This is a genomic window from Massilia sp. BKSP1R2A-1 (genome assembly GCF_050586525.1).
GTDB lineage: Bacteria > Pseudomonadota > Gammaproteobacteria > Burkholderiales > Burkholderiaceae_D > Telluria.
The window spans coordinates 1-112668 of record NZ_JBOBRE010000015.1 but is presented as its reverse complement, the minus strand read 5'-3'; the positions used below and the strand labels follow the sequence as shown (position 1 = coordinate 112668).

General features: G+C 66.0%; 101 protein-coding genes (1 of these 101 only partly in view). 38 read left to right on the top strand and 63 right to left on the bottom strand.

The features are described 5' to 3' along the window. The 4 genes from leuS to ACQ7JA_RS20730 all read right to left on the bottom strand — a co-directional run. A protein-coding gene (leuS, locus tag ACQ7JA_RS20745) for a leucine--tRNA ligase (RefSeq protein ID WP_430901233.1) crosses the window boundary here: on the bottom strand, nt 1-894 show its beginning. 1749 nt of this gene lie to the left of the window's left edge; only the first 894 of its 2643 coding nucleotides appear in the window; its start codon is at nt 892-894; the stop codon falls past the left edge of the window. Nucleotides 895-1005: 111 nt separating this feature from the next. Further along, on the bottom strand, nt 1006-1332 hold the full coding sequence (locus ACQ7JA_RS20740) for a barstar family protein (RefSeq protein ID WP_430901301.1): 327 nt from the start codon (nt 1330-1332) through the stop codon (nt 1006-1008). A 2-nt stretch (nt 1333-1334) separates the two neighbouring features. Beyond that, nucleotides 1335-2144, bottom strand: coding sequence for a 4-hydroxy-tetrahydrodipicolinate reductase (dapB, locus tag ACQ7JA_RS20735; protein WP_430901231.1), 810 nt, complete (start codon nt 2142-2144; stop codon nt 1335-1337). Nucleotides 2145-2148: 4 nt separating this feature from the next. Next, a complete protein-coding gene (locus tag ACQ7JA_RS20730; RefSeq protein ID WP_430901229.1) occupies nt 2149-2787 on the bottom strand; it encodes an outer membrane protein assembly factor BamE in 639 nt (212 codons plus the stop codon). Between the two features lie 92 nt (nt 2788-2879). Here ACQ7JA_RS20730 and fur point away from each other — a divergent pair, with 92 nt between their 5' ends. Then, nucleotides 2880-3308 (top strand): ferric iron uptake transcriptional regulator, encoded by a 429-nt coding sequence (gene fur / locus ACQ7JA_RS20725; protein WP_258827092.1) that lies wholly within the window; start codon nt 2880-2882, stop codon nt 3306-3308. Nucleotides 3309-3366: 58 nt separating this feature from the next. Here fur and hrcA read toward each other — a convergent pair whose 3' ends face one another. Further along, nucleotides 3367-4383 carry a heat-inducible transcriptional repressor HrcA gene (gene hrcA, locus ACQ7JA_RS20720; RefSeq protein WP_430901227.1) on the bottom strand — a complete coding sequence of 339 codons (1017 nt, stop codon included), beginning with the start codon at nt 4381-4383 and terminating at the stop codon, nt 3367-3369. A gap of 85 nt (nt 4384-4468) precedes the next feature. Continuing rightward, nucleotides 4469-5182, bottom strand: a complete 714-nt coding sequence (locus ACQ7JA_RS20715; RefSeq protein ID WP_430901225.1) for an HAD family hydrolase — start codon at nt 5180-5182, stop codon at nt 4469-4471. Between the two features lie 224 nt (nt 5183-5406). On the opposite strand from ACQ7JA_RS20715, the gene ACQ7JA_RS20710 reads away from it, so the two are divergent. Next, complete coding sequence (locus ACQ7JA_RS20710) at nt 5407-6003, top strand: hypothetical protein (protein WP_430901223.1); 597 nt, start codon at nt 5407-5409, stop codon at nt 6001-6003. Nucleotides 6004-6018: 15 nt separating this feature from the next. Beyond that, nucleotides 6019-6663, top strand: coding sequence for a hypothetical protein (locus ACQ7JA_RS20705; RefSeq protein WP_430901221.1), 645 nt, complete (start codon nt 6019-6021; stop codon nt 6661-6663). A gap of 180 nt (nt 6664-6843) precedes the next feature. Here the strand turns inward: ACQ7JA_RS20705 and ACQ7JA_RS20700 are convergent, their stop codons facing one another. The 5 genes from ACQ7JA_RS20700 to ACQ7JA_RS20680 all read right to left on the bottom strand — a co-directional run bounded on the left by ACQ7JA_RS20700 (nt 6844) and on the right by ACQ7JA_RS20680 (nt 12852). Continuing rightward, nucleotides 6844-7017, bottom strand: a complete 174-nt coding sequence (locus tag ACQ7JA_RS20700) for a hypothetical protein (protein WP_430901219.1) — start codon at nt 7015-7017, stop codon at nt 6844-6846. Nucleotides 7018-7211: 194 nt separating this feature from the next. Beyond that, nucleotides 7212-7979, bottom strand: coding sequence for a 16S rRNA (adenine(1518)-N(6)/adenine(1519)-N(6))-dimethyltransferase RsmA (gene rsmA / locus ACQ7JA_RS20695; protein ID WP_430901217.1), 768 nt, complete (start codon nt 7977-7979; stop codon nt 7212-7214). Nucleotides 7980-8003: 24 nt separating this feature from the next. Further along, a complete protein-coding gene (gene pdxA, locus ACQ7JA_RS20690; protein ID WP_430901215.1) occupies nt 8004-9047 on the bottom strand; it encodes a 4-hydroxythreonine-4-phosphate dehydrogenase PdxA in 1044 nt (347 codons plus the stop codon). 4 nt (nt 9048-9051) lie between these two features. Next, complete coding sequence (locus ACQ7JA_RS20685) at nt 9052-10425, bottom strand: peptidylprolyl isomerase (RefSeq protein ID WP_430901213.1); 1374 nt, start codon at nt 10423-10425, stop codon at nt 9052-9054. A gap of 147 nt (nt 10426-10572) precedes the next feature. Next, nucleotides 10573-12852 (bottom strand): LPS-assembly protein LptD, encoded by a 2280-nt coding sequence (locus tag ACQ7JA_RS20680; RefSeq protein ID WP_430901211.1) that lies wholly within the window; start codon nt 12850-12852, stop codon nt 10573-10575. Nucleotides 12853-12949: 97 nt separating this feature from the next. On the opposite strand from ACQ7JA_RS20680, the gene ACQ7JA_RS20675 reads away from it, so the two are divergent. The 4 genes from ACQ7JA_RS20675 to ACQ7JA_RS20660 are packed head-to-tail and all read left to right on the top strand — an operon-like array spanning nt 12950 to nt 17241. Further along, nucleotides 12950-14008, top strand: coding sequence for an aminoglycoside phosphotransferase family protein (locus ACQ7JA_RS20675; RefSeq protein ID WP_430901209.1), 1059 nt, complete (start codon nt 12950-12952; stop codon nt 14006-14008). Between the two features lie 16 nt (nt 14009-14024). Beyond that, on the top strand, nt 14025-14747 hold the full coding sequence (gene murU, locus ACQ7JA_RS20670) for an N-acetylmuramate alpha-1-phosphate uridylyltransferase MurU (protein WP_430901207.1): 723 nt from the start codon (nt 14025-14027) through the stop codon (nt 14745-14747). Then, the gene (locus ACQ7JA_RS20665; protein WP_430901205.1) at nt 14744-16093 is read left to right on the top strand and encodes an aminopeptidase P N-terminal domain-containing protein; all 1350 of its coding nucleotides are present in this window, start codon (nt 14744-14746) and stop codon (nt 16091-16093) included. Before murU ends, ACQ7JA_RS20665 begins: the two co-directional genes overlap by 4 nt. Next, nucleotides 16093-17241, top strand: a complete 1149-nt coding sequence (locus ACQ7JA_RS20660; protein WP_430901204.1) for a UbiH/UbiF/VisC/COQ6 family ubiquinone biosynthesis hydroxylase — start codon at nt 16093-16095, stop codon at nt 17239-17241. Before ACQ7JA_RS20665 ends, ACQ7JA_RS20660 begins: the two co-directional genes overlap by 1 nt. Before the next feature lie 286 nt (nt 17242-17527). Here the strand turns inward: ACQ7JA_RS20660 and ACQ7JA_RS20655 are convergent, their stop codons facing one another. From ACQ7JA_RS20655 to ACQ7JA_RS20640, 4 genes are read right to left on the bottom strand one after another with little or no spacing between them, the layout of a single operon-like run. Beyond that, nucleotides 17528-17746, bottom strand: coding sequence for a DUF7661 family protein (locus ACQ7JA_RS20655; protein WP_430901202.1), 219 nt, complete (start codon nt 17744-17746; stop codon nt 17528-17530). Nucleotides 17747-17748: 2 nt separating this feature from the next. Continuing rightward, the gene (locus ACQ7JA_RS20650) at nt 17749-19218 is read right to left on the bottom strand and encodes an NAD(P)(+) transhydrogenase (Re/Si-specific) subunit beta (RefSeq protein WP_430901200.1); all 1470 of its coding nucleotides are present in this window, start codon (nt 19216-19218) and stop codon (nt 17749-17751) included. Then, on the bottom strand, nt 19215-19565 hold the full coding sequence (locus tag ACQ7JA_RS20645; RefSeq protein WP_430901198.1) for an NAD(P) transhydrogenase subunit alpha: 351 nt from the start codon (nt 19563-19565) through the stop codon (nt 19215-19217). The genes ACQ7JA_RS20650 and ACQ7JA_RS20645 overlap by 4 nt, the downstream gene beginning before the upstream one ends. 16 nt (nt 19566-19581) lie before the next feature. Next, complete coding sequence (locus ACQ7JA_RS20640; RefSeq protein WP_430901196.1) at nt 19582-20694, bottom strand: Re/Si-specific NAD(P)(+) transhydrogenase subunit alpha; 1113 nt, start codon at nt 20692-20694, stop codon at nt 19582-19584. A 247-nt stretch (nt 20695-20941) separates the two neighbouring features. On the opposite strand from ACQ7JA_RS20640, the gene ACQ7JA_RS20635 reads away from it, so the two are divergent. Beyond that, nucleotides 20942-21424, top strand: a complete 483-nt coding sequence (locus tag ACQ7JA_RS20635; protein WP_430901194.1) for an NUDIX hydrolase — start codon at nt 20942-20944, stop codon at nt 21422-21424. Between the two features lie 16 nt (nt 21425-21440). Then, nucleotides 21441-22544 (top strand): tRNA 2-thiouridine(34) synthase MnmA, encoded by a 1104-nt coding sequence (gene mnmA, locus ACQ7JA_RS20630; protein ID WP_430901192.1) that lies wholly within the window; start codon nt 21441-21443, stop codon nt 22542-22544. A gap of 39 nt (nt 22545-22583) precedes the next feature. Here the strand turns inward: mnmA and ACQ7JA_RS20625 are convergent, their stop codons facing one another. After that, a complete protein-coding gene (locus ACQ7JA_RS20625) occupies nt 22584-24344 on the bottom strand; it encodes a sensor domain-containing phosphodiesterase (RefSeq protein ID WP_430901190.1) in 1761 nt (586 codons plus the stop codon). Between the two features lie 184 nt (nt 24345-24528). On the opposite strand from ACQ7JA_RS20625, the gene ACQ7JA_RS20620 reads away from it, so the two are divergent. Next, a complete protein-coding gene (locus ACQ7JA_RS20620; protein WP_430901188.1) occupies nt 24529-25239 on the top strand; it encodes a GAF domain-containing protein in 711 nt (236 codons plus the stop codon). Here ACQ7JA_RS20620 and ACQ7JA_RS20615 read toward each other — a convergent pair. From ACQ7JA_RS20615 to ACQ7JA_RS20585, 7 genes are all read right to left on the bottom strand, one after another. Continuing rightward, nucleotides 25236-25637 (bottom strand): ANTAR domain-containing response regulator, encoded by a 402-nt coding sequence (locus tag ACQ7JA_RS20615; protein ID WP_430901186.1) that lies wholly within the window; start codon nt 25635-25637, stop codon nt 25236-25238. The two genes, ACQ7JA_RS20620 and ACQ7JA_RS20615, sit on opposite strands and share 4 nt — an antisense overlap. A 22-nt stretch (nt 25638-25659) precedes the next feature. Continuing rightward, nucleotides 25660-26445 carry a 5'-3' exonuclease gene (locus tag ACQ7JA_RS20610; RefSeq protein WP_430901184.1) on the bottom strand — a complete coding sequence of 262 codons (786 nt, stop codon included), beginning with the start codon at nt 26443-26445 and terminating at the stop codon, nt 25660-25662. Nucleotides 26446-26519: 74 nt separating this feature from the next. Then, on the bottom strand, nt 26520-27482 hold the full coding sequence (locus tag ACQ7JA_RS20605) for a DUF4214 domain-containing protein (RefSeq protein ID WP_430901182.1): 963 nt from the start codon (nt 27480-27482) through the stop codon (nt 26520-26522). Further along, nucleotides 27479-30067 (bottom strand): DUF4214 domain-containing protein, encoded by a 2589-nt coding sequence (locus tag ACQ7JA_RS20600; RefSeq protein WP_430901180.1) that lies wholly within the window; start codon nt 30065-30067, stop codon nt 27479-27481. The genes ACQ7JA_RS20605 and ACQ7JA_RS20600 overlap by 4 nt, the downstream gene beginning before the upstream one ends. Nucleotides 30068-30074: 7 nt before the next feature. Beyond that, nucleotides 30075-31427 (bottom strand): DUF1501 domain-containing protein, encoded by a 1353-nt coding sequence (locus tag ACQ7JA_RS20595; RefSeq protein WP_430901178.1) that lies wholly within the window; start codon nt 31425-31427, stop codon nt 30075-30077. Then, entirely contained in the window at nt 31427-33067 is a 1641-nt protein-coding gene (locus tag ACQ7JA_RS20590; RefSeq protein ID WP_430901176.1) for a DUF1800 domain-containing protein, read from the bottom strand. Before ACQ7JA_RS20590 ends, ACQ7JA_RS20595 begins: the two co-directional genes overlap by 1 nt. A gap of 102 nt (nt 33068-33169) precedes the next feature. Beyond that, complete coding sequence (locus ACQ7JA_RS20585) at nt 33170-33841, bottom strand: glutathione S-transferase (protein ID WP_430901174.1); 672 nt, start codon at nt 33839-33841, stop codon at nt 33170-33172. A 151-nt stretch (nt 33842-33992) separates the two neighbouring features. On the opposite strand from ACQ7JA_RS20585, the gene ACQ7JA_RS20580 reads away from it, so the two are divergent. Then, complete coding sequence (locus ACQ7JA_RS20580) at nt 33993-34376, top strand: COG4315 family predicted lipoprotein (RefSeq protein ID WP_430901172.1); 384 nt, start codon at nt 33993-33995, stop codon at nt 34374-34376. A 16-nt stretch (nt 34377-34392) separates the two neighbouring features. On the opposite strand, the gene ACQ7JA_RS20575 is transcribed toward ACQ7JA_RS20580, so the two are convergent. Genes ACQ7JA_RS20575 through ACQ7JA_RS20565 form a run of 3 tightly spaced genes read right to left on the bottom strand, consistent with a single transcriptional unit; the run spans nt 34393 to nt 36803 of the window. Then, entirely contained in the window at nt 34393-34656 is a 264-nt protein-coding gene (locus tag ACQ7JA_RS20575) for a DUF6587 family protein (protein ID WP_430901170.1), read from the bottom strand. A gap of 4 nt (nt 34657-34660) precedes the next feature. Next, nucleotides 34661-36541 (bottom strand): ferrous iron transporter B, encoded by a 1881-nt coding sequence (gene feoB / locus ACQ7JA_RS20570; protein ID WP_430901168.1) that lies wholly within the window; start codon nt 36539-36541, stop codon nt 34661-34663. A gap of 4 nt (nt 36542-36545) precedes the next feature. Further along, on the bottom strand, nt 36546-36803 hold the full coding sequence (locus ACQ7JA_RS20565) for a FeoA family protein (protein ID WP_258827120.1): 258 nt from the start codon (nt 36801-36803) through the stop codon (nt 36546-36548). A gap of 211 nt (nt 36804-37014) precedes the next feature. Between ACQ7JA_RS20565 and ACQ7JA_RS20560 the strand changes: the two genes are divergently transcribed. Continuing rightward, a complete protein-coding gene (locus ACQ7JA_RS20560) occupies nt 37015-37224 on the top strand; it encodes a (2Fe-2S)-binding protein (RefSeq protein WP_430901165.1) in 210 nt (69 codons plus the stop codon). Nucleotides 37225-37465: 241 nt separating this feature from the next. Beyond that, nucleotides 37466-37936, top strand: coding sequence for a bacterioferritin (bfr, locus tag ACQ7JA_RS20555; RefSeq protein ID WP_258827122.1), 471 nt, complete (start codon nt 37466-37468; stop codon nt 37934-37936). Nucleotides 37937-37990: 54 nt separating this feature from the next. Here bfr and ACQ7JA_RS20550 read toward each other — a convergent pair whose 3' ends face one another. Beyond that, complete coding sequence (locus tag ACQ7JA_RS20550) at nt 37991-38932, bottom strand: PfkB family carbohydrate kinase (RefSeq protein WP_430901163.1); 942 nt, start codon at nt 38930-38932, stop codon at nt 37991-37993. After that, a complete protein-coding gene (locus tag ACQ7JA_RS20545; protein ID WP_430901161.1) occupies nt 38929-39543 on the bottom strand; it encodes a glutathione S-transferase C-terminal domain-containing protein in 615 nt (204 codons plus the stop codon). The genes ACQ7JA_RS20550 and ACQ7JA_RS20545 overlap by 4 nt, the downstream gene beginning before the upstream one ends. 156 nt (nt 39544-39699) lie before the next feature. On the opposite strand from ACQ7JA_RS20545, the gene purB reads away from it, so the two are divergent. Continuing rightward, nucleotides 39700-41079: an adenylosuccinate lyase gene (gene purB / locus ACQ7JA_RS20540; protein WP_430901159.1), complete on the top strand. Its 1380-nt coding sequence runs from the start codon at nt 39700-39702 to the stop codon at nt 41077-41079. Between the two features lie 48 nt (nt 41080-41127). Here the strand turns inward: purB and ACQ7JA_RS20535 are convergent, their stop codons facing one another. Then, a complete protein-coding gene (locus ACQ7JA_RS20535; protein ID WP_430901157.1) occupies nt 41128-43104 on the bottom strand; it encodes a TonB-dependent receptor plug domain-containing protein in 1977 nt (658 codons plus the stop codon). A 203-nt stretch (nt 43105-43307) separates the two neighbouring features. Here ACQ7JA_RS20535 and ACQ7JA_RS20530 point away from each other — a divergent pair, with 203 nt between their 5' ends. From ACQ7JA_RS20530 to ACQ7JA_RS20520, 3 genes are read left to right on the top strand one after another with little or no spacing between them, the layout of a single operon-like run. Next, entirely contained in the window at nt 43308-43844 is a 537-nt protein-coding gene (locus ACQ7JA_RS20530; protein ID WP_430901155.1) for a cytochrome b, read from the top strand. Nucleotides 43845-43853: 9 nt separating this feature from the next. After that, nucleotides 43854-44405, top strand: coding sequence for a YceI family protein (locus ACQ7JA_RS20525; RefSeq protein WP_430901153.1), 552 nt, complete (start codon nt 43854-43856; stop codon nt 44403-44405). Nucleotides 44406-44431: 26 nt separating this feature from the next. After that, the gene (locus tag ACQ7JA_RS20520; RefSeq protein ID WP_430901151.1) at nt 44432-45007 is read left to right on the top strand and encodes a YceI family protein; all 576 of its coding nucleotides are present in this window, start codon (nt 44432-44434) and stop codon (nt 45005-45007) included. A gap of 175 nt (nt 45008-45182) precedes the next feature. Here the strand turns inward: ACQ7JA_RS20520 and ACQ7JA_RS20515 are convergent, their stop codons facing one another. Continuing rightward, nucleotides 45183-46700, bottom strand: coding sequence for a hypothetical protein (locus ACQ7JA_RS20515; protein WP_430901149.1), 1518 nt, complete (start codon nt 46698-46700; stop codon nt 45183-45185). Between the two features lie 272 nt (nt 46701-46972). Between ACQ7JA_RS20515 and ACQ7JA_RS20510 the strand changes: the two genes are divergently transcribed. The 4 genes from ACQ7JA_RS20510 to ACQ7JA_RS20495 all read left to right on the top strand — a co-directional run bounded on the left by ACQ7JA_RS20510 (nt 46973) and on the right by ACQ7JA_RS20495 (nt 52145). Further along, on the top strand, nt 46973-47242 hold the full coding sequence (locus ACQ7JA_RS20510; RefSeq protein WP_020656446.1) for a GlsB/YeaQ/YmgE family stress response membrane protein: 270 nt from the start codon (nt 46973-46975) through the stop codon (nt 47240-47242). A 67-nt stretch (nt 47243-47309) separates the two neighbouring features. Next, nucleotides 47310-48599, top strand: a complete 1290-nt coding sequence (gene cls / locus ACQ7JA_RS20505; protein WP_430901147.1) for a cardiolipin synthase — start codon at nt 47310-47312, stop codon at nt 48597-48599. 134 nt (nt 48600-48733) lie between these two features. Continuing rightward, nucleotides 48734-50899 carry a S46 family peptidase gene (locus tag ACQ7JA_RS20500; protein WP_430901145.1) on the top strand — a complete coding sequence of 722 codons (2166 nt, stop codon included), beginning with the start codon at nt 48734-48736 and terminating at the stop codon, nt 50897-50899. A 166-nt stretch (nt 50900-51065) separates the two neighbouring features. Continuing rightward, entirely contained in the window at nt 51066-52145 is a 1080-nt protein-coding gene (locus ACQ7JA_RS20495; RefSeq protein WP_430901143.1) for an alpha/beta fold hydrolase, read from the top strand. Between the two features lie 3 nt (nt 52146-52148). Here ACQ7JA_RS20495 and ACQ7JA_RS20490 read toward each other — a convergent pair whose 3' ends face one another. Together ACQ7JA_RS20490 and ACQ7JA_RS20485 are read right to left on the bottom strand one after the other, a co-directional pair. Further along, complete coding sequence (locus tag ACQ7JA_RS20490) at nt 52149-52787, bottom strand: CatA-like O-acetyltransferase (protein ID WP_430901141.1); 639 nt, start codon at nt 52785-52787, stop codon at nt 52149-52151. Between the two features lie 4 nt (nt 52788-52791). Next, nucleotides 52792-54258, bottom strand: a complete 1467-nt coding sequence (locus tag ACQ7JA_RS20485; protein ID WP_430901139.1) for an APC family permease — start codon at nt 54256-54258, stop codon at nt 52792-52794. A 231-nt stretch (nt 54259-54489) separates the two neighbouring features. On the opposite strand from ACQ7JA_RS20485, the gene ACQ7JA_RS20480 reads away from it, so the two are divergent. After that, nucleotides 54490-55674, top strand: a complete 1185-nt coding sequence (locus ACQ7JA_RS20480) for a globin domain-containing protein (RefSeq protein WP_430901137.1) — start codon at nt 54490-54492, stop codon at nt 55672-55674. Nucleotides 55675-55830: 156 nt separating this feature from the next. Continuing rightward, nucleotides 55831-56223 (top strand): DUF6058 family natural product biosynthesis protein, encoded by a 393-nt coding sequence (locus tag ACQ7JA_RS20475; protein ID WP_430901299.1) that lies wholly within the window; start codon nt 55831-55833, stop codon nt 56221-56223. A gap of 1 nt (nt 56224) precedes the next feature. On the opposite strand, the gene ACQ7JA_RS20470 is transcribed toward ACQ7JA_RS20475, so the two are convergent. The 10 genes from ACQ7JA_RS20470 to ACQ7JA_RS20425 form a co-directional block, all read right to left on the bottom strand. Beyond that, a complete protein-coding gene (locus tag ACQ7JA_RS20470; protein ID WP_430901135.1) occupies nt 56225-57094 on the bottom strand; it encodes a head GIN domain-containing protein in 870 nt (289 codons plus the stop codon). Between the two features lie 122 nt (nt 57095-57216). Next, nucleotides 57217-58335 carry an NADH:flavin oxidoreductase/NADH oxidase gene (locus ACQ7JA_RS20465; protein WP_430901133.1) on the bottom strand — a complete coding sequence of 373 codons (1119 nt, stop codon included), beginning with the start codon at nt 58333-58335 and terminating at the stop codon, nt 57217-57219. 70 nt (nt 58336-58405) lie between these two features. Next, nucleotides 58406-59404, bottom strand: coding sequence for a succinylglutamate desuccinylase (locus tag ACQ7JA_RS20460; RefSeq protein WP_430901131.1), 999 nt, complete (start codon nt 59402-59404; stop codon nt 58406-58408). 4 nt (nt 59405-59408) lie between these two features. Beyond that, a complete protein-coding gene (locus ACQ7JA_RS20455) occupies nt 59409-64112 on the bottom strand; it encodes an NAD-glutamate dehydrogenase domain-containing protein (protein WP_430901129.1) in 4704 nt (1567 codons plus the stop codon). A 180-nt stretch (nt 64113-64292) separates the two neighbouring features. Then, nucleotides 64293-65636 carry an N-succinylarginine dihydrolase gene (gene astB / locus ACQ7JA_RS20450; RefSeq protein WP_430901127.1) on the bottom strand — a complete coding sequence of 448 codons (1344 nt, stop codon included), beginning with the start codon at nt 65634-65636 and terminating at the stop codon, nt 64293-64295. Nucleotides 65637-65639: 3 nt separating this feature from the next. Next, the gene (astD, locus tag ACQ7JA_RS20445; RefSeq protein WP_430901125.1) at nt 65640-67109 is read right to left on the bottom strand and encodes a succinylglutamate-semialdehyde dehydrogenase; all 1470 of its coding nucleotides are present in this window, start codon (nt 67107-67109) and stop codon (nt 65640-65642) included. Next, nucleotides 67102-68148 (bottom strand): arginine N-succinyltransferase, encoded by a 1047-nt coding sequence (gene astA / locus ACQ7JA_RS20440; RefSeq protein WP_430901123.1) that lies wholly within the window; start codon nt 68146-68148, stop codon nt 67102-67104. The genes astD and astA overlap by 8 nt, the downstream gene beginning before the upstream one ends. Before the next feature lie 11 nt (nt 68149-68159). Then, nucleotides 68160-69188 carry an arginine N-succinyltransferase gene (locus ACQ7JA_RS20435; RefSeq protein ID WP_430901121.1) on the bottom strand — a complete coding sequence of 343 codons (1029 nt, stop codon included), beginning with the start codon at nt 69186-69188 and terminating at the stop codon, nt 68160-68162. A 91-nt stretch (nt 69189-69279) separates the two neighbouring features. Continuing rightward, nucleotides 69280-70521 (bottom strand): acetylornithine/succinyldiaminopimelate transaminase, encoded by a 1242-nt coding sequence (locus tag ACQ7JA_RS20430; RefSeq protein ID WP_430901119.1) that lies wholly within the window; start codon nt 70519-70521, stop codon nt 69280-69282. Nucleotides 70522-70665: 144 nt separating this feature from the next. Then, nucleotides 70666-71607 carry a GlxA family transcriptional regulator gene (locus ACQ7JA_RS20425; protein WP_430901117.1) on the bottom strand — a complete coding sequence of 314 codons (942 nt, stop codon included), beginning with the start codon at nt 71605-71607 and terminating at the stop codon, nt 70666-70668. A gap of 138 nt (nt 71608-71745) precedes the next feature. Here ACQ7JA_RS20425 and ACQ7JA_RS20420 point away from each other — a divergent pair, with 138 nt between their 5' ends. From ACQ7JA_RS20420 to ACQ7JA_RS20405, 4 genes are all read left to right on the top strand, one after another. After that, a complete protein-coding gene (locus tag ACQ7JA_RS20420; protein ID WP_430901115.1) occupies nt 71746-72213 on the top strand; it encodes a MarR family winged helix-turn-helix transcriptional regulator in 468 nt (155 codons plus the stop codon). After that, nucleotides 72210-72491 (top strand): hypothetical protein, encoded by a 282-nt coding sequence (locus ACQ7JA_RS20415; RefSeq protein ID WP_430901113.1) that lies wholly within the window; start codon nt 72210-72212, stop codon nt 72489-72491. Before ACQ7JA_RS20420 ends, ACQ7JA_RS20415 begins: the two co-directional genes overlap by 4 nt. Before the next feature lie 87 nt (nt 72492-72578). Next, on the top strand, nt 72579-73412 hold the full coding sequence (locus tag ACQ7JA_RS20410; protein WP_430901111.1) for an HDOD domain-containing protein: 834 nt from the start codon (nt 72579-72581) through the stop codon (nt 73410-73412). A 430-nt stretch (nt 73413-73842) separates the two neighbouring features. Next, entirely contained in the window at nt 73843-75249 is a 1407-nt protein-coding gene (locus ACQ7JA_RS20405) for an FAD-binding oxidoreductase (RefSeq protein WP_430901109.1), read from the top strand. Nucleotides 75250-75455: 206 nt separating this feature from the next. Here ACQ7JA_RS20405 and secF read toward each other — a convergent pair whose 3' ends face one another. The 5 genes from secF to queA form a co-directional block, all read right to left on the bottom strand. Next, on the bottom strand, nt 75456-76478 hold the full coding sequence (gene secF, locus ACQ7JA_RS20400; RefSeq protein WP_430901107.1) for a protein translocase subunit SecF: 1023 nt from the start codon (nt 76476-76478) through the stop codon (nt 75456-75458). A 2-nt stretch (nt 76479-76480) separates the two neighbouring features. Beyond that, nucleotides 76481-78379 (bottom strand): protein translocase subunit SecD, encoded by a 1899-nt coding sequence (secD, locus tag ACQ7JA_RS20395; RefSeq protein WP_430901105.1) that lies wholly within the window; start codon nt 78377-78379, stop codon nt 76481-76483. Between the two features lie 64 nt (nt 78380-78443). After that, nucleotides 78444-78776, bottom strand: a complete 333-nt coding sequence (gene yajC / locus ACQ7JA_RS20390; RefSeq protein ID WP_430901103.1) for a preprotein translocase subunit YajC — start codon at nt 78774-78776, stop codon at nt 78444-78446. 161 nt (nt 78777-78937) lie between these two features. Beyond that, complete coding sequence (tgt, locus tag ACQ7JA_RS20385; protein WP_430901096.1) at nt 78938-80077, bottom strand: tRNA guanosine(34) transglycosylase Tgt; 1140 nt, start codon at nt 80075-80077, stop codon at nt 78938-78940. A 10-nt stretch (nt 80078-80087) separates the two neighbouring features. Further along, nucleotides 80088-81110: a tRNA preQ1(34) S-adenosylmethionine ribosyltransferase-isomerase QueA gene (gene queA / locus ACQ7JA_RS20380; protein ID WP_430901094.1), complete on the bottom strand. Its 1023-nt coding sequence runs from the start codon at nt 81108-81110 to the stop codon at nt 80088-80090. 105 nt (nt 81111-81215) lie between these two features. On the opposite strand from queA, the gene recG reads away from it, so the two are divergent. Beyond that, nucleotides 81216-83279, top strand: coding sequence for an ATP-dependent DNA helicase RecG (gene recG, locus ACQ7JA_RS20375; protein WP_430901092.1), 2064 nt, complete (start codon nt 81216-81218; stop codon nt 83277-83279). A gap of 118 nt (nt 83280-83397) precedes the next feature. Here recG and ACQ7JA_RS20370 read toward each other — a convergent pair whose 3' ends face one another. Together ACQ7JA_RS20370 and ACQ7JA_RS20365 are read right to left on the bottom strand one after the other, a co-directional pair. Further along, nucleotides 83398-84411 carry an alpha/beta hydrolase gene (locus ACQ7JA_RS20370; protein ID WP_430901090.1) on the bottom strand — a complete coding sequence of 338 codons (1014 nt, stop codon included), beginning with the start codon at nt 84409-84411 and terminating at the stop codon, nt 83398-83400. 42 nt (nt 84412-84453) lie between these two features. Then, the gene (locus ACQ7JA_RS20365) at nt 84454-85242 is read right to left on the bottom strand and encodes an alpha/beta fold hydrolase (protein ID WP_430901088.1); all 789 of its coding nucleotides are present in this window, start codon (nt 85240-85242) and stop codon (nt 84454-84456) included. Between the two features lie 304 nt (nt 85243-85546). Here ACQ7JA_RS20365 and ACQ7JA_RS20360 point away from each other — a divergent pair, with 304 nt between their 5' ends. Further along, nucleotides 85547-86290 carry a tetratricopeptide repeat protein gene (locus ACQ7JA_RS20360; RefSeq protein WP_430901086.1) on the top strand — a complete coding sequence of 248 codons (744 nt, stop codon included), beginning with the start codon at nt 85547-85549 and terminating at the stop codon, nt 86288-86290. On the opposite strand, the gene ACQ7JA_RS20355 is transcribed toward ACQ7JA_RS20360, so the two are convergent. The 4 genes from ACQ7JA_RS20355 to pyrC form a co-directional block, all read right to left on the bottom strand. Next, complete coding sequence (locus tag ACQ7JA_RS20355) at nt 86291-86653, bottom strand: glyoxalase superfamily protein (RefSeq protein WP_430901084.1); 363 nt, start codon at nt 86651-86653, stop codon at nt 86291-86293. It lies immediately after the preceding gene. A gap of 80 nt (nt 86654-86733) precedes the next feature. After that, nucleotides 86734-87723: a Gfo/Idh/MocA family protein gene (locus ACQ7JA_RS20350; protein ID WP_430901082.1), complete on the bottom strand. Its 990-nt coding sequence runs from the start codon at nt 87721-87723 to the stop codon at nt 86734-86736. A 12-nt stretch (nt 87724-87735) separates the two neighbouring features. Next, nucleotides 87736-88530, bottom strand: coding sequence for a DUF3025 domain-containing protein (locus ACQ7JA_RS20345; RefSeq protein ID WP_430901297.1), 795 nt, complete (start codon nt 88528-88530; stop codon nt 87736-87738). Nucleotides 88531-88548: 18 nt separating this feature from the next. Continuing rightward, entirely contained in the window at nt 88549-89607 is a 1059-nt protein-coding gene (gene pyrC / locus ACQ7JA_RS20340) for a dihydroorotase (protein ID WP_430901080.1), read from the bottom strand. Nucleotides 89608-89896: 289 nt separating this feature from the next. Between pyrC and ACQ7JA_RS20335 the strand changes: the two genes are divergently transcribed. After that, entirely contained in the window at nt 89897-90958 is a 1062-nt protein-coding gene (locus ACQ7JA_RS20335; RefSeq protein ID WP_430901078.1) for an NF038122 family metalloprotease, read from the top strand. A 64-nt stretch (nt 90959-91022) separates the two neighbouring features. Here ACQ7JA_RS20335 and ACQ7JA_RS20330 read toward each other — a convergent pair whose 3' ends face one another. After that, nucleotides 91023-91748, bottom strand: coding sequence for an amino acid ABC transporter ATP-binding protein (locus ACQ7JA_RS20330; RefSeq protein ID WP_430901076.1), 726 nt, complete (start codon nt 91746-91748; stop codon nt 91023-91025). A gap of 178 nt (nt 91749-91926) precedes the next feature. Here ACQ7JA_RS20330 and ACQ7JA_RS20325 point away from each other — a divergent pair, with 178 nt between their 5' ends. The 3 genes from ACQ7JA_RS20325 (at nt 91927) to ACQ7JA_RS20315 (ending at nt 95661) form a co-directional block, all read left to right on the top strand. Beyond that, a complete protein-coding gene (locus ACQ7JA_RS20325; RefSeq protein WP_430901074.1) occupies nt 91927-93189 on the top strand; it encodes a dicarboxylate/amino acid:cation symporter in 1263 nt (420 codons plus the stop codon). 81 nt (nt 93190-93270) lie between these two features. Continuing rightward, complete coding sequence (locus ACQ7JA_RS20320; protein ID WP_430901072.1) at nt 93271-94557, top strand: amidohydrolase family protein; 1287 nt, start codon at nt 93271-93273, stop codon at nt 94555-94557. A gap of 24 nt (nt 94558-94581) precedes the next feature. Further along, nucleotides 94582-95661, top strand: a complete 1080-nt coding sequence (locus ACQ7JA_RS20315) for a type II asparaginase (RefSeq protein WP_430901070.1) — start codon at nt 94582-94584, stop codon at nt 95659-95661. 53 nt (nt 95662-95714) lie between these two features. On the opposite strand, the gene ACQ7JA_RS20310 is transcribed toward ACQ7JA_RS20315, so the two are convergent. Next, nucleotides 95715-97562 carry an ABCB family ABC transporter ATP-binding protein/permease gene (locus ACQ7JA_RS20310; RefSeq protein ID WP_430901068.1) on the bottom strand — a complete coding sequence of 616 codons (1848 nt, stop codon included), beginning with the start codon at nt 97560-97562 and terminating at the stop codon, nt 95715-95717. A gap of 62 nt (nt 97563-97624) precedes the next feature. Between ACQ7JA_RS20310 and ACQ7JA_RS20305 the strand changes: the two genes are divergently transcribed. Further along, nucleotides 97625-98062 (top strand): acyl-CoA thioesterase, encoded by a 438-nt coding sequence (locus tag ACQ7JA_RS20305; protein WP_430901066.1) that lies wholly within the window; start codon nt 97625-97627, stop codon nt 98060-98062. 7 nt (nt 98063-98069) lie between these two features. After that, entirely contained in the window at nt 98070-99644 is a 1575-nt protein-coding gene (locus tag ACQ7JA_RS20300; protein WP_430901064.1) for an alkaline phosphatase D family protein, read from the top strand. A 63-nt stretch (nt 99645-99707) separates the two neighbouring features. Here the strand turns inward: ACQ7JA_RS20300 and ACQ7JA_RS20295 are convergent, their stop codons facing one another. From ACQ7JA_RS20295 to ACQ7JA_RS20280, 4 genes are all read right to left on the bottom strand, one after another. Continuing rightward, a complete protein-coding gene (locus ACQ7JA_RS20295; RefSeq protein ID WP_430901062.1) occupies nt 99708-101390 on the bottom strand; it encodes a long-chain-fatty-acid--CoA ligase in 1683 nt (560 codons plus the stop codon). Nucleotides 101391-101486: 96 nt separating this feature from the next. Beyond that, nucleotides 101487-103178: a long-chain fatty acid--CoA ligase gene (locus ACQ7JA_RS20290; protein ID WP_430901060.1), complete on the bottom strand. Its 1692-nt coding sequence runs from the start codon at nt 103176-103178 to the stop codon at nt 101487-101489. Nucleotides 103179-103344: 166 nt separating this feature from the next. Next, nucleotides 103345-104409, bottom strand: coding sequence for an aminopeptidase (locus ACQ7JA_RS20285; protein ID WP_430901058.1), 1065 nt, complete (start codon nt 104407-104409; stop codon nt 103345-103347). 64 nt (nt 104410-104473) lie between these two features. Beyond that, nucleotides 104474-106576: a molybdopterin-containing oxidoreductase family protein gene (locus ACQ7JA_RS20280; RefSeq protein ID WP_430901056.1), complete on the bottom strand. Its 2103-nt coding sequence runs from the start codon at nt 106574-106576 to the stop codon at nt 104474-104476. Between the two features lie 148 nt (nt 106577-106724). Between ACQ7JA_RS20280 and ACQ7JA_RS20275 the strand changes: the two genes are divergently transcribed. Then, complete coding sequence (locus ACQ7JA_RS20275) at nt 106725-107918, top strand: M20 aminoacylase family protein (RefSeq protein WP_430901054.1); 1194 nt, start codon at nt 106725-106727, stop codon at nt 107916-107918. A 110-nt stretch (nt 107919-108028) separates the two neighbouring features. On the opposite strand, the gene ACQ7JA_RS20270 is transcribed toward ACQ7JA_RS20275, so the two are convergent. Continuing rightward, nucleotides 108029-108922 (bottom strand): NAD(P)-dependent oxidoreductase, encoded by an 894-nt coding sequence (locus ACQ7JA_RS20270; RefSeq protein WP_430901052.1) that lies wholly within the window; start codon nt 108920-108922, stop codon nt 108029-108031. Beyond that, a complete protein-coding gene (locus ACQ7JA_RS20265; protein ID WP_430901050.1) occupies nt 108922-109620 on the bottom strand; it encodes a suppressor of fused domain protein in 699 nt (232 codons plus the stop codon). The genes ACQ7JA_RS20270 and ACQ7JA_RS20265 overlap by 1 nt, the downstream gene beginning before the upstream one ends. Before the next feature lie 143 nt (nt 109621-109763). On the opposite strand from ACQ7JA_RS20265, the gene ACQ7JA_RS20260 reads away from it, so the two are divergent. Then, nucleotides 109764-110321, top strand: coding sequence for an acyloxyacyl hydrolase (locus ACQ7JA_RS20260; RefSeq protein WP_430901048.1), 558 nt, complete (start codon nt 109764-109766; stop codon nt 110319-110321). An 89-nt stretch (nt 110322-110410) separates the two neighbouring features. After that, on the top strand, nt 110411-111850 hold the full coding sequence (locus ACQ7JA_RS20255; protein ID WP_430901046.1) for a DHA2 family efflux MFS transporter permease subunit: 1440 nt from the start codon (nt 110411-110413) through the stop codon (nt 111848-111850). Nucleotides 111851-111868: 18 nt separating this feature from the next. Here ACQ7JA_RS20255 and ACQ7JA_RS20250 read toward each other — a convergent pair whose 3' ends face one another. Continuing rightward, nucleotides 111869-112159 (bottom strand): hypothetical protein, encoded by a 291-nt coding sequence (locus ACQ7JA_RS20250; RefSeq protein WP_430901044.1) that lies wholly within the window; start codon nt 112157-112159, stop codon nt 111869-111871. Between the two features lie 89 nt (nt 112160-112248). Further along, nucleotides 112249-112584 (bottom strand): hypothetical protein, encoded by a 336-nt coding sequence (locus ACQ7JA_RS20245; protein ID WP_430901042.1) that lies wholly within the window; start codon nt 112582-112584, stop codon nt 112249-112251. Nucleotides 112585-112668: the final 84 nt, after the last annotated feature.

The window sequence follows — 112668 nt, the reverse complement described above, 5'->3', positions numbered from 1 at the left end:
CTTGCACTCGGCGATGAAGGACTGCAGTTCCGGGTTGTTCTGCGCCGCGAGCTGGGCCAGCGGGTGCTCGGCCGCCACGGCGCAGAAGGTCACGCCCATGATGGTGTCGGCGCGGGTGGTGAAGACGTAGAGTTTGCCGTCGTTGATGAGTTCACCCGAGGCATCGGCGATCTGGTGCGGGAAGGCGAAGCGCACGCCGGTCGACTTGCCGATCCAGTTGGCCTGCATGATGCGCACGCGCTCCGGCCAGCCCGGCAGCTTGTTGTCCACGTAGTCCAGCAGCTCGTCCGCGTACTCGGTGATGCGCACGTAGTACATCGGGATTTCGCGCTTCTCGATCGGCGCGCCCGAACGCCAGCCGCGGCCATCCACCACCTGTTCGTTCGCCAGCACGGTCTGGTCCACCGGGTCCCAGTTCACGGTGCCGGTCTTCTGGTAGATGATGCCTTTTTCCAGCATCTTGAGGAACATCCACTGGTTCCACTTGTAGTATTCCGGCTTGCAGGCGGTCATCTCGCGCGACCAGTCGATGGCCAGGCCCATCGATTCCATCTGCCCGCGCATGTGCGCGATGTTCGAGTAGGTCCACTCGGCCGGCGGCACGTTGTTCGCCATCGCCGCGTTCTCGGCCGGCATGCCGAAGGCGTCCCAGCCCATCGGCATCAGCACGTTGTAGCCGTTCATCCGCAGGTAGCGGTACATCACGTCATTGATCGTATAGTTGCGCACGTGACCCATGTGCAGCTTGCCCGACGGGTAAGGCAGCATCGAGCAGGCGTAATACTTGCCTTTCGGGAAACGCGGGTCGTGTTCGACGGCCTTGTAGGCGTCGATCGACTTCCAGTAGGCCTGGGCGGCCTGTTCGACTTCGGCTGGACTATATTTTTCTTGCATGATTTCTGCAGACGTAATGAGGGTGGAACCGGACATTATACTGCAATGCAAAAATGAAAAACCGCCATGCCTGCCGTGCAGGATGGCGGTCGAAAACAGCGCCGCACCACGCTAGCGCAGCGTCAGCTTCAGGGCCGGCTGTTCGCCGTAATCCTCGTAGCGCTCGTTGATGCCGCCCACGCAGAAGCTGATCTCTTCCAGCAGATCGGGCACGGCGGCCTTCACCTTCTCGGCCTCCAGCACGACGATCTCCAGCACCTCGTTCGGCTTGAGCTGGAATTTCGTCATGTTCTCCTCGTCGCGCAGGTAGCTCATGCAGTCCACCCAGGCGTCGATCGAATCGGCATAGCTCTCCGGGAAACCGAAGGCGCGCCGCGATTCGGCGTGGAAGCTGGCTTCGTCGACGATCGCGGCGCCGTTCAGTTGCACGGACGCCATCATCAAGCCTTCAGGCCCAGCACGTCGTCCATGCCGAACAGGCCGTTCGGTTTGCCGGCCAGGAAGCGCGCGGCGCGCAGGGCGCCGTGGGCGTAGGTGACGCGGCTGCTGGACTTGTGGCTGATCTCGATGCGCTCGCCCGTGCCGAGGAACATGACGGTGTGGTCGCCCACCACGTCGCCGCCGCGCACGGTGGCGAAGCCGATGGTCGAGGGGTCGCGCTCGCCGGTCACGCCTTCGCGGCCATAGACGGCGCATTCCTTCAGGTCGCGGCCGATTGCGTCGGCGATGACTTCGCCCATCTTGAGCGCGGTGCCGGACGGTGCGTCGACCTTGTGGCGGTGGTGCGCCTCGACGATCTCGATGTCGTAGCCTTCGCTGAAGCTCTTCGCCGCCATTTCGAGCAGCTTGAGGGTGACGTTCACGCCCACGCTCATGTTCGGGGCGAACACGATGCCAACCTTCTCGCCGGCCGCGCGGATGGCGGCCTTGCCGGCCTCATCGAAACCGGTGGTGCCGATCACCAGCTGCACATTGTTGGCCGCGCAGTATGCCAGGTGCTCGAGCGTGCCTTCCGGACGGGTGAAGTCGATCAGGACGTCGGCATCCTTCAGGGCGGCCGCGAAGTCGGACTGGATGATGACGCCGGTCGGCTGGCCGGCGAAGGCGCCGGCATCCTGGCCGATGGAGGGCGAGCCGGCGCGGTCGAGGGCGCCGGCCAGGATGGCGTCGGGCGCGTTCGTGATGGCTTCGACCAGCATGCGGCCCATGCGGCCGCTGGCGCCGGCGACGGCGATACGCAAAGTACTCATGCCCTCAGTTCCTGTTCCCGTTCGGGGCCGGGTTGTTGCTGCTGGCATCGATCGTCACCGGGCCGCGCTCGGGCGCCTTCGGCGGCAGGGTCGACTGCTTGCTGCCGCGGATCGGACCGGCGATGCGTTCGATGTAGTCGCGCTCGCTCGGCAGGTTACCGCCTTCGAAGCGCTCGACCTTGTCGTCCTTGAAGTAGATGGTGACGCGGCTGGTGGTCAGCTCGCCGTCGCCGCGTGCGAGGTAGAAGGGGAAGTCCCAGCGGTCGGCGTGGAAGACATCGGTCAGCAGCGGCGAACCGAGCAGGAAGCGCACCTGCTCGCGGGTCTGGCCGACCTTCAGCTGTTCCAGCATTTCCTGGGATACGAAGTTACCCTGCTGGATGTCGGGGCGGTAGGGCGAGAAGATCCAGAAGAACTTCTGCAGCTTGGTCGCCTTGACGGTCTGGGCGCCCGCATTCGCGGCGGCGGCCGCTTTCTCGGCGGCGGCGGCCTGGACGGCCGGGTCGGTGCTCGCCGGCGGCGCGGGACGGGTCTGGTTGCGCCAGGCGGCGCAGCCGGACAGGGTCAGGACGCACGCGAGACCAGCGGCGATGGCTGCCCGTTTCTGGAAACCGCGACGGAGGACGGCTTGTTTGACATGCATAGGTAACCTCAAAACGTTTGAGCGGGAGCTCCAAAACGCTATATCATAAAGCACTATGCCAAACTACGAGCAACAAAACGTGAGCGACCGCCATGAGTAACAACCCGACCGACCTGAAGGCCAGCGGCCTGAAGGCTACCCTGCCGCGCCTGAAAATCCTGGAAATCTTCCAGAACAGCGCCGTACGGCACCTGACGGCGGAAGACGTCTACAAGATTCTGCTGGCCGACAATATGGACGTGGGCCTGGCCACCGTCTACCGTGTGCTGACCCAGTTCGAGCAGGCAGGCCTGCTGAACCGCAACCACTTCGAGACCGGCAAGGCCATCTATGAGCTCAACGCCGGCTCGCACCACGACCACCTGGTCTGCCTTGACTGCGGCCACGTGGAAGAGTTCTACGACGAAGAGATCGAGTCGCGCCAGCACAAGATCGCCGTGGAGCGCGGCTACAAGATTGCCGAGCACTCGCTGGCGATCTACGGCAATTGCGTGAAGGTGGGCTGCCCGCGCAAGCAGTAAGATTTACGCGCTTTTACAATGATTGGGGGAACAATGCCTGTGGCATTGCTCCCCCAATTCAATTCTGGCTCAGGGCATTCGACAGGAGCTTGGCCGTGATGTCCACGATCGGGATCACCCGCTCATAGGCCATGCGCGTCGGCCCGATCACTCCCAGCGTGCCCACGATGCGTCCGTTCACCTCGTAGGGCGCCGTCACCACGCTCATCTCGTCCATCGGCACCAGCTTCGATTCGCCGCCGATGAAGATCTGCACCCCGCCCGCCTTGCTCGACACGTCGAGCAGCTGCATCAGGCCGGTCTTCTGCTCGAACATCTCGAACATCTGGCGCAGCGAACTCATGTTGGAAGACAGGTCGGACACCGACAGCAGGTTGCGCTCGCCGGAGATGATCATGTCGTCGCCCTCGGACATCGCCTCGCTCCCCGCCTCCACCGCCACCTGCATCAGGCGGCCCATGTCGTCGCGCAGCTGGGCCAGCTCGCCGGACAGGCGCGCGCGCACTTCGTCGAAGGTCAGGCCGGCGTAGTTCTGGTTCAGGTAGTTGGCCGACTGGATCAGCTGGGCCGGGGTGTAGTCGACTTCGGTGAGCAGCAGGCGGTTCTGCACGTCGCCGCGCGGGTCGACGATCACGAGCAGGATGCGCTTCTCGGACAGGCGCAGGAATTCGATCTGCTGGAACACCGATTCGCGGCGCGGGCTCTGCACCACGCCGGCGAACTGCGACAGCGAGGACAGCATCTGGGCCGCGTTGGCGATGAGCTTCTGCGGCTGCTGGCTGGGCAGGCGCATGTTGTGGGCGGCGGCCGCGTGCTCGTCGAGGTGCTGCACGGTGAGCAGGGTGTCGACGAACAGGCGGTAGCCGCGCGGGGTGGGGATGCGGCCGGCCGAGGTGTGCGGACTGGCGACATAGCCCATTTCCTCGAGGTCCGCCATGATGTTGCGGATCGTGGCCGGCGACAGGTCGAGGCCGGAAATCTTCGAGAGCGCGCGCGAGCCGACCGGCTGGCCGTCGGCGATGTAGCGCTCGACGAGGGCTTTGAGCAGGGTCTGGGCGCGGGGTTCGAGTTGCATTCAGGCTAACAAAGTGACGGTGCGCGACGGGATACGCGGAAGGTGTGTCTATATATTATGCACGTTCAGCCGCCGGGGGCGCCAGTCATCCGTGCTCGCGCTTGAGCCAATCGAGCAGGCCGTCCAGGTCGTGCACCTCGGCATCGGGCTTGACCTCGTCCGGCATGTAGTTCACCTGGCCGGTGCGGTTCATCCACACGGCGCGCAGGCCGGCGCGCTGGGCTCCGTGGACGTCCAGGCGCAGGTCGTCGCCGACGTAGACCGCCTCCCCCGGCGCCACGCCCAGCTGGCGGCAGCATTCCAGGAAGATGGCGGCATTCGGCTTGGCCACGCCGAAGGCGGGCGCCGACACCGAGGCATCGAAGTGGCGCGCGAGACCGATGGTCTGCAGGTCGGCATTGCCGTTGGTGACGGAGCCGATCGACACGCGGCCTTTCAGGCGCAGCAGGCCCGGGAGCACGTCGTCATAGGGAATCACGGCATTGCGGGCGGCGAAGAACTCGATCATTGCCAGTTCCACCTTGGCCGAATCCTCGCCGGCCTGCTCGAAGGCGGCGATCAGGCCGGCGCGGCGCAGGGCGCCGAGGTCGAGCTGGAATTCGGGCTGGCGCGCCAGCAGTTCGAGCCGGGCCTGGCGCAGGGTCTCGATGGTGTACTGCTGCGCCACCCGGGGCGCGTTCTCGCGCAGCCAGGCGAACAGGATCTGTTCGGCCTCCAGGATGACGGGGGCGATCGGCCACAGGGTGTCGTCGAGGTCGAACAGGACGGCCTTGGGCCAGGGACGGCGCGGGGAGCTCATGGTCTTATCGGTGGAAGTGGTCAGGCCAAGCATAGCGAGCACTGGCATGGAAAGCAATCGGCGCCCCCTCGCATCTGTCGTTGGTTACACCGTGATACAAAGGGAAACCGTCCAGCTGCTTGCCAAATGGACTAAAATGTTGGGCGATTATCAGTCAAGGCGCGCGTTCCAATCACTTTCCCGCGGCATCTTGCGCGCCCTACCCGTCAGATTTTGGAGAAATTATGAAGAGTTCTTACCTGCGTGCCGGTGCTGCACTGGCATGCGCGCTGACGCTGTCCGCCTGCGGCGGTAGTGACGGCAATATGGTGATCAGCGGTGAATTTTCCGGCGTCACCAAACCGGGCCTGATCCTGACCAACAACGGTGGTTCTGATCTGGTAGTTCCTCCGACCAACACCGGCACCGGTCAGTTCTACTTCCCCGACCTGGCGGACACCGACGACAAATACGACGTCAAGGTCAAGGGCAACAACATCCCGAGCAATGCAGCGAAATGCGAGGTGTTCAATGGCTCCGGCAGGGTCGTCTACGACGTCACCGGTATCGTCGTCATCTGCACGCTCAATCAGCACGAACTCAAGGGCACCGTCACCGGTCTCACCGGCGCGAACCTGGTCCTGGTCAACGGCTCGGACCGCGTCGCCGTCCCTGCCGGGGCGACCAGCTTCTCCATGGCCAAGATCAACGAGGACGCGCCCTACGGCATCGCCGTCCTGACCCAGCCCGACAACCAGACCTGCACCGTTGCCAACGGCACCGGCACGATGGGCGCGAACGACGTCACCAATGTGGCGGTCACCTGCGGTCCCCGCACTTAATTACTGGAGCACTGCATGAAGTCTTACCTGATTCGTCCGGCCGGCGCGCTGGTCCTGGCACTGGCCCTGGCATCCTGCGGCGGGGGCGACGACGACAAGTTCACGGTGGCGGGTTCCGTCAGGGGTCTGCAATACCCAGGTCTCGTACTACAGAACAATGGCGGACAAGACCTGACCCTAGCTCCGCCGGCCAATGCCACCGCCAGCGTGAGCTTTGCCTTCCCGAACAGGATCGAGTATGGCGACGTCTACAGTGTCTCCATCAAGACCAACCCCGCCCACCAGACCTGTGGAGCGGACCCCGAAGTGGCGGATCGCCGGAGCGACACTGCCGGTCGCCTGGCCACCATTGACGTGCGTCTGGCGTGCACCGTTAACGTTCAACCAATCGGCGGCACGATCACTGGGCTGACCAAGGACACGACCGGCCTGGTGCTGGCCAACGGCAGCAATACCGGTACCTACACCCCGACCACCGAGGCGATCACGGCCGACAAGCCGTTCGAATATTCGCTGCCGGTCCAGGTGGCCTACGGCTCGACCTATAGCGTGACGGTGATTACCCAGCCTGTCGGCCGCTTCTGCACCGTGGCCAATGCGGCCGGTGTCATGGGCGACGAGCAGATCAAGAACATCAACGTTACCTGCGTTCCGCGCTGATATATCAAAAACGTATGATAAATATGCGAAAAGAGAATTGGACTTATATGCTGTAACGCAGCATACTTACTCCTGTCTCCTCCAACTCTCCTCAGAAAAGAATTGGATTTCAAGCCCGCCTTCAACAGCGGGCTTTTTTTTCGCCCGTCCGCCGGGCACGCCCCGACCGGGGCGATCACATCAGTTGACGCGCTTGGCGCTGACCTTCACCACGGCGACCTGCGAGTCGCCGACCGAGACCTGGGCATTATAGGCATCGGCCGCGCGGGTGCTGGCGGCATTGGCGAAGCTGCTGGCGCCGGCGAGGACCAGGGCGGCGAGGAAGATGGCTTCCATGTGCTTGAGGACGTTCATGTTGTGCTCCTTCGGTGAATTTGCCGGCCAAAACGGCCTGTCGATGGAAGCACTGTAGCCAATGGGTCCTTATCGCGAAAGCAAGGTGCGACGGACTGCAGGAATGGGAGCGTGAAGGGCGAAAATCGGGGATATGCGGCGATTGTGCGCCGCAAAAACGCAGGGCGATCGGCAAGGCCGGACGCCCCGTGGAATCAGAGCAGATTGGCGAGCGCGACGTACTGCTCGAGGCCCACCGCTTCCGGACGGGCGCCCGGATCGATGCCGGCTTCCACCAGCTGCGCCTCGGTGAACATGCCCGCCACGCAGTTGCGGATCACCTTGCGCCGCTGCGAGAAGGCCTTGGCGACGACCTTTTCCAGGGTCTCGCCGTCGACTTCCAGCATCTGGCGTTTGGGGATCATGCGCACGATGGCCGAATCGACCTGGGGCGGCGGGTCGAAGGCGGTCGGCGGGACGATGAAGAGCAGGTCCATGTCGTAGCGCCACTGGAGCATCACCGACAGGCGGCTGTAGGCCTTGGTGCCCGGCTCGGCCACCATGCGCTCCACCACCTCCTTCTGCAGCATGAAGTGCTGGTCCTCGACCAGGGACGAGAAGCTCGCCAGGTGGAACAGCAGCGGGCTGGAGATGTTGTAGGGCAGGTTGCCGACGATGCGCAGCTTCCGCCCTTCCGGCACCGGGATCGATCCGAAATCGAACTTCAGGGCGTCGCCCGAGTGCACGGTGAGCTTCTCGCGCGGATAGGCCTTTTCCAGGCGCGCCACCAGGTCGCGGTCGAGTTCGACCACGTGCATGTGGTCCAGTTGCTTGAGCAGCAGCGCCGTCATGGCGGCCAGGCCCGGGCCGATCTCGACCATCGCCTCGCCGCGGCGCGGCGCGATCGCGTCGATGATGTTGTTCAGGACATGGTCGTCGGTCAGGAAGTTCTGGCCGAAGCGCTTGCGGGCGACGTGTTTCATCTGTTTCTCTTCTTGTTGATTGCTTCAGGCGCGGCGCGCCTGCGCCATCTGCATGGCGGCGCGGATCGCTTCGATCATGCTGCCGCAGTCGGCCAGGCCCAGGCCCCGGGCCGCCAGGTCCAGCGCCGTGCCGTGGTCGACCGAGGTGCGGACAATGGGCAGGCCGAGGGTGACGTTGATGCCGCGCCCGAAGGTCGCGTGCTTCAGGACCGGCAGGCCCTGGTCGTGGTACATGGCCAGCACGCAGTCGGCATCGGCCAGGTACTTGGGCTGGAACAGGGTGTCGGCCGGGTAAGGCCCGCGCGCGTCGATGCCGCGCGCCCTTGCCTGCGCCAAGACCGGCGTGATGACCTCGATTTCCTCGCGTCCCAGGTAGCCGTTCTCGCCCGCGTGCGGGTTCAGGCCGGTGACCAGGATGCGCGGCGCGGCGATGCCGAATTTCGACTTCAGGTCGGCGTCGATGATGTCGATCACCTGCGCCAGGTTCTCGCGCGTGAGCGCGGCGGGAACGTCCTTCAAGGGCAGGTGGGTGGTGGCCAGGGCCACGCGCAGATAGGGCTGGCCGCCGCCGGGCTGGCCCGCCAGCATCATCACCACCTTCGCTGCATGGGTCTTCTCGGCCAGGTATTCGGTGTGGCCGGAAAACGCCACGCCGGCGTCGTTGATCGTGCTTTTCTGGAGCGGCGCGGTGACGATGCCCTCGAACCAGCCCTTGCCGGCGCCCTCGATCGCGAGGTCGAGGGTGTTGAGCACGGCGCGGCCGTTTTCAGGGTTCAAGGTGCCGGGCAGCACGTGGGCGGCGAGCGGCACGTCGATGACGGCCAGCCTGTCCTTGCCGAAGTGCGGCAGGCCGCCGTTGCGCAAGGCCTGGATCGACAGCGCAGACAGGCGGATGGCGGGGTCGATCAGGCTGGCGGTGAGCGCCAGGAAGGCGGCGTCGCCGACCAGCACGCAATTGGCTTCCTCGCGCAGCGCCCAGGCCGCGCGGATCGCGATTTCGGGACCGATGCCGGCCGGCTCGCCGACCGTGATCGCAAGGGCCGGCCGCGCGCTACCCAGCACCGTCATCCGCTTACGCCTCTTCGCGGAACTCGACGTAGGCGCGGTCGCGCACCTGGCGGATCCAGTCTTCCATCGCTTCCTGAATCTTGCGTTCGCGCAGGACCTGGCGCGCCTGGTTGCGTTCCTTCTGCTGGCTCACGTCCTCGCTCTTGCGTTCCACCAGGCGGATCAGGTGGTAGCCGAAGGGCGATTCGATGACGTCCGAGACTTCGTTCGGCTTCAGGGTGGCGAAAGCCTGGTCGAACTCGGGGCCGGCGTCGCCCGGCGCCAGCCAGCCCAGGTCGCCGCCCTTGACAGCGGTGGTGTTGTCCTGGCTGTACTGGCGCGCCAGGTCCTCGAAGGTGCCGGCGTTGTTGGCGATCTTTTCCTTGATCTCGAGGAGCTTGCGCTTGACCGCGGCCACGTCCATGGTCGGCGTCGGCTTCATGAGGATGTGGCTGGCGCGGGTCTGCTGGATCACTTCCTTGCCGGCTTCGGCGGCCGCGGCCAGGCTGCGCTTGTCGGCCATCTTCAGGATGTGGAAGCCGACGTTGGTCTTGATGATCGGGGTGACCTGGCCCGCGTTCAGCTTGCGCAGCTCGGTGGCGAAGACCGGCGGCAGGCGGTCCGGATCGCGCCAGCCGATGTCGCCGCCCTTGAGGGCGTCCGGCGCGTCGGAGTAAGTGGCGGCCATCTTGGCGAAGTCGGCGCCGGTGCGCAGCTGGCGCACCACTTCCTCGGCGCGCGCGCGGCGTGCGGCGATCTGTTCGGGCGAGGCGTTCTCGGGCACCGCCACCAGGATCTGGGCCAGGTTCATCTCGACCTTCTCGGCGGCGGCTGCCTTGGAGGCGACCAGGTAGGTGTCGATCTCGGCTTCCGAAACCTGCACCTTGGCGTCGACCTCGTGCTCGCGCAGCTGGCTCAGCATGATCTCGTTGCGGATGTCTTCGCGGAACTGGGCAAAGGTCATGCCCTCTTTTTCCATCTGGTTGCGCATCTCCTGCACCGACATCTTCTGGTTCTCGGCGATGCGGCCGATGGTGGCGTCGAGCTGGCGGTCGCTGACGCGCACGCCCATTTCCTTGGCCAGCTGGATCTGGGCGCGCTCGACGATCATCGACTCGACCACCTGGCGCTCCAGTACCGACTGGTCCGGCATCTGCATATTGCGCGCCTTCAGGTTCTGGGTGGTCTGGGCGAGGCGGTTGCGCACCTCGTTCTTGGTGATCACTTCATCGTTGACGACCACGTGGATCGAATCGATCACCTTGGCGTTGCTCGATGCCGGCGGCAGGAAGCCGCTGCCCGGCTTGGCCGCTTCCTGGGCCAGCGCCTGGCCGGCGGTAAGCGAGCACAGCAGTGCCGCTGCGAGGGTAATGTGGTGCAAACGGGTGGAACGCATCATCTGGAAAGCACTCATTCAGGTGAAAGATTGTTCGGTACAACTGGATCAGTTTACGGACATGCCGTTAAGTTTGGCTTAAAGGAGCCGACCACCGGGACCGGCTCACATCAGTTTTACTTAACTAATTGTAGTTTGGATAAGCCAGGCTTAAGGTCGACCCACATTGGTGTTCAGCTGCGTATAACCCGGGACACTCTTGTTGAACGTCTCGAGCGGATTGCTGCCCAGGCCCAGGCGCGACAGGCCGTTGAGCTCGAGCTGGAAAAAGATCGGCGTCGACGTGGTCTGGGCGGCGGTCACGAAGCGCTGCGCGCCGAAACGGAACACCCAGCAGTCGGCCTTGTACTCGAGCCCGATGAGGCTCTCGAGCAGCTTGCCCTTGCCCGGCGTCGCATTCCCGACGGTGTACGAACGCAGCGCATAGCTCACGCGGCCGACGCCATACCAGCGCTTCGACAGCGGCCACTGGCCGGACAGGTCGACGTTGCGGAAGCTGTCGCGCTGATAACGGTACTCGGCGTTCAGGACCTTCATCCGGGCCGGCTGCCACTGCATGCTCAGGTTCGAGCTGTACAGATTGCTGCCGGTCGCGTCGTATTGTACGCCGCTATCGAAGCTCCAGGTCTCGGAAATGCGGCCCGCTGCCGCCACCAGCACGTCCGAACGGCTCTGGTGCACCGGCTCGCCCGGCAGGCGCACGCGCGGTTCGTCGAAATAGATGCGCTGGCCGAAAGCCATGCGCAGGCGCTCGGAACCGTCGGACTGGATGAAGCGCGACACCACGGCCGCGGTCAACTGGTTGGCGTCGGACACCCGGTCCGGGCCGACGTAGCGGTTTTCGGAGAACAGCTGGGCGTAGTTGAAACCGGTGCGGCCGGTGTCGAAGACCGGGAAGGCGCTCTGGTCCTTGTACGGCGTCCTGACGTAGAACAGGCGCGGCTCCAGGGTCTGGGACATGGCCCGCCCGAACAGCGTGGTCTCGCGCTCGAACACCAGGCCGGCATCGAGCGAGGCCGTGTGCAGGCTGCGCGAGAGCTTGCGCTCGCCGGTGTAGTTGTGCTGGTCGAGGTCGTACTTGCTGTAGTGGCCGATGACCTTGGGCGTGATGAACCAGCCCGGACGCACGATCGGATAGCTGAGCTGGGCCACGCCCACCGCGCGGTTGCCGCGCACGAGGTCCGGGTGCCAGAAGCGGACCATCTCGGTATCGACCGCCCAGTCGAAGCCGGCCACGTCGTAGCGGCCCGCGTGGAAATTGATCTGCGGGAGGCGGTCGTAGGGACGCGGCACGAACAGGCCGTTGGTCGGCGTCGCGGCCGGGTCTTGCAGGACCTGGTAGTTCTGGGCGCGCGCGGTCAGGTTCCAGTACTGGCCGCTGTAGTCGGTACGGATCTCGCGCAGCAGCTGTCGTTCGGCGCTGACCGCCACGGTGCGCGAGAAATCGGACGGGTATTCGTCATCCGACGCCCCGTGCAGGTTCCAGCCGAAGGACCAGCCCGGGGCCAGGCCCTGGGTGTGGATCGAGTCGACGCGCCAGCGGTCTTCGCCGGTTTCGCGGTCGTTGCGCAGGCCCTCGATATGGGTCTCGCCCTGGTAGCCGCCGCGCTCCGTCATGCCGAGGTAGCGCCCGGTGGCGCCCAGCTGCAGGCCGCGGTCGAACATATAGCGCGGGTAGACCGTCAGGTCGCGGTTGGGCGCGATGTTGAAGTAATACGGCACCATGATTTCGGCCTTGCCCTTGGAGCCGAAGCCCACGGTGGGCGCCAGCCAGCCGGAGCGGCGCGCGCCCGACAGCGAGAACGACAGGGCCGGGGTGCCGAGGATGGGCACGTCCTTGAAATAGATGACGGTCTTGCCGGCCAGGCCGACGTCGCGCCCGCTGTCCAGGCGCAGGGTGCTCGATTTCAGGTACCAGTCCGGGTCCGGGCCTTCGCAGGTGCTGTAGGTGCCGTCGCGCACCAGCGCCACGTCTTCGCCGAGGAAGTCGATGCGCGAGGCATTGCCCTGGGCGTTGTTCAGCTGCAGCCGGTACTCGGGACGCAGCACATAGCCCTTGCCGGTCTCCATGTTCAGCTGCAGCTCGTCGCCCTTGTAGCGGTCGCCGAAGCGCCACATGTTGACGTTGCCGGTGGCCGTGACCTGGTCTTCGATGCGGAAGTAGCAGGCGCTGTCGGCGGTGAGCCGGGTCTGGCCGCGTGTCAGTTCGACATTGCGTTCCAGGTTCAGCTGGCGGTCCGGGCGGCCGCTGATGTCTTCGGCCTGGATCGTGATCGGCAGGTTCTGCTCGTCCGGATGTGGCGCGGGAGCGACGGTCTGCGCGTACGCTGGGTTCGATGCGGCGGCAACGACGATGGCAACGGCGCTTGCCAGTGCAGTCGGTTTGAACACCTGTCGAGAGGGAAATTGGTGGGCTGCTATCCAGCTCATGGAGAATCTGCGTACGCCATAAAGGGCGGTATTTTTAGAATGAATCCCTTATTATATGGGAATTAGCTCAACCAACCCGTTTCACCAGGCCGTCTACATGTCTTCTTTGTATCAAAATACTTCCACTTCCGGCGGCCAGGATGCACGCCTGCAGCAATTAACCGAATGGCTTGCCACGACGGGCCTGGTGGAAGTCGCGACTGGCCGCCCGGCGTCCGCGGACGCCAGTTTCCGCCGCTATTTCCGCTACGATGTCGCCCCCGGCATGCGCGAGAAGCTCGGCGCCACCCTGGTGGCGATGGATGCCCCGCCCGAGCGCGAGAACGTGCCGGCCTACCTCCACGTGCAGGGCCTGCTGATGGAAGCCGGCGTGACCGTGCCGGCCATCGTCGCCCAGAAGGTCGACAGCGGCTTCCTGCTGCTGTCCGACCTCGGCGTGACCACCTACCTGCAGCGCCTGGATTCGGACAACGCGCCCTTCATGTATTCCGACGCGGTCGACGCGCTGCTGAAATTCCAGCTGGCCAGCCAGCCGGGCGTGCTGCCGGAATTCGACCGCGCCTTCGTGATGCGCGAGCTGAACATCTTCCCGGAGTGGTACATCGGCAAGCACCTCGGCGTGACGCTGGACGAGAAGCAGCAGGCCGCGCTCGACAAGGTGTTCGAGGCGATCTGCGCCAACGTGCTGGCCCAGAACCAGGTCTACATGCACCGCGATTTCCATTCGCGTAACCTGATGTGGCTCGAGCAGGGCAACCCGGGCGTGCTGGACTTCCAGGACGCGGTCTACGGCCCCGTCACCTACGACCTCGCCTCCCTGCTGCGCGACGCTTATGTGCAATGGGACGAAGAGATCGTGCTGGACTGGGTGGTGCGCTACTGGCAGAGCGCCAAGCAGGTCGGCCTGCCGGTCAACCCGGACATCGACGCCTTCTACCGCGACTTCGAATTCATGGCCCTGCAGCGCCACCTGAAGATCCTCGGCATCTTCTGCCGCCTGAACTACCGCGACAGCAAGCCGAACTATATGGGCGACCTGCCGACCGTGATGGACTACGTGCGCAAGACGGCCAACCGTTACACCGAACTCAAGCCCCTGCTGCGCCTGCTCGACGCGCTCGAGGACAAGGCGCCCTCGGTCGGCTATACCTTCTGAGGACGGGGCCATTCTCATGAAAGCGATGATTTTCGCCGCCGGCCGCGGCGAGCGCATGCGCCCGCTCACGGACGCCTGCCCCAAGCCCCTGCTCAAGGTGCGCGGACGCCCGATGATCACCTACCACGTGCTGAACCTCGTGCGCGCGGGGATCACCGACATCGTCATCAACCACTCCCACCTCGGCCACATGATCGAGGAAGAGCTGGGCGACGGCAGCAAGTACGGCGCGCGCATCGTGTATTCGCACGAGCCGACCCCGCTGGAAACCGCGGGCGGCATCGCCAATGCCCTGCACCTGCTGGGCGACGAGCCTTTCCTGGCCGTGTCGGGCGACATCTATGCGCCCTACTTCGATTTCTCGCAGGTGGTCGACGTCCTCAAGGACAAGGACATGCTGGGCATTCCCTACCCGCCTGAGAAACGCGACATCGCCTGGCTGTGGCTCACGCCGAACCCGTGGCACAACCCGGAAGGGGACTTCGCGCTCGACATGTACACCTTGCGCAATGAAGGCCCGGCGAAGTGGAACTTCGCCGGCATCGGCGTCTACCGTCCCGAGATGTTCGAGGGGATCAAGGCGGGCGAGTTCGTCAAGTTCGGGCCGCTCATGCGCAAGTTCATCGAGCAAGGCCGTGTCGGCGGCGAGCTGTATCACGGCCAGTGGGTCAACGTCGGCACCGTCGGGCAGCTGGAAGAACTGAACGCGCCGCTGGGGGCGGCCAGGACCGGCTCATGACAGGGCCGGACGACCTCACTCCCTACATCGAACGCCGCGCGCGCCTCGCCGCGCGCATGGAGCCGGGCGCGGTCGCGGTGCTGGCCACCGCGCCGGAACTGCTGCGCAACGGCGACAGCGACTATCCCTACCGGCACGACAGCTATTTCTATTACCTGACCGGCTTCACGGAGCCGGAGAGCGTGCTGGTGCTGGTCGCCGCACTCGGAGACGTGCCCGCGCGCGCCATCCTGTTCTGCCGCGAGAAGCATGTCGAGCGCGAGATCTGGGACGGTTTCCGCTATGGCCCCGAAGCGGCGCGCGCCGCCTTCGGCTTCGACGAAGCCTATCCGATCGGTGAACTCGACGCGCAGATGGCTGGTTTGCTCGCCAATGCGCCGGCCCTGTATTACGCGCTGGGCCACAGCGCCGCGCTCGATGCGCAGGTGAGCAGCTGGCTCAAGGCCGTGCGCGCAAAGAGCCGCACCGGCATCGCGGCCCCATCGACCACCCACCACCTGCTCGGCATCCTCGACGAGATGCGCCTCTTGAAGGATGCGGGCGAACAGGCCCTGATGGGGCGCGCGGCAAGCATCGCCGCCGGCGCCCACGCGCGCGCCATGCGCTTCACGCGGCCTGGCGTCTTCGAATACGAGATCGAGGCCGAGCTGCTACACGAATTCCGCCGTCACGGCGCCCAGTTCCCGGCCTATACGCCGATCGTGGCCTCGGGCGCGAATGCCTGCGTCCTGCACTACAACGCCAACAACCGCCAATGCCTGGACGGCGAACTGGTGCTGGTCGATGCCGGCTGCGAGTTTGACGGCTACGCGTCCGACATCACCCGCACCTGGCCGGTGAGCGGCCGCTTCAGCGCGCCGCAGCGGGCCTTGTACGAGCTGGTGCTGCGGGCGCAGGACGCCGCGTTTGCCGCCATCGTGCCGGGCCGTCCCTACAGCGACGCGCACACGGCGGCCGTGAACGTGCTGGCGGGCGGCATGCTGGAGCTGGGGCTGATCGACAGGACGAAGTACGGCACGCCCGAAGACGCCGTGCTGGAGAAAGCCCACCTGCCCTTCTACATGCACGGCACCGGCCACTGGCTCGGCATGGACGTGCACGACGTCGGGCCGTACCGCGACCTCACGCTGCCGGACCGGCCATCGCGTCCCCTGCTGCCGGGCATGGCGCTGACGGTGGAGCCGGGCATCTATGTGCGCCCTGGCGAAGGCGTGCCGGAGGAGTTCTGGAACATCGGCATCCGGATCGAGGACGACGTGATCGTCACCGACGAGGGCTGCCGCATCCTGTCCGGCGACGCACCGAAGCGTGTCGCGGACATCGAAACCTTGATGGGAGAACGCTGATGGCGGATGAACGCATCGACGCCGACATCGCCATCTGCGGCGCCGGCCCGGTCGGCCTGGCGCTGGCGGCCTTCCTCGTGCGGCGCGGTGTTCCGGGAGAACGCATCGCCCTCATCGACGGCAAGTCGCTCGGCCAGGCGATCACGGACCCGCGCTCGATCGCCCTGTCCTGGGGCAGCGTGCAGCTGCTCGAAGAAGTGCGCGCCTGGCCCCTGCCCGCCACGCCGATCCACGAGATCCACGTCTCGCGCCGCGGCCAGCTGGGCCGCAGCCTGATGGACCGCGCCGAGCACAAGCTGCCGGCGCTGGGCTATGTGGCGCGCTACGGCGACGTGGTCGACGCACTGGCGCGCGCCTGCGACGCGGCCAGGGTGCAGACCGTGCGCCCGGCCCGCGTGGAATCCTTCGACGAAGAAGACGGCAGCGTGCAACTGCGCCTCGACGACGGCCGCACCGTGGTGACGAAGGTGGCCGTGCAGGCCGAAGGCGGCGTGTTCGGCCAACAGGAAAGCAAGGCCCGGCAGCGCGACTACGAACAGACCGCGCTGATCGCGCGCGTGACCGTCAGCGAGCCGATCGCGCACCGCGCCTTCGAGCGTTTCACCGACGAGGGCCCGCTGGCCCTGCTCCCCCAGGATGGTAATGACGGCCACGCTTACGCCCTGGTCTGGTGCATGCGCCCGGAACGCGCCGTCGACATCCAGCTGCTCGACGACGCCGCCTTCCTGCGCGCACTCGGCGACGCCTTCGGCACCCGTCTGGGTGATTTCACCGCCGCGTCGCCCCGCGTCGCCTTCCCCCTCGGCCTGAACGCCGAAGCCCGCGCGACAAGCCGCACGGTCGCCATCGGCAACGCCGCGCAAACCCTGCACCCGGTCGCCGGCCAGGGCCTGAACCTCGGCCTGCGTGACGCCGCCGTCCTGGCCCGCCAGCTGGCCCGCGGCGCTACGCCGGATGCCATCGCCACCTTCATGCAGGAGCGCAGCCAGGACCGCAGCCTGACGATCGGCCTGACCGACACCATGGCCAGGGCCTTCGTCGGCAGGGGGCCACTCCAGCCCTTGCTTGGCCTGTCACTGGCCGCCCTCGACATCGTCAAGCCCGCCCGCCTCTTGCTTGCCGACCTGATGATGTTCGGCCGCCGCTGACCTCTCAATTGGGGTCAGCGTCGAATTATTCGCCAAGATCCTCGGATCAGCAGGCCCGGATCAATTGATCGTCCTTGCGCTCAATTGATCTGCAGATCGTGCTCAACAATTCGACTCTGACCCTAATTTTGTTGGTGGGAAAGCAGAGCAAATCCAATTGGGGTCAGAGTCGAATTATTTGCCAAGAGCCTTACCGCAACTGGTGGGACGCCATTTCCCATGGCATCGAGACCGGTCGCGGGATCAGTTGGTGGATAATTCGACTCTGACCCCAATTAAAGGGGGTTCAAGCGAGGCGCAGGACGTTGGGGCGCCTTGGGGTGGCGTCTTCGTGGAAGAGGTCGGCCAGGTAGTCGAGCAGGCCGTCCTCATGGAGGTCATCGGGGACGATGAAGTCGGCAGGACGGCGCTTGCCATCGCTGCCGGGGTAGAAGGCCTGCCAGGCGCCGGGCGCGCCGGTGATGGTCACCAGCGTGCCGAAGACCTTGAAACGCAACTCCCGCACCCTTACTCCACTGCCTTGACCATCGATTCGATCACCTTCTTGGCGTCGCCGAAGACCATCATCGTGTTGGGCTGGTAGAACAGTTCGTTGTCCAGGCCCGCATAGCCCGAGGCCATCGAGCGCTTGTTGACGATGATGCTCTTGGCTTTATAGGCCTCGAGGATCGGCATGCCGGCGATCGGGGATTTCGGGTCCTTGGCCGCCGGGTTCACCACGTCGTTCGCGCCCAGCACCAGCACCACGTCGGTCTGGCCGAATTCGCCGTTGATGTCTTCCATCTCGACCACCTGGTCGTAGGGCACTTCGGCCTCGGCCAGCAGCACGTTCATGTGGCCGGGCATGCGGCCCGCCACCGGGTGGATCGCGTAGCGCACCTGCACGCCGTGTTCAAGCAGCTTGTCGACCAGTTCCTTCACCGAGTGCTGGGCGCGCGCCACCGCCAGGCCGTAGCCGGGGACGATGATGACCGACTCCGCGTTCTGCAGGATGAAGGCGGCGTCGTCGGCCGAGCCGGACTTCACGGGACGCTGCTCCTTCGCCTCGCCCGCGTCGCTGACGGCCTCGCCGCCGAAGCCGCCCAGGATCACGTTGAAGAAGGAGCGGTTCATGGCCTTGCACATGATGTACGACAGGATCGCGCCGCTCGAGCCCACCAGGGAGCCCGCGATGATCAGCATCGAGTTGTTCAGCGAGAAGCCGATGCCGGCCGCCGCCCAGCCCGAGTAGGAGTTCAGCATCGACACCACCACCGGCATGTCGGCGCCGCCGATCGGGATGATGATCAGCACGCCCAGCACGAAGGACAGCGCGGCCATGACGATGAAGGGCGTCCAGCTCGGGGCCACGCCCTCCGCGAAGCAGAACAGCAGGCCCAGGGCGACGACGGCGATGGCCAGCACCAGGTTGAGGATGTGCTGGCCGGCGAAGCGCACCGGCGCGCCCTGGAACAGGCGGAACTTGTATTTGCCCGACAGCTTGCCGAAAGCGATCACCGAACCGGAGAAGGTCACCGCGCCGACAAAAGTGCCGATGAAGAGCTCGAGCCGGTTCCCGAAGGGCAGCGGGGTCTCGCGCGTGGCGATGTTGAAGGCCCAGGGTTCGGACACGGCGGCCACCGCGATGCACACGGCGGCCAGGCCGATCAGCGAGTGCATCGCCGCCACCAGCTCGGGCATCTTGGTCATCTCGACCTTCTTGGCCGCATAGGCGCCGATCGCGCCGCCCACCACCACGCCGAGGATCACCAGCGGGAAGCCCATGCCGCCGCCCGCATCCGGCCCACCTCCCAGTTCCGCCTGCAGCTTGAAGATCAGCGCGACCGTGGTCAGCACCGCGATCGCCATGCCGGCCATGCCGAACGTATTCCCCACCCGCGCCGTCGAGGGCGAGGACAGGCCCTTGAGCGCCTGGATGAAGCAGATCGAGGCCACCAGGTAGAACAGGGTCACGACGTTCATGCTGATGTAGTTCATGCGCGTTCTCCCGCAGCGGAAGACGCGCCCGCCGCATCGGGTTTCCCGGCAGGCGACTTCGGTTCCTTCTTCCTGAACATCTCCAGCATGCGCCGGGTGACCATGAAGCCGCCGAACACGTTGACGGCGGCCAGCGCCACCGCGACGGTGCCGGCCACCTGCCCGGTCAGGCCCTCGGTCAGGCCGGCGGCCAGCATGGCGCCGACGATGATGATGGCGGAGATCGCGTTGGTCACCGCCATCAGCGGCGTATGCAGGGCGGGGGTGACGTTCCAGACCACGTGGTAGCCGACGTAGATGGCCAGCACGAAGATGATCAGGTTGATGATGGTGTGGCTGATTTCCATGCGTTTCTCCTCGTCCTTAAGTCCGCAGCACCGCGCCGTCCGCACACACCAGCGTGGCGCGCACGATCTCGTCCTCGCGGTCGATCGTGAACTTGTCTTCCTTGTCGATCACCAGCTTGAGGAAGTCCAGCACATTGCGCGCATACAGGGCCGAGGCGTCGGCCGGGACCAGCGCGGCCAGGTTCGGCTCGCCGATGATGTGCACGCCGTGCTTGACCACGGTGCGGTTCAGTTCCGTCAGCGGGCAGTTGCCGCCCTGCTCGATCGCCATGTCGACGATCACCGAGCCGGGCTTCATGGCGCGTACGGTGTCCTCGCCGATCAGCACCGGCGCCTTGCGGCCCGGGATCAGGGCGGTGGTGATGATGATGTCGGCGAGTTTCGCCCGTTCGTGCACGAGCGCCGCCTGGCGCTGCATCCAGCCGGCCGGCATCGGCCGCGCATAGCCGCCTGTGCCCTGCGCGATCTCGCGTTCCTCGTCGGTTTCGTAAGGCACGTCGATGAACTTGGCGCCCAGCGACTCGACCTGTTCCTTCACCGGCGGGCGCACGTCGGAGGCCTCGATCACGGCGCCGAGGCGCTTGGCGGTGGCGATCGCCTGCAGGCCGGCCACGCCCACGCCCATGATCAGGACGCGCGCCGCCTTCACGGTGCCGGCCGCCGTCATCAGCATGGGCATGAAGCGCCCGTAGGTGTTCGCCGCCAGCATCACGGCCTTGTAGCCGGCGATGTTCGCCTGCGAAGAGAGCACGTCCATCGACTGGGCGCGCGAGATGCGCGGCGCCGCTTCCAGTGCGAACGCGGTGAGGCCGGCGCCGGCCAGCTGGGACAGGTTCTCGGTATCGAAGGGATTGAGCATGCCGACCAGGACGCTGCCCGGGCGCATGCGGGCACGTTCTTCGGCATCCGGGCTGCGTACCTTGAGCACCATGTCGGCGCCAAAGGCGGTGGCAGTGTCGACGATGGTGGCGCCGGCCGCTTCATAGGCGGCGTCGGGACAGGAAGCGCGCAGGCCGGCGCCCGCTTCCACCAGGACCTGGTGGCGCGCGGCCAGCTTCTTGACGGTTTCGGGAGTTGCAGCGACGCGGGTCTCGCCCGGCCTGGTCTCGGCCGGTATGCCAATTCTCATGAAAATCCCTCCTTCAGTGGAAAGCTTGTCCACAATCTATCATGTAATGACGTCAAATTGCTCGAGAACAAATACTAAAAATCAATATTCGATTGTGGCGAAAAGGAAGAGAGGGGGCCAGCGTCACGGTCTGCTTGTTTGCATTAGATCAAGGCCATTTAACGACAGGCAAGCGCACCGGAGTGGCATGGATGAGCAGAGGTGCCCGCTGTCAAGGTAGAATACCGGCTCATTTTCAAGGATGCGCATGACCGATATCTTCAAACCATCCGTGACCGTCGCCGCGATCATCGAACGCGATGGCCGTTTCCTGCTGATCGAGGAAGAGACGAGCGAAGGCGTGAAGCTGAACCAGCCGGCGGGTCACCTCGATCCGCACGAGTCGCTCGAGCAGGCGGTGGTACGCGAGGCGCTGGAAGAAACCGCGCACGAATTCATCCCCACCGGCCTGGTCGGCATGTACATGTCGCGCTACCACTCGAAGTCGCGCGGCACCGACGTCACCTACCTGCGCTTCACCTTCTGCGGCCACGCCGGCCGCGAACTGGACCAGCAGCTCGACGATGGCATCCTGCGCACCCTGTGGATGACGCGCGACGAAATCGCCGCCACCGCCGAACGCCACCGCAGCCCGATCGTGCTGCAGTGCGTGGACGACTACCTGGCCGGCAAGCGCACCGAACTGGATTTGCTGTACACCCACCCCTCCGTGTTCGAGGGCGGGATCTAACGATAACGGAACTGAAATGAGCAAGAAAAAAGTCGTGATCGGGATGTCGGGCGGTGTCGACTCCTCGGTCGCGGCGTGGATGCTGAAGGAACAGGGCTACGAAGTCATCGGCCTGTTCATGAAGAACTGGGAAGACGACGACGACTCGGAATACTGCTCGACGCGCCAGGACTGGATCGACGCGGCCAGCGTGGCCGACGTGGTCGGCGTGGACATCGAGGCCGTCAACTTCGCCGCCGAATACAAGGACCGCGTGTTCGCGGAATTCCTGCGCGAGTACCAGGCCGGCCGCACGCCGAACCCGGACGTGCTGTGCAATGCCGAGATCAAGTTCAAGGCCTTCCTCGACCATGCGATGAAGCTGGGCGCCGACCTGATCGCGACCGGCCACTACGCGCGCGTGCGCGAGAACGACGGCCGCTTCGAGCTCCTGAAAGCGTTTGACCACACCAAGGACCAGAGTTACTTCCTGCACCGCCTGAACCAGGCCCAGCTCTCGAAGTCCCTGTTCCCGCTGGGCGAGATCCCGAAGACGGAAGTGCGCAAGATCGCCGAGCGCCTGCAGCTGCCGAACGCGCAGAAGAAGGACTCGACCGGCATCTGCTTCATCGGCGAGCGCCCCTTCCGCGAGTTCCTGAACCGCTACCTCTCGCACAAGCCGGGCCCGATGAAGCTCGATGACGGCACCGTGGTGGGCGAGCACATCGGCCTGTCCTTCTATACCCTGGGCCAGCGCAAGGGCATCGGCATCGGCGGCCTGAAGTCGCACAAGAACGCGGACGGCACCAGCGAGCCCTGGTTCGTGGCGCGCAAGGACGTCGCCACCAACACGCTCTACATCGTGCAGGGACACGATCATCCCTGGCTGCTGTCCTCGCGCCTGGAAGCGGGCCAGGCCAGCTGGATCGCCGGCGAGGCCCCGAGCCCGCGCCTGCTCTCGGCCAAGACCCGCTATCGCCAGGCCGACGTGGCGTGCACCGTGCAGGCCGACGGCCTGGCGCGCTTCACTCTCGATTTCACGGATCCGCAATGGGCCGTGACGCCGGGACAGTCGGCCGTGCTCTACGACGGCGACGTGTGCCTGGGTGGCGGCATCATCGACGTCAACACCGCGATCTGATCTTGTAGGATTGACGGGTTTCCCGTCCATCCTACAGGTTCAACGGCATGCCAGCCATTCGGCCAGCGCGTCCGCCGCCATCGGCTTCCCATACAAATATCCCTGCGCCTCGTGGCAGCCCGCCTCGCGCAGCAGCTGCGCCGCGCTTTCCGTCTCCACGCCCTCGCCCACCACGCGGTGGCCCAGGTCGTGCGACAGCTGGATCATCGCCGTGACGAGCGACAGCGTGCGCTCGTCGTTCTCGATGCCGCGCACGAAGGACTGGTCGATCTTGACCACGTCGGCCGGCATCTCCTGCAGGTAGGACAGGCTGCTGTAGCCGGTGCCGAAGTCGTCGATCGCGATCTTCACGCCGGCCGCGGCCAGCCGTGCCATGGTGTCCTTGGCCGCCCTGGGCTTGCGCATCAGGGCGCTCTCGGTCAGTTCCAGCGCCAGGCTGGCGGGATCGAGCGCGTGGCGCTGCAGGCCGTCCAGCACGCGCTCGCAGAAGTCCGGTTCTTCCAGGTTGACCGCCGAGACATTGACCGCCACCTGCAGGGCCACGCCTTGCTCGCGCCAGGCGGCCAGCTGGCGCATCGCCGCCGCCAGCACCCATTCGGTGGTCGCGCGCGCCAGCGAGGTGCTTTCGACGATGGGGATGAATTCGCCCGGCGAGATGAAACCCTCCTTCGCATGGGTCCAGCGCAGCAGGGCTTCCACGCCATCGCAGGCGCCGTTCTGCAGGTCGACCTTGGGCTGGAACACGAGATGCAGCTCGTCGGGCTGCTGCAGGGCGCGTCCGAATTCGCCGATCAGCCAGAAGCGGCGCCGGTAGGCGGCGTCCTGCTCGGGCGAGTACACGCGCAGGCCGGACTCGGCGCCGAGCGCGTCGTGGGCGGCGCTGTGCAGGTTGCGCAGGATGTCGAGCGGCGCGTCCTGCCCCACCGCGAAGCGCGCCAGGCCGACCGTGGTGGTGGTGATGAAGCGCGCGCCGCCGGCCGGGGCGCGCTCGCCCAGCCAGGCCAGCAGGCTGCCGCTGAAGCGCACCAGCGAGCTGCCTTGCGGCGCGACGAAGGCGAAGTCCGTGGTGCCCACGTGGTAGACCTTGCCGCCGCCCGCCAGCCGGCGCAGCGCCGGCACCGCCGCGCGCACGATCTCGTCCAGGTGGGCGCTGCCCATCACACGCATGGCGTCGCTCTGTTCCTCCGGGCTGGCCAGGCTCACCAGAGCGGCCAGCCGCGATTCGCCTGCCGCCTCGACCAGGGCGAGGTCGCGCACGTCGCCGGCGAACTGGTTCCGGTTGGGCAGGCCGCTGATCGGGTCGATCCGGCCGAGCGCATGCTGCAGCTCGATCTGCGCCATCACCATCGCCGCCAGGTCCTGCAGCACCGCGCAGTCGGCCTCACTCACGGCGCGCGGCTCGAGGCCGAGCACGCACATCGCGCCCAGGCAGTAGCCCGACTTGGTCATCAGGGGCGCGCCCAGGTAGAAGCGGATGCCGCTCGCGGCCAGCAGGCTGTCGTGGAAACATTCGTCCTCCAGCAGGTCCGGCACCGCCAACACCTTGCCGCTTTCGGCCACCGCGGCGCAGGGCGCCTTCAGTCGTGGGATCTCGTTGTGCGCCACCCCGACCTTCGATTTGAACCACTGGCGGTCGGCGTCGGTCAGCGACACCGCCGCGATCGGCAGCTGGAACAGCTGCGCCGCCATGCGCGTGATGCGGTCGTAGGCTTCGCCAGGGGCCGTGTCCAGCAATTCCAGCTGGCGCAGCGCCTCCAGTCGGCCGGCTTCCGCCAGATGGGGTTCGTACGGTGAGTTCATGGCTGGCCCTTGGGGGTCGAACGCTCGATAGGCGCACGTATTTATCGGAATTGACGATTATAACCCCGAAATCATGGCGAAACGATGCGCACAGACAATATTTTCACGGGAAATACCGGCAAATTCATCAAATACTCTGCAATCTGGAGTAGAATCCTTCCACTCTTTGTGATTTATCGACCACATGTCCACTACCGACGACGATCCGATCCTGACCACGCGCGACGCCGCCCAGCTGCTGGGCGTGGCCGTCAGTACCGTGCAGCTCTGGATGGAGGGCGGCGCCCTGCCTGCCTGGAAGACGCCCGGCGGACACCGGCGGGTGCGCCTGAGCGCCGTGCTGGCGCTGCGCCAGCAGCGTGACGGGCCGGAGCCGGACGGCGTCAGCCCGGAATACCGCGCGCAGGCGGCGCATTACCCGATGGCGGAGGAGGAAGCGCAGCGCCTGGCCGCGCTGGCCCAGACCCGGCTGCTGGACTCGCCCGCCGAAGAAGTGTTCGACCGCCTGGTACGGCTGGCCGCGCAGACCACCGGCTGTCCCATCGCCCTGGTCACCCTGCTCACCGCGCAGCGCCAGTGGTTCAAGGCCCGCGTCGGCATCGACATCGCCGAGACGCCGCGCGAATGGTCCTTCTGCAGCCATGCGCTGGCCGCCGGGCAGGCCTTCGTGGTGGGGGACGCGGCGAACGACCCGCGCTTCGCCGCCAACCCGCTGGTGGTGGGCAAGCCGCACATCCGCTTCTATGCCGGGGTGCCTTTGGCAGATGGCGAGGGACGCCTGCTGGGCACGCTGTGCGTGCTCGACCGCGAGCCCCGCCGCCTGCGCGAGCGCGAGATGCGCGCCCTGCACGAGCTGGCCGCGATCGCGTCCGAGGAAATCAAGCGCCGCAGTTAACTACCTGCAGCGCCGCCGCCCGCCTGCTGCTTGCGCACCACCGCGATCACGGTGTTGCGGATGGTCTTGAGCACGGCGTCGGCCTTGAACGGCTTGACGATGAAGCCGTGCACGCCGCGCGCGACGGACGCCTGGATGGTGGGTGCGTCGAGCGTGCCGGACACCATGAAGATCATGGCCTTCGGCAGGTGGGTGCGCAATTCCTCGACCACCTGGCTGCCGTCCTCCACCTGTTCGCGCGCGATGCAGACGATCTGCGGGCGGTGCTTCATCGCCAGCATGTAGCCGGCGTGCCCCGTATGCGTCTGCCCGACGACGTCGTAGCCGCCGTCGAGCAGCACGGTATTGAGCAGGCCGCGCGAAATCGCGCTGCCGTCCACGATCACAGCCTTGAGCATCGGCCAATTCCCTTCATCTTGTTCAATGCGCCTCCCAGGCCAGCATGTTCCAGCTCACGCCCAGGCGCAGGTCGGTCTTCAGTTGCACCAGGCGGCGCGAGATCTCCAGTATCTCACGCTCGGCGCGCAGCCTCTCGCCCAGCGGCGTCTTGAGGATGCCGGCGCCGGCGACCACGGCGTCCAGGCTGCCGTAGGCATTGAGCAGGCGCGCCGCCGTCTTCATGCCGATCTTCGACACGCCCGGCACGCCGTCGGTGGGATCGCCCATCAGGGACAGCAGGTCGTGCAGCAGCTCGGGCGCCACGCCGAAGCGCGCGCGCACCCAGGCGTCGTCGTGCCACTCGTTCTTGAAATGGTCCCAGACCAGGGCGCCGTGCGCGATCAGGACGTGCAGGTCCTTGTCGGTGGTGGCGACGATGGCTTCGCCCCGCCCTTCGTTCAGCCAGCGCATCACGCCTGTGGCGATCACGTCGTCGGCCTCGACCCCGGGCAGGGACACCACCTGCACGCCCGCCTTGCGCAAGCGCTCGTGGAATTCCGGCAGCGCCTCGCGCAGCGGCGCGGGCATGGCGGCGCGGCCCTCGCGGTAGCGCGGATAGAGTTCATGGCGCCAGTTCGGGCCGCCGTAGTCGAAGGCGGCCAGCACATGGGTCGGCGCATGCACCTCGAGCACGTTGCGGAAGGACGAGAAGGCGTGGCGCAGCGCGATCCCGGCCTTCAGGTCGGAATCCGGCTCGGGACTGGCTTCGTAGACGCGGCGCACGATGTTCAGGCCATCGATCGCGAGCAGCTTGCCCGGTTTGCTCATGGTGCTGTGTGCTGGGTGGCGTGGAAACCGCACATGATAAACCGGGCGGCTTTCCGGGGAAAGCCGCCTGTTTGCTAGAGCGCGCCGCCCTCGTACCAGGTGCGCACGATGTCGCGTTCGGCCTGGGTCATCCTGGTCTGGTTCCCGTAGGGCATGAACTGGGTCTGGACCACGTTGACGTAGATGCGGTAGGCGTCGGCGCGGACCTGGGCCTCGGTATCGAAGCGGATCCCGCGCGGCGCGGTGGCGAAGCCCGGCATGGTCGGCGTCACCGAATGGCAGGCGACGCAGCGCGCACGCACAATGGCCTGCACCTTGGAAGCGGCGGGCGAGGCCGCGACCGCCGCCAGGGCTTCCTCGACCAGCGCGGCCTGCTGCGCCGGGCTGATGTCGGCCTCGACCCTGGCCAGCACGGTGCGCAGGGCGGCCACGGCGGCCGCGCCGTTGTAGTGGGCGGCGCGCTCCGGGGTGTCCAGCGCGGCGGTGAAGGCGGTCGCCACCTCGGCCTTGCGGTCGAACAGCGCCAGGTCCTCGAAGCCGGCGCCGGCCAGCAAGGCCACCGGCACCTGGCCGCGCGTCAGGGCGCCGCTGTCCAGAAGGCCGGACCAGAATGCCAGGCCGCCGCCGTCCGGTTCGCGGTTGAACAGGTTGCGGTACATGGTGGCCACCGTGGCCCGGCTGTCCGCCGCATACAGGGCCGCGGCCTCCGGGCTCTGCGCCAGGCCGTCGAGGATGGTGCGTACGTTCGGGTCGACGCCATAGCGCCAGAACAGCGCGCCGGTATCGGCCACCAGCTGCTGGCGCTCGCTCACGCCGGTGTAGAAGGCCAGCCCGCCCGGATCGGCCGCGCGGCCGAAATAGGCGAGATAGAGGCGCTGGACGGTGGCCTCGTGGTCCTGCTGGGTGACCGGCACCGCGTTCAGGGTGCGCACCGGCGCGGCGGCCTGCGGCGCCGCGTCGGGCGTTTCGCCGCCGCAGCCGGCCAGCAATGCAGCGCAGGCCAGCCCTGCCAGGATGGAGTCAAAACGAGAAATCATGAACCAAAGGGGATGTATTCGATGCCGTGTTCGATGGCGCCAATGACCTGGGCGCGGTTTTCCAGGCTCTCGGCGAACAGGGCCAGCACGCTGGCGCGGTCGAAGCCGTTCTTGATCACCGTGACCCAGTGGTTGAAGCCGCCCGCCTCGGGGGCGCGGTGCAGCACGTTATTGTACAGCTTGGTCACGAAGTCCTCGGCGCTCGGCGCGGCGCCGTACATCTTGATGAACTCGGGCGACTCCATGAAGAACTTCGCCACCTGGTTCAGCGTGAAGCCGTTGTCCATGCCGCGGATCCAGAACGGCAGGCCGCTGTTGTCGGGCTTGCGGTCGAAGGCCGCCTGGTAAAGGCGGTAGGTCTGGCCGGCGGCGCCGTCGATGTCGAAGGCCACCGCGCTGCCGTCGCCGAACAGCACGCGCTCCACGTTCACCAGGTGGTCCGTTCCCCCGGCCTTGGTCGCGACCATGCTGCCATCAATGCTGCTGCGCACGAACTTCACCCCGGCGCGCGGCCCCTCGTAGCGCACGACGTCGAAGCCGTCGCCCGCGTCGATGTGGTCGAAGCCGGCGCTGGCGGCGATGGTGTCGTTGCCGCCGCCTGCGGCCAGGGTATCGTCGCCCGCGCTGCCCGCGAGCGTGTCGGCGCCGTCGGTGCCGCCCGGCGCGGCGGAGAGCTGGCGCACCGGCACGAAGGCCATGTAGTCGCTGCTGCCCTTGCTATCCGTGACCGTGAAGGTGAAGCGGTCTTCGGCCGCGTAGCCGCGCTGGGGCGTGTAGACGTAGTCGCCGTTAGCCTGCAGCACCAGGGTGCCGTGCACTGGTGCGGTCTTGACCTTGTACGTCACCGCGACGCCGTCGCTGGAGGCCGGCAGGGTGCCGGCCGTGCTGGCGTTCTGGTCGACCTCGATCACGACGTCGGCCGCGAAGCCCGCCGTGCCCAGGGTCAGGGCGCCGTCGGCGAAGCGCAGCGTCTCGACGCCCAGCAAGGTGTCGAAGCCGCTGCTGCCGTCGCGCGCGGTGAGGAAGGTCTTGCCGTAGCCGGTGCTGATCAGGTAGTCGGCACGCTTGCCTTCGAAGACTGCCGTGTCGGTGCCGGCGCCGCCGTCGATCCAGTCGTTGCCCAGGCCGCCGCGCAGGCTGTTGTCGAGGCGGTTGCCAACCAGGACGTCGTCCGAGGCCGAGCCAATGGCCGACTCGATCCAGCTGTTCGGCGCGATGCCCAGGTTGTCGAGGGCGACCCCGCCCGCGGGTGTGGCGCCGACGCTCGACCGGCTGCCCGGATTGAGGTCGATCGAGACCCCGATGGTCGAGCTGGATGCATCGATGGTGTCGGTGCCGCCATCGTCCACGATGCTGGTCTGGGCGCCGTAGCGCGCCGCATCGAGCTGGTACACAGTGTCGCCCGCGCCGACATTGCGGGTGCCATACAGGAAGCGCAGTGCAGTCACGTCGAGCGCTCCCCAGGTAGAGGGAAACAGGCCGTCGGAGCTGGCGCCATGCGCCATCACCGAGTAGCTGGTGACATCGTCCTGGGCGCTCCACTGGGCGCTCCAGGCGTCGCCGGCATCGACGTTGCGCGGGTGGCGCAGGCCGAGGGCGTGGCCGATCTCGTGCAGCAGCGCGGCATAGCCTTCCGAGCCGGGCGTGAGGTCCTTGACCGAATCGACGTCCATCCACACCTGGCCGGCGTTCGCCTGGCCCGGCATCGCCGCCACGCCCTTGGTGGTGGCCTGGGCGCTGGCGCCGAACATCAGCTTGGCGTCGCTTGTTGCGACTTCACGGAAGGTCAGGCCCGAGAACTTGGCGGCGCTTTCCAGGATCGCGCGCACCGCCGCCTTCTGGGCGTCGTTGAAGGCGGCGAAGCCGGTCGCGCCGGGGCCTGTGGCGGGCGCCACGGTGGCGAAGCCGAAGGTGAGTTCGACCGGCGTGCCTTGCGACTGGCCGGCGTTCCAGCGGTTGGCGTTGGCGGCGACCAGGCCTTCGCGCGCCATCTTCTCGGGCGAGATGAAGTCGGCCAGCGTATAGCTGACGTTCCAGTCCATGCCGATGCGCTCGACGTTGCTCAGCTCCGCGCTGAACCCGGCGCGGCCGGTCCAGCTCACCGTGGCGCGGCTGCCGTCGATGCTGACGTCGATGGTGAAGTCCGCCATGGTCATGCCGTCGCGGTAGGTCGGCAGCCAGACCACGTCGTCGCCGCCCCGGCCGTCCACCACGGTATGTCCGCCGCCGCCCACGCCGATCGCATTGTCGCCGGCGTTCCCGGACAGCTTGCCGCCGTGCCAGGAGCCGCTGATGTCGCGCACGCCGATCAGGGTATCGCGCGTGCCCCATCCATCGATGGCATAGCCGGCGGCAAGGTCGACCTCCACCGGGTTGGGGTCGTCCCAATAGGCCGCGTTGATGCCGCGCCACCACTCCCCGGTGGGGATGGCCTCGATGCGGTCGTTGCCCTGGCCGCCCAGCACGGTTCCCTGGTAGACCCGGATCGTGTCGTTGCCGTACAGGCCGAAATAGGTGTTCCACTCGTCGATCGCCCCGGGGGCCTGGACGATGGTGTCGTCCTTGTCGCTGCCTTTGATGTCCATGGCCGTCCTATGCGTGGAGCAGGTTGATGGTCTTCTGATTGAAATTCACCAGGTTCGGGAAGACCTTCTCGAAATCGGTCGCGGGCAAGCCGAGCCACTGCATCAGCGTCGCCCCCACCTGGTCGGTCGAAGTGGTCGGCACGAAGCGCCCGCCGCCGTTCGGATCGGAATCGTCCGGACCGCCGAGGGTCAGGGTCGGCAGGGTGCCCACCACCTGGGCGCCGCGCACCGGGCCGCCCATCGCGAACCAGTGGTTGCCCCAGGCGTGGTCGCTGCCGCCGCCGGACGCCTGGCGCAGGGTGCGCCCGAAGTCGCTCATGGTCAGCGAGACCACGTTCTGGTCCAGCCCCGCGGCCTGGTTCGAGGCGTCGAAAGCCTGCATGGCGCGCGCCAGGGTCGCCAGCTGCGCATCCTGGCTGGTCGGCCCGGTGCCGCGCTGGGCCGCATGGGTGTCGAATTGTCCCCATTGGACCAGGAAGACCTGGCGCTTGAAGCCGCGCTGCTTGAACACGGGCAGGAGCGAGGCCAGCTTGCGCAGGGCGCGCGACAGGTCGTCGTCGCCGAAATTGCCGGCCGGAGCCTTGGCCGCCAGGGTGGCCTGGGTGAACAGGGTCGACTCCTGCACGGCGCGCCCGAAGGTGCGCGCGTACTCGGCCTCGTACTGGTTGGCGAACTGCCAGCGCGCCATGCGGTTGAGCGATTGCGCCGCCGGGCTTTGCGGCTGCGCCAGGTCGGCCTGGCCCCAGTAGCGCGAGTCCCAGGGGCTGAGGAAGGACACCGGAGAATTGCGGCCCAGGACCAGGGTGCGGTCGGTGTTCATCGTCACCGCATTCACCCCGTTGCGCAGGGAGGTCGGCAGCAGCTCGAGGGCGCGGCCGGCCCAGCCGCTGGCGTCGCTGTCGCCCAGCCAGCCCTGCTGCCACATCACCTGGTCGCTGTGCGAAAGCAGGAAGGACGGCACCGCGACCGAGCGCTCGATCACCTGGCGTGCGGTGGCGGGCGCGACCAGCGGGCCGACGTTGGCGATCCAGGCCAGGCGGCCGCTGTTGTAGAGCGGCGCCAGCGGGGCCAGGGCCGGATGCAGGCCGTAGCTGTGGCCGCCGCTGCTACCGGACAGGGGCGCCAGCACGCTCTTGCCGATGGCGAGCTCGGGACGCGCCTTGTAGTAGTCGTCGTAGGCGCCATCCATCGGCAGCAGGCTGTTCAGGCCATCGTTGCCGCCATTGAGGAAGACGACGACGAGGGCGCGGTAGTCGTCGCCGGCCGCATGGGCCGGCCTGGTGTCGATCAGGCTCGATGCGCCGAGCATGCTGATGACCGGCGCGGCGCCGGCGAAGCGGAGAAAGTGGCGGCGGTCCATCAGCGGATCACTCCATAGTAAGGGGTCGACAGCGCGAACAGCAGCAGGCTGATTGCTTTCTGGTCGGGCGTGTCGCCCCAGGTTGTCGGCGCCAGGTCGATCAGGGTCTGGCGCAGGGTGGCCGGCATCGCGCCGCGGAAGAAACGCTCGTTGACCAGGTCGGCGAAGGCGGCGGGCGAGGCGGAGAAGGCGCGGCCGAAGGGGCTGGCGTCGCAATCCGCGCCGACGCGCTTGACGGCCTCGGCGAGTCCGCCCCCCAGCCGCCACGAAAGCTCTTCCGCTGTCAGGAGCCGCTGTTCCGGCGCCAGCAGATTGCTGCCGGGCGCGCGGTCGGTGGGCAGGTAGTAGCTGAACACGCTGGTAGCATCGAAGGGACGCTGGGAGCTCGTCGTGATCGTCTCGACGTCGCTCCACTTCAACGCACGCTTGCAGCTCAGCCCGCGCAGCAGCCCGGTGTACCACAACACCGGTTCGCGCATCTTCCCGAACTGCGTGCCCTCGCTGCCGATCTGGTCGCCGCGGCGTGCCTCAGGGTCGAGCAGGATGGCTTTGATCACCGATTTCATGTCGCCCGACGTGCTGCGGAACACGGTGGCCACCCGCGCGACGTAGGCCGGGCTCGGGTCACTGGTCACCAGGTGCTGGATCAGGCGCACACTGACAAAGGGCGCGATGTTCTGGTGCGCCATCAGGAGGCTGACGATGATGTCGAGTTCCTGGCGCGCTTCCACGCCGGCCGGGAAGGCACGTCCCAGCACGGTCTTGGCGCCGCGATCATGCGCCGCGCGCCATGGGTCGGGCACCAGTTCACGATCGTAGCGGCGGTAGTCGGTGCGTTCGTAATTGCCTTCCATGCGCCAGCCGGTCAGCGCGCGCGCCAGTTCTTCCACGTCCTTCTGGCTATAGGTCTCGACCGGCTTGCCGGCCGCATCGCGCTGCAGGCTGCCGTCGAGGTTGAGCTTGACCACGCCCAGCGTGAACAACTGCATCAGCTCGCGCGCATAATTCTCGTTCGGCGAGCACCAGCGGCATTCGTTGCTGGTCGGGCGGTTCTCGAGGTTGTCCAGGTAGACGCCCATGGCGGGGTTCATGGTCACCGCGCGGATCAGCTCCCCATAGTTACCGAAGGCCTGTTGCTGCAGGAAGTTGGAGTAGCTTAGACCCCCGTAGGGCTCGACCTTCGCCATCGAGACCACGACGAACTGCGACAAGGACCAGCTGACGCGCCGGCGCAGCTGGTCGGGGACGTCCAGGAAGGACGTCCACACCTGGCTGGTGGAATAGCGATAAGCGGCGTCGCCCTGTTCGCGGATCTGGCTGTCGTAATTGACGATCGGGGTGAGATCGATTTTCGAGGGCGGCAGCGCAAACTGCTCATCGATCCAGCGCTCGAAGCCCTTGGCCTGGATCTCGGCCACGAGAGCGGGCGTGGCGCCGAAGCTGACCTGGTCGGCAAAGCGCGCCGCCGCGTAATAGCTGACGGCCTTGCTTGCTGCCGGCTGGACCTGGCCGCTCGAGGCGCTGAACTGGGCCGGCGCCGGCGATTCGCCGGCGTCGCGGCTGCATCCGGCAATCACGGCCAGGACGGCAGGAATCAGCCAGGCCCGTGCGGGACGGGGAAGGCGGAAAGAGGTTGGCATGGTAGCTCCGGCATGATCGAAGCTGTCATTATTGCATGTCGGAACTCTTCAAAAAACCATTTGTAGGCGTCATTACAACACCTGCGGTTAAAAACTTTTCAGTCAGGAAGCATAATCGTACTTTCCGCCCCGCTCCAGCGCGCGCCCGTAGGCCGGACGCGCATGGATTTTCTTGAGGAAGGCCGCCAGGCGCGGATACTGGCTGCCCAGCCCACCGCGCGAGGCGGCCGCTTCCAGCGCAAAGCTCATCTGGATGTCGGCGGCGCTGAACTCGCCGCCCGCGAACCACTCGGACTTGCCCAGTTCCGCTTCCAGGAAATCGAGCTGGCTGCGGATGTTCGGCATGATGAAGCCGTCCTTGACCTTGCGCGCGATGGCGCGGGCGATCGGCTTCGCGAAGAAGGGCATGGGGCCGTTCTCGACCTTGTCGAACACCAGCTTCATCAGGAGCGGCGACATGGCCGAACCTTCGGCGAAGTGCAGGAAATAGGTGTAGCGCAGGCGTTCCGGGGTACCGGCGGCCGGCTGCAGGCGCCCGTTGCCGTAGCGGCCGACCAGGTATTCGACGATGGCGCCGGATTCCGCCACCATCAGTTCACCGTCGGTGATCACCGGCGACTTGCCGAGCGGGTGCACGGCCCTCAGTTCGGACGGCGCCAGCATGGTCTTCGGGTCGCGCTGGTATTTCTTGATCTCGTAGTCCAGGCCCAGCTCTTCGAGCAGCCACAGGATGCGCTGCGAGCGCGAGTTGTTCAGGTGGTGGACGACGATCATGGCGCTGGTCTTTGCGAAGTTGACAAGGACGCCAGCTTATCATGTTGCGTGCCTGCCAATAGCCGCGTATTCGCTGCGCGGTCGCGCGAGTCGTGGCGGCGATGGACTAGAATGGCTGCTCACCCATGCAGTAAGTGACCAGGAGGCCATCATGATGTTGCTTCGTGTCAGTACCGCTATATCCGCCCTGCTGTTTTCCTCGACAATCCTTGCTTCGGACGCGATGCCATTGAAGGCGTCGAACGGCATGCTGGTCGATCCCGCCGGCATGACCGTCTACACCTACGACAAGGACGAAGCCGGCAGCGGCAAGAGCAGCTGTGTCGCTACCTGCGCCAGGAACTGGCCACCCGTCACGGCGCCGGCCGGCACCCTGGCGGAGCCCTGGTCCATCGTCACGCGCGAGGACGGCAGCAAGCAGCTGGCCCACCGCGGCAAGCCGCTGTACACCTTTATCAAGGACAAGAAGGCGGGAGACAAGACCGGCGATGGGGTCGGCGGCGCATGGCATGTGGTGGAGGTGCCGGCACGCTGAGCGCCGGCTGGCCGCTTCAGCGGCGCGGATGGATCTGGATGACCTTGACCTTGCCGGAAGGCGGCGTGGGTTCGGCCGGGCCGCAGCTGTTGCAGCCCGAGCCGCAACCGGTGCCGCAGCTCGCGGTGGCGTCCAGCCATGTCACCAGCCAGCGGCTGGCGCGGCCGCCCCTGGACAGGCGCCCGGCGAGCGCGTGGCGCCAGCGCTCCGGCAGGTACTTCGCGACGGCGTACAGCAGGGCCAGCGCGACGATGATCCCGACGATGATCTCCTGCCACATGGTTTTACGCTCCTGTGAAGAACAGGGTGGTGCGGTAGACGATGAATGAGGCCACATAGGCCAGGCCGAACATATAGCCGGCCATGATCCAGGCGTAGCGGCGGCTGCCGGTTTCGCGCGCCACGGTCGCCAGGGTCGGCAGGCAATGCGGCGCGTAGATGTACCAGGTCAGCACCGACAGGCCGGTAGCCAGCGACCAGGTCTGGGCGAGGATCGGAGCCAGGGCGTTGGCGGCTTCGTCGCCGCCAGACAGGGCGTAGACGGTGCCCAGCGCGCCGACCGCGACTTCGCGCGCGGCCATGCCCGGCACCAGGGCGATCGCCATCTGCCAGCCGAAGCCGATCGGGGCCAGCACCACTTCCAGGGCGCGGCCGATCATGCCGGCCACGCTGTAGTAGACCGGCGGCTGGGTCGCGCCTTCCGGTGCGCCCGGGAAGCTCGAGAGCAGCCAGAGCAGGACCATCATGGCCAGGATCAGGGTACCGACACGCTTGAGGAAGACCTTGGCGCGTTCCCACAGGCCCACGGCCAGCGCGCGCGGCTGCGGCCAGTGGTAGGCCGGCAGTTCCATCATGAGGGCATGCTGCTTGAAGTCGCCGCGGCGCTTCATGTACCAGGCCACGCCCATGGCGCTCAGGATGCCGGCCATGTAGAGGATGAAGAGCACCAGGCCCTGCAGGTTCATCAGGCCGGCCACTTCCCGGTCCGGGATGAAGGCGGCGATGAGCAAGGCGTACACGGGCAGGCGCGCCGAGCAGGTCATGAGCGGCGCGATCATGATGGTCACCAGGCGGTCGCGCGGATTCTGGATGGTGCGCGCGGCCATGATGCCGGGGATGGCGCAGGCGAAGGAGGACAGCAGCGGCAGGAAGGCGCGGCCCGACAGGCCCACGCTGCCCATGATGCGGTCGAGCAGGAAGGCCGCGCGCGGCAGGTAGCCCACGTCTTCCAGCAGCAGGATGAAGAAGAACAAAATCAAGATCTGCGGCAGGAACACCAGCACGCTGCCGACGCCGGCGATGATGCCGTCCACGATCAGGCTGTGCAGCAGGCCTTCGCCGAGCAGCAGGCCGACCTGTTCGCCAAGGGCGCCCACGCCCGCCTCGATCAGGTCCATCGGCGTGCCGGCCCAGCTGAACACGGCCTGGAAGATGAGGAACATCAGCGCGGCCAGGATCACGGGGCCGAGCACCGGGTGCAGCACCACGTTGTCGATCTTCTCGGTCAGGTTGCCGGTGTCGCCGCTGGCCGAGACGGCGAGGTCGAGGATGCGGCGCACTTCGCGCTGGGTCTCTTCGACCGGCACCGCGTCGATCGCCGACAGGGGGTTCGGTGTAATTTTTTCGGCGAAGACCATGCCGTCCAGGGTGGCGAGCAGGGCCTGTTCGCCGCCGGCCTGGATGGCGACGGTCTCGACCACCGGCATGCCCAGTTCCTGCGACAGCCTGTTCGTGTCGATCGCGATGCCGCGCTTCTTCGCCACGTCGACCATGTTCAGCACCAGCACCATCGGCAGGCCCAGGCGCTTGAGTTCGAGCACCATGCGCAGGTTCAGGCGCAGGTTGGTGGCGTTGACCACGCACAGGATGGCGTCCGGCGGCGCTTCGCCGGCGCGCAGGCCGGCCACCACGTCGCGGGTGATCGCTTCGTCGGGAGTCTGGGCGCTCAGGCTATAGGCGCCCGGCAGGTCGAGCACGCGAAACGCGCGGCCCGCGGGCGACGTGAAGCTGCCTTCCTTGCGCTCGATGGTGACGCCGGCGTAGTTCGCGACCTTCTGGCGCGAGCCGGTCAGGCGGTTGAAGAGCGCGGTCTTGCCGCAGTTGGGATTGCCGAGCAGTGCGACCAGGGGCGTCCGCGACGCCACCTGTTGTTCCATTACACCCATTAACTTATTCCGGTTTGATCGAGACGAGGGCCGCTTCGAAGCGGCGCAGGGCGAAGGTCGACTCGCCGACCTTGACGGCCAGCGGGCCGCCCAGCACGCGCTTCAGAACACGGATGCGCTCGCCCGGCACGAAGCCGAGTTCCATCAGGCGGCGCTGGACGTCGGCGCCGCCCTCCTGCGCGGTCGGGGCCAGGTGGATCACGGTGGCGCTCTGTCCAGCCTGGAGGGCGTCGAGCGTGGTGAGGGTGGGAGCAAGAGTCATGGTCGCGTCCGGTGGTTGTAGCGCTGATGAGACAGATAGGTGCATGATAAACCTAAATGCGAATTATTTCTATTTGCAGGGTGATCATACTCGCCTGAATTTGCGCACGTACTGCAAAAATCGCTTGCATGCGCCGCCGAGTTTCATCAGAATAGAACACGAATGAGATTGATTCTCATTTATGTGATGAAAACGGCAAGGAAGCTAAACGATGATCGTCTGTGTCTGCAACAACATCTCCGACCGCGAAATCCGCCAGGCAGTGAACCTCGGCATTTCTTCGGTGGCCGAACTGCACAAGGAACTCGGCGTCGGCACCATGTGCGGCAAGTGCGTCAGCTATGCACGCGAAGTCCTCAACGAACACCTCGACAGCAAAACCACGATTACCGAAGTGCGCCGCGTCCCGCAAGCGGCCTGATCCACCTCCCGGTTCTCCTGCCCCGCCCGTGCGGCGGGGCTTTTTTCGCCTCTTGCATTGCCAATCCGGCAGTACTGAGAAGCGTTCTCGCGATGGAACGAGAACGGTTTTCATTCCAGCGAATATCACGCATTTTCCACGCATTTGAGGCGTATTTTTCAGCGTTTTCGCCGATTTTTGGCCGTTTGTTGGCGTCTTGTTTGTTATCATGGAGCCTATTCAAAATCACCAAGGGCATCCCATGAAAGGCGACCAAAACGTCCTGCGCCTGCTCAACGCGCAGCTGACCAACGAACTCACCGCGATCAACCAGTATTTCCTGCATGCGCGCATGTACCGCCACTGGGGCTTCGGCAAGCTGGCGAAGAAGGAATACGACGAATCGATCGGCGAGATGAAGCACGCCGACAAGCTGATCGACCGCATCCTGATGCTCGACGGCCTGCCCAACCTGCAAGCCCTGCACAAGCTGCTCATCGGTGAATCGGCCCAGGAAATGCTGGAATGCGACCTCAAGCTCGAGCGCGCGGCCCAGGTGACGGTCAAGGAAGGCATCGCGGCGGCGGAAGCGGCGGCGGACTATGTGACCCGCGACCTGTTCCTGATGATCCTCGAAGACACCGAGGAGCACATCGAGTGGCTGGAGACCCAGCTGGACCTGATCGTGAAGGTCGGTATCCAGAACTACCTGCAGAGCCAGATCAGCGAGTAATTCCCACGCAGGCCAGGCGTCCGGCAGCGGATCCTGGCCTGAAGCCTCAGGCGCTCAGCGCCACTTCCTCATCCACTGGTCATAGAATCCGAGATCCCGCGGCACCGCGCCCGGAATCGCGCAGATCGCCCCCGCGAACTCGTTGGCCCGCGCCAGGGTGACGTCCAGCGGCCAGTCCCGCATCTTCCCCAGCAGGAAAATCGCCGAGAAGGCATCCCCCGCACCCACCGTGTCGATCACGAAAGGCGGCGCCGGATTGTCGCGGTGCGTGATGACCTGCCCGTCCACACTGAAGTAAGCCGAACCGCGGTGGCCCAGGGTGAGGATCAGGGCGTCGAGCGAGAACATTTGCAGCAGCGCCTGGCAGGAGGCGCGCACTTCCTCGGCCGACAGGGCCGGATCCTCGGGCTTGATCTGGAAGTACCACTGGAACAGGGCCTGCAGCTCTTCCTCGTTGACCTTGGCGACGTTCGCCGCCTGCAGGGAGCGGGTGACGGTGCGCTCCTCGTACTGGCCTTCGCGCAGGTTCAGGTCCAGGTAGCGCAACGCCGAGGTGGCGCCGAGCAGGGCATTCAAGGCGGTGCGCGAGCGCTCCTTGCGCTGCGCCAGGGTGCCGAAGTAGACGATGCCCGGCTGCGCCCCTTCCGCCACGATGAGGGCCGCGTCGCGGTCGATGAAGTCGTAGGCCTGGTTCGGCAGGATCGTGAAGCGGTGGCCGCGCGCGCTGCGCTCGACCAGCACGCGACCGGTTTCCTCCATGGCGTCGAGCTGCAGCCCGGCCTCGCTCATGGCGAAGCGCTCGAACTCGGCGCGCACGGCCTGGCCCGGGGCGTCGTTGCCGACGCGGGTGATCATCAGTTGCGGCGCCATGAAGGCGGCCAGGTGGCGCGCCACGTTGAAGGGCGCGCCGCCGACCACCTGCTCGGTGCTGAAGTCGTCGACGAGCGCTTCCCCAAAAACGAGGCAAGGCGCCAGGGTGGTGGCCTGCGCGCTCACGCGACGAAGGGCACGGTGTCGCGGAACGACGCGCGCTCGGAAAGCTTGTCGAACAGGCGGGCCAGGTTCGGATAGTCGCCGCGCCAGTCGATGTCGGGGAAGCGGAAGGCGAGCCAGCCCAGCGCGCAGCCGGCGGCGACGTCGGCCAGCGAGTAGTGGGTGCCCATGCAGTAAGTGGATTCGCCCAGCTTGGCCGACATCTCGCGCAGGCCCGCGTGGACCTTGCCCATCTGGCGGTCGATCCATTTCTGGCTCTGCTGTTCGGGCGGACGCTCGCGCCGCTCGAGGAAGACCAGGATGGCGGCATCGAGTACGCCATCTGCCAGTGCTTCCCATACCTTGACTTCGGCACGGTCGCGGCCGTTAGGGGGCAGGAGCTTGCACACCGGGGAGATGGTGTCGAGGTACTCGGCGATCACGCGCGAGTCGTACAGGGTGCTGCCGTCTTCCATCACGAGACAGGGGATTTTCCCGAGTGGGTTGACCTCCTGGATGGTGGTCTCCGGCACCCAGACGTTCTCCAGCGCGAGGCTGAAGTCGAGCTTTTTCTCCGCCATCACGACGCGGACTTTGCGCACATAGGGACTGGTGACTGAACCGATGAGTTTCATACATGCCCGGGTAAGGAAATTGGAGCCCAGTATAACATCGACGTTTTGCCGTTTGTCTGCGCCGGACGGCGGCCTGGGCGCATCGCGGCGCCGTGTCCGCAAGGTCCCGGCACCCGTCCGGTGGTAAAATCCGCGTTTTTGCACGGACCGCTCGCCATGACCTCTACCGTCCCCTCCCCTACCCTGTCGGCCCTGTCCCCGCTGGATGGCCGCTACGCGTCGAAGACCGACAAGCTGCGCCCCATCCTGTCCGAAGCGGGCTTCATGCACCACCGTGTAAAGGTCGAGATCGCATGGCTGCAGGCGCTGTCGCAGGCCGGCTTCCCGGAGATCAAGCCGTTCTCGAACGAAGCGAACGCCCACCTCGAGCGCATGGCCGCGGACTTCGGCGACGCGCAGGCCGCGCGCATCAAGGAGATCGAGGCGGTCACCAACCACGACGTCAAGGCGGTGGAATACTGGCTGAAGGAACAGGTCAAGGACGTGCCGGAACTGGTGGCGGCAAGTGAGTTCATCCACTTCGGCTGCACCTCGGAAGACATCAACAACACCTCGCACGGCATGATGCTCAAGGCCGCGCGCGACGGCGTGCTGCTGCCGGCCCTGCAGGCCATCATTGCCAAGCTGACCGAGATCGCCCACGTCAACGCCGAACTGCCGATGCTCTCGCGCACCCACGGCCAGACCGCGAGCCCGACCACCCTCGGCAAGGAATTCGCCAACGTGGTCGCGCGCCTGCAGCGTGCCGTGAAGCGCATCGCCGACGTCGAGATCCTCGGCAAGATGAACGGCGCGGTCGGCAACTACAATGCGCACCTGTCGGCCTATCCGGGCTTCGACTGGCCGGCCTTCTCGAAAGAGGTGATCGAGCAGCGCCTGGGCCTGGTGTTCAACCCCTACACCATCCAGATCGAGCCGCACGACTACATGGCCGAGATGTTCGACGCCATCGCGCGCGCCAACACCATCCTGCTCGACCTGAACCGCGACATCTGGACCTATGTCTCGCTGGGCTACTTCAAGCAGAAGCTCAAGGCCGGCGAGATCGGCTCGTCGACCATGCCGCACAAGGTCAACCCGATCGACTTCGAAAACTCGGAAGGCAACCTGGGCCTGGCCAACGCGGTGCTGCGCCACATGGCGGAAAAGCTGCCGGTCTCGCGCATGCAGCGCGACCTCACCGATTCGACCGTGCTGCGCAATATCGGCGTCGGCTTCGGCTACGCCCTGCTGGCCTACGACAGCTGCCTGCGCGGCCTGAACAAGCTGGAAGTCAATGCCGCCCGCCTCGAAGCCGACCTGGACGCGAGCTGGGAAGTGCTGGCCGAGCCGGTGCAGACCGTGATGCGCCGCTACGGCATCGAGAATCCGTATGAGCAGCTGAAGGAACTCACCCGCGGCAAGGGCATCACCCGCGAAGCGCTGCAGGAATTCATCGGCAAGCTGGCGGTGCCGCAGGAAGCCAGGGACCTGCTGCTGCAAATGACGCCGGCGAACTACACCGGCATCGCCGCGCAGCTCGCAAAAGCGATCTGAATCGTCGGGTGGGCGGTCCTCCGCCCACCCGACGGCCCGCCGCCAGCGTTACAGGCTCCACACCAGTTTGACTCCCACCCTGCGGTCGATCTCCGCCCGCGCCCCGGCAGCCCCGTACTCCGCGTGGCTGCCGTTCAGGTTCTGCCCCACCACCGACACTTCCACGCCCGGCGCAACGCGCCAGCCGAAACGCGCGTCGAGCGCCCAGTAGCCCGGCACCGATGGGTTTTCCAGCGCCGCCACCTTGCGCAACCCGACTTCGAGTTCGCGCCGCTCGTCGAAAGCGTAGTGCGAGCGCAGCTGCAAGGTGTGTTCCGGATCCTTGCCCGCCGTGCCCGGCCCGGCCGCGTCGTTGCTGCCCGGCTTCAGGCGCAGGCGCTCGTGCAGGGCCGTGAAGCCGGCCGACATGCGCCAGGCCCGGCTCAGCTGGTAGCTGCCCCACATCTCGATGCCGGTCGCTTTCCCTTCCATCAGGCTGTCGAAGGTGATGAAGGTCCGGCTCGGATCGATCTCCTGGGTGCGCAGGTGGTCGTAGTCATTGTGGAACACGGTCGCCGACAAGGAGAGAGCGGTAAGCGGCTGGCCGCGGTAGCCGACCTCGAACACGCGCGCCACTTCCGAACGCACCCGCGGCCCGCCGCGCAGCAGGTAGGGCGGGCGGCCCGGGATGAAGGCGTCGGCGTCCAGCCGGGTCGGCGCGCGCACCGTACGCGAGAGCGCGGTCCACAGCGCATGGCGCGGCGCCAGGCGCCAGGACAGGCGCGCGGTGGGCAGGAACTCATTGCCGGTATAGTCGTTGCGCTCGACGCGTGCGCCCAATGTCAGGCTCAGGTCGGGCCGCAACGCGATCTCGTCCTGGGCGAACAGGCTGGCCCAGGTCTGCTCCGTCTTCGCCGGCAGGAAGGCAATCACATCGCTGTTCTCGACCTCGTCCCAGCTGTGGCGAAGGTTCGCGCCCCACACCAGGCTGTGAGAGCCCCAGGCCGGCAGCGTATGCTGGAACTGGACATCGGCGATCTGCAGCGACTCGGTGAAGGTCGGCGGGACCTTGCGCCGGGAGTGATCGAGGTAGGCCTGTACCGAGAGACGTCCGCCGTCGTCCAGCGCGCGTTCCCAGCGGCCCGTCAGGTTGGCGCCCTCGGTGTCGATGTCGCCCAGGCGCAGCGCGGTGCCGCTGACCGAGATCTCGCCCGGTTCCGGCTGCTCAAGGTCGCCGCGGAAGACACTGCCGTTGACGCTGAAGGTATTGCTTGCGCGCGCCCAGTCCGCCCGGAAACCCAACTGCGCCCGGCGCCAGGCGTCGTTCACGCGCCCACCGTCGTCGGTCTCGCCGTGCCAGCGCCGCAGCGCCTTGCCGTGGACGCGCCAGTCGACGTCCCTGCTGCGTCCGCCCTGGCGGAAGGCGGCATCCCCGCCATCGCTCGCGCCGCGCAGTACGGCCAGGCTGCCCTGGGTCGCCGCGGCCGAACGCGTGGTAATGTTGATGACGCCATTGACGGCGTTCACGCCCCACAACGTGCCGCCCGGACCGCTGATCACTTCGATGCGCTCGACGTCTTCCAGCATCACGTCCTGCATGTCCCAGAACACGCCGGAGAACAGGGGGGCGTAGACCGAGCGGCCGTCGATCATCACGAGAAGCTTGTTGGGGGCGCTGTTGCTGCTGCCGTTCATTCCGCGCGCACTGATCGCATAGCCGTAGCTGGAGCGCTGCGCCACGTGCAAGGTGGGCGCCAGGCGCAAGGCCTCGGGCAGGCTTTGCGCACCGGCGCGGCGAATGTCGTCGGCCGTGATCACGAACACCGAGGCCGGCGCATCGAGCAGGCGCTCGGGCTTCTTCGACACCGAGGTGACCTGGATGGTGGCCAGTTCTTCGATCGATAGGTCAGCCAGTTCGTCGGAACGGCCCTGTGCGTCATCGTAGCTGGCTGCCAGCGCAGGCCATGCCAGCGCTGCGCACAGGCAGGCCAGCCCGATGCGCTTTCCGTGCATGCCCGATAGGCATGAGGCGATGAAGTTGTTCATCGATCCTGCTCCCGCAGCGGTGTTTCCGCCAAGTTATTTTGATAACAGCCCTGAGAGCGAATTTTACATTCTGACAGCAATGGCTGTGCACTTATTACGTTACGTGCTAGTGTACGAACCGAAAAAAATGCCCCTGGTCAGCAATACAGGCGGAACTTTGCTATAGTTAGTTCTAATTCGTACGACTTTCCTTCGGGATAACTATGCATCGCTACACCACCACGGCCATCGTCCTGCACTGGCTGATCGCCCTGCTGATCGTCGGCACCTTCACGCTCGGCCTGGTCATGACCGATATCCCGGGCATCACCCCGACCAAGCTGAAGTACTTCAACTGGCACAAGTGGGCCGGCGTCACGGTGCTGCTGCTCGCCGCGCTGCGCCTGCTGTGGCGCCTGTTCCGGCAGCCGCCCGCCTATGCCGACGAGATGCCGGCCTGGCAGCGCGGCGCCTCGCACGGCCTGCACTGGCTGCTCTACGTCCTGATGTTCGCGGTGCCGCTGTCCGGCTATTTCTACAGCCTGGCGACCGGCTATCCGATCGTCTGGTTCGGCCTGGTCAAGCTGCCGGTGCTGATGGGACCGGACCCGGCCCTGAAACTCGTCCTCAAGGACGTGCACTACTGGCTCAACATGCTGCTGGCCGGCCTGGTCGGCCTGCACGTGGCGGCCGCCCTCAAGCACCTGCTGGTCGACCGCGACCGCGTGATGGCGCGCATGCTGCCTTTTTCCAAAACGTAAGGAGTCCCCATGAAACCGATCCAAGGCCTGCTGCTGGCATCCGTCTTCGCCAGCGCCCTCGCCGGCGCCGCCGTCCTCAAGACCGACCCTGCGAAAAGCAGCGTGAGCGCCACCTTCACCCAGATGGGCGTGCCGGTCGAAGCGAAGTTCAAGCAGTTCACCGCACAGATCGACTACGACGCCGCCAAGCCGGCCGCCTCGAAGGCGAACGTCGAGATCATGGTGGGCAGCTTCGACCTGGGCGATGCCGAATACAACAAGGAAGTGACCAAGAAAGAATGGTTCAACGCGGCGCAGTTCCCCAAGGCGAGCTTCGTCTCGTCGGCGATCGCGCCGGCGGGCGCCGGCAAGCTGAATGTCAGCGGCAAGCTGACCATTAAAGGCCGCAGCGCCAACGTGAGTTTCCCGCTGACCGTGAAGGCGGACGGCGGCAAGCAGGTCTTCGAAGGCGCGCTGCCGATCAAGCGGCTGGCCTTCAACATCGGCGAAGGCGAGTGGAAGGACACGAGCATGGTCGCCGATGAAGTTGTCATCAAGTTCCGCGTCACAGCGGGCCAGTAAATCTTTTAACCCAAGGAAAAGTCCACATGAAATTCACTCACCTGATCGCGGCCCTGGCCGCTTCGAGCACCCTCGGCGCCGGCATCGCCTTCGCCGCCGACACCTACAAGATCGAGCCGGGCCACACCTACCCGAGCTTCGAGGCCGACCACATGGGCATCTCGGTCTGGCGCGGCAAGTTCAACAAGAGCGAAGGCACCGTGACCCTGGACCGCGCGAAGAAGACCGGCACCCTGGACATCACCGTCCACATCGACAGCATCGACTTCGGCCACGACAAGATGAACGAGCACGCGAAGAGCCCGGACATCTTCGACGCCGCCAAGTACCCGACCGCCACCTTCAAGTCCAAGTCGATCACCTTCACCGGCGACGTCCCGACCTCGGCGCAAGGCGAACTGACCCTGCACGGCGTGACCAAGCCGCTGACCCTGACCATCAACAAGTTCAAGTGCATCGACCACCCGATGCTCAAGCGCGAAGTGTGCGGCGCCGACGTGACCGGCACCTTCCAGCGCAGCGACTTCGGCATCAACTACGCCCTGCCGAAGTTCTCGCCGGAAGTGAAGCTGGCGATCCAGGTCGAAGCGGTCAAGCAGTGACAAATGTAGGGTGGTCGGCTTCGCCGACCGCGCGTTCAACGCCCTGATGATCTGACGCTGCGTCGCTGATCACAATCTGTTTGAACGCGCGGACGGCAGAGCCGTCCACCCTACGAAAAGCCCCCGGCACCGCTAGGCGCCGGGGGCTTTTTTTATATCGCTAGTTTGCTAGCGCTTAGCGGCCGTCGCGGTCCGCATCGCCCGGGATCGCGCGTTCCACCTTGTGCCATGCGGCGCGCGAAGCGTGCTTGGCCTGTTCCCAGCTCAGGCGCGAGTTGCCCTTGGTGCGTTCCCACTCGCTCGACAGCTCGTTCTCGTGCATGTCGTAGCCGCCCGGATAGCGGCCTGCCGAGTTGTAGCCCAGCGCGTAGGCCGGTGCGTAGTCGTCGTAGGTGTAGCCCGGGGTGTAGTAGGGCTGGGTCTGGTACTGGTTGCGCCAGTGGGCGTCTTCTTCCTGCGGGTTGACCATCTTGGCCACGCCCTTGCCGGCCATGCCGCCGACCGCTGCGCCGATGCCGGCGCCGGCCACCGCGCCGACCGGGCCGCCGACCGCGCCGCCCAGCACTGCGCCACCGACCGCCGCGCCGCCGGCCGCGCCGACGCCGGTGCCCAGGTGGTGGTCGCGCAGTTCGTCGCCCGGTTTCGGGTTCACGACTTCGCCCGTGCCCTTGCCGGCCGCGCCGCCTGCCAGGCCGCCGATCACGGCGCCTGCCACCGCACCGACCGGGCCGGCCACCGAGCCTGCCGCCGCGCCGACCGCCGCGCCGCCGGCGCCGCCCACGCCCTGGGCCAGGTTATGGTCGTTCAGGTCGTCGGTGGCTTTTGGATTCACCACTTCGCCCGCGCCACGGCCGGCCGCGCCGCCCGCCAGGCCGCCCACGACGGCGCCCGCCGCCATGCCGATCGGGCCGGCGGCCGCACCGGCCATCGCGCCCACGGCCGCGCCGCTGCTGGCGCCCACGCCCTTGGCCAGGTAGTGTTCCGACAGGTCGTCGCCGGACTTCGGATTCACGACTTCGCCGACGCCCTTGCCGGCCATGCCGCCGGTGACGGCGCCGATCGCCGCGCCGGCCACGGTGCCGATCGGACCGGCCGCCGAACCGATGGCGGCGCCTGCCGCCGCGCCGCCGAGGGCGCCGACGCCGGTGCCGATGATGTGGGTGCCGCCGTGGTCGGTCCACGATTGCTCGATGTGGCGTGCATCTTCGTCCGAACGTGCGTGCACGCCCATCACGATGCCGCCACCCTTGATGCCTTCCTCATAGTGCTTGGCGCGTTCTTCCGGGATGCCGGCGCCGATCAGCGCGCCGATCAGGCCACCGGTGATGCCGCCGGCGCCGGCGCCGGCCAGTGCGGCCGCCAGCGGGCCGGCCACGACCACGCCCAGGCCCGGCAGGACCAGGGTGGTGCCGACGGCGGCGATGCCCGCCAGGACGGCGCCGATGGTGCCGCCGATGCCGGCGCCGATGCCGGCGCCTTCGGCGGCCTTGCTGCCCAGTTCAGTGTCGGTGTCGGCGAAGTGGGTCTTGCGGGTGGAGTCCGACATCATCAGGTTGACGTCGTCCTTGCCATAGCCGCGGGTGGAGATCGAGCTGTAGGCGCGCTCGGCGCTGGCACGGTCCGGGAACAGGCCGGTGACCATGCGCGAATTCTGGTTTTGATTGTTGTTGCCGGTGGTGTCAAAGCTGCTCATATCGAATCCTTTCGAAGGGTCAGGTGCTCGGGTCTTGCAATCGGGTAGTGCGAGTGTTTTCAACCTTATGCCTGCCCTATCGCCTCTTCTGTTCGCTGACGCACTCTTGACCCGAAAACCGGCGGCATCAGAACGGGACTTGCGATTCGCCGTCTAACGTTCGTTGCCGCACCGACCTGAAGGGGACTGGTCTCTAGACTTTTCTCCATGGCCACGGCAATCAACGCATCACTGGCCTGGGGGTATGTTTTCTCAATTTAAGGAGGTACACCATGTTATTCATCATTTGGATCGTTGTCGGTGGCATTCTGGGCTGGCTGGCCAGCATGGTCATGAAAACCGACGCTGAACAAGGCATGATTCTCAATGTCGTGGTCGGTATCGTCGGCGCCTTCCTGGGCGGCTGGCTGCTCTCCCCACTGTTCGGCTCTGGCACCATCAATTCGGACGACTTCAGCGTTTCCTCGCTGCTGGTGTCCTTCCTGGGCGCTGTCATCCTGCTGGCGATCGTGAACCTGCTGCGTCGCGGCCGTGTTCGCTAATCTTCAGTGAATAGCCCCATGTAAAAACCAACGCTTCACGCGTTGGTTTTTTTACGTTTGCAAGCTCATGCGCCGCAAAGTCACGCCCTCCCTGTTCTGGACCATTCTGGTCACAGCCGCCCTCACCCTGGTGGGCGGCATTTTGCTGCTCAATTTCGCCCCGAACGAAAAACAGATCGACACGCGGCTGAGCCGCCAGTACGACAGCAACGATCCGCAATTCCGCCGTTCGCTCGGCGTCCTGCTGGGTCCGCCCATTCTCGAAGGTAACAAGGTCGAGGTCCTGCTCAACGGCGACCAGATCTTCCCCGCCATGCTGGGCGCGATCCGCTCGGCGGAGAAAACCATCACCTTCGAGACCTATATCTACTGGTCGGAATCGATCGGGCAGGAATTCGCCGACGCCCTGATGGAGCGCGCCCGCGCCGGCGTGAAAGTGCATGTGATGCTGGACTTCATGGGCAGCGTGAAGATGGACCTGGCCCAGATCGACGCCATGAAACAGGCCGGCGTGCTGGTCCAGCGCTACCACAAGCCGGTGTGGTGGAAGCTGGCGCGCCTGAACAACCGCACCCACCGCAAGCTCCTGGTGATCGACGGCAAGGTCGGCTTCACCGGCGGCGTCGGCATCGCCGACCAGTGGCGCGGCAACGCCCAGGACAAGGACCACTGGCGCGACACCCATTTCCGCGTCGAGGGCCCGGTGGTGGGCCAGATCCAGGCCGTGTTCAACGACAACTGGCTGAAGGCCACCGGCACCGTGCTCGACGGCCCGGACTATTTCCCGGCCTTGACACCGGTAGGCGACATGCCCGCCCAGATGTTCTCGAGCTCGCCCACCGGCGGCAGCGAATCGATGCACCTGATGTACCTGATGGCGATCACCGCCGCGCGGCACACCATCGACCTGTCGGCGGCCTACTTCGTGCCGGACGACCTCACCATCCGCACCCTGATCGAGGCGGCCAAGCGCGGCGTCAGGGTGCGCATCCTGATGCCGGGCGACATCATCGACTCCGACCTGGTCAAGGCGGCCTCGCGCGAGCGCTGGGGCGAGCTGCTCGCGGCCGGCGTCAAGCTGGCCGAGTACCAGCCCACGATGTACCACGTGAAGGCCCTGATCGTCGACGACCTGCTGGTCTCGGTGGGCTCGACCAACTTCGACAACCGCTCCTTCAGCATCAACGACGAGGCCAACCTGAACGTCCTGCATGCGGAGTTCGCACGCCAGCAGACCGCCATCTTCGAGGACGACTGGAAGCGCTCGAATCCGGTGACCAAGGCCGAATTCCGCGAACGGCCGCTGTGGGAACGTTTCACCACCAGCGTCGCGTCGCTGGTGGGCGATCAACTGTAAACACTAGTTTTCTCAGAGCAAAATTATCGGTTTGTCGGCGCGAAATATTGGTTGACGATGCATATGGGGATTACGGATACTCTCGGATGCTCTACGGAGCCCTCGAGTTCCCTTCCTCATAAAGACAGACGCGAATGAAAAAGACCCTCCTCTCGCTGGCCATCCTGACCAGCTTCGCCGCACAAGCGGACGAAGGCATGTGGATGCCGCAGCAGCTGCCACAAGTAGCCAAGCAACTGAAAGCCGCCGGCCTCAAGCTCGATCCGGCCACCCTGACCAAGCTGACCGAATTCCCGATGGGCGCGATCGTGAGCCTTGGCGGCTGCTCGGCTTCCTTCGTTTCGCCGCAGGGCCTGGTCGTCACCAACCACCACTGCGTGTACAACAGCATCGCCGTCAACTCGACGCCGGAGCGCGACCTGCTGGCCAACGGTTTCCTGGCCAAGACCCTCGGCGAAGAGCTGCCGGCCGCCCCGGGCAGCCGCGTCTACGTGACCGAGGAAGTCGCCAACGTCACCGACCAGATCATCACGCCGGAAGTCGCCAAGCTGAGCGGCAAGGCGCGCATCGACGCCATCGAAAAGAACCAGAAGAAACTGGTGTCGGAATGCGAGAAGGACGCCGGCTACCGCTGCACCGTGGCCAGCTACTACGGCGGCCTGGAGTTCTACCGCCTGAAGCAGCTCGAAATCCGTGACGTGCGCCTGGTGCACGCACCGCCGGCCGGCGTCGGCAAGTTCGGCGGCGACACCGACAACTGGATGTGGCCGCGCCACACCGGCGACTACGGCTTCTACCGCGCCTACGTGAGCAAGGACGGCAAGGCCGCCGAGTTCTCGAAGGACAACGTGCCCTACAAGCCGAAGCACGTGCTGAAGATCGCCAGCCCGGCCGCCAGCGCCAAGGAAGGCGATTTCGTGATGGTGCTGGGCTACCCGGGCCGCACCAACCGCCACCGCCTGCCGTCGGAAGTCGAATCGACCTTCACCTGGAACTACCCGGCTTTCGTGCAGGCATCGGGCGACACCCTGGCGATCATCGAGCGCGAGACCAAGAACGACCCGGCCGCCAAGCTCAAGTACGCAGGCCAGGTTGCCGGCGTCAACAACTACTACAAGAACCGCAAGGGCATGCTGACTTCGTATGCCAACAGCGACTTCCTGCAGCGTAAGACTGCCGAGCACAATGCCCTGAAAGCATGGGTCAACGCGAACCCGGCCCGCAAGGCCCAGTACGCCGCCGACATCGAGACCGCCGAGAAGCTGATCGCCGAGCGCGACGCCAACGCCAAGAAGGGCTTCTACCTGGGCTATGCCCAGCCGAAGTTCCTGTCCTCGGCGCGTTCGCTGTACCGCCTGGCCAATGAGCGCAGCAAGCCGGACGCCGAGCGCAAGACCGGCTTCCAGGAACGCGACCTGTCGCGCTGGAACTCGGTCGTGGCCGGCCAGGACCGTACCTACGACGAGAAGGTCGACAAGGCCCTGGTGCTGCATTTCCTCACCAAGTACAACGCGCAGCCGGCAAACGAGCATGACGCCGCATTCGACGCCGCCCTCGGCATCAAGCCGGGCATGAGCGAAGCCGAGCTGAAGGGCGCGCTGGACCGCATCTACGCGGGCTCGAAGCTGGCCAACAAGGAAGAGCGCAGCGCATGGCTGAAGAAGTCGCCGGCCGAATTCCAGGCCTCGAACGACAGCTTCATCAAGGCCGCCGTCGCCATGTACGACGCGGGCATGAAGGATGAAGCCCAGGAAGAGGAACTGGCAGGCAAGATCCAGCAAGCCTACGGCAACTACATGCGCGCCAAGATCGCGTTCATGAACAGCAAGGGCCAGGCCGTCTATCCTGACGCCAACGGCACCCTGCGCGTCACCTTCGGCAAGGTCACCGGCCGCGACGTCGGCGCCGACGGCACCGGCTCCTGGACCGCGTTCACGACGCCGAAGGGCATCGTGGCCAAGCACACCGGCGAAGGCGAGTTCAACGCGCCGGCCGCCCAGCTGGCGGCGATCCAGGCCAAGGACTTCGGCAAGTACGTCGATCCGAAGCTCAAGACCGTGCCGGTCAACTACCTGGCGACGCTGGACATCACCGGCGGCAACTCGGGTTCGGCCGCGCTGAACTCGAAGGGCGAGCTGATCGGCCTGGCCTTCGACGGCACCCTGGATTCGATCATCTCGGACTGGGACTTCAACAAGGCCATGACGCGCTCGATCCAGGTCGACAGCCGCTACATGCTGTGGAATATGAAGCACGTGGACAAGGCCGATAACCTGCTGAAGGAAATGAACGTGCAATAAGCACGGCACTTCCAGAAGAGCCACGCCGCCGCAAGGCCGCGTGGCTTTTTTTTGTTGCCGCCCGCACCGTTCGCACCGCGTATCGTGCAGTTCGTCGCGCATGCCTCGCACGCGTGCATACGCGGCGCTATGCTGTCCTCACCGACTCACCGAACGGAGACGCAGGATGAAGAAAGCATGGCTGTTCATTGGCGCGCTATTGGTATCCGCCCTTGTCCCGGCGCAGGAAGCCGACCCTTACGCGAAATCGCGCGCCATCATCGAAGACCTGTCCCGCATCGTGGCGCCAACCGGGGTGCAGGATTCGTACAAGACGAAGATCGGCGGCGTCGAGCAGTGGCTGAACGTGCGCGGCCAGGACCGCGACAACCCCATGATCCTGTTCGTGCACGGCGGCCCGGCCGCTCCCGTGACGCCGACCGTGTGGCAGTTCCAGCGCCCGATCGAGGAATACTTCACGGTGGCGAACTGGGACCAGCGGGCATCCGGCAAGAGCTATGGCGAGACCGATCCGAATCTGGTGGCGGACACGATCCGCATCGAACGCTACGTCAAGGATGCGATCGAGGTGGCCGAGCACCTGAAGACGCGCTACGGCAAGCGCAAGCTGATCCTGATGGGACACAGCTGGGGCACGGTGGTCGGCATGCAGGCCGCGCTGGAGCGTCCCGACCTGTTTTACGCCTATGTCGGCATCGGCCAGGTGCTGAACGTGCGCGAGAACGAGCGCATCAGCTTCGACTACGCCTTCGAACGGGCGAAACGCGAGAACAATGCGCAGGCAGTCAAGGAGATGGCCGCCATCGCCCCCTACCCGGGCGACCAGCCCATCACCCGCGAGCGCATCATCATCGCGCGCAAGTGGCCGCAGCATTACGGCGGCTTGAGCGCCTTCCGCAGCGAGTCCGGCTACTACTTCCGCGGACCGTTGCTCTCGCCGGAGTACACGCCGCAGCAGGTGAAGGACATCGACAAGGGCAATGTGCTGACCCTGGGCCGGGTGCTGCCGACCTTCCTGGACGTCGATTTTTCGAAAGTGGCGCGCTTCCCCATTCCGGTCGTGATGTTCCTGGGCCGGCACGACTACACGACGCCGGCGGCGCCGACGGTGGAATGGATGGACAGGGTGGACGCGCCGTATAAGCGCGTGGTCTGGTTCGAGCGCTCGGCCCACATGGCGCCGTGGGAAGAACCGGGCAAGACCTTGGTCAGCCTGCTCGAGGTGGTCAGGCCGCTGGCGAAATGAAGGTCAGGTCATCAATGCGGCCAGCTCGGCCGCGATCTGCTCGGCCAGCTGGTGGACGTGGAAGCCGTCGACGAAACCGTGGTGGGCCTGGATCGAGAAGGGAATTTCGAGGCGTCCGCCGGGCGCGTCCCTGAACTTGCCCCAGGCGAGCGAGGGAATGTCCGGATGCGCCAGCGAGGCGCTCGGGTGCTGGATGGAGGTGAAGGCCAGCCAGGGGATGCAGGTGATGAAGACCTGCTCCTTCGCTTCGCGCGGGCTCAGGCCGCGGTAGGCCGCGTTCAGCTCCGTCATGTTCGATGCCGCTTCGCGCGCCGCGATGCCGCGTGCGACGAATTCGCGCAGGTCGTCGCTCCACTCGAACAGGGCGAAGTTCAGGTCCTGGTGCTGGTTGATCACCGTGAAGGAGGGGCGCAGGCTGTCGATGCGGAAGACCTCGCCGTCCAGCAGGCGGTAGCGGAAGTTCTCGATCTTCAGCGTGGAACGCAGCACCGCGTAGAGCAGCACGTGGAAGGGCGCCAGGCCCTGTTCCCTGCACCAGGGCCGGAAGTCCGGCAACTCGAGCGGGAAGCACAGGTTGACCGCCGCGCCGTCCATGCCGTCGAACAGGGCGAAACGGTCGCGGCGCAGCGCGAACTTCTCCATCGTCTTACTGGGCCTTGTTCAGGCGGCTGTGGCGCACGCTGTACAGGAAGTAGGTCGCCACCGCCACCGCCATCCAGATGAAGAAGACGCGGAAGGTGGCCGGCGACAGGTCCTTCATGATGTACAGGCAGGCCAGCACCGACAGGCCGGGGATCACGTAGGGGCCGAAAGGCACGCGGAACTGGCCCGGCTCGCCGCGGCCCTGCTTGGCGCGGATCACCGGCACCGCGATCGAGACCACGATGAAGGCGGTCAGGGTCCCCATGCTCACCATGTCCCACAGGAAGGTCGCGTCGACCAGGCCGGCCACCGCGCCCACCACCAGGCAGACGATCACGGTATTGCTGGTCGGGGCCAGGGTGCGCTTGTTCACCTTCTGGAAGGTCTTCGGGATCAGGCCATCGCGGCTGATCGCGTACAGGATACGGGTCTGGCCGTAGATCGTCACCAGGGTCACCGAGAACACCGAGACCACGGCGCCGGCCGACAGCACCAGCGCCGGCCAGGCCTGGCCGGTCACGTTCTGCAGGATCACCGACAGGCCGGCCTGCTGGCCCGCGAACATGTGCGAAGGCTGGGCGCCCATCGCCGCCACCGCCACCAGCAGGTAGAAGACGGTCACGATCAGGAGCGCGGCCAGGATGCCGATCGGGACGTTGCGGCGCGGGTTGTTGGTCTCTTCGCCGGCGGTGGCGATGGTGTCCAGGCCGATAAAGGAGAAGAACACGGTGCCGGCGGCGGCGGTCACGCCGGCCATGCCGACGTAACCGCTGTCCGCGTCAGGATTGAAGAAGGGGGTGAAGTTGGCGGTGTCGAAACCGGTGAAAGCGATCACCGCGAAGAAGATCAGGATGGCCAGCTTGACCAGCACCATGATGGCATTGGTGGTGGCCGATTCCTTGGTGCCGCGCACCAGCAGCAGGCAGCACATCGCCACCAGGATCACCGGGGGCAGGTTGAAGTTACCGGGCGTGAAATGGACGTTGTGGTGGTCGGACACGAACATCGGCGAACGCAGGTGGGCCGGGATCTCCCAGCCGAAGGCATTCATCAGGAAGTTGTTCAGGTAGTCGGACCAGCCGATCGCCACAGCGCTCCCCGCGAGCCCGTATTCGAGCAGCAGGCAGGCCGCGACGATGAAGGCGGCGAACTCGCCCACGGTGGCGTAGGCGAAGGAGTAGGAGGAGCCGGCGGCCGGCACCCGGCCCGCCAGTTCGGCGTAGCACAGCGCGGTCAGGCCGGCGGTGAGGGCGGCCAGCAGGAAGGAGAGAATGACGGCCGGACCGGCCTTCGGCACCGCTTCGACCATGGTGAAGAAGATGCCGGTGCCGATGGTGGCGCCGACGCCGATCATGGTCAGCGGGAACAGGCCGAGCGAGCGTTGCAGGCCACCGCCTTCCGCGCCGTCGCCGTCATGGTGACGGTCAGCTGTTTTGGTGCGGATCAGCTTTTGGCCCAGGGTCAGATTCACGGCAAGTCCTTTGGTGGCGCGGTTGGCAGGCTCGGCGGCGTTAATCATCCGCCAATCAAAACCTGCGATTATAGGGGCTGTTGAGTCTGTGCCGAAAAATAGTTTGCTTAAACATGCATTTGCCGAGCATCTTTGATAGAATGGCTGCGCCCGCACGAACCCCAGCCCGTCCGGACCATTTTTTCGGCTCTAAACATGCATATATAATGCATCAATAAGGACAACATCATCATGATCTCGACCGCTTCCCGCCCCTATATCGACGCTTCCGTTCCCGTGCTGCGCGAGCATGGCCTGGCCATCACCACCACCTTCTACGCCAGCATGTTCGCCGCCCACCCGGAGCTGAAGAACCTGTTCAATATGGGCAACCAGGTCAGCGGCGTCCAGCAGCAGTCGCTGGCTTCGGCCGTCTTCGCCTATGCGGCGAACATCGGCAACGCCGCCGCGCTGGGACCGGTCGTGAGCCGCATCGTGCACAAGCACGCTTCGGTGGGCATCCGCGCCGATCACTACCCCATTGTCGGCCACCACCTGCTCGGCGCGATCAAGACCGTGCTGGGCGATGCCGCCACCGAGCCGCTGCTCAAGGCCTGGGAAGAAGCCTATACCTCGCTGGCGCGCCTCCTGATCGATGCGGAAGCGAAGATGTACGAGGAAGCCGGCGTGCAGCCGGGCGAGACCCGCCCGATGCGCGTGCTGGACGTGGTGCGCGAGAGCGAGAACGTGATCGCGATCCGCCTCCAGCCCGAAGGAGGCGCCCTGCCTCCCTTCCAGGCCGGCCAGTACGTGAGCGTGGCGGTGGACTTCCCCGACGGCCATCGCCAGCTGCGCCAGTACAGCCTGTCGGACGCGCCGGGCAAGGATGCGATGCGCATCTCGGTCAAGCGCGAGGATGGCGGCGCGCACCCGGCGGGCGAGGTCTCGACCTGGCTGCACGCCAACGTCAAGGCGGGCGACGTGCTGCAGGTGAGCCACCCCTTCGGCGACTTCCTGCCGGATACCGAGTCGAACGAGCCGGTGGTGCTGCTGTCGGCCGGCATCGGCATCACGCCGATGATCGCGGCCCTGAACCGCATCGCAGCGGTAGCCCCGGAACGGCGCGTGATCTTCGCCCATGCGGCGCGCGATAGCGCCCACCACGCGCACCAGCTTGATGTGGCGGCCGCGCAGGCACGCATGCCGCACCTGCACGTCGTGACCTTCCACGAGGAAGGCGAGGCGCCGAACGTCCTGAAAGGGAAGATGGAACTGGCGCGCCTGCCCTCCTGGCCGCGCGGCGAGACCGACGTCTATCTGTGCGGCCCCCTGCCCTTCATGCAGGCGCAGTGGAACTCCCTGCTGGCGGCCGGCGCCCCGGCGGCCAGGCTGCACCGCGAAGTCTTCGGTCCGGACCTGCTGGACAACCTGCTGTAAGTCCACGCTTCGGCGCCGGCCGAAGCATCGCGGCCGGCAAGCGCATACAGTCTCGCCATGCTTGAACTGGCGAGACCCGCATGGAACTGATCCACTACCTCAACGAACACTTCCTCACCCGCGCGCAGCTGCTGGCAGGCTCCGCGATCGGCAGCGATCAGCTACAGCAGTGGCAGGAGCCTGCGCCCGCTCGGCAGCGAACGCGAGGCCTTTGCCGTCTTCGCCCGGCGCTACCGCGCCCGACTCGACCAGCTTGCGGCCTCGGGCCTCGGCTGTCCGGACCCGCTGGCGACGGACGCGCATCTCGCCGCCGAATGGGCGGCTTTCCTCGATGGCACGTATGGACTATGCACCGTGTCTGGCCTGCCGGAAGACATCGCGGCCAAGGAGCTGGCGATCGCGCTGATCCGGGAAGCGGACGGCCGCGCACGGCTGCGCCGCTGCGTCGACCTGCTGGACAGCGTCAGCAGTCCCTTCGCCCCACATGAGGTGGCGCGCAGCTCGCGCTACCGCTACGTGGACGAGATGCGCCGGGTGCACGGCCTGTAGGTCAGTCCAGCAGCTGCACGCCCTTGCCGGTGATGCTGCTCCGGGCCGGCTGGCCGTACACGCGGATGCCGCCCGAGCCGCCGCCATGGGCGACCAGCGACTGCTTCATGGTCGCGCGGATGCCGCCCGAACCGGACGAGGCCAGGTCGGCCTCCTGGGTCGACAGCGCGGCCAGGTCGACGCTGCCCGAGCCGGAGACGCGCGCATTCAGCGAACGCACGCGGCCGGCCGCCTGCAGCACACCCGAGCCGGACACCTGCACGCGCGCATAGTCGCCCTGCACGTCGCCGACATTCATGCGGCCGGAGCCGCTGACGCTCAGGTCCGCACTGGCGCTGTGCAGCTCGCCCGCATCGAGGGTGCCGGAACCGCTCACCCGCGCGTTCAGGCTCTCGACCTTCCCGGCCAGGCGGATCTGCCCCGAACCGCTCTTGTGCACGTCCAGGGGCGCGCCCGCGAGCTCGCTCACCACGACCTTGCCGGCGCCGCCGGCGCGCACTTCCGACAGGCGCGGTGTCGTATAGACGATGCGCATCGGGGTCTTGCTGCGCAGGAGGCGGTCGCCCGTGATCAGGAGCGTGTTGCCGCGCGCCTCGGTGCGGATATAGGGCAGCAGGTTGCTGTCGGCTTCCACCACCAGCGAGGGCGCCGGGCCGACACGCACCTCGACCAGCATCGCGCCGCCGATCTCCAGCCTGCCATGCGCGCCCACCGAGCGCTCGTCGCGCGCCGCCACGCCGTTGCCTTCCACGACATCGTTGCTGAAGGCCGAACGCATATGCACGTCGCCATTGTCCGGCACGACGATGATCGCGCAGCCACCCAGGGTGGCGAGGGCGGCGGCGGTAGCGAGGGCAAGGAGCGTGCGCATGGAGGTATCCTTTGGTTGGTGATCAAGTGACATCACTGTAATCACCACGCCGACCCCCCGCCCCCGGTCTGCGACAGGCTGCAGAAAAAGGTGGATGAGCTGCTGCAGGGCGGAAGGAACGATCAGCGTTGCCCGAGCCGCGTGCTGCCGAACAGCTCCTTGTACTCGCGCGGCTGCGAGCGCCAGTACTGCGGCGGGGCGAATGCCTGGTCGCCCAGTTCGGCCGCCGCATGCCAGGGCCAGCGCGGATCGTAGAGCATGGCGCGCGCCAGCGCCACCACGTCGGCCTGGCCCTGCTGCAGGATGTCCTCGGCCTGCCGCGGCTCGGTGATCAGGCCGACACCGATGGTCGGCAAATCCGTCTCCTGTTTGATGCGTTCGGCGAAGGCGATCTGGTAGCCCGGCCCGACCGGGATCTTCTGCTGCGGCGACAGGCCGCCGCTGGAGACGTGCATGAAGTCGCAGCCGCGTGCTTTCAGTTCCCGGGCGAAGCGTACGCTCTGTTCGATCTCCCAGCCGCCCTCGACCCAGTCGGTGGCCGAGATGCGCATGCCGACCGCCATCGCCGGTGGCACGGCGGCGCGCACGGCCTCGAAGACCTCGAGCGGGAAACGCATGCGGTTTTCCAGCGCGCCTCCGTATGCGTCCTCGCGCCGGTTCGACAAGGGAGAGAGGAACTGGTGCAGCAGGTAGCCGTGGGCGCCGTGCAGCTCGATGCCGTCCAGGCCAAGGGCATGGGCGCGCCTGGCTGCCGCCACGAAACCTTCCCTGATGCGCGCCAGACCGTCCGCATCCAGCGCCAGCGGCACGGTTTCGCCTTGCGCATGCGGCACGTTTGACGGCGCCACGGTCTGCCAGCCGCGCGGCTGGCCTGGCGGAATGTTGGCCCCGCCCTCCCACGGCACCTCGCTCGAGGCCTTGCGGCCGGCGTGGGCCAGCTGGACGGCGATCCTGATGGGCGAGTGGCGGCGCATGGCGCGGATGACGGGCGCCAGCGCTTCCTGGTGGGCATCCAGCCACAGGCCGAGATCGTCAGGGGAGATGCGGCCCTCGGGCGTGACGGCGGTCGCTTCGATGATGAGCAGGCCCGCGCCGGACAGGGCGAGGTTGCCGAGATGGATCATGTGCCAGTCGGTGGGGAATCCATCGACGGCGGAATACTGGCACATCGGCGCGATGGCGATGCGGTTGGACAGTTGCAGGGGACCCAGGGTGACTGGGGCGAAAAGCTTGCTCGACATGAGGCCTCCGTTTGGAGCAAAGGCCTCAGTCTAGTGCAGCAGGGATTTCGGTGCTGCGAGCCTGAAAAAGTCAGCCGATACGAACGACCATCAGCCCCGCACGCAGGCCAACCCGCACATCCGGGTTCGGGAACACGACCAGTTCTTCGTCATGTTCAACGGCGTACACCGTGTCGCCATCGGTCGCGATCACCTCGCCCTTCTTCATCGGCGTGAAGTTCCAGGTCTCGCGTCCCACCGACATGGCAAAAGCGTCGGACAGCTTGATCACCTGGCGCGCCGTCGCGAACACGTGCGGCGCGGCCTTGGCCTCTACAGCCGGCCGGCCGCGCAGCAGACGATCCAGCGCCGCGGACGCGTCCGCGAACTGCGACAGGTCGTTCTGTCCCAGCGTGCCGACACGCCCCAGCTCCACGGTGCTGCCCGCCGCCCCATGGTGCTCGGCCGAGTAGTAGCTGTAGGTGCCCACCGACTTCGGGTTCATGATGACGGCGCCGATCGCCGCCTCCCCCAGCCAGTCGATGAGCGCCTTGCGTGGTTCGTCCGGAATGATCTCCGGCACGATCGCGAACATCGGATAGTGCGAGGGACGGATCGCCGTGTGCAGGTCGAGGTGCCAGCGCTGCGGACCCGCGCCGGCGAAGAAGTCCACCGTGGCGGCGATGAGCGCATCGGCGCGCGCCGCTTCCGCGGTTCCCGCAAGAGAACCACGGTCCGCACGGAACATGCGGTTCAGGTCCGCGTCGATGAAGCGCTTGCCCTGGGCGATCGCGTCGATGTTGCCGACGCAGAGCATCAGGTCCACCGCCAGTTCGCGCGGGGTGCGCGACAGGGCTTCGATGAGCCAGGCAAGCATTTCGATCGGTCCGGTCTCGTCGCCGTGCACGCCCACCGACACCAGCACGGCGGGGTGGGCGGCGCCGGGCGCGCCCTTCACCGTGAGGATGCCGGGCGCCGGCAGGCCGACCGCGAAGCCGGCCTCCGCGAAGCGCTGCGCGACCGCACCGAAGTCGGCTTCGGCCAGTGCGCGCACCGCTTCCGGCAGCGCAGGGTTGTCGGCTGCGCTCATGGCTTTACGCGGCCAGACGGTCCGGATTCGAACCTTCCGACAGCGCCCACACGTCCAGCATGGCCTGCTCGAGGTCCGTCGGCTGGGCGAAGCCGGTCAGGCCGCGCGCCTCGGTGACCGCCTTGACCGCCGCCTGCGCATCGCCGCCCTTGCCGGCCTGCTCGATCACCTGCAGCAGCAGGCGCTGCTGGGTGCGGCGCAGGGCCTGCATCGCGTAGTTGCGCAGCTGTTCCTGCGACTTGCTCTGGGCCGGCAGCTTCAGGCCGCGCTCGAGCATGTCGATGCCGGCCTGCTGGCGAAGCAGCATGCCGACCTGCAGGAACTGGGCCAGGCTCATCCCGCTCGGACGCTCCACCGACACTGCCGCGAACAGGAAGGTGGCCAGCGACTCGATGGTCTCGACCGCCTTCCAGGCTGCGATGAAGGAAGCCGGCAGGCCGGTGTGGCCATCGGCTTCCGAACGGGCCGGAGTCAGCGAACGCAGCTGGTCGGCCTGGCCGAACAGCGTGGACAGCTCGGCCATGCCGTCGGCGCCGGCCGGCAGCGACAGCACGCCTTCGATCACGGCGCGCAGCAGCGCACGGGTACGCGCATCGACCATCATCGAGACGTCGCGCGGCACCTTGAGCGCATCGGCGTCGAGGGCGTCGAACACCGGCGCCAGGTGCAGGGCCGACCAGGCGCGGGCCCAGGCCTTCACCACTTCCGTTTCTTCCACGCGGTGCTCGGCCGCCAGGTCGCGCAGCATCAGCGGACCGCAGCGGTTGACGGCTTCGTTGGCCAGCACGGTCGCCAGGATGGCGTTGGCCAGCGGGTGGTTCAGCGGATTGCGGGTGGCGACCAGCTGGGCCGGGAAGTAAGGACGCAGCAGCGGCTCGGCCCAGGATTCGCTGGTGAGGTCGATCGCCAGCAGGGTGCGCTTGAAGCGGTTCTTCACGTTGGCGATGACCACGGCCAGTTCCGGCGCGGTGAGACCGAGGCCGAGAGCCTTGCGGCGCTGCAGTTCGGTGTCGCTCGGCAGCTGTTCCAGCTCGCGATTGACGGCGCCCTCGCCTTCCAGGTTGGTGATCAACGCCGCGTAGCCGTCGACCACCGAGGCGGTGGCCTGGGCCTGCGCTTCGCGCGTCAGCAGGTGGGTCTGCTGCTTGTTGTCGCGCAGGACCAGGTCTTCGACGGCGCCAGTCATTTCGTTCAGGATGCGGTTGCGGTCGGCTTCAGGCAGTTCGCCGGCGTTGACTTCGGTGTCCAGCCAGATCTTGATGTTGACTTCGTGGTCCGAGCAGTCCACGCCCGCCGAGTTGTCGATCGCATCGGTGAAGATGCGGCCGCCGGCCAGGGCAAACTCGATACGGCCGGCCTGGGTCGCGCCCAGGTTGCCGCCTTCGGACACCACCTTGCAGCGCAGTTCGTTGCCGTTCACGCGGATGCGGTCGTTGGCGCGGTCCTTCACCTGGGCGTGGGTCTCGTTCGAGGACTTGATGTAGGTGCCGATGCCGCCGTTGTAGAACAGGTCGACCGGCGCCAGCAGGATGCGGTGCATCAGCTCTTCCGGCGACAGCGAGGCTTCCTTGATGTCCAGGGCGGCACGCACTTCAGGCGAGAGCTCGATCGAACGCGCGGTACGCGGGAACACGCCGCCGCCCTGCGAGATCAGGCTCTTGTCGTAGTCTTCCCACGAGGAGCGCGGCAGTGCGAACATGCGCTCGCGCTCCTTGAACGACGCTGCGACGTCCGGGGTCGGGTCCAGGAAGATGTGGCGGTGGTCAAACGCCGCCACCAGTTTCAGCTGGCGCGACAGCAGCACGCCGTTGCCGAACACGTCGCCCGACATGTCGCCCACGCCGACCATGGTCACCGGGGTGGTGCTCATGTCGTGGCCCAGTTCGTAGAAGTGGCGCTTGACCGCTTCGAAGGCGCCCTTGGCGGTGATGCCCATCTTCTTGTGGTCGTAGCCGTTCGAGCCGCCCGAGGCAAACGCATCGCCCAGCCAGAAGCCGCGCTTGACGGCGATGCTGTTGGCGATGTCGGAGAAGGTCGCGGTGCCCTTGTCGGCCGCGACGACGAGATACGGGTCGTCCTGGTCGTGGCGCACGGTGTTTTCCGGCGGGACGATGGCGCCGCGTACGCGGTTGTCGGTCACTTCCAGCAGGCTGGCGATGAATTCGCGGTAGCAGGCTTCACCCTCGGCCGCCACCACTTCGCGCGGGGCGCCGGTCGGCATCTGCTTGCAGACGAAGCCACCCTTGGAGCCGGCCGGCACGATGACGGCGTTCTTCACCATCTGGGCCTTGACCAGGCCGAGCACTTCGGTGCGGTAGTCTTCCATGCGGTCCGACCAGCGCAGGCCGCCGCGGGCGACCGGGCCGCCGCGCAGGTGCACGCCTTCGAAGCGGCGCGAGAACACGTAGATCTCGCGATACGGACGCGGTTCCGGCGCCAGCGCCAGGTTGCTGGTGTCGACCTTGAAGATGATCTTCTCGCCGCTGTTCTGGAAGTAGTTGGTGCGCACGGTGGCCAGGGCCAGGTCGACCAGGGCCGCCATGATCTCTTCGGTGTCGGCGTGGTTCACGGTCGACAGGCCGGCGCGCAGTGCGGCCAGCTTGGCGGTGCCGGCATTGCGCTCGGACTCGCCCAGCGCCGGATCGAAGCGCAGCAGGAAGCCGGCGACGAATTCCTTCACCAGGGCCGGCTGGGTGCGCAGGGTCTCGGCCATGTAGCGCACAGAGAACTTCGAGCCGAGCTGGCGCCAGTAGCTGATGTAGGCGCGCACCAGCTGCACTTCGCGCATCGACAGGCCGCCCTCGATGGTCAGGCCGTTCATGCGGCCGTCTTCGGCGTCGTTGTTGAACAGCGCGGTGAACAGCTCCTCGGCCACCGGGATGATGCCCTGCTTGACCAGCTTGGCGCCGCTCTCGTCGTCCACGGCCAGCGCGGTGACGTTGTGGATGCTGCCGTCGGCCGCCTTGATGGTCCAGGTCTGCTCGCGGTCGACCGCGATGCCGGCGTTCTGCAGGGCCGGCAGGATGCGCGACAGCGAAGGCACGACTTCGCCCGAATACATGCGGATCGAGGCGTCGATGCCGTTGGCGTCGTCGCCCGGCTCCACGCGCACGGTGACGCGCTCGGACTTGCCGTTCTTGAGCAGGGCCTGCAGGTCGCGGAAGGCGGTTTCCGGCGCGGTGTTGGTCACAAAACTGACCGGCAGGTTGGCGCCGAGCTTGCGCAGGCTGCTGCGCACGCCGTGGTCTTCGATGCCGTTGGTGGCGGTGGCGAAACGGTCATGCCAGCCGTCCAGCACCGACAGCAGCGGCTGCTGGATGTCGGTTTCCAGGTCCAGCGGGTAGCGGGCGGCTTGGGCGATCAGGTAGACGCGGGCCAGCGGGCCGTCGGCCACCAGGGTCTGGACGCGCACGTCGCGGGCGCCCGAGCTGTCCTTCAGGGCCGAGGCCAGGCTGGCTGCCACGGCGGCGCTGTAGCGCTCGCGCGGCAGGTAGACCAGCACGTTCAGGTGGCGCGCATACACGTCGCGGCGTGCGAAGACTTTCGGACGCGGCTGCTTGTAGAGCGACACGACCGAGGAGCACACCTGGGCCAGCCACTCCGGATCGGCTTCCAGCGCTTCGGTGCGCGGCAGCGACTCGAGGATCTCGACGAATTTCTCGGCGCGGAAGCCTTCCTGGCGCACGCCGGCGATCGACAGCACCTTGGCGACGCGGCCGCGTGCGAAGGGCAGGCGCGCCAGCGGGGTGGCGGTGGCGGCGCGGGTGAACAGGCCGACGAAGCAGTGCTCGCCCAGGATCTTGCCCTGGGCGTCGGTGTCGCGCACGCCGATGAAGTCGAGCGGCTGGTCGCGGTGCAGGGTGCCCTCGACGTCGGCCTTGACGATCGACAGGGTGTCGGCGCGGCGCGACAGGGTTTCGAAGTCGCCCGGGATGTTGGCCAGGCAGGTGCCGTAGACCGGGTGGGCGGTGTCGGCCAGCACGCCGATGCGGCTCGGGATGTCGCGTTCGAGTTCACGCACGCCTTCCTTCACCATGTAGTAGGCGTAGCCGAAGGGCTCGAAGCCTTCGTTCTTGGCCCACTCGAGGAAGGCGGCCACTTCCTGGCCTTCGGCGCTGCCGGCATTCGCGGCTGCCGCGGCGACGGCGGTCATGCGGTCGGCCATCTTGACGGCGTCGCGCTTCACGACGGCGGCGTCGCTGGCGACCATGCGGATGCGCGCGGTCAGGGCGTCCAGCTCGGAGAATTCGAGTTCGTCGCTCATCAGGATCAGCACGATCGATTCCAGCGGGGCGCCGGCTTCGCCGACCGAGACGGCGGTGCCGCCCGCGTCGCGGCGCACCGGCAGCACGGCGTTCATCACGCCGGCGGCGCTCTGGCGCTCCTTGCGCAGGGCCATGACGAAGGAATCGACCAGGTATGGCATGTCTTCATTCAGGATCAGCAGGGCGGTGGCCATGCCGCCGCGGGCGTCGGTGTAGCGCATCTGCGCGATCTGGCAGCCGGGCGCGGTGCGCTGGGCCAGCTGCGAGAAACCTTCCCACAGCACCGGCGCCAGGCTGGCGGGCGCGGTGCCGGCCAGGTCCTCGTCGTCGAGGGAACCGAGCCAGGCGCTGATCAGGGCGCCGACCTGCCCGGAGGCGGCGGCGTTGTTTGCGTTGACCAGGTTAAGCGTCTGGTTGCGCAAATCTTGAGACATGTCGTTCATGTTGCTTCTCCAAAGTTTGGTGCGAGGGGGCGTTCTGGCTTGTGGCTTCGCGCCGCCCCTGCTTATATGGACGGGGTTGTCCCGTCCGAATTCCGTGTTGCGCCAGCCTGGCGCGTCAATCCGGTATTAGAACATGCCGCAACGGCCCGGTCACCCGTGTTCCGTGCGGCGCTGAAAGTGTCACGAAAGGTCGTACAGGCCGGGCAAGCCGAGGATCCGCTCCAGCTCCTCGAGTGCGGCCGCGCATTCGATCGCCAGCTGCGGGTCGGCCAGGTCCTTCGGCTCGATGCGGTCGCGGTAGTGCTTCTCGACCCAGGCCACCAGGCGCGCATACAGCTCCTCGGTCATGATCACGCCGCCGTGCATGGCCGCCGCTTCCTCGTCGGTGAGCGCCACGCGCAGGCGCAGGCAGGCAGGACCGCCGCCGTTGCGCATGCTCTGGCGCAGGTCGAACTCGATCAGCTCGTCGATCGGGCCGCCGCTGGCCACCAGGCCGGCCAGGTAGCGCGCCACGGCCGCGTTCTCGCGGCACTCGTGCGGCACCACCAGGGCCATGCGGCCGTCCGGCTTGCTGAGCAGCTGGCTGTTGAACAGGTAGCTCGCCACGGCATCGGCCACCGGCACCTCGCCGCTGGCCACGCGCACCGGCACCAGGTCGGTGTCGACGGCGCCCATGGCGCGGCGCAGGGCGTCGAGGGTCGCGGCTTCGTCGAAGAAGGCCTGGTCGTGGTAGAACAGCACATTGCCGTTGCCGACCGCGATCACGTCGTTGTGGAACACGCCCTGGTCGATCACGTCCGGGTTCTGCGATGCGAACACGGTGCGGGCGGGGTCCAGGCCGTGCAGGCGGGCCACGGCCGCTGATGCTTCCAGGGTCTGGCGCGCCGGGTATTTCTTCGGGCTTGGGGCGGACGGGTCGAATTCCACGCGGCCGTAGACGAAGAACTCGACGCCCGCCGCGCCGTGGGAGGCGGCGAAGCGGGTGTGGTTGGCCGCGCCCTCGTCGCCGAAGGCCGGGACCGGCGGCAGCGCGTCGTGCACCACGAAGCGGCTGCTGTCGCCGAAGATGGCGCGCAGGGTGCGGGTCGCCTGCACGTGCTCTTCCGAGCGGTGCAGCTTGTTGTTCAGGTTCGCGGCCGTGAAGTGCACGCGGCCGTCCTGCGAATCGGCCGAGGGGCTGACGGTGGCCGCATTGGCGGTCCACATCGGCGCGGCCGAGTAGGCGCAGGCCAGGATCACCGGCGCCTCGCGCCAGGCGCGCGCCAGCACGTCGGCGTCCGTTCCGGAAAAGCCGATGCGGCGCAGCAGGCGGAAGTTCGGGCGCGCCTGCGGCGGCATCACGGCCTGGGCGAAGCCGCGCGCGGCCAGGGCCCGCATCTTGGCCAGGCCCTGCAGGGCGGCCTGGCGCGGGTTGGAGGCGCTACGCACGTTGCTGAAGGACGCGACGTTGCCGAAGGACAGGCCGGCGTAGTTGTGGGACGGGCCAACCAGGCCGTCGAAATTGTATTCGCGAGCGGTACGCATGATTTAGAAGGTCAGGCCGGGCGACAGCTTGGCCGGCATTTCGAGTTCGGTCGTCTCGATCGAGGCGACCGGGTAGGCGCAGTAGTCCGCGGCGTAGTAGGCGCTCGGGCGGTGGTTGCCCGACTTGCCGACGCCGCCGAACGGCGCGGAGCTGGCAGCGCCCGTGGTCGGGCGGTTCCAGTTGACGATGCCGGCGCGCGCGCGCACGGCGAAGCGCTTCCACAGCTCTTCGGATGGAGAGAGCAGCGCCGCGGCCAGGCCGAATTCGGTGGCGTTGGCGGCACGCAGCGCCGCGTCGAAGTCCTTCACGCGGATCACCTGCAGCAGGGGGCCGAACCATTCCTCGTCCGGGATGCCTTGCGCGTCGGTGGTGTCGACGATGCCGGCGGTGACGAAGCCGGCGTTCGGGTCGAGCTGCTTCATTTGCAGCAGCACCTTGCCGCCTTTATCGGCCATCTCGGCCTGGGCCTGCACCAGGCGCGCGGCCACGGTGCTCGATACCACGGGGCCCATGAAGGGCTGGGGCTCGGCGTTCGAGGCGCCGACCTGCAGCTTCGATGCGACTTCCACCAGGCGCTCGAGGAAGGCTTGCGCCTGCGGCGTGTCCTGGATGATCAGGCGGCGCGCGCAGGTGCAGCGCTGGCCGGCCGAAATGAAGGCCGACATCACCGTGTGGTGGACGGCGGCGTCCACATTGTCCACGTCCCACACCACCAGCGGATTGTTGCCGCCCATTTCCAGCGCCAGCATCTTGCCCGGCTGGCCGCCGAACTGCTTGTGCAGGGCGGCGCCGGTCTGGCTGCTGCCGGTGAACAGGATGCCGTCGATGTCGCCGTTCTGGCCGAGCGCCATGCCGGTCTCGCGGCCGCCGTTGACCAGGTTCAGCACGCCCTTCGGCAGGCCGGCCTGCTCCCACAGCTGCACGGTCTTGACTGCCGTGCGCGGCGCGTACTCGCTCGGCTTGAACACCACGGTGTTCCCGGCGATCAGGGCCGGCACGATGTGGCCGTTCGGCAGGTGGCCGGGGAAGTTGTAGGGACCGTAGACAGCGAACACGCCGTGCGGGCGGTGGCGCAGCACGGCATTGCCGTCGGCGACCTTGTTGGCCGTCTCGCCGGTGCGGCTGCCGTAGGACTGGACCGAGATGTCGATCTTGTTCGCCATCGTCGTCACTTCCGTACGCGCTTCCCACAGGGGCTTGCCGACTTCCTCGGCGATGGTGGCGGCCAGTTCTTCGCTGTGCTCCTTGAGCAGGTCGCGGAAGCGGGTCGCGATCGCGATGCGCTGCTCCAGCGGCGTGAGCGCCCAGGCTTCGAAGGCGGCGCGCGCGGCGGCGACGGCGCGGCCCACGTCCTCGCCCGTGGACTCGTTGCTGGTCCAGGTCTGGCGGCCGGTGGACGGGTCGATGGTGGCCAGTTCGCGGCCGCTGCCGGCGAGCCAGGCGCCGTCGATGTAGTTCGAGAGATTAGGCATGCGCGTTCTTCCTTGTATTGAGTGACAGCGTGCGGACCTCGTCGCCCGACTGCACGTGCAGTTGCGACAGCTCCTGGGCGCTCAGTGCAATGCGGGCGGCGCCGGGCACGCCGCGGGTCAGGATCATGCGGAAATCGGCGAGGCGGGTGTTCGAGACCAGCAGGTGTTCGGTCTCCCCTTCCTCGACGCCTTCCCCGGCCACCGCCAGCACGCTGTCGCGCACCGCGCGCAGCTCGGACACGCGGCCCTGCAGCACCGGGCCGGCGTCGAAGATGTCGACGTAGCCTTCGTAGTGCATGCCCTCGTTTTCCAGGAGCTTGCGCGCCGGCTGGGTCGAGGTGTGGACCTTGCCGATCACCTCGCGCGCCGATTCCGGCAGGTAGTCCACGTACAGGGGCTGGCGCGGCATCAGTTCGGCGATGAAGGATTTCTTGCCGATCGCGGTCAGGCCGTCGACGTGGTCGAAGTCCATCTTGAAGAAGTGGCGGCCCAGGCCTTCGTAGAAGGGCGAGACGCCGTTCTCGTCCTGGTAGCCGCGCATCTCGGCGATGATCTTCTCGGTGAACAGCTGCTGGAACTGGGCGATGAAGAGGAAGCGGCTCTTCGACAGCCACTTGCCGTTGAAGCCGGCGCGATACTCCGGCAGCAGGAACAGCGAGCACAGTTCGGAGGAGCCGGTCAGGTCGTTCGACAGGTACAGGGTCTCCATCCGCGTGAACACGTTCAGTTCGCGGCTGCAGTGCACCAGGGTGCCGATGCGGTAGTTGTAGAAGGGCTCGGTGAGGCCGACCGCACCCTTGATCGCGCACACGCCGGCGATGCTCCCAGGCTCGGCTGACTGCGCGGCATGCTCGAGCACGAACATGTAGTCGCGCTGCTCGGGCGGGATGGTCTCGTTGAAGGAGGCGACCGCGGTGGCGACGCGGTCGCCCAGCATCTTGCGGTCCGGCTTGAGGGTGGTCATGCCGCTGCCGGCCTGGCGCGCCATCTCGATCAGGGCGTCCAGGTCGGCGGTTTGTACTGCACGGATAACGAGCATGTCGTCCTCTCTCAAATGCGCACGCAGGTGACGGTGTCGCCGGCGGAGACGCCGAGCGCCTGCTGGGCGTCGCGCGGCAGGCAGATCGCCTGCGCGGTCTCGACCGGCGGGCAGGCCGCGATCACGGCGCGGAAGTTCAGTTCGGTACTGGCCACCGCATACGTCACCAGCTCTTCGGTGCCCGCCGCGCGGCCGGCATTCTCGACCTGGCGCAGCTGCGAGCCGCAGAAGGAGCGCAGCGAATTCTTGTGGGCCTGCAGGATCGGGCCGCCGTCGAAGATGTCGATGTACTCGTCGGCCTCGAAGCCTTCCTGGGTCAGGAGCTTGAAGGCCAGCTGGCCGCTCGGGTGGATCTGGCCAAGCACGGCCTGGGCGTCTTCCGGCAGCAGCGGCACGTAGACCGGATAGTGCGGCATCAGCTCGACGATCAGGGTGCGGTTGCGGGCGCCGTCGATGACGCGCTCGGCTTCGAGGAAGTCCATCTTGAAGAACTTGCGGCCCAGCGCATTCCAGAAGGCCGACTGGCCGTTGGCGTCGGTCACGCCGGCCAGCGGCACGAAGAAGCGGTCGCCGAAGCGGTGCGGCGCCAGCATCGCGTACAGCAGGCGCGCGCGCGACAGCAGCGCCGCTTCCTGGCCCGCTGTCTCGCGGTGGCGGATGTAGAAGCCCGACAGGTGCGAGCAGGCCGTGAGCTCCGAGCACAGGGTCAGCGCATGCACGCTGTGGCTGATGTTCAGGTCGCGCGAGACCTGCTGGATCACGTCGTTGCGGAAGGCGAAATAGGTGCCGTTGGAACCGGCCGAGGCGTGGATGGCGGCGGTGCCGACCACCTCGCGCGAGTGCAGGTCTTCCAGCACGAACTGGTAGGACTCTTCGCTGGGAATGTCGACGTGGGCGGCGAAGGAAGCGATCGAACGCTCGACCGCCGCGACGATGGCTTCGCGGGTGCGCGGCAGCGTGTGCAGGCCGGGAATCGACACCGCGGCCATTGCCTCGAGGGCGCCGATGTCCGCGCGATCTACCGGACGAACTACGTACATGCGAACTCCTGGTAAGGATTCTGGTCGGTCTGCTTGAACAGCGAGGCCGGCCACGCCTGTCCAGGCGGGCCGGCCACGCTCATGCCGCGATTCAGGCGGCGATGAAGGCCTCGACGGCTTCGCGCATCAGGCGGTCGGCTTCGGCGATCTGCTCGTCCGAGACGATCAGCGCCGGCGCCAGGCGCACGACATCCGGGCCGGCGATCAGCAGCATCAGGCCGAGCTTCTCGCAGGCCTTGGTGTAGTCCTTGGAGCGGCCCTTGTAGGCTTCCGCCATCGGCATGCCGATCAGCAGGCCCATGCCGCGCGCCTTGCCGAACACCTGTGGGTAGTCGCCTGCGAGCTTCTCGAGGTTGGCGAAGATCTTGCCGCTCGCTTCCTTGACGCGCGCCAGGAAGGCGGGCTGGTTGATGGTCTCGACCACGTTCAGGCCGACGGTCGCCGCCAGCGGGTTGCCGCCGTAGGTGGTGCCGTGCGAACCGACGTTGAAGTGCTGGCCGATCTCTTCCTTGGTGAGCATGGCGCCGATCGGGTAGCCGTTGCCCAGGGCCTTGGCCGAGGTCAGGATGTCCGGGGTGACGTTCATCTGCTGGTAGGCGAAGAAGGTGCCGGTGCGGCCCACGCCCGACTGCACTTCGTCGAACACCAGCACGGCGCCGGTCTGGTCGCAGATCTCGCGCAGCGCCTTCAGGTAGTCCGGGTTGCCCGGGATGACGCCGCCCTCGCCCTGGATCGGCTCGACGATCACGGCGGCGACATCGTCGGTGATCGCGGCGCGCGCGGCCTCGATGTCGTTGTAGGGGATGTGGCTCAGTTCCTGCGGCAGCGGCTCGAAGCCTTCGGTGTACTTCGGCTGGCCGCCCACCGAGACGGTGAACAGGGTGCGGCCGTGGAAGGACGACAGGCAGGACACGATGCGCGACTTGTGCGGGCCGAACTTGGTGTGCGCATATTTACGCGCCAGCTTCAGGGCCGCTTCGTTGGCTTCGGCGCCCGAGTTGCAGAAGAAGGCGCGGTCGGCAAACGTCGCTTCGGTCAGTGCCAGGCCCAGGCGCAGCACCGGCTCGTTGGTGTAGCCGTTGCCGAGGTGCCAGAGGGTGTTGATCTGCTTGGTAACCGCGTCGACCAGCACCGGGTTGCAGTGGCCCAGGCTCGAGACCGCGATGCCCGAGGTGAAGTCCAGGTAACGCTTGCCTTCCTGGTCCCACACGTCCAGGCCGGCCGCGCGCACCGGCACCATGGCGGCCGGGGCGTAGGTCGGGACGAGGACTTCGTCGAAGGTCTGCCGAGTGACAGGCCGCGTGGTGACACCCGAATCAAGCTTTGCGTTCATGGCTTCTTCCTCATCAATTCAAGAAGGTTGTGCGCAGACCAAACGTCGCGCAGGATCGAGCCATTATAGGAAGGCCACCTGACAAGTTCTTGCAGAAGTGCGACAGGCTTTTTCGTTTTTGGCCGGGAAATATGATGGGATTGGCTACTGGGCCAGCTTGCGCTGCCGCTCTTCCCGAGGTGTATTGCCGAACAGCGCCCCGAAAGCCGTCGAAAAATGCGAGCCGGACGAGAAGCCGCACATCAGCCCCACCTGCACGATCGAATGGTTGGTGTCGATCAGCAGTTTACGCGCCCTTTGCAGGCGCAGCTCGAGGTAGTAGCGCGACGGCAGGCTGCCGAGATATTGCTTGAACAGGCGTTCCAGCTGGCGCCGCGAGATGCCGGCCAGCTGGGCGATCTCGTCGGTCGAGAGCGGCTCCTCGATATTCGCTTCCATCAGCGCCACCGCCTCGGTCAGCTTGGGCTGCAGGGTGCCGAAGCGCGCCTGCAGGGCCACGCGCTGGCGCTCGTCCTTGCCGCGCACCCTGTCGATGCACAGGATTTCCTTCACCTGGGCCTGCACGCCGGCGCCGAACAGCATCTCGACCAGGGTCAGGGCGAAGTCGATGCTGGCGCCGCCGCCGCAACAGGTCAGGCGGTTGCCGTCGAACTCGTAGAGATTGGGCGTGAACAGGGCCTGTTCCGCCAGCGCATTGGTATCGGGATAGAGGGCCCAGGGCAGCGCCGTGCGGATGCCGTGCAGGGCGCCGGCGTCGGCCAGCCACAGCACGCCCGCGCCCACGCCGCCCCAGAAGGGCGCGGCGCGGCAGCGCTCGACCAGGGCGCGGCAGTTGGCGGGTTTTAACGCGGCTTCGGCCTCGTCGGCCACCAGCAGCACCAGGTGCCAGTGGCGCTGGCTGTCGGCGGCAAATTTGTCGGGGCTGCGCACGTCCACGTGCAGCAGCTCGGGGCCCAGCAGCTTGGCCGCCAGGCGCAGCGGCTGCACCAGGCCCGACCAGCTCAGGGTGTCCGGTTCGCCCGCATTGACCAGCAGCACGCGCAGCGGACGCTCCCGTGCCAGGACGGACAGGTCAGCGGGCTGCATGGCAGGGGGTGGACGGCGGGATAGGCATCGGCCGTAATGATACCGGATCGTGGCGCAGCCCATGCGAGCGGCCGCGGCCGCTCCGGTCCGTGCGCTGCGCCGGAGGAAAGTCCCGGCGTGCGGCTATAATCCTGCCCCATGGGGGAACGATATCTAAAGAGTGTCCGGCTGCTGGCCGAGTGCATGCAGGGCTTCGAGCGTTTTTCCGGCGAGTCGGTGCGCCAGCATGGCCTGACGCACGCGCAGTTCGATATCATTGCGACGCTGGGCAATACGCCCGGCATGAGCTACAAGGAACTCGGCGAGCGCACCCTGATCACCAAGGGCACGCTCACCGGCGTGATCGAGCGGCTGGAACAGAAAGGCCTGGTGCTGCGCGAACGCAGCAGCGAGGACAAGCGCTCCTTCTTCGTGCGCCTCACACCCGCCGGCGAAGGGGTATTCTGCGAGGTGTTCCCGCAGGTCGTGGCGCACGGCAAGCAGCTGTTCGCCGGCTATAGCGAGGCCGAATTCGACGCCCTGGACAGCGCCCTGCGCCTGCTGCGCGAGCGCATCGCGCTGGGCGGCATGCGCCCGTCTTCACCAACTACAAAGGAAGCGCCTTGAAAACATCCCTGATCGAAGGCAAGAAGCCTGCCCATTTCGACAAACACATCATCGGTAACCTGCTGCTCGACGTGGCGCCGCTCGACGAAGTCAAGGAAGAGCCGATGCTCATCGGCGTACGCAACGAAGCGGGCGAGATCTACCGCCTCATCGGCGCAACCAAACTCAACAGCTTCATGAACGCCGTCGAGGAACTGGCCGACCTGGGCCTGGAAGACGAGCTCGAAAATACCGAGGAACAGAAGGAAGGCTGCGACGCCATTTTTGGCGAGCCGTGAGCCTCCCGGCCAGGCGGCAGGGCCTCGAACTAATGCCGTAGAGTAATTTTTACCGACCCGGCAATATGTTGGAGGTATAATTTTCCGATGGACCAACTCTCCGCCCTCAAGGAAATTGCCGCCCAGGCCAGCCGCGGCGAACTCAGCTTCCCGACCAATGTCGACGCCACGCTCAAGCTGCAGCGTGCGTTGAACGAACCCGACTGCCATATCGAGATGGCGGCCAGGCTGGTGCAGGCCGAGCCGCTGCTGGCGGCGCGCACCGTCGCGATCGCCAACTCGGTGGCCTACAACCGCGCCGGCCATGACGTCACGAATGTCCGCGCGGCCGTGCAGCGCGTGGGTTTCCGCACCCTGGGTGCGCTGGCGGCCTCCGTCATCGTGCGCCAACTGGCCAGCGGGCTCAAGGACCCGGACCTGCGCGCCCGTGCCGACGCCCTGTGGATCCACTCGGCCCACGTGGCCGCACTCTGCCAGGTGATCGCGCGCCGCGTCTCCTTCGTCGACCCGGAAACCGCGATGTTCGCGGGCATCGTGCACGAAGTGGGCGGCTTCTACCTGCTGTCGCGCGCCGAGGAATTCCCCGGCCTGGTCGATGGCGACGCCGACGAGTGGATCGAGCATGGCGAAGTGGCGATCGGCCGCGGCGTGCTGTCCAAGCTCGGCGTGCCGGTGCCGGTGATGGGCGCCATCGAGGCCCTGTGGAACGGCATGCGCGCCCTGCCGCCGGAAACCTTGGGCGACACCCTGCTGCTGGCCAACGACCTCGCGCCCTTCCCTTCTCCGCTGCACCAGCGCCCCGGCGCCACCACCATGCACTCGGCCGCGACCATCGATTTCATCGCCGGCGAGGGCACCCTGGCCCAGGTGCTGGCGGAATCGGCCGAAGAAGTGAAGAGCCTGACGGCCGCCTTGATCTGACGCAGACATGCCAAAAAAAATGCCCGCTTTAGGGAAGCGGGCAAAGTCCAAAACTAGGGATGTCCTGAAAGAGACGATTCCACTATAGGTCAAGCATGGGCCCGCTTCCGTGCGCTGATTCACACAGCTGCGTTTTTTGCATCTTTTTTCACTTCAATTGCACCAGCGCCAACTCTGATGTGTGCCAGGCAAAAAAAACCCGCTCTCGAGGAGCGGGTGAAGTCCAAAACTAGGGATGTCCTGAAAGAGACGGGTCTACTGTACCGTGCACGCGGCCGCGCACTCCGTACGCTGACTCACGTAGAACGGCATATTTCAACCGCGATGCGATACGGCCGGTAGCGCGCGCCGCTACCGCGGGAAGAATGCCTTGGCGAGACAGGAAGACTTGCCGGATGCTGCAGGTCCGACAACGCTGACCCGTCACGACATGCATCCATCACGCCGCCGTTTCCTCGCCCTGGCCATGGCCGAAGCCAGTCTGCTCACCCTGGCGCCTGCCCGCGCGCTGGCCGCTCCCCTCATCGATAACGTCACCGGCCTCTACCCTGTGGAGGTGGCCAGGGTGGCCGCGCCAGGGAGCACGGCCGACGTTTCCGCCGCGGTCCGCGGCTGGCCGGGGAAGATCGCCGTCGGCGGCGGCCGCTACAGCATGGGCGGCCAGGTCGCCATCGCGGGCGGACTGCACCTGGACATGCGCGGCATGAACCGGCTGGTGAAGCTCGACCCCGCCGCCAGAGTAGCGCGGGTCCAGGCCGGCATGCGCTGGCGCGACCTGCAGGAGCTGCTCGATCCGCACGACATGGCGGTACAGACCATGCAGAGCTATGCCAACTTCACGGTGGGCGGGGCGGTCTCCGTCAACGCGCACGGGCGCTACGTCGGCAATGGTCCGGTGGTGAACTCGGTGCGCGCCCTGCAGCTGGTGCTGGCGGACGGCACGGTCGTGGAGGCCAGCCGCGACAGCCATCCCGCCCTGTTTCGCGCGGCGGTGGGCGGCTACGGCGCCGTCGGCGTGATCACGGAGGTCGAATTGGACCTGGCGCACAATACCAGGGTCGAGCGCGTGGTCACCGAGGTGGCGCTGGGCGACTATCCGGCCTGGTTCCGGCGCAAAGTCATGCGGGGGGACTGCGTTTTCCACAATGCCGACCTGCTGCAGCCCCACTTCGACGCCCCGGTCGCAGTTTCCTGGCACACGAGCGGCAAGCCGCTCACCGAAACCGCCCGCCTGGTGCCGCGCGGCCAGTCCTATTCCCTCGAACAAAACGTTTTGTTCGCCCTGACCGAGCTCCCGGGCGGAGAATTACTGCGCAGCAAGGTGATCCATCCGCTGCTGCTGGACAAGCCGGCGGTGAAATGGCGCAATCACGAAGCCAGCCTCGACGTGGCGGAACTGGAGCCGCGCACGCGCCGGGTCTCGACCTATGTGCTGCAGGAGTATTTCATCCCGGTGCGGCATTTCGCCGCCTTCGCCCGCGCGATGGCCGCCGTTATCCGGCAACATGGGGCCCAGGTGTTGAACGTGTCGGTGCGCCATTCGCCGCCGGATACCACCAGCCTGCTGCCTTGGGCGAAGGAGGAGGTGTTCTCCTTCGTCCTGTATTACAAGCAGCGCACCGGCAAGGCTGCCCGGCAGGAGGCCGGCGCCTGGACCCGCGCCATGATCGACGCCGCCCTGCGCTTCGGCGGACGCTACTACCTGCCCTACCAGCTGCACGCGACGCGCGCGCAGTTCGAGCAGGCCTATCCGGAGGCGGCGGCCTTGCGCAGCCTGAAACGCCAGGTCGACCCGGACGGCAGGTTTTCCAACAGCCTGTGGGCGCGCTACCTGTAAAGGCAAAAAAAACCCGCTCCGGTTGGGGAGCGGGTGAAGTCCAAAACTAGGGATGTCCTGAAAGAGACAGCTTCACTATAGGGAGGGCATCAGGACGGCTCTGTGCGTTACCCAACATAAAGAAGCAAATTGTCACATTCCGGTCGGAACGGCGTAAAAAATGCCGCCGCGGCAGGGCCGGGGCGGCATTTTTCAGGCCGAAGCGCTTAAACGACGGCGCCGTCGGTCTCGTCCTTTTCCTTGACCGGCTTGACCAGGTCTTCGCGCTTCACGCCCAGCCACATGGCCAGCGCCGCCGCCACGAACACCGAGGAGTAGATGCCGAAGCAGATGCCGATGGTCAGCGCCATCGCGAAGTAATGCAGCGCAGGGCCGCCGAACAGCAGCATCGACAGCACCATGATCTGGGTCGAACCGTGGGTGATGATGGTGCGCGAGATGGTGCTGGTGATCGCGTGGTCGATCACCTGTGGCACCGTCATCTTGCGCTGCTTGCGGAACATCTCGCGGATCCGGTCGAAGATGACGACCGATTCGTTGACCGAGTAGCCCAGCACCGCGAGGATCGCCGCCAGCACCGTCAGCGAGAACTCCCACTCGAAGAAGGCGAAGAAGCCCAGGATGATGACGACGTCGTGCAGGTTCGCGATGATCGCCGAGACGGCGAATTTCCACTCGAAGCGGACCGCCAGGTAGACGACCACGCCGATCACCACCATCAGCAGCGCGTTCAGGCCGTTCTCCTGCAGCTCCTTGCCGACGGCCGGGCCGACGTATTCGACGCGCTGCAGGCTGACCAGTTCCTGGCCGGCCGCATTGACGCAGCTGGTGCGGGCGACCGTCTGGCCCTTGTCGGTTTGTACCTGGGTGACCTTCGGCGTGCCCTGTTCGGACGCGCAGACCGCAGTGAAGGCACGGGACGAGGTGTCGGCCTGGGCCGAACCTTCGGCGATCGGCAGGCGCAGCAGGACGTCCTGGGCGGTGCCGAAGCCGGCGACTTCAGGCGCCTCGAAGCCGACGCCGCGCAGCGTGGTGCGGATCTTTTCCTGGTCCGCCGCATGCGGGTAGTGCAGCTCCATCAGCGTGCCGCCGGTGAACTCCACCGAATAATGCAGGCCCTTGGTCGCCAGGAAGAACACGGCTGCCAGGAAGGTCACGACCGAGATCACATTGAGGATCACGGCGTGACGCATGAACGGGATGTCCCGTTTGATCTTGAAAAATTCCATGATTAACCCTGAGTTTCCTGCGTCGTGTTTTGCTTGTTGGGCGTGAAGCCTTCTTTCCAGACCGTGCCGATCGAGATCCCGGTCAGCTTCTTCTTGCGGCCGTACCAGAGGTTGATCAGGCCACGCGACAGGAACACTGCCGAGAACATCGAGGTCAGGATGCCCAGGCAGTGCACCACGGCGAAGCCGCGGACCGCGCCGGAACCGAAGATCAGCAGCGCCAGGCCGACGATCAGGGCGGTCACGTTGGAGTCGAAAATCGTGTCCCAGGCGTGCTTGTAGCCGGCGTTGATCGCCACCTGCGGCGCAGCGCCCGCACGCAGTTCCTCGCGGATGCGCTCATTGACCAGCACGTTGGAGTCGATCGCCATGCCGAGGGTCAGCGCGATTGCCGCGATACCCGGCAAGGTCAATGTGACCTGCAGCATCGACAGCAGCGCCAGCAGGAACAGCACGTTGGCCGCCAGGGACACCGCGCTGATGAAACCCACCAGGTGGTAGTAGACGATCATGAACACCGCGATCGCCACGAAACCCCAAAGAGTCGAATGCAGGCCGCGCTCGATGTTCTCGGCGCCCAGCTGCGGGCCGATCACGCGTTCCTCGATGAACTCCATCGGCGCCGACAGCGCGCCAGAGCGCAGCAGCAGCGCCAGTTCGTTGGCGTCTTCGATGCTGCCGATGCCGGTGATCTGGAAGGTCGAACCCAGTTCCTGGTTGATGACCGGGGCCGTCGGCACGCTGTACACGCCTTTTTCCTTCAGCAGGACCGCCAGGCGCTTGCCGACGTTTTCACGGGTGGCCATGCGCATGCGGCGGCCGCCGTCGCCGTTCAGGTCGATCGAGACGGCCGGCTGCTGGTTCGAATCGAAGCTGGCGACGGCGCTCGAGATGTAGTCGCCGGTCAGGATGATGTCCTTCGACACCACCACCGGGCCGCCGCGGCCTTCGGTGAACAGCTCGGAATTGAGCGGAATGGCGGCCGAGGTCTCGGTGCCCGGGGTCACGGTCGAGTCGACCATGCGCAGTTCCAGGGTGGCGGTGCGGCCGATGATGTCCTTGGCGCGCGCCACGTCCTGCACGCCCGGCAGCTGGACGATGATGCGGTCGGCGCCCTGCTGCTGGATCAGCGGTTCGGTGGTGCCCAGTTCATTGATACGCTTGGACAGGGTGGAGATGTTCTGCTTCACGCCGTCTTCGACGGTGCGCTTGAGCGCTTCCGGCTTGAGGGCGACGGCCAGCTTCAGCTCGGTGCCGTCGGCGGTCTCGGTGAAGGCCAGGTCCTGCGACTGCTTGGCCAGCGTGTTGCGGGCGGCGGTGCGGGTGGCGGCGTCGCGGAAGCGCACTTCGATGGTGTCGCCCACGCGCTCGATGCCGGCGTGGCGGACGTTGGCGTCGCGCAGCTGGCTGCGCACGCTGGCCTGCAGGCCCTTGACCTTGGTGTCGAGCACGGCCTTGCTGTCGATCTGCAGCAGGAAGTGGACACCGCCGCGCAGGTCGAGGCCCAGGTTCATGGGCTTGGCGCCGATCTTTTCCATCCAGGCGGGCGTGTTCTTCGCCAGGTTGACGGTAACGATGTAATCGGGGTTGTTCTTGTCGCGGTTCAGGTCGCGCTCGAGGGCCAGCTTGGCGCGGAACTGGGCGTCGGTGGTGGCGAAGCGGGCGCGCACCGAGGTGCTGTTGCCGGTGCCTTCGAGGGCGATGGCGGTGGCCGGAACGCCGTTGCGCTTGAGCGCATCCTCGACCAGGCCGACGGTGGCGCTGGTGATGTTGACCGTCGTTTTACCGGTGGTGACCTGCAGTGCCGGCGTTTCGCCGAAGTAGTTCGGCGCCGTAAACAGCGCGCCCAGCAGGAGCGCGACGGCGATCAGTAGATATTTCCAGACGGGGTAGCGATTCATGGTTTTCCAGCGTTCTGAGTTGGGCACGCGGCGGCCCAGGGCCGCCGCATTGTGCTGACCGGGCTTACAGGGCCTTCAGGGTGCCTTTCGGCAGCAGGGTCGTCACTGCGTTCTTCTGGACCACGATTTCGGTGCCGGTCGACACTTCCAGGGTCACGTAGGTGTCGGCCACCTTGACCACGCGGCCCAGGATGCCGCCGGCGGTCGCCACTTCGTCGCCCTTGGTCAGCGCATCCATCATCGACTTCAGCTCGCGCTGGCGCTTCTGCTGCGGACGGATCATGAGGAAATACATGACCACGAACATCAGGATCAGGGGCAGGAAGGTGGTCAGGCTACCCATCAGGCCCGGATCGGCTGCGGCGGTGGTTTGCGCGTACGCGTTGGAAATGAACACAAGAACTCCGATTGTGGTGAGATTAAAAAAATTAAGCGGTGTATTCTAGCACCGGCACTGCGGCCGGGGACAATCTGGAGGTATGTAGGTTTGCAATTCCTGATTGCAAGATGTTGCTGGAAATTTAATGCGTAGGGTGGACGGCTTCGCCGTCCACCCTACTAAACGCCGCGCGAGCGGTCGGCCCGGAACTGGATCCGGAACTCATTGAACTTGTCGGCATCGATCGCATCGCGCATCTCCTGCATGATCTTCAGGTAGAAGTGCAGGTTGTGGATGGTGTTCAGGCGCGCGCCCAGGATCTCGTTCGAGCGGTGCAGGTGGTGCAGGTAGGCACGCGAGAAGTTCTTGCAGCAATAGCAATCGCAGCTCTCGTCCAGTGGCGCCCCGTCGTCCTTGTAGCGCGCGTTCTTGATCTTCACATCCCCGAAGCGGGTGAACAGCCAGCCGTTGCGGGCGTTCCGGGTCGGCATCACGCAGTCGAACATGTCGACGCCATTGGCCACGCCCTCGACCAGGTCTTCCGGCGTGCCCACGCCCATCAGGTAGTGCGGCTTGTTTTCCGGCAGGCGCGGGCCGACGTGGGCCAGGATGCGCTGCATGTCTTCCTTCGGCTCGCCCACCGACAGGCCGCCGATCGCCAGGCCCGGGAAGTTGATGTCCTCCAGACCAGCCAGCGACTCGTCGCGCAGGTGCTCGTACATGCCGCCCTGGACGATGCCGAACAGGGCGTTCGGGTTCTCGCCGCGGTTGAACTCGTTCATCGAGCGCTGGGCCCAGCGCAGCGACATGCGCATCGACTTGGCCGCCTCCTCGCTGGTGGCCGGACGGCCGTCGATTTCATAGGGGGTGCACTCGTCGAACTGCATCACGATGTCCGAGTTCAGCGAGCGCTGGATCTGCATCGACACTTCCGGCGACAGGAACTGGCGCGAGCCGTCGATCGGGGAGGCGAACTTCACGCCCTCTTCCGTGATCTTGCGCATGGCGCCCAGCGAAAATACCTGGAAGCCGCCCGAGTCGGTCAGGATGGGGCCATCCCAGCCCATGAACTTGTGCAGGCCGCCGAACTTGTCGAGCACCGCGGTGCCCGGGCGCAGCCACAGGTGGAAGGTGTTGCCCAGGATGATCTGCGAGCCCACTTCGCGCAGCTCGATCGGGTCCATCGCCTTGACCGAGCCATAGGTCCCGACCGGCATGAAGATCGGGGTTTCGATGGTGCCGTGGTTGAGCTTCAGGCGGCCGCGGCGCGCATGCGAGAGGCCGCTGGTGTCTTTTTTAAGGAGGGTAAATTCGAGCATCGGTATTCTATTAGCGTGAACGAGTCGTCAGCAGCATGGCGTCGCCATAGCTGAAGAAGCGGTATTCATTGGCGATCGCGTGCTGGTAGGCCTTGCGGATCTCTTGGTAGCCGGCGAAGGCCGACACCAGCATCATGAGGGTCGACTTCGGCAGGTGGAAGTTCGTGATCAGGCGGGTGACCGTCTTGAAGGTGTAGCCGGGCGTGATGAAGAGGGCCGTATCGTCGCTGCCCGCCTTGAGCTCACCCGACTGCGAAGCCGATTCCAGGGCGCGCAGCGACGTGGTGCCCACCGCCACCACGTCGCGGCCGGCGGCCTTGGCCGCGCGTACGGCGTCCACGGTCTCCTGGGGAATCGTGTACCACTCGCTATGCATCTTGTGGGCCGACAGGTCTTCCACGCGCACCGGCTGGAAGGTGCCGGCGCCCACGTGCAGGGTCACGTAGGCGAACCCGATGCCCTTCCCGGCCAGGCGATCGAGCAGGGGCTGGTCGAAGTGCAGGCCGGCGGTCGGCGCGGCCACGGCGCCCGGCTCCTTCGAGTACACGGTCTGGTAGCGCTGCTCGTCGAATTCGTCGGCATTGTGCTCGATATAGGGCGGCAGCGGCAGGCGGCCGTGGGCCTCGATCAGCTCGAAGACGTCGCCTTCGAAATGCAGGGTGAAGAACTCGCCGGCGCGCTCGCCGGTCGTGACGTCGAAGGCGTCGGCCAGGCGGATGCGGTTGCCGGGCTTTGGCGACTTCGAGGCGCGCACCTGCGCCAGCACGGTGCGGTGGTCCAGCACCCGTTCGACCAGCACTTCGACCTGGCCGCCGGTTTCCTTGACGCCGAAGAAGCGCGCCTTGAGCACGCGCGTATTGTTCATCACCAGGAGGTCGCCCGGCTGGAGCTGGTCGACGATGTCGGCGAAATGACGGTCGGTGATCTGGTCGCCATCGAGCTGCAGGAGGCGTGAGGCGCTGCGATCCGGCAGCGGCAGCTGCGCGATCCGCTCTGGCGGCAGGTCGAAATCGAAATCGGAAAGCGAGTACATTGTCTTCAATTCTGGGAAAATGGATGCTGACAGCCTTACAATAGAGGCTGCAATGCGTGCGGCGAACCCTCTATTTTACGCCAGCATTTGCTCAATTGCCGCAATATGCCCGCCACCAAGACCACATCCGCACCCAAAACCATCGAATCCAAGCTCGCCCGGCTGGGCCTGCGCACCGATATGGACCTGGTGCTGCACCTGCCGATGCGCTACGAGGACGAGACCAAGGTGGTCACGATCCGCGAAGCATCCATGCGCGGGCTGCAGACCTGGCAGGTCGAAGGCGTCGTGGTCAGGAATGAAATCACCTACAAGCCGCGGCGCCAGCTGCTGGTGCAGATCGCCGACGCGACCGGCGAACTGCAGCTGCGCTTCATGAATTTCTACGGCAGCCAGGTCAAGCAGATGTCCGAAGGCGTGCGGATCCGCGCACGTGGCGAACTCAAGCACGGCTTTTTCGGCGCCGAGATGGTCCACCCGACCTATAAGGTGATCAACGAAGGCGCGCCGCTGCCGACCTCGCTCACGCCGGTCTACCCGGCCGGCGAAGGCCTGTCCCAGACCGTGATGCGGCGCGCGATCGCCGACGCCATGAAGCGCGTGGACTGGCGCGACACCCTGCCGAATGCCTTCCTCTCGCGCCTGCAATTGTGGGACTTCGAGCCCTCGGTACGCCTGCTGCACTACCCGCCGGCCGACGTCGACGAATACGCCCTCACCGAGAAAAGCCACCCGGCCTGGACCCGCATGAAGTTCGACGAGCTGCTGGCGCAGCAGCTGTCGCTGAAACGGGCCCAGCGCGCGCGGCGCGAAAAGGGCGCGCCCCAGCTGCGCGCGGTGGGCGAACTGTCGGAGGCGTTTCTCGCCGCCCTGCCCTTCCAGCTCACCGGCGCCCAGCAGCGCGTGGTGCAGGAAATCCGCGCCGACCTGCGCGAGGGTTATCCGATGCAGCGCCTGCTGCAGGGCGACGTCGGCAGCGGCAAGACCGTGGTGTCGGCGCTGGCCGCCGCCCAGGCCATCGACAGCGGCTACCAGGCGGCCCTGATGGCGCCCACCGAGATCCTGGCCGAACAACACTTCCGCAAGATCGCCGCCTGGATGGAGCCGCTGGGCGTGAAGGTGGCCTGGCTGACGGGCAGCCTGAAGAAAAAGGAAAAGGACGCGGCCAAGGAGCTGATCGAATCGGGCGAAGCCAGGCTCGTGATCGGCACCCATGCCCTGATCCAGGACACGGTGCAGTTCGCGAGACTGGGCCTGGTAATCGTCGACGAGCAGCACCGCTTCGGCGTCGGCCAGCGCCTCACCTTGCGCAACAAGGGCAGCGACGGCCTGGTGCCGCACCAGCTGATGATGTCGGCCACGCCGATCCCGCGCACCCTGGCCATGACCTATTACGCCGACCTCGAAGTGTCGGTCATCGACGAGCTGCCGCCGGGCCGCAGCCCGATCGTCACGCGCGCCATCGACCAGAACCGGCGCGACGAAGTGATCGAGCGGGTGCATGCGGCGGCGCAGGAAGGCCGCCAGGTCTACTGGGTCTGCCCGCTGATCGAAGAATCGGAAGTGCTGCAGCTGCAGACCGCCACCGAAACCTACGAGACCCTGGCCGAGGCCCTGCCGGATCTCACCGTGGGCCTGGTGCACGGGCGCATGAAGCCGGCGGAGAAGCAGGTGATCATGGATGGCTTTTCCAGCGGCGAGGTGCACGTGCTGGTGGCCACCACCGTGATCGAGGTGGGCGTGGACGTGCCGAACGCCTCCCTGATGGTGATCGAGCACGCCGAACGTTTCGGTTTGTCGCAGCTGCACCAGCTGCGCGGCCGCGTGGGCCGGGGCTCGGCTGCGAGCGTGTGCCTGCTGCTGTATCAGAGCCCGCTGGGCCAGGTGGCCAAGCAGCGCCTGCTCACGATGCGCGAGACCACCGACGGTTTCGAGATCGCGCGGCGCGACCTGGAGATCCGCGGCCCCGGCGAGTTCCTGGGCGCGCGCCAGTCGGGCGAGGCAATGCTGCGCTTCGCCGACCTGGAAGCCGACCAGTGGATCGTGGACAAGGCGCGCGACGTGGCGCAGTACCTGCTGGACAACGGCGACCGCCCGGAATACATGGCGGTCATCGATGCCCACCTCACGCGCTGGCTGGGTGGGCGTGAAGAGTTCCTGAAGGTCTGATTCTGTAGGGTGGGCGGTCCCCGCCCACGCGTTCAACTCACGGATGCCCTGTGGCTGATCATGCTTCAGTTGAACGCGTGGGCAGAACCTGCCCACCCTACGAACACCAGAATGCTGCTTATTGCAGGCGCAGCTTCAGTTCCTGCGATGCCTGCTGCAGGGCGCTCTTCACGGCCGGCACATCGCTCAAGGCATTGAGCAGGCCGAAGTCGTGGATCATGCCGTTGTAGCGCACCGATTTCACCTCGACGCCGGCGGCATCGAGCTTGCGGGCATAGGCTTCGCCTTCGTCGCGCAGCACGTCGAACTCCGCGGTCTGAACCAGCGCCGGCGGCAGGCCTTTCAGCTGGGCGGGCGTGGCCTGCAGCGGCGCGGCGTAGATCTCGCGGCGGGCGTTCGCACTGCGGGTGTAGTTATCCCAGAACCAGGTCATCATGTCGCGGGTGAGGAAGTGGCCGTTGGCGAACTCCTTGTACGAGCCGGTCTCGAAGTTCGCGTCGGTGACGGGCCACAGCAGCACTTGCGAACGCAGCTTCGGCGCGCCCTGCTCCTTGGCCATCAGGCTGACCACCGCCGCCATGTTCCCGCCCACGCTGTTGCCGGCCACGGCGAGTCGCTTGCCGTCCACCCCGATCTGCGCGCCGTTCTCGGCCACCCAGCGCGTGGCGGCATAGGCTTCGCGGATGGCGACGCCGTAACCGGCTTCCGGCGAGGGCGTGTAGTTCACGAACACTGCCACCGCGCCGGAGCCGGCAACCAGGTCGCGCACCAGGCGTTCGTGGGTCGGATAGTCGCCCAGCACCCAGCCGCCGCCGTGGAAGAACATGAAGGCAGGCAGGACGCCCTTGCCGCCCGCCGGGCGCACGATGGTCAGCTTGACCGGCTTGCCGTCGAGGACGACGGTCTTCTCGCTGACTTCGGCCGGCGCCAGTTTCGCTTTGGCTCCTGCCTGCGCGCCCACCAGCACGGCGCGCGCATCCTGCGGGCTCAGGGTTTCGAGCGGCTTCCCGCCTTCGATCGCTTTCAGGAAGCCGGCGGTCTGGCGTTCGACGCCCGGCAGGCTGGCGGCCCCGGCATGGGTAGCGGTAGCGGCCAGGAGGGCGGCGGCGAGGATGGTTTTCACGGTGTTCATGGTCATGTCCTTTGCTGGTTAATTAGATCGTGCACTACTTATTTATTTCGCTTCGGCGGCCTGCTCGATGAGCCGGGCAACCGCTTTCGGATGGGAGGTCATCACCACATGGGATGCGCCCGGAATGGCAACGGTCTTGCGCGATTTGGCGCGCTCGGCCATGAAGCCCAGCGCCGCGGCAGGGATGTTCTTGTCACCGGTGCCGTAGACGAAGTACGAGGGCAACGTTTTCCATGCAGGGCTCGGAGCGGCCTCGAGCAGGGCGGCTTCCGCGATGGGACGCTGGGCGACAGCCATCAGCTCGGCCTGCGCTTTCGGCAGATCGGCCGCGAACTGTTGATGGAATTTATCCTGCTGGATGTAGAAATCCTTGCCGCCATCCGCAAGCGCGACCGGTGCGGCCAGCGCGCTGCCGAGCGTGCCGCCCGGGAAGCGTCCCGACAGCTCGAGCGCCGTCTCGCCCTGCTCGGGTGCGAAGGCCGCCACATAGACCAGGCCCTTGACGTTCGGGAGTTCCTTCGCCGCCGCCGAGATGACGGCGCCGCCGTAGGAGTGGCCTACCAGCACCACCGGTCCCTGCACGCTCCTGGCGATATTGGCGACCGCCTGCGCATCGCCCTGCACGCTGCGCAGCGGATTGGCGGCGCCGATCACGCTGTAGCCGTCGGCGCGCAGTTTGGCCGCGACGCCGTTCCAGCTGGTCGCGTCGGCGAAGGCGCCGTGAACGAGGATCACGGTCGGTTTGATGGCGGCCGCCGGCGCTGCGTGGACCGGCAGGGCGGCGCCTGCTGCGATCGACAGGGTGAGGGCGAGGTGCTGGATGGCTTTCATGGTGACTCCTTATATTGTCTTCGATTAGATAGTGCGCTATTTATTTTTGACGCCGGGGATCATTGATCCTCGACCTGCCACAACTGCTGATCAGTCCGGGACGCTTGCCTTGCCGTGCATTCCCTACCGATGCAGCGCAGTTTATATAGCGCACGATTAAATAGCAAGCGATTTTTGTCGCATGACTAAAAAAAATCATTGGCGTGACATTCGGTTAGACATCCGCCCCACGCGAAAGGATATCGTGGCGGCTCGCTCGTCCGGCTGCGCAGCCGGCCCTTTCATCCAGCAGGTCTCATTTGCCATGCCCATCTTCGGACTCGGACTCCACCTGATCATCGCCATCTTCTTCGCCGTCCACGCCGTGCGCACGGGACGGCCGATGTATTGGCTGCTGATCCTCTTTTCCTTCCCCCTGCTCGGCAGCATCGTCTATTTCGCGGCGGTGTTCCTGCCGCACTCGCGCCTCGAGCGCCAGGCGCGGATGGCGGGCCATGCGCTGCAGAAGAAGCTCGACCCGGGCCGCGACGTGCGCGAAGCGCGCCAGGCCTTCGACCTGACGCCCACCGCGCACAACCGGATGCGCCTGGCCGGCGCCCTGCTCGACGCCGGGCAGACGGCGGAGGCGGTGGCGCAGTACGACGCCTGCCTGCAAGGCCCGTTCGCGGGCGACGCCGAAGTGATCCTGGGCGCCGCACGCGCGCACATGGCGCACGGCCAGGCCGCGGCGGCGATCGCGCTGCTGCTGCCCCTGCGGACACGCCAGCCGGCTTTTCGCCCCGAGGAAACGGGATTGGCACTGGGACGGGCCTACACCGCCTGCGGCCAATGCGCCGAGGCGGGCGAGCAGTTCATCGCGGCCGCGGAACGCTCGGGCAGCGTCGAAGCGCGGGTCGAGCTGGCTCTATGGGCGCTGGCCAACGGCCAGCAGGCGGTGGCCCAGCGCGAACTGACGGAGATCGCGCATGCGCGCAAGCACATGACCAGGCATGCGCTGGACCTGCACGGGGATTTGCTGCGCAGGCTGGACGCCGTGGCGGCGCGCTGATCAGGTGCTGATCGCTCTGGTGAAGGTCAGCCGGTTCCCGAACGGGTCCGCGACCGACATGTCGCGCGAACCCCAGGGCGTGTCGCCGATGCCGGGACGCGCATAGCCGTACTGCTTCGCCGTGAGCTCGGCGTGATAGGCATCGATGTCGTCGACCTGGATCCGCATTCCCGCGCCGGGGCAGCAGTCGCCATGGTGCTCGCTCAGGTGCAGGATGCAGCCGTCGCGCGAGACCTGCAGGTAAAGCGGCAGGCCGGGTTCGAAGCGGTGCTCCCAGTCGACCTGGAAACCGAGGAAGCCGACGTAGAACTCGCGCGCCTTGGCTTCGTCGAAGATGCGCAGGATGGGGGTGATGGGACCCATGGCGGCTCCGCGGGAAGTGGATGGCCGTCCAGTATTCTCAGGCGGCGAGCAGGTGTCAACTCACCGCGCATGCGGCGTGCCTACAGGCGGTCGCTGTCGTAGACCAGTCCGATCTGGCGCCGCATCTCGTCGAGCACGCCCATCAGCGCCAGCGTTTCCTCGAGCTTCATGGCCGGGCTTTCGGTGAGGCCGGCAAGGAAGCAGCGCTGCGCCTCGATCGCTTCGTGCACATAGCCGTTGCCGAGGTAGGGCGTGTCGATGGTGCGCGCGCTGCCGTCTTCCAGCACCACGGTCACGGATTTCGCGTGGTGGAAGCGGGTATTCATGCGCACGTGGCCGCGCGTGCCCGACACCGTCAGCTCGCAGGGCGTGCGCGCCTTGAAGGAGCAGCTGCTGACCGAGATGGCGCCGCCTTCGTGCTTGAGCGTGAAGCCGGTCTGCACATCCACGCCGGTGGGGCCGAGTTCCGCCTGGGCCTTGATCTCGGCCACGGGCCCCAGCAGGGCGCTCGCGATCGACAGCGGATAGATGCCGAGGTCGAGCAGTGTGCCGCCGCCGAGTGCCGGATTGAAGACGCGGTGCTCGGGGCCAAAGTCGGCGGTGAAGCCGAAGTCGGCCACCACCTGGCTGACTTCCCCGATTTCACCGGAAGCGATGATGCGCTTGACCTCCTCGAAGCCCGGCAGGTAGCGCGTCCACATCGCCTCCATCAGGAACAGGCGGCGGCTGCGCGCCAGCGTGACGACCTGCTCGGCCTCGCGCAGGTTCATCGTGAACGGTTTCTCGACCAGCACGCCCTTCCCGGCGCGCAGCGCCATCAGGGCATTGCCGGCATGCTGGGGATGGGGCGTGGCGACGTAGACCAGGTCGATGCCCTCGGCTTCGGCCAGCGCCTCGTAGGAGCCGAACGATGCCAGCGCGCCAAACTCCTGCGCGAAGGCCTCAGCCTTGTCCTGGCTGCGGGAAGCCACGCCGGCAAGGACCGCACCCGGCACGTCCTTCAATGCGGTGGCGAAGGCACGGGCGATCTTGCCCGTGCCGAGGATTCCCCAGCGTACTGCTTCAACCATTGCTTGTTCCTTTCAGTTCGTCGTCCGCTTCGGGCGGAAGACGCTGGTGTCGAGATAAAAGTCGCGGTCCTGCGCCGGCCACCAGCCGGGCACGCCCAGCACGGGCAGCGGTGTGAAGCTGGACGTCGTCAATCCTTCTTCCACCAGCCGGTTCGCCACGTGGGCGTCGATCCAGGCGCGCTGCGCTTCGGGCGCCAGTGCGAACACATCATCGCCGGCATGGACGACCAGCGTATGTGCGGTGATCGCCTTGCGCGGCGCCACCAGTTTTTCCATCAGCGCGTGGCCGAACAGCGAGATTTGCACATCGACGCCGAACATGGCGCGCTTCTCGAACAGCGCGGCCAGCCAGCAGTGCCCGCGCAGCTCGTCCACCAGGGCGCGCCCGGCGCTGCCCTCGCGCACCAGCAGCAGCGCGGCGTTCTCGTCGAAGATGGTGGCGGCGTCGCGCGCCGGACCGCGCGACTTGCCCACGCCGGCCTGCGCGATCTGGGCCGCCTGCAGGGCGTTCAGCTGGCGCTTGATGAGCGGGAAGGTCTGCCACACCAGGCCGTTGAAGAAGTCGTGCAGGTTTTCGCGCGTGGGCACCTGGCCGGTGGCGCCGATGAATTCCTCGTAGGCCGTCCCCTCGGGCAGCATGGCCTGGGGCACGAAACGCAGCGGCAGGCCCAGGTGGTTGACCAGGCCGAGCGACGCCGCGTTGCGGTTGAAGGCGTCGAGGAAGTCCTCTCCCGCCAGGGCCAGGCGCTCGAAGCCCGGCCGCACCGTGTCGTACCAGGGGCGCGACCAGTCGATGCAGGCCAGCATAGGGATGGCCAACCCCGCTTACGCCATCTTCCAGTGGATGGTTTCGCCGGCGTTGAGCGGCACCAGCTGGTGCTCGCCGAAAGGCACGCTCTCCGGCAGGGTCCAGTCGCGGCGCTCGAGGGTGATGGTGCCCTCGTTGACCGGCAGGCCGTAGAAGGCCGGGCCGTTCAGGCTGGCGAAGGCTTCGAGCTTGTCGAGTGCGCCGGCCTGGGCGAAGGCTTCGGTGTACATCTCCATCGCGTGCAGGGCGGTGTAGCAGCCGGCGCAGCCGCAGGCCGCGTACTTGGTGTGCACGGCGTGCGGCGCCGAGTCGGTGCCGAGGAAGAAGCGCTCGTCGCCGCTGGTGGCGGCCGTGACCAGCGCCAGGCGGTGTTCCTCGCGCTTGAGCACCGGCAGGCAGTAATAGTGCGGGCGGATGCCGCCGCGGAAGATCTCGTTGCGGTTGTAGAGCAGGTGGTGGGCGGTGATGGTCGCGCCGATCGGGCCTTCGGCCTCGGCGACGTACTGCGCCGCTTCCTTGGTGGTGATGTGCTCGAACACGACCTTCAGCACCGGCATGTCGCGGCGCAGCGGGCGCATCACGCGCTCGATGAAGACGGCCTCGCGGTCGAACAGGTCGATGTCGTTGTCCGTCACCTCGCCGTGCACCAGCAGGGGCATGCCGACTTCCTGCATCACTTCCAGCACCTTGTAGCAGTTGCGCAGGTCGGTCACGCCGGCGTCCGAATTGGTGGTGGCGCCGGCCGGGTAGAGCTTGACCGCATGGATGAAGCCGGTGTCGGCGGCGCGGCGGATCTCGTCCGGATCGGTGTTGTTGGTCAGGTAGAGCGTCATCAGCGGCTCGAACGACACCCCTTGCGGCAGCGCGGCCAGGATGCGGTCGCGGTAGGCGCTCGCCGCGGCGGTCGTGGTGACCGGCGGCTTCAGGTTCGGCATCACGATCGCGCGCGCGAACTGGCGCGCGCTGTGCGGCAGCACGCTGGCAAGGGCCGCGCCGTCGCGCAGGTGCAGGTGCCAGTCGTCGGGGCGGGTGATGGTGATGGACTGCGGGATTTCAATCGGGTCGATGGTGGGCATGGCGGCTCTCGGAGAACGAATCCCGCCATTTTACCCTTTGGGAGTAGCAAGGGGCGTATGGCAATTTTTCAGCATAAGCCCGCCTGGCGGCCGAATTAATGTCGGGATTTTTTACACTTTACAATGAGAAAGTATTATCAAAAGGAAATTTCTTTTTAAAAACAAATGCCTATTATTTCTGGCCCGAAACTTGCATATCTCAAAAGGCCGAGCCGACAGTGGTCATGCAGGTCGCCAGTGCCGGCATCGCTTCAATAACAAACTAGATATAACCGGAAAAGAGACACACATGAAAAACCTGAAGAAACTGCTGAAACTCGTCCCCCTGCTGGCCGTCGCTTACGGCAGCTCGGCACAAGCCCTGGAATTCAAGTTCAATTACAACCCCAACATGGACGCGCGCGCCCTGAAAGGTTTCCAGGAGGCGGCCAAACTGTGGTCCAACGTGCTGAAGGACGACGTGACGGTCGAACTGAACATCGGTTTCTCGACCCTGGGCACCGGCATCCTGGGCTCGACCGGCTCGACCCGCGTGACGAGCAGCTACAGTGATTTCCGCGAAGCGATGGTCCTTGACGCGAGCACCGCCACCGACAGGAAGGCAGTCGCGGGCCTGAAGGACGGCCCGGCGCTGAAGGTGGTCATGAACGGCACCAACGTCAATCCGGCCGGCGTCGGCAGCGGTACGCCTTTCCTCGACGACAATGGCAATGCCAACAACACCACCATCCGCATGACGATGGCGAACGCCCGCGCCCTGGGCCTGTGGTATGCGGAAGGCGGCGGCTACAGCGACGCATCCATCACCTTCAGCGACGCCTGGAACTGGGACTTCAATCGCATGGACGGCATCGCCTCCAACGCCTTCGACTTCATCGGCGTCGCCGCCCACGAAATCGGTCACGCGCTCGGCTTCGTCAGCGGCGTCGACACGCTTGACCTGAACCGCTCCGGCAATTTCTCGGACGCCCTGTTCACCTACATCTCGCCGACCGACGTGTTCCGTTGCTCGGACCTGAGCCGCGCAATGGGCGGCGACCTGGACTTCTCGGCCGATAACCGCACCAAGTACTTCTCGCTGGACAACTGCAAGACCACGCTGACCACCTTCTCGACCGGCCGCACCTACGGTGACCGCCAGCAGGCCAGCCACTGGAAGGACAACCGCGACATCGGCATCATGGACCCGACCGGCGCCTACGGCGAATACATGGACATCACCGCCCTCGACTTCATGATGTTCGACACCATCGGCTGGAACTTCGTTCCGGAACCGGGCAGCATGGCCCTGCTGGGCTTCGGCGCCGTCGGCCTGGCCGCGGCACGCCGCCGCCGCGCCAAGCAGGCCTGATCGACAGGTCCGGCACGATTGCAGACGGCGCCCTGCGGGGCGCCGTTTTTATTGCCGCGCCCGGCTAGTGGATGATCCGCGCCAGGAACTCACACGCCCGCTCCGAGCGCGGCGCCGCGAAGAAGTCCTCCTTGGGACTGTCCTCGACGATGCTACCGTGGTCCATGAAGACGATGCGGTCGGCCACCTTGCGCGCGAAGCCCATCTCGTGGGTCACCACCATCATCGTCATGCCGTCCTGCGCCAGCCCGACCATCACCTCGAGCACCTCGCCGATCATTTCGGGATCGAGCGCGGAGGTCGGTTCGTCGAACAGCATGGCCACCGGATCCATGGCCAGGGCGCGCGCGATCGCCACGCGCTGCTGCTGGCCGCCCGAGAGCTGGCCCGGAAACTTGTCCTTGTGCGCCAGCAGGCCGACCCGGTCGAGGTAGGCCAGGCCACGCTCGAGCGCTTCCTCCTTGCCGCGTCCCAGTACCTTGACCTGGGCCAGTGTCAGGTTTTCGCGTACCGACAGGTGGGGGAAGAGCTCGAAATTCTGGAACACCATCCCGATGCGCGCGCGCAGCGCCGGCAGATTCGTCTTCGGGTCGCCCACTTCGATGCCGTCGACCCGCACCCGGCCTTCCTGGAAGGGTTCCAGGCCGTTGACGGTCTTGATCAGGGTCGATTTGCCCGATCCGGACGGCCCGCAGACCACGACCACGTCGCCACGCGCCACGCGGGTACTGCAATCCTTCAGCACCTGGAAACCGCCGTACCACTTGCTGACATTCTCGATATCGATCATCTGTTGTACTCGTGTAAGCGTGCTTGACAGCATTTCTAGCGACAAGGATACTTCGGAACTTGCCTTACCGACCAGAACGACTCACCGTTCTCCTTACGATCAAACCCCAATTATTCGCCTTGCGACAGTGCCATCCCCTGCCGCGGGTTACGCACAGGTCCACGAGACAGGAAGCATTATGGATAAAAAGAACCGCCTGACAACCTATATCCTGGTCGGCCTCGTGCTCGGGATCGTCGTCGGCTACGTGGCCAACACCAGCTTCGAGAACCCGGCCGGGTTCGCGGACACGATGGCCCTGATCACGACCATGTTCCTCCGCCTGATCAAGATGATCATCGCGCCGCTGGTGTTCTCGACCCTGGTGGTCGGCATCGCCAAGATGGGCGACGCCAAGGAAGTCGGCCGCATCGGCGTCAAGGCGCTGGGCTGGTTCATCATCGCTTCCGTCATCTCGCTGTCGCTGGGCCTGGTCCTGGTGAACCTGTTCCGTCCGGGCGACGCGATGGCCCTGTCGGGCGCCGTGCCGCCGGTCGGCGCCTCCTCCGGCATCACCACCAGCAGCCTGACTCTGAAGGACTTCATCACCCACCTGATCCCGACCTCGATCTTCGACGGCATGGCCAAGAACGAGATCCTGCAGATCGTCGTGTTCTCGATCTTCTTCGGCACCGCGGCCGCTGCCGTCGGCGCGCGCGCCACCCCGCTGATCGACGCGGTGGACGGCATCGCCCACATCATGCTGAAGGTCACCGGCTACGTGATGAACTTCGCACCGGTCGCCGTGTTCGCGGCCGTGGCCGGCGTGATCGCCAAGAGCGGCCTGGGCGTGCTGTCGACCTACGGCATCTTCATGGCCGAGTTCTACCTCGGCATCACCCTGTTGTGGGTGGTCCTGATCGCCATCGGCGGCATCTTCCTGGGCCGCCGCGTGCTGCGCCTGATCTCCGAGCTGAAAGAGCCGACCATCCTGGCCTACACCTGCGCTTCCTCGGAAGCGGCCTTCCCGAAAACCCTGGAAGGCCTGGAGCGCTTCGGCGTCAAGAACCGCCTGGCCGCCTTCGTGCTGCCGATCGGCTACTCCTTCAATCTGGACGGCTCGATGATGTACTGCACCTTCGCGGCCGTCTTCATCGCCCAGGCCTACGGCATCGAGCTGGACCTGGCGACCCAGATGACCATGATGCTGGTGCTGATGCTGACTTCGAAGGGCATGGCCGGCGTGCCGCGCGCCTCGCTGGTTGTGATCGCCGCCACCCTGGCCCAGTTCAACATCCCGGAAGCGGGCCTGCTGCTCCTGCTGGGCATCGACCACTTCCTGGACATGGCCCGTTCGGCCACCAACGTGATCGGCAACGGCATCGCCACCGCCGTCGTCGCCAAATGGGAAGGCGACCTGGCCGATCCGAACAAGGATCCGGCGGTCGCGCCGCTGCGCTAAGGCGTCACGATAGCGCTTCAGTACCGAAGGCCTTCCAGCGATGGAGGGCCTTTTTCATATAACGACAATGAGGAGCGAGACATGAAACAGCTTTACATGGCAGGCCTGCTGCTTGGTGCGATGAGTGGCGCGCATGCCGCCACCCAGACGGTCGACTGCGGCCGCCTGCTGGACGTCAAGAGCGGCGCCTGGCGCGAGCGCGTCAGCATCGTGGTCGAGAACGGCGTGATCAAGTCGGTCGGGCCGATGACCCAGGCCCAGGGCAACGTCGACTTGTCGCGCCATAGCTGCCTGCCGGGCCTGATCGACATGCACGTGCACCTGACCAGCGAAACCGCGCCGGTGGTGGAGGCCTACCGTGACCGCCTCACCGCCGACCCGCAGGACCTGGCCTACCGCTCGGTGAAATACGCCCAGCGCACCCTGATGGCCGGCTTCACCACGGTACGCGACCTCGGCGCGGCCGACGGCCTGAACGTCTCGCTCAAGCGGGCGATCGCCAACGGAGAGATCCCGGGGCCACGCATGTTCACCGCGGGTAAGTCGATCGCCACCACCGGTGGGCATGCCGACCCCACCAACAACCTGTCCCATTTCCTGAGCGAGAAAGTGGGACACCCGGGCCCCGAACAGGGCGTGATCGACAGCCCCGAGGCAGGCCGCCAGGCCGTGCGCCAGCGCTACAAGGAAGGCGCTGACCTGATCAAGATCACCGCCACCGGCGGCGTGCTGAGCCAGGCCGCCAACGGCCAGAACTCGCAGTACACCGAAGACGAGCTGAAGGCGATCGTGAGCACCGCCAGGGACTACGGCTTCCGCGTCGCGGCCCACGCGCACGGCGCCGAAGGCATGAAGCGCGCCCTGCGCGCCGGCGTCGACTCGATCGAGCACGGCACCCTGATGGACGACGAGGTCATCGCCCTGTTCCGGAAGACCGGCAACTGGTACGTGCCGACCATCTCGGCCGGCCGCTACGTGGCGGACAAGGCCAGGACCCCCGGCTACTATTCCGACCTGGTGCGCCCGAAGGCGGCCGCGATCGGCCCGCAGCTGCAAGCCACCTTCGCCCGCGCCCACAAGGCCGGCGTGAAGATCGCCTTCGGCACCGACGCCGGCGTGTTCCCGCATGGCGAGAACGCAAAGGAGTTCGGCTATATGGTCGAAGCGGGCATGAAGCCGATCGAGGCGATCCGCGCCGCGACCGTGCACGCGGCAAGCCTGCTCGACCAGTCCGCGCGCCTCGGCCAAGTGGAAGCAGGCTTCGCGGCCGACATCGTGGCCGTCGAAGGCGACCCGCTGCAGGACGTGAAGCTGCTCGAGCAGGTGAAGTTCGTCATGAAGGACGGCGTCGTCTACAAGAAGCCGTAAGTTTTACCAAAGGAGAAGAAGTCCATGCTGTTCCAGAAGTCCAGCCGCGCTTGCGCGGCGCTGTTCGCCGTCCTGTTCCTGCTCGCTTCGGCGGCGCAGGCGCAAACAGGCAGGCTGCCCAACGTGACCATCCTCGCCACCGGCGGCACCATTGCCGGCACCGGCGCCACCAGCACCACGACGGTCGGCTACACCGCCGCCACCGTCGGCGTGCAGGCCCTGATCCAGGCGGTTCCCGAGATTGCCAGGGTCGCCAACGTCAGCGGCGAACAGGTGTTCCAGATCGCCAGCGAGAACATGGGCAACGAGCACTGGCTGATCCTGGCCAAGCGCGTCAATGCCCTGCTGGCCCAGCCCAACGTGGACGGCATCGTCATCACCCACGGCACCGACACGCTGGAAGAGACGGCCTACTTCCTGAACCTGGTCGTGAAAAGCAGGAAGCCGGTCGTGGTCGTGGGTTCGATGCGCCCCTCGACCGCGCTGTCGGCCGACGGCCCGATCAACCTGTACAACGCGGTCAACCTGGCCGGCAGCGCGCAAGCCATGGGCAAGGGCGTGCTGGTGGCGATGAACGACCAGATCCACGCGGCGCGCGACGTCACCAAGGCCAACACCACCACGACCGACACCTTCCGCAGCACGGAACTGGGCATGATCGGCTACATCCAGGGCGGCAAGCCCTTCTTCTACCGCGAGGTCACGCGCAAGCACACGGTGGATAGCGAATTCGACGTGTCGAAGCTGGACGCGCTGCCGCAGGTGGACGTGGCCTACGCCTATGCGAACGTGGGCGACGTGGCGGTGAAGGCACTCGTCGCTAGCGGCGCCAGGGGCCTGGTGCATGCGGGCGTGGGCAATGGCAGCCTGCCCGCAAAGACGAAGCCTGCGCTGGTGGCGGCACGTTCGCAAGACGTGGTGATCGTGCGTTCGGCGCGTGTGGGACAGGGCATCGTCGCGCGCAATGGCGAAGCGAACGACGACCAGCTGGACTTCGTGGTCTCGGATACGCTGAGCCCGCAGAAGGCGCGCATTCTGCTGATGCTGGCGCTGACGAAGACGAACAGCACCAAGGACATCCAGCGGATGTTCCATACCTACTGATCGGCACTGTCTGAACGCGTGGGCGCGGGAGCGCCCACGCGACGGTAAGCGAACTACTTCGCAATCTCCAGCGGCGGCGACGCCAGCTCCTCGTCCGGCCGCGCCAGCTGCCGTTCCCACATCTGCTGATACAGCCCGCGCGCAGCCAACAGGGATTGGTGCGTGCCGCGTTCCACGATGCGCCCGTGGTCCAGCACGATGATCTGCTGCGCGTCCGCGATGGTCGACAGGCGGTGCGCGATCACGAGCGTCGTGCGGTCTTTCGCAATCTCCTTCAGCTGCGCCTGGATCGCCTGTTCCGACTTCGAGTCGAGAGCCGAGGTGGCTTCGTCGAAGATCAGGACCGCCGGGTTCTTCAGCAGGGTCCGCGCGATCGCCACGCGCTGCTTTTCGCCGCCCGAGAGCTTCAGTCCGCGCTCGCCCACCATGGTCTTGTACCCATCCGGCAGGCTCTCGATGAAGTCGTGGATGGAAGCGGCGCGCGCCGCCGCCACGATCTCCTCATGCGAGGAACCCGGCTTGCCGTAGGCGATGTTGTACTCGATGCTGTCGTTGAACAGCACCGTATCCTGCGGCACGATGCCGATCGATGAACGGAGCGACGCCTGGGTGATGTCGCGCAGGTCCTGGCCGTCGATGCGGATCGCTCCGCCGTTCACGTCGTAGAAGCGGAACAGCAGGCGCGACAGGGTCGACTTGCCCGAGCCGCTGTGGCCCACCACCGCCGTCGTGGTGCCGGCCGGGATGGAAAAATCGACGTCGAACAGGATCTGGCGCTTGGCTTCGTAGCTGAACTCGACGTGCGAGAACTCCACCTGGGCGCCACGCGTCACCAGGGGCTTGGCATGGGCGCCGTCCGCCACTTCGCGGTTCTGGTCGAGCAGGGAAAACAGGCGCTCCATGTCGGCCAGGCTCTGCTTGATCTCGCGGTAGATCACGCCCAGGAAGTTCAGCGGGATGTACAGCTGGATCATGAAGGAGTTCACCAGCACCAGGTCGCCCAGGGTCATGGTCCCGGCGATCACGCCCTCGGTCGCGCGCCACAGGATGAGGGTCACGGCGGTGGCGATGATCAGGGACTGGCCGGTGTTGAGGAATGAAAGCGAGGTCTGCGAGCGCACCGCCGCGTTCTCGAAGCTCTGCAGGCCCTGGTCGTAGCGTTTCGCTTCGTATTCCTCGTTGCCGAAATACTTCACCGTTTCGTAGTTGAGCAGCGAGTCGATCGCCTTGGTATTCGCCTTCGAGTCGAGATCGTTCATCGTGCGGCGGAAGTGGGTGCGCCACTCGGTGACGATGACGGTGAAGGCGATGTAGCTGCCGAGCGCCACGCCGGTGATCACGGTGAACCAGATGTCGTAGTTCAGCACCAGGTAGCCGAGCACCAGCGTGATCTCGACCAGGGTCGGCAGCACGTTGAAGAGCGAATACGAGATCAGCGAATTCACCCCGCGCGTGCCGCGTTCGATATCGCGCGTCATACCGCCGGTCTGGCGGTTCAGGTGGAAGCGCAGCGACAGGGCGTGCAGGTGGCGGAACACCTTCAGCGCGATCGTCCGCACCGCGCGCTGCGTCACCCGCGCGAACAGGAATTCGCGCAGCTCGGTGAACAGGGTCGTGGACAGGCGCAGCAGGCCGTAGGCGACCAGGGCGCCCAGCGGCAGCACCAGCAAGGCATGCGGGTCTTTCGGGTCGATGGCGAGCTGGTCGATCAGCTGCTTGAGCACCAGCGGCACGCCGACGTTGGCCAGTTTTGCGCCGACCAGGGCGGCGAGCGCGGCCAGCACACGCCACTTGTACACCCATAAATACGGGAACAGCGTACGCAGGGTGGCCCAGTCCTTGCGCGGCGTGGCTGTCGCATCGGGAGGGAGTGGAACGGATGAGGCGGTAGTGCGTCGCATGGCAGGGCTGGGGGATTTATGGTTCAATTCGGGACGATTGTAGCTTTTACCGAGAAAACAAGATGACCACGCCACAAAATGCCGCCCTCCCACCAACCCGACTGCCGGCAGGCAAGATGCCCGAGCTGCGCGTGATGCCCGCGCCGTCCGACGCCAATGTGTACGGGGACGTGTTCGGCGGCTGGATCATGGCCCAGGTCGACATCGCCGGCTCGCTGCCGGCCACCCGCCGCGCGAATGGCCGCGTGGCGACGATCGCCGTGAATTCCTTCCTGTTCAAGCAGCCCGTGTTCGTGGGCGACCTGCTGTCCTTCTATGCCGACATCGTCAAGGTCGGCAATACCTCGATCACCGTCAACGTCGAAGTCTACGCCGAACGCAATCGCCTGCAGGCGGACGTGGTCAAGGTGACCGAGGCGCAGCTGACCTATGTGGCCACCGGTCCGGACCGCAAGCCGCGCCAGGTGCCGCCGCTCGAAACCCTGATCCACCGCGACTGACGCGCCGATGAGGTCGCGCCGTTCCTTCCTGCTGGATGCTGCGCGGCTCTCGGCCGCGCTGGCGGGCAGCTCGCTGAGCGCCTGCGCCTCTTCGAACAAGGGGCCCTATCCTTTCAGCCTCGGCGTCGCTTCGGGCTCGCCGCTGCCGGACGCCGTGATCCTGTGGACGCGCATCCTCGCCGATCCGCTGGGCGTGCCGATCGCCCCGGTGGCGCTGAGCGTGCGCTGGGAAGTGGCGAGCGACGAAGCCTTCCGCACCATCGTCGCGAAAGGAACGGCGACCGCTGCGCCGGAACTGGCCCACAGCGTGCACGTCGACGCGAAGGGCCTGGCGCCTGGCCGCTGGTACTGGTACCGCTTCATGCTGGGCGACGCCGTCAGCCCGGTCGGCCGTACCCGCACGGCGCCCGCGCGCGACGAGATGCCGGGCGCCCTCAAGCTGGCGGTGGCCTCCTGCCAGCACTGGGAGTTCGGCAGCTACGGCGCGCACCGCCACATCGCGCAAGCCAATCCCGACCTGGTCGCCTTCCTCGGCGACTACATCTACGAGTGGGGGCCGTACCAGCTGCGCCATCCGGGCCGGGCGGTGCGCACGGACGAGTCCTTTACGCTGGCGGACTACCGCAAGCGCTATGCCCAGTACAAGAGCGACCCGCACCTGCAGGCCGCCCACCTCGCCGCGCCCTGGGTCGTGACCTGGGACGACCACGAGGTGGCCAACGACTACGCCGGCCTGCGCGACGAACGCCTGGCGCAGGATTTCGCTACCCGCCGCGCCGCGGCCTACCAGGCCTTCTACGAACACATGCCGCTGCGCCTGCCGGGCGTCCGGCGCGACGGCTTCGCGCACGTGCCCCTGTTCCAGCGCTACGACTGGGGACGCCTGGCGCGCCTGCACCTGCTGGACGACCGCCAGTACCGCTCGCCCCAGGCCTGCACCAAGGCCGACAACCGGGGCGGCTCGAACGCGGTGTTTGCCCGCGCCTGCGAAGCACTCAGGGATCCGCGCCGCACCATGCTGGGTGCGGAACAGGAAGCCTGGTTGGAATCCGGCCTGGCAAACTCGCGCGCGACGTGGAACATCCTGGCGCAGCAGACCCTGATGGCGCAGTCGAGCAGCGTGCCGATCGTGAAGCCCGAAGACGGCCGCTTCTGGACCGATGGCTGGGACGGCTATCCGATGGCGCGCAAGCGCCTGCTCGACGCCATTGTCAGGCAGGGCGCGCACAATCCGCTGGTGCTGGGCGGCGACGTGCACACCTTCTACGCCACCTCGCTGCGGCCGGACTTCTCGAAGCCGGTGTCGAAGCAGAACCCGGTGGTGGCGACGGAATTCGTCGGCACCTCGGTCACGTCCAGCTCACGTCCCCAGGCGCAGACGGTGGAACACGTGGAGAAGAACCCGCACATGCTCTACGGGCGCAGCGACAGGCGCGGCTACATGCTGCTCGAGCTCACGCCGAAGCAGACGGTGACGCATTTCATGGGGCTGGACGACGTGCGGGATGCGAAGTCACCGATTGCGAAGCTGGCGTCGTTCAGGGTGGACGACGGCTTCGCGGGCGCGTTGCGGATGAGCTAGGGGCTGAGGTAAAAACTTGGGCCCCGGCCTTCGCCGGGGCGACGTGCTGAGAGCAACGTTAACTCAGGCCGACTGCTTCTCGTCGCGCAGTTCGCGGCGCAGGATCTTGCCGACGTTGGTCTTCGGCAGGGTCTCGCGGAACTCGATGTACTTCGGACGCTTGTAGCCGGTGAACTGCTCCTTGCAGTAGGCCATCAGCTCTTCAACGGTCAAGGCGGCGTCCTTCTTCACGATGTACAGCTTCACGGCCTCGCCCGAGTTCTTGTCCGGCACGCCGACGCAAGCCACTTCCAGCACGCCCGGATGGGCCGCCACCACGCCCTCGATCTCGTTCGGATAGACGTTGAAGCCCGAGACCAGGATCATGTCCTTCTTGCGGTCGACGATGCGGGTATAGCCCTGCTCGTCCATGATGCCGATGTCGCCGGTCTTGAAGAAGCCATCCGCCGTCATGACCTTGGCGGTCTCGTCGTCGCGCTGCCAGTAGCCGGCCATCACCTGCGGGCCGCGCACGCCGATCTCGCCGGCGGTGCCGAAGGGGACCTCCTGGCCGGCTTCATCCAGGATGCGGATCTCGGTCGATGGCAGCGGCAGGCCGATGGTGCCGGTGAATTCCGTGATGTCGCAGCGGTTGGCGGTAACCACGGGCGAGGTCTCGGACAGGCCATAGCCTTCCACGATCGGGGTGCCGGTCATGGCGAGCCACTTGTCGGCCACGGCCTTCTGCACCGCCATGCCGCCGCCCGGGCAGACCAGCATGCCCGAGAAGTCGAGCTGGGCGAACTCGGCGTTGTTCACCAGGCCGTTGTAGAGCGTGTTCACGGCCGGGAAGATGTTGATGCGGTAGTTCTTCAGTTCCTTGATGAAGCCCGGAATGTCGCGCGGGTTCGGGATCAGGAGGTTCATGCCGCCCACGCGCAGGCCCAGCAGGGCGCACACGGTCAGCGCATAGATGTGGTACAGCGGCAGCGCGCACACAAATTGCGCCTGCTCGCCGGCCGGCATCTTCGCCAGCGTCGGGCCGAACCAGGCTTCGTTCTGCAGCACGTTGGCGATCACGTGCTTGTGCAGCAGCACAGCGCCTTTCGAGACGCCCGTGGTGCCGCCGGTGTACTGCAGGAAGGCGATGTCGTCGTGGCCGATAGCGACAGGTTTCAGGGTGAGGCCGGATGCGTCCGACAGCATGCGCTTGAAGCCGACCGCGCCCGGCAGAGAGAAGGCCGGCACCATCTTCTTGACCTTGCGCACCACCAGGTTGACGATGGCGCCCTTCAGGCCGCCCAGCAGGTCGCCCATGGTCGCCACGACCACGTGCCTGACCTGGGTGTTGGCGACCACCTGCTCCAGCGTGTGCGCGAAGTTCTCCAGCACCACGATGGCTTCGGCGCCCGAATCGACCAGCTGGTGCTGCAGTTCGCGCGGGGTGTAGAGCGGATTGACGTTGACGATGACGTAGCCGGCGCGCAGCACGGCAGCCATCGCCACCGGGTACTGCAGCACGTTCGGCAGCATGATGGCCACGCGTGCACCCGGCTGCAGGCCACGGCTTTGCAGCCAGGCCGCCATGCGAGCGGACAGCCGATCCAGTTCGGCGAAGGTGAGGGTCTTGCCCATGCACGCATAGGCCTTGCGGTCGGCGTACTTGCGGAACGCCTCCTCGAGCAGGTGCGTCAGGGAGCGGTACTGCGTCGGATCGATCTCCGCGGGTACGCCACTCTCGTACGACTTGAGCCAAAACTTGTCCATCCGTGCCTCACCTTCCATATTTGATGCCATGTCCAATAAAACGCGAAGCCGCCCGGGTCACGGGCGGCTTCTGGCAGCCGGCTTCTCGCGCTTGCTTTACGCGGTCGTCGCCGGCTGCTTCTCGTCCCTCAACGCGCGCCGCAGGATCTTGCCGACGTTGGTCTTCGGCAGTTCGTCGCGGAACTCGATGTACTTCGGTTTCTTGTAGCCGGTGAACTGCTGCTTGCAGTAGTCCATCAGCTGTTCGGCGGTCAGGTTCGGGTCCTTGCGCACCACGAACACCTTCACCGCTTCGCCGGAATGCTCGTCCGGCACGCCGATCACGGCGCACTCCAGCACGCCCGGGTGGCCGGCGATCACGCCTTCCAGTTCGTTCGGGTAGACGTTGAAGCCCGAGACCAGGATCATGTCCTTCTTGCGGTCGACGATCTTCACGTAGCCGTTCTCGTCCATGATGCCGACGTCGCCCGACTTGAAGAAGCCGTCCGGCGTCATGACCTTGGCCGTTTCGTCCGGACGGTTCCAGTAGCCCGCCATCACCTGCGGGCCGCGGATCGCGATCTCGCCGATCTCGCCGATCGCCATGGGTTTGCCGGCATCGTCCAGGATCGCGATGTCGGTCGACGGCACCGGCAGGCCGATCGTGCCGGAGAATTCCTTGATGTCGGCGCGGTTGCAGGTGGCCACGGGCGAAGTCTCGGACAGGCCGTAGCCCTCGATGATGCTGGTGCCGGTCACCTGCTTCCACTTGTCGTTGACGGCCTTCTGCACCGCCATGCCGCCACCGTTGCAGATCTTCAGGCCGGAGAAGTCCAGGCTTGCGAAGTCCGGGTGGTTGACCAGCGCGTTGTACAGCGTGTTCACCGCCGGCAGCATGTTGATCTTGTACTTGCCCAGCTCCTTGATGAAGCCCGGGATGTCGCGCGGGTTCACGATCAGGATGTTCAGCGCGCCGGTGCGCATGCCCCACATCGCGCAGGCCGTCAGCGCGAAGATGTGGTACAGCGGCAGCGCGCACACGATCACGACCTGCTCGCCGCTGCCGACGTCACCCATGGACGGCCGCGCCCATTCCTCGGTCTGCAGCACGTTGGCGATCACGTTGCGGTGCGTGAGCGTGGCGCCCTTCGACACGCCGGTGGTGCCGCCGGTGTACTGCAGGAAGGCCACGTCCGACGCGGCCAGCTCGACCTTCGAGAAGGGCATGCGGGCGCCCTGCGCCAGCGCGTCCTTGAAGCGCACCATGTTCGGCAGCGAGAATTCCGGCACCATCTTCTTGACGTTGCGGACCACGAAGTTGACCAGCAGGCCCTTCACGCCGCCCAGCATCTCGCCCATGCTCGCCACCACCACGTGCTTCAGCGGGGTCTTGCCCATCACCTGCTGCACCGTGTGCGCGAAGTTCTCGAGCACGATGATCGCCTCGCTGCCCGAGTCCTTGATCTGGTGCTCGAGCTCGCGTGGCGTGTACAGCGGATTCACGTTGACCACGGTGTAGCCGGCGCGCAGCACGGCCGCGATCGCGACCGGGTACTGCAGCACGTTCGGCATCATGATCGCTACCCGCGCGCCGCGCTGCATGCCGCGGCTTTGCAGCCAGGCAGCCAGCTTCTTCGAGTAGGCATCCAGCTCGCCGTATGTCAGGAACTTGTCCATGCACACATAGGCGTTGCGGTCGGCATATTTGCTGAACGACTCTTCCAGCAGATGCACCAGGGAACCGTACTGGTCCGGGTTGATTTCTGCAGGAACGTTCGGGGGGTACGACTTCAGCCAGATCTTGTCCATCGGATGCCCTTTGTCTCGAATATTATCGTTATGGTCCGAGCGCTTTTCGCGCACGTTGCGCGCGCGCGAAGCTTGCGCTTCTGCCATCGCCTGATGTGATGCTATCGGGCAGCGACAATGCGCGCAAGTTCTTTTAAGTCGATTGGAACGTGTCCTCTACAAGACCTTATTTAACGATAACGTTGGCGTCGCCCATGGTGCGCTGCACCACGAGCGGCGCGGTCGGGGCCGGCGCGGCAAGCTTCTGCAGCACGCGGTGGCGATCGGTCTTGTCGAGCTCGGCAATCCGGTTCACCGCCTTGTAGAAGGCCGGCCAGGTCCGCTCCTTGCGCAGCAGGGCGCGGAAGGCCGGGACGAAGTCGTTATAGGTGGCGATCGAAGCCAGGTGGGCGTTCGACAGCGGCTCGGCGAAGAAGCGGTCGTAGCCGGCATAGCCGCCCCAGTTGGCCTTGAGCACCTGGTAGTCGTCCTTCAGGGCGATGAAGAGCCGGGTCTTGGTGGCGCGCTTCTCGTCGACGCTCCGGTCGCTGGCATAGTTCTTCTCCAGCTCGCCGCGGTAGCGCACCAGCAGCGCCATGAAATCCTTCTTGCGCGCGCTGTAGCGCTCGAAGGCTTCCGACATGGCCGGGTTGCCGAAACGGTCCAGCCAGCCTTCGACGCCGGCCTGTTCCACCGCGCTGGCGAAGGATTCGTTGAATTTCGAATCGCCCGGCACGTACACGACCTGGTGGGCCAGCTCGTGGAAGATCAGGCGCGCCAGTTCCGCGTCCGGATAGTTGATGAAGGTCGACACCAGCGGGTCGCTGAACCAGCCCAGGGTCGAGTAGGCGCTCACGCCGCCGACCTCCACGTCATGGCCCTGCTTGCGCAGTTCCTTCGCGTAGGCCTGGGCGTCCTGCTTGCTGTAGTAGCCGCGGTAGTTCACGCAGCCGGCCACCGGGAAGCACCACTGCATGGGCTTGAGCGAGAGCTCGGGCGTGGCGACCACGTTCCACAGCACATAGGGGCGCTTGATGTTGGTGAAGTTGGTGTAGCTGCCGTTGTCCGGCAGTTTCAGTTCCTGGATCGCATAGCGGCGGATCTGGCGCGCCGCTTCCAGGCGGTGGCGCAGCGTCGGCTTGGTAGTTGGATCGGCCAGCCAGTCATCGATGGGACGGGAATCCGTCAGCAGTTCGAGCTGGCCCTGGGCGGCCTGGGAGTAATAGGAGAGGGATGAGCAGCTTGACAACATGAGGGCCGCGGCAGCCGCGGCCAGTAATGGACGAAAGGACTTGGGCCGGAAGGCCTGGGAAAATCTAGAGGGTTTCATCTCGCGTTGAGGGGGCAGATTTTTCAACCTGCACCAGGGTGTCGTAGAAAGTAGGCGCCCTGCCCATGTCGGTCAATCGCTGGCTGGTCACTTCGTTGGCATTCTTGCCGTCGCTGGAAAGTTTCTTCCACCAGATCGACAAGCCCACCACCAGCCCTTCGCGCGCCTTGTCGGTGACGCGTGCACGGGCAACGAATGAGCCGCGGTCGTTGTAGATACGCGCCATGTCACCGTGTGCGATGCCGCGTACTGCGGCGTCGTTCGGGTGGATGTCGAGGTGCGGCTCGCCCTCAGTTGCGCGTAGGCTCTGTACATTGACAAAGGTTGAGTTGAGGAAGTTCCTTGCCGGTGGCGAGATCATCGCCAGCGGATACTTCCGCGCCAGCTCCGGGTTCGAAGCGACGGATTCATACGGCGGGATATAGGCCGGGACGGGATCGAGCCCGTCGCGCGCCATGCTGCTTGAATAGAATTCGCACTTGCCCGAGGGGGTCGGGAAGCCGCCCTCGGCAAACGGTGCGTCGGCCATATTGAGCTTTTGCCAGCCCTTTTGCTTGAGCGCGTCCCAGTCGAAGTGCACCGCGCGCTCGTGGCGCTTGTCGAAGGCCTGGGCGGCCAGCTCGTCGTCGCTCTCCTTGAAACAGGGATCGTCGAAGCCCATGCGCGCGGCCAGCAGGCGGAAGAACTCGGTGTTCGGTTTCGCTTCGCCGATCGGCGCAACCGCCGCGTTATTGGCCATCATGTAGAGGTGGCCGTAGGCTAGGTGGGCATCGACGTGCTCGAGCTGGGTGGTGGCCGGCAGCAGGATGTCGGCGTAGTCGGCACTGTCGGTGTGGAAGTGTTCCAGCACCACGGTGAACAGGTCTTCGCGTTCGAAGCCCTTCTGCACCTTCGCCGAGTCCGGGGCGATGGCCAGCGGGTTGGCGTTGTAGACGATGAGGGCCTCGATCTTCGGGCCGAACTCGGGCGAGGCCTCCTTCAGGAGGTCGTCGCCGATGGTGGTCATGTTGATGGTGCGCGGCATGCGGCCATCCAGCAGGTCCGGACGCTGCAGGGCCGGACGATTCGCCGGGAACGAGCCCGAGGTCGACAGCTGCACACCGCCGGCCGCGTGGCGCCAGGCGCCGACCAGTGCCGGCAGGCAGGCGATATTGCGCACCGCCATGCCGCCGCCGCGCACGCGCTGCAGGCCGTAGTTCATGCGGATCGCGACGCCCTCGCCGCTCTTCGCGGCCTGGCCATAGGTGCGCGCGAGTTCAAGGACTTCCTCGGCCGTGATGCCGCAGGTGGCGGCGGTGCGCTCAGGCGTCCATTCCAGGGCGCGTTGTTTCAGCTCCTCGTAGCCGAGCGTGTACTTCGCCACGTAGTCGTGGTCGATCAGGTCTTCCGTGATCAGGACGTGCATCATGCCCAGCGCCAGCGCGGCATCCGTGCCTGGCAGCAGCGCAATGTGCTGGTGACACTTCTCGGCGGTCAGCGAGCGATAGGGGTCGATGGCGATCAGCTTCGCGCCGCGGCGCTTGGCTTCCTGCACGCGCATCCACAGGTGCAGGTTGGAGGCGATCGGGTTGCCGCCCCAGATCAGGATCAGTTTCGCATTCTGGAACTGTTCGATGTCGGTGCCGATCGAGCCGCCGATGGTGTATTTGTAGCCGGTTGCGCCGGCTGTGGCGCAGATGGTACGGTCCAGCAGCGAGGCCCCGATCTTGTTGAAGAAGCGCAAAGACATCGAGTCGCCCTGCACCAGTCCCATCGTGCCGGCATAGCTATACGGGAGAATGGCCTGCGGGTCGCGGGATGCGATCTCGCCGAGGCGCGCCGCGATCTCGTCGATCGCCGCTTCCCACGTGATGCGTTCGAATTTTCCCTCACCCTTGCGGCCCACGCGGCGCATCGGGTACAGCACGCGGTCCGGATGATAGGTGCGCTCCACATAGCGCGACACCTTGGTGCACAGCACCCCGGCCGTCGTCGGATGCTCCGGATCGCCCTTCACTTCCGTGGCCACGCCATTGTCGACCGTGACGAGGATGGCGCAGGTATCGGGGCAATCGTGGGGGCAGGCGGCGCGGACTTGTGTGACTGTCATGGGCGGGAAGGGGCGAGGAAATACTTCGTAAAACCAATACTTTATACGATTCCCGCGACCTTCGTGCCCCCTCTTTCATCGACTGTTTGAGGCGGGCTACAATGGTGCAAGGCCTGCAATGCAAGCATGACAAAAATAGGAGAGACAGATGAAGCTCGTGGAACCTATCCTCGCATTTCAAACGGAACTGCAAGAGATCCGGCGCGACCTGCATGCGCATCCGGAACTGTGCTACGAAGAGGTGCGCACCGCCGACGTGGTGGCTGCGCGCCTGACCGAATGGGGAATTCCGATCGTGCGCGGACTGGGCGTCACCGGCGTGGTCGGCATCGTGAAGAACGGCACGTCGAACCGCGCGATCGGCCTGCGCGCCGACATGGACGCCCTGCCCATGCAAGAGATCAATGGCTTTGCCCATACATCGCGCCATCCGGGCAAGATGCACGCCTGCGGCCATGACGGCCACACCGCCATGCTGCTCGGCGCGGCCCACCACCTGGCCCAGCATCGCAACTTCGACGGCACCGTCTACCTGATCTTCCAGCCTGCGGAAGAAGGCGGCGGCGGTGCGCGGCGCATGATGGACGATGGCCTGTTCGAGCAGTTCCCGATGGACGCCGTCTACGGCATGCACAACTGGCCGGGTATCGCGGAAGGGAATTTCGGTGTCGTCCCGGGGCCGATGATGGCCTCCAGTAACGAGTTCCGCGTGACCGTGCGCGGCAAGGGCGCCCATGCGGCGCAACCGCACCGCGGCATCGATCCGGTGATGGTGGCGGTGCAGATCGCCCAGGCCTGGCAGACCATCGTGTCGCGCGAAAAGAATCCGCTGGAATCGGCAGTGCTGTCGATCACCCAGATCCATGCGGGCAGCGCAACCAATGTCATCCCCGACGAAGCGGAACTGATCGGCACCGTGAGGACCTTCTCGACCGCCGTGCTGGACCTGATCCAGCGTCGTATGGAAGAGATCGCTGCTGGTGTTGCGGCAGCCTTCAATGCCTCGGTCGACTTCACTTTCAAGCGCAATTACCCGCCGCTCATCAACCATCCGGCGCAGACGGCGTTCGCGGTCGAGGCGATGCGGGCGGTCGTGGGGCCGGATCGTGTGGATACGGATGTCGAGCCGACCATGGGGGCGGAGGACTTCGCCTTCATGCTGCAGGAAAAGCCAGGGTGCTATGTCTTCATCGGCAATGGCGAGGGTGCGCACCGCGCCGGCGGACATGGGCTGGGGCCGTGCCAGCTGCATAACACGAGTTATGACTTCAATGACAACCTGCTGCCGATCGGGGCGAGTTTCTGGGTGAAGCTGGTGGAGATGAGCTTGCCGCAATCATGATTTTCGTAGGGTGCACGGCTCTGCCGTGCGCGCGTTCAACCAGTAGGCGAACAACAGCGTCGCATCGATTCATCCGAGAATTGAACGCGCGGTCGGCAGAGCCGACCACCCTACGGTAACTGATCCTCTGACGTACCCAGCCTGAGTCCAGAATTTATTTGTTCGAGCGCGAGCAAGGCAGCGGAATGATCCGCCGTCGGCAGCGAATGCTCGATCGTCTCGTACTGCCGCGTCACCAACTCCGCCACCGGCAAGGTCAAGCCCGCCGCCCCTGCCGCCGCCAGCACATTGCGCAAATCCTTCAGCTGGCTCTTCACCTGCCCACCCGGCACGAAGTTCCGCTCCAGCATGCGCTGCCCATGCACCTCGAGGATACGGCTGCCCGCAAAACCGCCGCGGATCGCTTCGCGCACCGCGGCCGGGTCGGCGCCCGCCGCCTCGGCCAGCAACAGCGCTTCCGCCACCACGTTCAGGGTCGCACCGACGATCAGCTGGTTGCACAGCTTGGCCACTTGCCCACTGCCCACCGGGCCGACGCGCTGCGGCCTGCCCATGACTTCCAGGATGTGTAGCACCTGATCGAAATCCCCCTGGTCGGCGCCGGCCATGATGGCCAGCGCGCCCGCCTCCGCCCCGCCGACGCCGCCGGACACCGGCGCGTCGACGAAGCGGCCGCCATGGTCACGCAGCGTCGCGTGAAAGGCCAGCGCCTCGTCATGCCGGGTCGAGCTCATGTCGATCCAGATCGCGCCGGGATCGAGCGCCGGCAGCGCGGCCGTCAAGACCTCTCCTACTACCGGCCCGGCTTCGAGCATGGAGATCACCACCTGCGCACCATGCACCGCCTGCGCCAGATCCGCCACCGGCGCGGCGCCGGTCTCGCGCAAGGCCTCGGCTTTCGCGAAGCTGCGGTTCCAGGCCCGGACCGCAAAGCCCGCCTGCGCAAGGCGCGCCGCCATCGGCCCTCCCATCAGGCCGATACCGAGGAAGGCGATGGTCGTCATCAAAACAGTCCGAGGAACTTCTTGACGGTGTTCTTGCGGCCGGGGATGACGAGGTCGGTCACGCCCTTGTCGTTGAAGCCGTCGAGCAGGGCCGGGAAGCCCTTGCGGCGCACCAGCTGCATTTCGGCTTCGTAGAGTGGCACGACGCAGTGGAAATAGATGTCCTTGCCGTCGCGCTCGAGCGAGGCAAAGGCATCCGGCGCCGAGGCCGCCGGCAGCAGGATGGCGCCGGTGAATTCGACGCCTTTGGCGTAGGGCTTGCCTGGAGCGCCGTTGGGCACGGTATGGCCCAGGCCCAGCCAGGTCGCGTGCTGGTGGGGGTAGTGCGCCAGGTGGCGCAGCAGGGCGACCGGCCAGTACCAGCGCTCGTCCTGCACCGACTGCTCGTCCAGCTTCCAGTCGGCGGGCAGGGCCATCATCAGCTCGGCGAAGGGCGGCGCGCCTTCCGGCACGGCCATCGGGCGGCTGCTCATGCCCGAAGTCACCAGCCGCAGGAAGGGGTAACGATCGTTTGCCGGCACCACGTGGATGTCGACCTGGACCGGGTCGGCAATGGTGTCGTGGAAGACGGTGTCGATCCGCCCGAGATGGGCGGCAATATGTTCCGCGACGGGGTCGTGCGGCAGGACGGCTGGCGCCAGCTGCTGCTGGGTCGGGGCCGCAAGCGGGTACAGGGGAGTGCTGGTCGGTTCGGTCATGCTGATCGAAAGGTTAGGGAATCCGTTCTGAGGGGCGTCTATGATACCTTCCACGCACCGCAAGGGGGTGTCCAGCGCAAGATTGTTCACGCTAGTACAATAGTGCATCGCACAATATTTTGATCCAGATAAGAAGGCAGATTATGTTCATTTTGAAGAAAATCGCTGGCCTTGCCGCTGCCATGGCGGCCGCCTTGTTCGCCCAGGCGGCCCACGCGCAGAGCAATGGCTGGGTGGATTCGGCATCGCTCGAGTTCGGCACTAACCCGGAACAGAAGATGGTCCGCGTGGCCGTGCAGAAGGATTGGGACAGCCGCTGGTTCGCTTCCAATGGCCGCCACCTGTCGGGTTACTGGGAAACCAACCTGGCCCTGTGGCGCCTGAGCGCCTACCAGAACGTCCCGGGCCGCAAGAAGAACATCGCCGTGGTCGGCTTCACCCCGGTGCTGCGCTACCAGAACGACAGCAAGCTCGGCCTGTATGGCGAGATCGGCATCGGCGTCAACCTGTTCTCCAAACTGTACAAGAACGAGGACAAGGAACTGTCCACCGCCTTCCAGTTCGGCGACCACATCGGCGTGGGCTACACCACCGCCAAGTGGGACTACAGCCTGAAGTTCCAGCACTACTCGAACGCCAGCATCAAGAGCCCGAATGGCGGCGCAAACTGGATCGTTGCCAAGGCGGCCTACCGCTTCTGAGCCTTGCCTGCGGGGCGTGGCGTTGTCGCGATTTATGACACAATCGGGTCAAGGCGGACGGCCCGGCCCGCCCCCCTCATGAGGCCCGATTGCTAGATACCAGCACGATCAAGCGCTACCTGCCGTGGCTCGTTGCGACTGCCCTCTTCATGGAGCAGCTCGACGCCACGATCGTCAACACCGCCATCCCGAGTATCGCGGCCAGCCTGCAGGTTACGCCGCTGAGCCTGAAGTCGGTCGTCACCAGCTACATTCTCGGTCTTGCGGTCGGCATCCCGCTCAGCGGCTGGATGGCGGACCGCTTCGGCACCCGGCGCGTGTTCTTCACCGCCATTTCCGTCTTTACCATCGCCTCGGTGCTGTGTGGCCTGTCGGTGAACGCGCACATGATGACGGCCGCGCGCCTGCTGCAGGGCCTGGGCGGCGCGATGATGATGCCGGTCGGCCGCCTCGCCATCGTGCGTACATTTCCCAAGAACGAATTGCTGGGGGCGATGAACTTCGTGATCATCCCGGCCCTGATCGGACCCTTGCTGGGGCCGACGGTCGGCGGCCTGATCGTCCACTGGACCTCGTGGCGTGTGATCTTCTTCGTGAACGTGCCGGTCGGCCTGATCGCCCTCTACCTGGTCTGGAAGCACATGCCGGACTACCAGGGGCACGAGAAGCGCCCGCTCGACGTGCTCGGCCTGATCCTGTTCAGCAGCGGCACGGCAATCCTGTCCTGGCTGCTGGAAGTGTTCGGCGAGCATACGCTCGATGCCCTGACGGCGGGGCTGATGCTGGCCTTGTCGCTGGCCTTGCTGGGCGCCTATGTCTGGCACGCATTCCGTACGAAATTTCCGCTGCTGCGCCTGTCGCTGTTCAAGGTGCGCACCTTCCGCATCTCGGTGGCGGGCGGCTTCTTCACCCGGCTCGGCGTGGGCGGCCTGCCCTTCCTGCTGCCGCTGCTCTACCAGCTGGGGCTGGGACTGCCGGCCTGGCAATCGGGTCTCCTGATGATGCCCGCGGCCGCGGCGGCGATGGGCATGAAAATGTTTGCGCCCAGGCTGCTGGCGCGTTTCGGCTACCGCCAGATCCTGACTGCGAACACGGTCTGCATCGGGCTGACGATCGCACTGTTCACGCTGGTGGGACCGGGCACGCCCTTCTACGTCATCGTCGCGATCAGCCTGGCGCAGGGCTTTTTCAATTCCCTGCAGTTCTCGAGCATGAACACGCTGGCGTATGCGGACATCGAGCCGCAGGACTCGAGCATGGCCAGCACGATGTCGAGCTCCTTCCAGCAACTGTCGATGAGCTTCGGCCTGGCGACGGGGTCCATCGTGACGGCCTGGTTCCTGGGGCCGGTGGCGCAGGACAACCGCGAAGCGGTGTCGGAAGCGCTGCACCACGGCTTTGCCACGCTCGCCGTGATGACGTTGGTATCGTCCGCGATCTTCTGGCGCCTGCGCCGCAACGACGGCGACAGCATCAGCCGCGGGCAGGTCAAGGCGAAGGAAGCGGCGGTGCCCGTGACGACGCCATAGGCTCCGCAAGAGGACCTGTTATGCGGCTGCCTGCTGGACCAGGCGCTCGAGCACTCTTTCCCGGTTGTTCATCACGAAGTTGACGAAGACGGGCTCCTTTACGGCGAGCCGCACCAGGCCCGGCAGCAGGGGATAACAGAATGTCGCAACCTTGCGCACGCATTCGTCGTTGTGCAAGGCGGCCTGCGTGGCTTGCCCGGCGCCGCCGGCCAGCAGCGGCAGCAGTTCGCTGCGTTTCTTGTCGATGATGGCGTTCAGCGGGCCAGCGAGCTTGTCGCCCAGGCCGGCCTGCTCCGTTGCTTCACTCATGCTTTTCTCCGGTTGTTGGTCACCGGAGAAGTGTGCCCGCGCTTGCGGGTGGTGAAGATGACGCCGGGCAATTATCCGCCTGCGTCTGCTCAGTACCTGCCGCGGCCACGACCGTGGCCCCAGCCGCCGCGATGGTGCCCTCCGCCGTGTCCGGACCAGCCACGGTGCGAGCCCCAGCCATGGCGGCCGCCGTCGTGGTGGTGGCGATGCCCTTTGTAGTAATTGAAGCCGAAGTCGAGCGTGACAGGCGGGCCGATATAGGTCGGGTAACCGTAGGCGGGGTAGTCGTAGCCGGGATAGCTGGAAGTAGGATAGGAATCGTAAGCAGCATATGGCGGGCCGTAGACTGCACATCCACCCAGGCCAGCCGCAAGCAGGAGGACGACGGCAAGGCGCCGTACAGCGAACACTTTTCGAACATCCATGGCAGCCTCCGATAACGGCGCAGCTGTTTCAGTGTAGTCCGGAAGGCGATGTTTTCAACGCAAAAAGCAAAAAGCCCGCTCAGT

What these genes read in the sequence shown, in the direction of transcription:
- ACQ7JA_RS20480 (WP_430901137.1), top strand. Translation starts at nt 54,490, where the DNA reads ATGATCTCGACCGCTTCCCGCCCCTATATCGACGCTTCCGTTCCCGTG.
- ACQ7JA_RS20730 (WP_430901229.1), bottom strand. Translation starts at nt 2,787, where the DNA reads ATGCATGTCAAACAAGCCGTCCTCCGTCGCGGTTTCCAGAAACGGGCA.
- tgt (WP_430901096.1), bottom strand. Translation starts at nt 80,077, where the DNA reads ATGCTCGAATTTACCCTCCTTAAAAAAGACACCAGCGGCCTCTCGCAT.
- queA (WP_430901094.1), bottom strand. Translation starts at nt 81,110, where the DNA reads ATGTACTCGCTTTCCGATTTCGATTTCGACCTGCCGCCAGAGCGGATC.
- ACQ7JA_RS20265 (WP_430901050.1), bottom strand. Translation starts at nt 109,620, where the DNA reads ATGACCGAACCGACCAGCACTCCCCTGTACCCGCTTGCGGCCCCGACC.
- ACQ7JA_RS20560 (WP_430901165.1), top strand. Translation starts at nt 37,015, where the DNA reads ATGATCGTCTGTGTCTGCAACAACATCTCCGACCGCGAAATCCGCCAG.
- ACQ7JA_RS20615 (WP_430901186.1), bottom strand. Translation starts at nt 25,637, where the DNA reads ATGCTCAAGGCTGTGATCGTGGACGGCAGCGCGATTTCGCGCGGCCTG.
- ACQ7JA_RS20405 (WP_430901109.1), top strand. Translation starts at nt 73,843, where the DNA reads ATGCATCCATCACGCCGCCGTTTCCTCGCCCTGGCCATGGCCGAAGCC.
- ACQ7JA_RS20520 (WP_430901151.1), top strand. Translation starts at nt 44,432, where the DNA reads ATGAAATTCACTCACCTGATCGCGGCCCTGGCCGCTTCGAGCACCCTC.
- secD (WP_430901105.1), bottom strand. Translation starts at nt 78,379, where the DNA reads ATGAATCGCTACCCCGTCTGGAAATATCTACTGATCGCCGTCGCGCTC.
- ACQ7JA_RS20515 (WP_430901149.1), bottom strand. Translation starts at nt 46,700, where the DNA reads ATGAGCAGCTTTGACACCACCGGCAACAACAATCAAAACCAGAATTCG.
- feoB (WP_430901168.1), bottom strand. Translation starts at nt 36,541, where the DNA reads ATGGGTGTAATGGAACAACAGGTGGCGTCGCGGACGCCCCTGGTCGCA.
- ACQ7JA_RS20250 (WP_430901044.1), bottom strand. Translation starts at nt 112,159, where the DNA reads ATGAGTGAAGCAACGGAGCAGGCCGGCCTGGGCGACAAGCTCGCTGGC.
- ACQ7JA_RS20620 (WP_430901188.1), top strand. Translation starts at nt 24,529, where the DNA reads ATGTCCACTACCGACGACGATCCGATCCTGACCACGCGCGACGCCGCC.
- astA (WP_430901123.1), bottom strand. Translation starts at nt 68,148, where the DNA reads ATGCTCGTTATCCGTGCAGTACAAACCGCCGACCTGGACGCCCTGATC.
- ACQ7JA_RS20295 (WP_430901062.1), bottom strand. Translation starts at nt 101,390, where the DNA reads ATGGACAAGTTTTGGCTCAAGTCGTACGAGAGTGGCGTACCCGCGGAG.
- ACQ7JA_RS20665 (WP_430901205.1), top strand. Translation starts at nt 14,744, where the DNA reads ATGACAGGGCCGGACGACCTCACTCCCTACATCGAACGCCGCGCGCGC.
- dapB (WP_430901231.1), bottom strand. Translation starts at nt 2,144, where the DNA reads ATGAGTACTTTGCGTATCGCCGTCGCCGGCGCCAGCGGCCGCATGGGC.
- ACQ7JA_RS20510 (WP_020656446.1), top strand. Translation starts at nt 46,973, where the DNA reads ATGTTATTCATCATTTGGATCGTTGTCGGTGGCATTCTGGGCTGGCTG.
- ACQ7JA_RS20685 (WP_430901213.1), bottom strand. Translation starts at nt 10,425, where the DNA reads ATGATGCGTTCCACCCGTTTGCACCACATTACCCTCGCAGCGGCACTG.
- ACQ7JA_RS20435 (WP_430901121.1), bottom strand. Translation starts at nt 69,188, where the DNA reads ATGTACGTAGTTCGTCCGGTAGATCGCGCGGACATCGGCGCCCTCGAG.
- ACQ7JA_RS20270 (WP_430901052.1), bottom strand. Translation starts at nt 108,922, where the DNA reads ATGACGACCATCGCCTTCCTCGGTATCGGCCTGATGGGAGGGCCGATG.
- rsmA (WP_430901217.1), bottom strand. Translation starts at nt 7,979, where the DNA reads ATGAAACACGTCGCCCGCAAGCGCTTCGGCCAGAACTTCCTGACCGAC.
- ACQ7JA_RS20315 (WP_430901070.1), top strand. Translation starts at nt 94,582, where the DNA reads ATGCTGTTCCAGAAGTCCAGCCGCGCTTGCGCGGCGCTGTTCGCCGTC.
- ACQ7JA_RS20335 (WP_430901078.1), top strand. Translation starts at nt 89,897, where the DNA reads ATGAAAAACCTGAAGAAACTGCTGAAACTCGTCCCCCTGCTGGCCGTC.
- cls (WP_430901147.1), top strand. Translation starts at nt 47,310, where the DNA reads ATGCGCCGCAAAGTCACGCCCTCCCTGTTCTGGACCATTCTGGTCACA.
- ACQ7JA_RS20715 (WP_430901225.1), bottom strand. Translation starts at nt 5,182, where the DNA reads ATGAGCTCCCCGCGCCGTCCCTGGCCCAAGGCCGTCCTGTTCGACCTC.
- ACQ7JA_RS20545 (WP_430901161.1), bottom strand. Translation starts at nt 39,543, where the DNA reads ATGAAACTCATCGGTTCAGTCACCAGTCCCTATGTGCGCAAAGTCCGC.
- ACQ7JA_RS20345 (WP_430901297.1), bottom strand. Translation starts at nt 88,530, where the DNA reads ATGCTGGCCTGCATCGACTGGTCGCGCCCCTGGTACGACACGGTGCGG.
- pdxA (WP_430901215.1), bottom strand. Translation starts at nt 9,047, where the DNA reads ATGACGGTGCTGGGTAGCGCGCGGCCGGCCCTTGCGATCACGGTCGGC.
- ACQ7JA_RS20465 (WP_430901133.1), bottom strand. Translation starts at nt 58,335, where the DNA reads ATGTCGAGCAAGCTTTTCGCCCCAGTCACCCTGGGTCCCCTGCAACTG.
- ACQ7JA_RS20675 (WP_430901209.1), top strand. Translation starts at nt 12,950, where the DNA reads ATGTCTTCTTTGTATCAAAATACTTCCACTTCCGGCGGCCAGGATGCA.
- ACQ7JA_RS20470 (WP_430901135.1), bottom strand. Translation starts at nt 57,094, where the DNA reads ATGCGCACGCTCCTTGCCCTCGCTACCGCCGCCGCCCTCGCCACCCTG.
- ACQ7JA_RS20310 (WP_430901068.1), bottom strand. Translation starts at nt 97,562, where the DNA reads ATGCGACGCACTACCGCCTCATCCGTTCCACTCCCTCCCGATGCGACA.
- ACQ7JA_RS20490 (WP_430901141.1), bottom strand. Translation starts at nt 52,787, where the DNA reads ATGGAGAAGTTCGCGCTGCGCCGCGACCGTTTCGCCCTGTTCGACGGC.
- ACQ7JA_RS20530 (WP_430901155.1), top strand. Translation starts at nt 43,308, where the DNA reads ATGCATCGCTACACCACCACGGCCATCGTCCTGCACTGGCTGATCGCC.
- ACQ7JA_RS20370 (WP_430901090.1), bottom strand. Translation starts at nt 84,411, where the DNA reads ATGAACACCGTGAAAACCATCCTCGCCGCCGCCCTCCTGGCCGCTACC.
- ACQ7JA_RS20645 (WP_430901198.1), bottom strand. Translation starts at nt 19,565, where the DNA reads ATGGAAATCAGCCACACCATCATCAACCTGATCATCTTCGTGCTGGCC.
- bfr (WP_258827122.1), top strand. Translation starts at nt 37,466, where the DNA reads ATGAAAGGCGACCAAAACGTCCTGCGCCTGCTCAACGCGCAGCTGACC.
- ACQ7JA_RS20740 (WP_430901301.1), bottom strand. Translation starts at nt 1,332, where the DNA reads ATGGCGTCCGTGCAACTGAACGGCGCCGCGATCGTCGACGAAGCCAGC.
- ACQ7JA_RS20680 (WP_430901211.1), bottom strand. Translation starts at nt 12,852, where the DNA reads ATGAGCTGGATAGCAGCCCACCAATTTCCCTCTCGACAGGTGTTCAAA.
- mnmA (WP_430901192.1), top strand. Translation starts at nt 21,441, where the DNA reads ATGAGCAAGAAAAAAGTCGTGATCGGGATGTCGGGCGGTGTCGACTCC.
- ACQ7JA_RS20600 (WP_430901180.1), bottom strand. Translation starts at nt 30,067, where the DNA reads ATGGACATCAAAGGCAGCGACAAGGACGACACCATCGTCCAGGCCCCC.
- ACQ7JA_RS20650 (WP_430901200.1), bottom strand. Translation starts at nt 19,218, where the DNA reads ATGAACTACATCAGCATGAACGTCGTGACCCTGTTCTACCTGGTGGCC.
- ACQ7JA_RS20700 (WP_430901219.1), bottom strand. Translation starts at nt 7,017, where the DNA reads ATGAACGTCCTCAAGCACATGGAAGCCATCTTCCTCGCCGCCCTGGTC.
- hrcA (WP_430901227.1), bottom strand. Translation starts at nt 4,383, where the DNA reads ATGCAACTCGAACCCCGCGCCCAGACCCTGCTCAAAGCCCTCGTCGAG.
- ACQ7JA_RS20420 (WP_430901115.1), top strand. Translation starts at nt 71,746, where the DNA reads ATGGGGGAACGATATCTAAAGAGTGTCCGGCTGCTGGCCGAGTGCATG.
- ACQ7JA_RS20590 (WP_430901176.1), bottom strand. Translation starts at nt 33,067, where the DNA reads ATGCCAACCTCTTTCCGCCTTCCCCGTCCCGCACGGGCCTGGCTGATT.
- ACQ7JA_RS20625 (WP_430901190.1), bottom strand. Translation starts at nt 24,344, where the DNA reads ATGAACTCACCGTACGAACCCCATCTGGCGGAAGCCGGCCGACTGGAG.
- pyrC (WP_430901080.1), bottom strand. Translation starts at nt 89,607, where the DNA reads ATGCCCACCATCGACCCGATTGAAATCCCGCAGTCCATCACCATCACC.
- ACQ7JA_RS20455 (WP_430901129.1), bottom strand. Translation starts at nt 64,112, where the DNA reads ATGAACGACATGTCTCAAGATTTGCGCAACCAGACGCTTAACCTGGTC.
- astB (WP_430901127.1), bottom strand. Translation starts at nt 65,636, where the DNA reads ATGCGTACCGCTCGCGAATACAATTTCGACGGCCTGGTTGGCCCGTCC.
- ACQ7JA_RS20495 (WP_430901143.1), top strand. Translation starts at nt 51,066, where the DNA reads ATGAAGAAAGCATGGCTGTTCATTGGCGCGCTATTGGTATCCGCCCTT.
- ACQ7JA_RS20280 (WP_430901056.1), bottom strand. Translation starts at nt 106,576, where the DNA reads ATGACAGTCACACAAGTCCGCGCCGCCTGCCCCCACGATTGCCCCGAT.
- ACQ7JA_RS20425 (WP_430901117.1), bottom strand. Translation starts at nt 71,607, where the DNA reads ATGCAGCCCGCTGACCTGTCCGTCCTGGCACGGGAGCGTCCGCTGCGC.
- ACQ7JA_RS20640 (WP_430901196.1), bottom strand. Translation starts at nt 20,694, where the DNA reads ATGAGAATTGGCATACCGGCCGAGACCAGGCCGGGCGAGACCCGCGTC.
- astD (WP_430901125.1), bottom strand. Translation starts at nt 67,109, where the DNA reads ATGCCTAATCTCTCGAACTACATCGACGGCGCCTGGCTCGCCGGCAGC.
- ACQ7JA_RS20610 (WP_430901184.1), bottom strand. Translation starts at nt 26,445, where the DNA reads ATGAGCAAACCGGGCAAGCTGCTCGCGATCGATGGCCTGAACATCGTG.
- ACQ7JA_RS20260 (WP_430901048.1), top strand. Translation starts at nt 109,764, where the DNA reads ATGTTCATTTTGAAGAAAATCGCTGGCCTTGCCGCTGCCATGGCGGCC.
- ACQ7JA_RS20350 (WP_430901082.1), bottom strand. Translation starts at nt 87,723, where the DNA reads ATGGTTGAAGCAGTACGCTGGGGAATCCTCGGCACGGGCAAGATCGCC.
- fur (WP_258827092.1), top strand. Translation starts at nt 2,880, where the DNA reads ATGAGTAACAACCCGACCGACCTGAAGGCCAGCGGCCTGAAGGCTACC.
- ACQ7JA_RS20585 (WP_430901174.1), bottom strand. Translation starts at nt 33,841, where the DNA reads ATGATCGTCGTCCACCACCTGAACAACTCGCGCTCGCAGCGCATCCTG.
- ACQ7JA_RS20635 (WP_430901194.1), top strand. Translation starts at nt 20,942, where the DNA reads ATGACCGATATCTTCAAACCATCCGTGACCGTCGCCGCGATCATCGAA.
- ACQ7JA_RS20365 (WP_430901088.1), bottom strand. Translation starts at nt 85,242, where the DNA reads ATGAAAGCCATCCAGCACCTCGCCCTCACCCTGTCGATCGCAGCAGGC.
- ACQ7JA_RS20300 (WP_430901064.1), top strand. Translation starts at nt 98,070, where the DNA reads ATGAGGTCGCGCCGTTCCTTCCTGCTGGATGCTGCGCGGCTCTCGGCC.
- ACQ7JA_RS20355 (WP_430901084.1), bottom strand. Translation starts at nt 86,653, where the DNA reads ATGGGTCCCATCACCCCCATCCTGCGCATCTTCGACGAAGCCAAGGCG.
- ACQ7JA_RS20290 (WP_430901060.1), bottom strand. Translation starts at nt 103,178, where the DNA reads ATGGACAAGATCTGGCTGAAGTCGTACCCCCCGAACGTTCCTGCAGAA.
- ACQ7JA_RS20710 (WP_430901223.1), top strand. Translation starts at nt 5,407, where the DNA reads ATGAAGAGTTCTTACCTGCGTGCCGGTGCTGCACTGGCATGCGCGCTG.
- ACQ7JA_RS20525 (WP_430901153.1), top strand. Translation starts at nt 43,854, where the DNA reads ATGAAACCGATCCAAGGCCTGCTGCTGGCATCCGTCTTCGCCAGCGCC.
- ACQ7JA_RS20330 (WP_430901076.1), bottom strand. Translation starts at nt 91,748, where the DNA reads ATGATCGATATCGAGAATGTCAGCAAGTGGTACGGCGGTTTCCAGGTG.
- secF (WP_430901107.1), bottom strand. Translation starts at nt 76,478, where the DNA reads ATGGAATTTTTCAAGATCAAACGGGACATCCCGTTCATGCGTCACGCC.
- ACQ7JA_RS20285 (WP_430901058.1), bottom strand. Translation starts at nt 104,409, where the DNA reads ATGTTGTCAAGCTGCTCATCCCTCTCCTATTACTCCCAGGCCGCCCAG.
- ACQ7JA_RS20320 (WP_430901072.1), top strand. Translation starts at nt 93,271, where the DNA reads ATGAAACAGCTTTACATGGCAGGCCTGCTGCTTGGTGCGATGAGTGGC.
- purB (WP_430901159.1), top strand. Translation starts at nt 39,700, where the DNA reads ATGACCTCTACCGTCCCCTCCCCTACCCTGTCGGCCCTGTCCCCGCTG.
- ACQ7JA_RS20275 (WP_430901054.1), top strand. Translation starts at nt 106,725, where the DNA reads ATGAAGCTCGTGGAACCTATCCTCGCATTTCAAACGGAACTGCAAGAG.
- ACQ7JA_RS20660 (WP_430901204.1), top strand. Translation starts at nt 16,093, where the DNA reads ATGGCGGATGAACGCATCGACGCCGACATCGCCATCTGCGGCGCCGGC.
- ACQ7JA_RS20430 (WP_430901119.1), bottom strand. Translation starts at nt 70,521, where the DNA reads ATGAACGCAAAGCTTGATTCGGGTGTCACCACGCGGCCTGTCACTCGG.
- ACQ7JA_RS20595 (WP_430901178.1), bottom strand. Translation starts at nt 31,427, where the DNA reads ATGGACCGCCGCCACTTTCTCCGCTTCGCCGGCGCCGCGCCGGTCATC.
- ACQ7JA_RS20500 (WP_430901145.1), top strand. Translation starts at nt 48,734, where the DNA reads ATGAAAAAGACCCTCCTCTCGCTGGCCATCCTGACCAGCTTCGCCGCA.
- ACQ7JA_RS20410 (WP_430901111.1), top strand. Translation starts at nt 72,579, where the DNA reads ATGGACCAACTCTCCGCCCTCAAGGAAATTGCCGCCCAGGCCAGCCGC.
- ACQ7JA_RS20460 (WP_430901131.1), bottom strand. Translation starts at nt 59,404, where the DNA reads ATGAGCGCAGCCGACAACCCTGCGCTGCCGGAAGCGGTGCGCGCACTG.
- ACQ7JA_RS20245 (WP_430901042.1), bottom strand. Translation starts at nt 112,584, where the DNA reads ATGGATGTTCGAAAAGTGTTCGCTGTACGGCGCCTTGCCGTCGTCCTC.
- ACQ7JA_RS20325 (WP_430901074.1), top strand. Translation starts at nt 91,927, where the DNA reads ATGGATAAAAAGAACCGCCTGACAACCTATATCCTGGTCGGCCTCGTG.
- ACQ7JA_RS20575 (WP_430901170.1), bottom strand. Translation starts at nt 34,656, where the DNA reads ATGTGGCAGGAGATCATCGTCGGGATCATCGTCGCGCTGGCCCTGCTG.
- ACQ7JA_RS20565 (WP_258827120.1), bottom strand. Translation starts at nt 36,803, where the DNA reads ATGACTCTTGCTCCCACCCTCACCACGCTCGACGCCCTCCAGGCTGGA.
- recG (WP_430901092.1), top strand. Translation starts at nt 81,216, where the DNA reads ATGCCCGCCACCAAGACCACATCCGCACCCAAAACCATCGAATCCAAG.
- ACQ7JA_RS20535 (WP_430901157.1), bottom strand. Translation starts at nt 43,104, where the DNA reads ATGAACAACTTCATCGCCTCATGCCTATCGGGCATGCACGGAAAGCGC.
- ACQ7JA_RS20605 (WP_430901182.1), bottom strand. Translation starts at nt 27,482, where the DNA reads ATGATTTCTCGTTTTGACTCCATCCTGGCAGGGCTGGCCTGCGCTGCA.
- murU (WP_430901207.1), top strand. Translation starts at nt 14,025, where the DNA reads ATGAAAGCGATGATTTTCGCCGCCGGCCGCGGCGAGCGCATGCGCCCG.
- ACQ7JA_RS20360 (WP_430901086.1), top strand. Translation starts at nt 85,547, where the DNA reads ATGCCCATCTTCGGACTCGGACTCCACCTGATCATCGCCATCTTCTTC.
- ACQ7JA_RS20580 (WP_430901172.1), top strand. Translation starts at nt 33,993, where the DNA reads ATGATGTTGCTTCGTGTCAGTACCGCTATATCCGCCCTGCTGTTTTCC.
- ACQ7JA_RS20305 (WP_430901066.1), top strand. Translation starts at nt 97,625, where the DNA reads ATGACCACGCCACAAAATGCCGCCCTCCCACCAACCCGACTGCCGGCA.
- ACQ7JA_RS20705 (WP_430901221.1), top strand. Translation starts at nt 6,019, where the DNA reads ATGAAGTCTTACCTGATTCGTCCGGCCGGCGCGCTGGTCCTGGCACTG.